General features: G+C 71.2%; 103 protein-coding genes, 1 tRNA gene and 3 pseudogenes (2 of these 107 running past the window's edge). 44 read left to right on the forward strand and 63 right to left on the reverse strand.

Features of this window, described 5'->3' with window-relative positions:
- Together ACIPJI_RS30060 and ACIPJI_RS30065 are read left to right on the forward strand one after the other, a co-directional pair.
- Window positions 1-23 carry the final stretch of a 5'-3' exonuclease gene (locus tag ACIPJI_RS30060; protein WP_356621283.1) on the forward strand. Its footprint begins 883 nt before the window's first position, so only the last 23 of its 906 coding nucleotides appear in the window; its start codon lies off the left edge, out of view; the stop codon is at window positions 21-23.
- Between the two features lie 61 nt (window positions 24-84).
- A complete protein-coding gene (locus ACIPJI_RS30065; protein WP_402249919.1) occupies window positions 85-936 on the forward strand; it encodes a siderophore-interacting protein in 852 nt (283 codons plus the stop codon).
- 255 nt (window positions 937-1,191) lie between these two features.
- Here the strand turns inward: ACIPJI_RS30065 and ACIPJI_RS30070 are convergent, their stop codons facing one another.
- The gene (locus ACIPJI_RS30070; protein ID WP_307705499.1) at window positions 1,192-1,815 is read right to left on the reverse strand and encodes a MerR family transcriptional regulator; all 624 of its coding nucleotides are present in this window, start codon (window positions 1,813-1,815) and stop codon (window positions 1,192-1,194) included.
- A gap of 175 nt (window positions 1,816-1,990) precedes the next feature.
- Between ACIPJI_RS30070 and ACIPJI_RS30075 the strand changes: the two genes are divergently transcribed.
- From ACIPJI_RS30075 to ACIPJI_RS30090, 4 genes and pseudogenes are all read left to right on the forward strand, one after another.
- Window positions 1,991-2,956, forward strand: coding sequence for a hypothetical protein (locus ACIPJI_RS30075; protein ID WP_402250108.1), 966 nt, complete (start codon window positions 1,991-1,993; stop codon window positions 2,954-2,956).
- Window positions 2,953-3,407: pseudogene (locus tag ACIPJI_RS30080) on the forward strand (ABA4-like family protein). The gene ACIPJI_RS30075 and the pseudogene ACIPJI_RS30080 overlap by 4 nt, the downstream one beginning before the upstream one ends.
- 96 nt (window positions 3,408-3,503) lie before the next feature.
- Complete coding sequence (locus tag ACIPJI_RS30085) at window positions 3,504-4,088, forward strand: sigma-70 family RNA polymerase sigma factor (RefSeq protein ID WP_307705501.1); 585 nt, start codon at window positions 3,504-3,506, stop codon at window positions 4,086-4,088.
- Entirely contained in the window at window positions 4,085-4,834 is a 750-nt protein-coding gene (locus tag ACIPJI_RS30090; RefSeq protein WP_402249921.1) for an anti-sigma factor domain-containing protein, read from the forward strand. The genes ACIPJI_RS30085 and ACIPJI_RS30090 overlap by 4 nt, the downstream gene beginning before the upstream one ends.
- A 412-nt stretch (window positions 4,835-5,246) precedes the next feature.
- On the opposite strand, the gene ACIPJI_RS30095 is transcribed toward ACIPJI_RS30090, so the two are convergent.
- The gene (locus tag ACIPJI_RS30095; protein WP_402249923.1) at window positions 5,247-6,383 is read right to left on the reverse strand and encodes a class I SAM-dependent methyltransferase; all 1,137 of its coding nucleotides are present in this window, start codon (window positions 6,381-6,383) and stop codon (window positions 5,247-5,249) included.
- A 432-nt stretch (window positions 6,384-6,815) separates the two neighbouring features.
- Between ACIPJI_RS30095 and ACIPJI_RS30100 the strand changes: the two are divergent.
- Window positions 6,816-7,562 (forward strand): annotated as a pseudogene (locus tag ACIPJI_RS30100) (ADP-ribosylglycohydrolase family protein).
- Window positions 7,563-7,596: 34 nt separating this feature from the next.
- Complete coding sequence (locus tag ACIPJI_RS30105) at window positions 7,597-7,992, forward strand: nuclear transport factor 2 family protein (RefSeq protein WP_356621167.1); 396 nt, start codon at window positions 7,597-7,599, stop codon at window positions 7,990-7,992.
- Window positions 7,993-8,226: 234 nt separating this feature from the next.
- On the opposite strand, the gene ACIPJI_RS30110 is transcribed toward ACIPJI_RS30105, so the two are convergent.
- From ACIPJI_RS30110 to ACIPJI_RS30160, 11 genes are all read right to left on the reverse strand, one after another.
- Window positions 8,227-11,055, reverse strand: coding sequence for a DEAD/DEAH box helicase (locus ACIPJI_RS30110; protein WP_402250110.1), 2,829 nt, complete (start codon window positions 11,053-11,055; stop codon window positions 8,227-8,229).
- Window positions 11,056-11,217: 162 nt separating this feature from the next.
- Window positions 11,218-12,123 (reverse strand): twin-arginine translocase subunit TatC, encoded by a 906-nt coding sequence (gene tatC / locus ACIPJI_RS30115; protein ID WP_356621280.1) that lies wholly within the window; start codon window positions 12,121-12,123, stop codon window positions 11,218-11,220.
- 98 nt (window positions 12,124-12,221) lie between these two features.
- Window positions 12,222-12,515, reverse strand: a complete 294-nt coding sequence (gene tatA, locus ACIPJI_RS30120; RefSeq protein WP_159693640.1) for a Sec-independent protein translocase subunit TatA — start codon at window positions 12,513-12,515, stop codon at window positions 12,222-12,224.
- A gap of 246 nt (window positions 12,516-12,761) precedes the next feature.
- Window positions 12,762-12,959: a hypothetical protein gene (locus ACIPJI_RS30125; protein ID WP_307705505.1), complete on the reverse strand. Its 198-nt coding sequence runs from the start codon at window positions 12,957-12,959 to the stop codon at window positions 12,762-12,764.
- Window positions 12,960-13,003: 44 nt separating this feature from the next.
- A complete protein-coding gene (locus ACIPJI_RS30130) occupies window positions 13,004-13,276 on the reverse strand; it encodes a hypothetical protein (RefSeq protein ID WP_307705506.1) in 273 nt (90 codons plus the stop codon).
- Entirely contained in the window at window positions 13,276-14,298 is a 1,023-nt protein-coding gene (locus ACIPJI_RS30135; protein ID WP_402249926.1) for a helix-turn-helix transcriptional regulator, read from the reverse strand. The genes ACIPJI_RS30130 and ACIPJI_RS30135 overlap by 1 nt, the downstream gene beginning before the upstream one ends.
- 13 nt (window positions 14,299-14,311) lie before the next feature.
- Window positions 14,312-15,271: a YafY family protein gene (locus ACIPJI_RS30140; protein ID WP_307705508.1), complete on the reverse strand. Its 960-nt coding sequence runs from the start codon at window positions 15,269-15,271 to the stop codon at window positions 14,312-14,314.
- Window positions 15,272-15,396: 125 nt separating this feature from the next.
- Window positions 15,397-15,771, reverse strand: coding sequence for an FKBP-type peptidyl-prolyl cis-trans isomerase (locus tag ACIPJI_RS30145; RefSeq protein ID WP_159693632.1), 375 nt, complete (start codon window positions 15,769-15,771; stop codon window positions 15,397-15,399).
- 66 nt (window positions 15,772-15,837) lie between these two features.
- On the reverse strand, window positions 15,838-16,779 hold the full coding sequence (locus ACIPJI_RS30150; RefSeq protein ID WP_159693630.1) for an FKBP-type peptidyl-prolyl cis-trans isomerase: 942 nt from the start codon (window positions 16,777-16,779) through the stop codon (window positions 15,838-15,840).
- Between the two features lie 119 nt (window positions 16,780-16,898).
- Window positions 16,899-18,260 (reverse strand): Pup--protein ligase, encoded by a 1,362-nt coding sequence (gene pafA, locus ACIPJI_RS30155; RefSeq protein ID WP_307705509.1) that lies wholly within the window; start codon window positions 18,258-18,260, stop codon window positions 16,899-16,901.
- A 9-nt stretch (window positions 18,261-18,269) separates the two neighbouring features.
- The gene (locus ACIPJI_RS30160; protein ID WP_356621165.1) at window positions 18,270-19,541 is read right to left on the reverse strand and encodes an MFS transporter; all 1,272 of its coding nucleotides are present in this window, start codon (window positions 19,539-19,541) and stop codon (window positions 18,270-18,272) included.
- A gap of 144 nt (window positions 19,542-19,685) precedes the next feature.
- Between ACIPJI_RS30160 and ACIPJI_RS30165 the strand changes: the two genes are divergently transcribed.
- Window positions 19,686-20,732 carry a LacI family DNA-binding transcriptional regulator gene (locus ACIPJI_RS30165; protein WP_356621164.1) on the forward strand — a complete coding sequence of 349 codons (1,047 nt, stop codon included), beginning with the start codon at window positions 19,686-19,688 and terminating at the stop codon, window positions 20,730-20,732.
- Between the two features lie 194 nt (window positions 20,733-20,926).
- Here ACIPJI_RS30165 and prcA read toward each other — a convergent pair whose 3' ends face one another.
- The 5 genes from prcA to arc form a co-directional block, all read right to left on the reverse strand.
- Complete coding sequence (gene prcA / locus ACIPJI_RS30170) at window positions 20,927-21,724, reverse strand: proteasome subunit alpha (protein WP_356621163.1); 798 nt, start codon at window positions 21,722-21,724, stop codon at window positions 20,927-20,929.
- Window positions 21,725-21,768: 44 nt separating this feature from the next.
- Window positions 21,769-22,614, reverse strand: coding sequence for a proteasome subunit beta (prcB, locus tag ACIPJI_RS30175; protein ID WP_189475232.1), 846 nt, complete (start codon window positions 22,612-22,614; stop codon window positions 21,769-21,771).
- A 146-nt stretch (window positions 22,615-22,760) separates the two neighbouring features.
- On the reverse strand, window positions 22,761-22,979 hold the full coding sequence (locus ACIPJI_RS30180) for a ubiquitin-like protein Pup (RefSeq protein ID WP_037777052.1): 219 nt from the start codon (window positions 22,977-22,979) through the stop codon (window positions 22,761-22,763).
- 120 nt (window positions 22,980-23,099) lie between these two features.
- Window positions 23,100-24,611, reverse strand: a complete 1,512-nt coding sequence (gene dop / locus ACIPJI_RS30185) for a depupylase/deamidase Dop (protein WP_356621162.1) — start codon at window positions 24,609-24,611, stop codon at window positions 23,100-23,102.
- A 259-nt stretch (window positions 24,612-24,870) separates the two neighbouring features.
- A complete protein-coding gene (gene arc, locus ACIPJI_RS30190) occupies window positions 24,871-26,637 on the reverse strand; it encodes a proteasome ATPase (protein WP_307705513.1) in 1,767 nt (588 codons plus the stop codon).
- Between the two features lie 264 nt (window positions 26,638-26,901).
- Here arc and ACIPJI_RS30195 point away from each other — a divergent pair, with 264 nt between their 5' ends.
- Window positions 26,902-27,213, forward strand: coding sequence for a ferredoxin (locus tag ACIPJI_RS30195; RefSeq protein WP_307705514.1), 312 nt, complete (start codon window positions 26,902-26,904; stop codon window positions 27,211-27,213).
- A gap of 15 nt (window positions 27,214-27,228) precedes the next feature.
- On the opposite strand, the gene ACIPJI_RS30200 is transcribed toward ACIPJI_RS30195, so the two are convergent.
- The 3 genes from ACIPJI_RS30200 to ACIPJI_RS30210 form a co-directional block, all read right to left on the reverse strand.
- Complete coding sequence (locus tag ACIPJI_RS30200; RefSeq protein ID WP_402249931.1) at window positions 27,229-27,810, reverse strand: hypothetical protein; 582 nt, start codon at window positions 27,808-27,810, stop codon at window positions 27,229-27,231.
- Between the two features lie 201 nt (window positions 27,811-28,011).
- A complete protein-coding gene (locus tag ACIPJI_RS30205; RefSeq protein ID WP_005319518.1) occupies window positions 28,012-28,899 on the reverse strand; it encodes a tRNA (adenine-N1)-methyltransferase in 888 nt (295 codons plus the stop codon).
- An 18-nt stretch (window positions 28,900-28,917) separates the two neighbouring features.
- Complete coding sequence (locus ACIPJI_RS30210; protein WP_307705516.1) at window positions 28,918-30,156, reverse strand: site-2 protease family protein; 1,239 nt, start codon at window positions 30,154-30,156, stop codon at window positions 28,918-28,920.
- A gap of 242 nt (window positions 30,157-30,398) precedes the next feature.
- On the opposite strand from ACIPJI_RS30210, the gene ACIPJI_RS30215 reads away from it, so the two are divergent.
- Both ACIPJI_RS30215 and ACIPJI_RS30220 read left to right on the forward strand, forming a co-directional pair.
- Entirely contained in the window at window positions 30,399-31,349 is a 951-nt protein-coding gene (locus tag ACIPJI_RS30215) for a RecB family exonuclease (protein ID WP_402250112.1), read from the forward strand.
- A gap of 13 nt (window positions 31,350-31,362) precedes the next feature.
- Entirely contained in the window at window positions 31,363-32,034 is a 672-nt protein-coding gene (locus ACIPJI_RS30220) for a response regulator transcription factor (protein WP_177151020.1), read from the forward strand.
- Between the two features lie 104 nt (window positions 32,035-32,138).
- Here the strand turns inward: ACIPJI_RS30220 and ACIPJI_RS30225 are convergent, their stop codons facing one another.
- The 3 genes from ACIPJI_RS30225 to metH form a co-directional block, all read right to left on the reverse strand.
- On the reverse strand, window positions 32,139-33,737 hold the full coding sequence (locus tag ACIPJI_RS30225) for an ABC transporter substrate-binding protein (RefSeq protein WP_356625346.1): 1,599 nt from the start codon (window positions 33,735-33,737) through the stop codon (window positions 32,139-32,141).
- 506 nt (window positions 33,738-34,243) lie between these two features.
- Entirely contained in the window at window positions 34,244-34,945 is a 702-nt protein-coding gene (locus tag ACIPJI_RS30230; RefSeq protein WP_402249934.1) for an HAD family hydrolase, read from the reverse strand.
- Window positions 34,946-35,054: 109 nt separating this feature from the next.
- Window positions 35,055-38,564 (reverse strand): methionine synthase, encoded by a 3,510-nt coding sequence (metH, locus tag ACIPJI_RS30235; RefSeq protein WP_402249935.1) that lies wholly within the window; start codon window positions 38,562-38,564, stop codon window positions 35,055-35,057.
- Window positions 38,565-38,805: 241 nt separating this feature from the next.
- On the opposite strand from metH, the gene ACIPJI_RS30240 reads away from it, so the two are divergent.
- From ACIPJI_RS30240 to ACIPJI_RS30260, 5 genes are all read left to right on the forward strand, one after another.
- Complete coding sequence (locus ACIPJI_RS30240; RefSeq protein ID WP_356625343.1) at window positions 38,806-39,570, forward strand: IclR family transcriptional regulator; 765 nt, start codon at window positions 38,806-38,808, stop codon at window positions 39,568-39,570.
- Window positions 39,571-39,801: 231 nt separating this feature from the next.
- Window positions 39,802-40,593 (forward strand): MIP/aquaporin family protein, encoded by a 792-nt coding sequence (locus tag ACIPJI_RS30245; RefSeq protein ID WP_402249938.1) that lies wholly within the window; start codon window positions 39,802-39,804, stop codon window positions 40,591-40,593.
- Between the two features lie 52 nt (window positions 40,594-40,645).
- A complete protein-coding gene (glpK, locus tag ACIPJI_RS30250) occupies window positions 40,646-42,172 on the forward strand; it encodes a glycerol kinase GlpK (protein ID WP_356625341.1) in 1,527 nt (508 codons plus the stop codon).
- 12 nt (window positions 42,173-42,184) lie between these two features.
- Window positions 42,185-43,810 carry an FAD-dependent oxidoreductase gene (locus ACIPJI_RS30255; protein WP_402249940.1) on the forward strand — a complete coding sequence of 542 codons (1,626 nt, stop codon included), beginning with the start codon at window positions 42,185-42,187 and terminating at the stop codon, window positions 43,808-43,810.
- Window positions 43,811-43,921: 111 nt separating this feature from the next.
- On the forward strand, window positions 43,922-44,593 hold the full coding sequence (locus ACIPJI_RS30260) for a FadR/GntR family transcriptional regulator (protein WP_356625338.1): 672 nt from the start codon (window positions 43,922-43,924) through the stop codon (window positions 44,591-44,593).
- Window positions 44,594-44,715: 122 nt separating this feature from the next.
- On the opposite strand, the pseudogene ACIPJI_RS30265 reads toward ACIPJI_RS30260, so the two are convergent.
- Together ACIPJI_RS30265 and ACIPJI_RS30270 are read right to left on the reverse strand one after the other, a co-directional pair.
- Window positions 44,716-45,493: pseudogene (locus tag ACIPJI_RS30265) on the reverse strand (SDR family NAD(P)-dependent oxidoreductase).
- Complete coding sequence (locus tag ACIPJI_RS30270; RefSeq protein WP_402249942.1) at window positions 45,490-46,809, reverse strand: enolase C-terminal domain-like protein; 1,320 nt, start codon at window positions 46,807-46,809, stop codon at window positions 45,490-45,492. The pseudogene ACIPJI_RS30265 and the gene ACIPJI_RS30270 overlap by 4 nt, the downstream one beginning before the upstream one ends.
- A 257-nt stretch (window positions 46,810-47,066) precedes the next feature.
- Here ACIPJI_RS30270 and ACIPJI_RS30275 point away from each other — a divergent pair, with 257 nt between their 5' ends.
- A complete protein-coding gene (locus ACIPJI_RS30275; protein WP_356625334.1) occupies window positions 47,067-48,212 on the forward strand; it encodes a PAC2 family protein in 1,146 nt (381 codons plus the stop codon).
- An 88-nt stretch (window positions 48,213-48,300) separates the two neighbouring features.
- Here ACIPJI_RS30275 and ACIPJI_RS30280 read toward each other — a convergent pair whose 3' ends face one another.
- From ACIPJI_RS30280 to ACIPJI_RS30300, 5 genes are all read right to left on the reverse strand, one after another.
- Window positions 48,301-49,260, reverse strand: coding sequence for an SMP-30/gluconolactonase/LRE family protein (locus ACIPJI_RS30280; RefSeq protein WP_307705529.1), 960 nt, complete (start codon window positions 49,258-49,260; stop codon window positions 48,301-48,303).
- A 154-nt stretch (window positions 49,261-49,414) separates the two neighbouring features.
- Window positions 49,415-50,644, reverse strand: coding sequence for a cysteine--1-D-myo-inosityl 2-amino-2-deoxy-alpha-D-glucopyranoside ligase (gene mshC, locus ACIPJI_RS30285; protein ID WP_307705530.1), 1,230 nt, complete (start codon window positions 50,642-50,644; stop codon window positions 49,415-49,417).
- Window positions 50,645-50,736: 92 nt separating this feature from the next.
- Window positions 50,737-51,564, reverse strand: coding sequence for an SCO1664 family protein (locus ACIPJI_RS30290; RefSeq protein ID WP_307705531.1), 828 nt, complete (start codon window positions 51,562-51,564; stop codon window positions 50,737-50,739).
- On the reverse strand, window positions 51,528-52,118 hold the full coding sequence (locus ACIPJI_RS30295; RefSeq protein ID WP_005319485.1) for a DUF3090 domain-containing protein: 591 nt from the start codon (window positions 52,116-52,118) through the stop codon (window positions 51,528-51,530). The genes ACIPJI_RS30290 and ACIPJI_RS30295 overlap by 37 nt, the downstream gene beginning before the upstream one ends.
- A 91-nt stretch (window positions 52,119-52,209) precedes the next feature.
- On the reverse strand, window positions 52,210-52,911 hold the full coding sequence (locus tag ACIPJI_RS30300) for a histidine phosphatase family protein (protein ID WP_356625333.1): 702 nt from the start codon (window positions 52,909-52,911) through the stop codon (window positions 52,210-52,212).
- 68 nt (window positions 52,912-52,979) lie between these two features.
- Between ACIPJI_RS30300 and ACIPJI_RS30305 the strand changes: the two genes are divergently transcribed.
- The gene (locus ACIPJI_RS30305; protein WP_402249946.1) at window positions 52,980-53,972 is read left to right on the forward strand and encodes a magnesium and cobalt transport protein CorA; all 993 of its coding nucleotides are present in this window, start codon (window positions 52,980-52,982) and stop codon (window positions 53,970-53,972) included.
- A 32-nt stretch (window positions 53,973-54,004) separates the two neighbouring features.
- On the opposite strand, the gene ACIPJI_RS30310 is transcribed toward ACIPJI_RS30305, so the two are convergent.
- From ACIPJI_RS30310 to ACIPJI_RS30320, 3 genes are all read right to left on the reverse strand, one after another.
- Window positions 54,005-55,546, reverse strand: a complete 1,542-nt coding sequence (locus ACIPJI_RS30310; protein ID WP_402249948.1) for a hypothetical protein — start codon at window positions 55,544-55,546, stop codon at window positions 54,005-54,007.
- Between the two features lies 1 nt (window position 55,547).
- Window positions 55,548-56,333: a ferritin-like domain-containing protein gene (locus ACIPJI_RS30315; RefSeq protein WP_402249950.1), complete on the reverse strand. Its 786-nt coding sequence runs from the start codon at window positions 56,331-56,333 to the stop codon at window positions 55,548-55,550.
- A gap of 233 nt (window positions 56,334-56,566) precedes the next feature.
- Window positions 56,567-57,616, reverse strand: coding sequence for an LLM class F420-dependent oxidoreductase (locus ACIPJI_RS30320; RefSeq protein WP_307705536.1), 1,050 nt, complete (start codon window positions 57,614-57,616; stop codon window positions 56,567-56,569).
- Between the two features lie 129 nt (window positions 57,617-57,745).
- On the opposite strand from ACIPJI_RS30320, the gene ACIPJI_RS30325 reads away from it, so the two are divergent.
- Window positions 57,746-58,729, forward strand: a complete 984-nt coding sequence (locus tag ACIPJI_RS30325) for an aldo/keto reductase (protein ID WP_402249952.1) — start codon at window positions 57,746-57,748, stop codon at window positions 58,727-58,729.
- Entirely contained in the window at window positions 58,726-61,251 is a 2,526-nt protein-coding gene (locus ACIPJI_RS30330) for a helix-hairpin-helix domain-containing protein (RefSeq protein ID WP_402249954.1), read from the forward strand. Before ACIPJI_RS30325 ends, ACIPJI_RS30330 begins: the two co-directional genes overlap by 4 nt.
- Before the next feature lie 152 nt (window positions 61,252-61,403).
- On the opposite strand, the gene ACIPJI_RS30335 is transcribed toward ACIPJI_RS30330, so the two are convergent.
- The gene (locus tag ACIPJI_RS30335; RefSeq protein WP_307705538.1) at window positions 61,404-62,060 is read right to left on the reverse strand and encodes a hypothetical protein; all 657 of its coding nucleotides are present in this window, start codon (window positions 62,058-62,060) and stop codon (window positions 61,404-61,406) included.
- A gap of 47 nt (window positions 62,061-62,107) precedes the next feature.
- On the opposite strand from ACIPJI_RS30335, the gene ACIPJI_RS30340 reads away from it, so the two are divergent.
- Complete coding sequence (locus ACIPJI_RS30340) at window positions 62,108-62,296, forward strand: DUF5703 family protein (RefSeq protein ID WP_005319466.1); 189 nt, start codon at window positions 62,108-62,110, stop codon at window positions 62,294-62,296.
- A 128-nt stretch (window positions 62,297-62,424) separates the two neighbouring features.
- On the opposite strand, the gene ACIPJI_RS30345 is transcribed toward ACIPJI_RS30340, so the two are convergent.
- The 3 genes from ACIPJI_RS30345 to ACIPJI_RS30355 form a co-directional block, all read right to left on the reverse strand.
- Window positions 62,425-63,300: a chaplin gene (locus tag ACIPJI_RS30345; protein ID WP_402249957.1), complete on the reverse strand. Its 876-nt coding sequence runs from the start codon at window positions 63,298-63,300 to the stop codon at window positions 62,425-62,427.
- 147 nt (window positions 63,301-63,447) lie between these two features.
- On the reverse strand, window positions 63,448-63,681 hold the full coding sequence (locus ACIPJI_RS30350) for a chaplin (protein WP_356622852.1): 234 nt from the start codon (window positions 63,679-63,681) through the stop codon (window positions 63,448-63,450).
- Window positions 63,682-63,848: 167 nt separating this feature from the next.
- The gene (locus tag ACIPJI_RS30355; protein ID WP_159693568.1) at window positions 63,849-65,174 is read right to left on the reverse strand and encodes a M20/M25/M40 family metallo-hydrolase; all 1,326 of its coding nucleotides are present in this window, start codon (window positions 65,172-65,174) and stop codon (window positions 63,849-63,851) included.
- Between the two features lie 187 nt (window positions 65,175-65,361).
- On the opposite strand from ACIPJI_RS30355, the gene ACIPJI_RS30360 reads away from it, so the two are divergent.
- A tRNA-Leu gene (locus ACIPJI_RS30360) sits at window positions 65,362-65,449 on the forward strand.
- Between the two features lie 77 nt (window positions 65,450-65,526).
- Here ACIPJI_RS30360 and ACIPJI_RS30365 read toward each other — a convergent pair.
- Complete coding sequence (locus ACIPJI_RS30365; protein ID WP_356622854.1) at window positions 65,527-65,919, reverse strand: hypothetical protein; 393 nt, start codon at window positions 65,917-65,919, stop codon at window positions 65,527-65,529.
- A 261-nt stretch (window positions 65,920-66,180) separates the two neighbouring features.
- On the opposite strand from ACIPJI_RS30365, the gene ACIPJI_RS30370 reads away from it, so the two are divergent.
- The 3 genes from ACIPJI_RS30370 (at window position 66,181) to ACIPJI_RS30380 (ending at window position 68,076) form a co-directional block, all read left to right on the forward strand.
- On the forward strand, window positions 66,181-66,714 hold the full coding sequence (locus ACIPJI_RS30370) for a TetR/AcrR family transcriptional regulator (protein WP_402249960.1): 534 nt from the start codon (window positions 66,181-66,183) through the stop codon (window positions 66,712-66,714).
- Window positions 66,714-67,040, forward strand: coding sequence for a DMT family transporter (locus ACIPJI_RS30375; protein WP_402249962.1), 327 nt, complete (start codon window positions 66,714-66,716; stop codon window positions 67,038-67,040). Before ACIPJI_RS30370 ends, ACIPJI_RS30375 begins: the two co-directional genes overlap by 1 nt.
- Before the next feature lie 91 nt (window positions 67,041-67,131).
- The gene (locus ACIPJI_RS30380; protein WP_356622859.1) at window positions 67,132-68,076 is read left to right on the forward strand and encodes an RluA family pseudouridine synthase; all 945 of its coding nucleotides are present in this window, start codon (window positions 67,132-67,134) and stop codon (window positions 68,074-68,076) included.
- On the opposite strand, the gene ACIPJI_RS30385 is transcribed toward ACIPJI_RS30380, so the two are convergent.
- From ACIPJI_RS30385 to ACIPJI_RS30400, 4 genes are all read right to left on the reverse strand, one after another.
- Window positions 68,049-68,678 carry an MBL fold metallo-hydrolase gene (locus ACIPJI_RS30385; protein WP_356622861.1) on the reverse strand — a complete coding sequence of 210 codons (630 nt, stop codon included), beginning with the start codon at window positions 68,676-68,678 and terminating at the stop codon, window positions 68,049-68,051. The two genes, ACIPJI_RS30380 and ACIPJI_RS30385, sit on opposite strands and share 28 nt — an antisense overlap.
- Window positions 68,678-69,763, reverse strand: a complete 1,086-nt coding sequence (locus ACIPJI_RS30390; RefSeq protein WP_402249964.1) for an S-(hydroxymethyl)mycothiol dehydrogenase — start codon at window positions 69,761-69,763, stop codon at window positions 68,678-68,680. The genes ACIPJI_RS30385 and ACIPJI_RS30390 overlap by 1 nt, the downstream gene beginning before the upstream one ends.
- Window positions 69,764-69,894: 131 nt before the next feature.
- The gene (locus ACIPJI_RS30395) at window positions 69,895-71,352 is read right to left on the reverse strand and encodes an amino acid permease (protein ID WP_307705548.1); all 1,458 of its coding nucleotides are present in this window, start codon (window positions 71,350-71,352) and stop codon (window positions 69,895-69,897) included.
- Window positions 71,353-71,574: 222 nt separating this feature from the next.
- Window positions 71,575-72,276 (reverse strand): FadR/GntR family transcriptional regulator, encoded by a 702-nt coding sequence (locus ACIPJI_RS30400; RefSeq protein WP_402249966.1) that lies wholly within the window; start codon window positions 72,274-72,276, stop codon window positions 71,575-71,577.
- Window positions 72,277-72,429: 153 nt separating this feature from the next.
- Here ACIPJI_RS30400 and ACIPJI_RS30405 point away from each other — a divergent pair, with 153 nt between their 5' ends.
- The gene (locus ACIPJI_RS30405; RefSeq protein ID WP_402249968.1) at window positions 72,430-72,939 is read left to right on the forward strand and encodes a gluconokinase; all 510 of its coding nucleotides are present in this window, start codon (window positions 72,430-72,432) and stop codon (window positions 72,937-72,939) included.
- 9 nt (window positions 72,940-72,948) lie between these two features.
- Window positions 72,949-74,346, forward strand: coding sequence for a gluconate:H+ symporter (locus tag ACIPJI_RS30410; protein ID WP_402249970.1), 1,398 nt, complete (start codon window positions 72,949-72,951; stop codon window positions 74,344-74,346).
- Here ACIPJI_RS30410 and ACIPJI_RS30415 read toward each other — a convergent pair.
- From ACIPJI_RS30415 to ACIPJI_RS30425, 3 genes are all read right to left on the reverse strand, one after another.
- Complete coding sequence (locus ACIPJI_RS30415) at window positions 74,332-75,021, reverse strand: cytochrome b/b6 domain-containing protein (RefSeq protein WP_402249972.1); 690 nt, start codon at window positions 75,019-75,021, stop codon at window positions 74,332-74,334. The two genes, ACIPJI_RS30410 and ACIPJI_RS30415, sit on opposite strands and share 15 nt — an antisense overlap.
- Entirely contained in the window at window positions 74,963-75,628 is a 666-nt protein-coding gene (locus ACIPJI_RS30420; protein ID WP_402250114.1) for a molybdopterin-dependent oxidoreductase, read from the reverse strand. The genes ACIPJI_RS30415 and ACIPJI_RS30420 overlap by 59 nt, the downstream gene beginning before the upstream one ends.
- Before the next feature lie 197 nt (window positions 75,629-75,825).
- Entirely contained in the window at window positions 75,826-77,481 is a 1,656-nt protein-coding gene (locus tag ACIPJI_RS30425) for an FAD-binding dehydrogenase (protein ID WP_307705553.1), read from the reverse strand.
- Between the two features lie 110 nt (window positions 77,482-77,591).
- On the opposite strand from ACIPJI_RS30425, the gene ACIPJI_RS30430 reads away from it, so the two are divergent.
- The 7 genes from ACIPJI_RS30430 (at window position 77,592) to ACIPJI_RS30460 (ending at window position 82,734) form a co-directional block, all read left to right on the forward strand.
- Window positions 77,592-78,119, forward strand: coding sequence for an NUDIX hydrolase (locus ACIPJI_RS30430; protein WP_402249974.1), 528 nt, complete (start codon window positions 77,592-77,594; stop codon window positions 78,117-78,119).
- 92 nt (window positions 78,120-78,211) lie between these two features.
- A complete protein-coding gene (locus ACIPJI_RS30435; RefSeq protein WP_159693530.1) occupies window positions 78,212-78,601 on the forward strand; it encodes a YidH family protein in 390 nt (129 codons plus the stop codon).
- Window positions 78,598-78,897 (forward strand): DUF202 domain-containing protein, encoded by a 300-nt coding sequence (locus ACIPJI_RS30440; protein WP_356622871.1) that lies wholly within the window; start codon window positions 78,598-78,600, stop codon window positions 78,895-78,897. The genes ACIPJI_RS30435 and ACIPJI_RS30440 overlap by 4 nt, the downstream gene beginning before the upstream one ends.
- A 130-nt stretch (window positions 78,898-79,027) precedes the next feature.
- The gene (locus ACIPJI_RS30445) at window positions 79,028-79,324 is read left to right on the forward strand and encodes a hypothetical protein (RefSeq protein WP_356622872.1); all 297 of its coding nucleotides are present in this window, start codon (window positions 79,028-79,030) and stop codon (window positions 79,322-79,324) included.
- An 88-nt stretch (window positions 79,325-79,412) separates the two neighbouring features.
- The gene (locus ACIPJI_RS30450) at window positions 79,413-80,327 is read left to right on the forward strand and encodes an MBL fold metallo-hydrolase (RefSeq protein ID WP_402249977.1); all 915 of its coding nucleotides are present in this window, start codon (window positions 79,413-79,415) and stop codon (window positions 80,325-80,327) included.
- Window positions 80,328-80,491: 164 nt separating this feature from the next.
- Window positions 80,492-81,511: a phosphotransferase family protein gene (locus ACIPJI_RS30455; protein WP_402249979.1), complete on the forward strand. Its 1,020-nt coding sequence runs from the start codon at window positions 80,492-80,494 to the stop codon at window positions 81,509-81,511.
- A gap of 8 nt (window positions 81,512-81,519) precedes the next feature.
- Window positions 81,520-82,734 (forward strand): acyl-CoA dehydrogenase family protein, encoded by a 1,215-nt coding sequence (locus ACIPJI_RS30460; RefSeq protein WP_307705560.1) that lies wholly within the window; start codon window positions 81,520-81,522, stop codon window positions 82,732-82,734.
- A gap of 316 nt (window positions 82,735-83,050) precedes the next feature.
- Here the strand turns inward: ACIPJI_RS30460 and ACIPJI_RS30465 are convergent, their stop codons facing one another.
- From ACIPJI_RS30465 to ACIPJI_RS30475, 3 genes are all read right to left on the reverse strand, one after another.
- Window positions 83,051-83,644, reverse strand: a complete 594-nt coding sequence (locus tag ACIPJI_RS30465) for a TetR/AcrR family transcriptional regulator (protein ID WP_307705561.1) — start codon at window positions 83,642-83,644, stop codon at window positions 83,051-83,053.
- Window positions 83,645-83,706: 62 nt separating this feature from the next.
- Window positions 83,707-85,359: a class I adenylate-forming enzyme family protein gene (locus tag ACIPJI_RS30470; RefSeq protein ID WP_402249982.1), complete on the reverse strand. Its 1,653-nt coding sequence runs from the start codon at window positions 85,357-85,359 to the stop codon at window positions 83,707-83,709.
- A complete protein-coding gene (locus ACIPJI_RS30475; protein WP_307705563.1) occupies window positions 85,356-86,120 on the reverse strand; it encodes an SDR family oxidoreductase in 765 nt (254 codons plus the stop codon). The genes ACIPJI_RS30470 and ACIPJI_RS30475 overlap by 4 nt, the downstream gene beginning before the upstream one ends.
- Before the next feature lie 161 nt (window positions 86,121-86,281).
- On the opposite strand from ACIPJI_RS30475, the gene ACIPJI_RS30480 reads away from it, so the two are divergent.
- The 4 genes from ACIPJI_RS30480 to ACIPJI_RS30495 all read left to right on the forward strand — a co-directional run bounded on the left by ACIPJI_RS30480 (window position 86,282) and on the right by ACIPJI_RS30495 (window position 91,067).
- Window positions 86,282-87,520 carry an exo-beta-N-acetylmuramidase NamZ domain-containing protein gene (locus ACIPJI_RS30480; RefSeq protein WP_402249984.1) on the forward strand — a complete coding sequence of 413 codons (1,239 nt, stop codon included), beginning with the start codon at window positions 86,282-86,284 and terminating at the stop codon, window positions 87,518-87,520.
- A 152-nt stretch (window positions 87,521-87,672) separates the two neighbouring features.
- Complete coding sequence (locus ACIPJI_RS30485; protein ID WP_402249987.1) at window positions 87,673-88,992, forward strand: erythromycin esterase family protein; 1,320 nt, start codon at window positions 87,673-87,675, stop codon at window positions 88,990-88,992.
- A gap of 78 nt (window positions 88,993-89,070) precedes the next feature.
- Window positions 89,071-90,354, forward strand: a complete 1,284-nt coding sequence (locus tag ACIPJI_RS30490; RefSeq protein ID WP_307705566.1) for a serine-threonine protein kinase — start codon at window positions 89,071-89,073, stop codon at window positions 90,352-90,354.
- Window positions 90,355-90,455: 101 nt separating this feature from the next.
- Window positions 90,456-91,067: a hypothetical protein gene (locus ACIPJI_RS30495; protein WP_356622878.1), complete on the forward strand. Its 612-nt coding sequence runs from the start codon at window positions 90,456-90,458 to the stop codon at window positions 91,065-91,067.
- Between the two features lie 41 nt (window positions 91,068-91,108).
- Here ACIPJI_RS30495 and ACIPJI_RS30500 read toward each other — a convergent pair whose 3' ends face one another.
- Window positions 91,109-91,861: a hypothetical protein gene (locus ACIPJI_RS30500; RefSeq protein WP_402249989.1), complete on the reverse strand. Its 753-nt coding sequence runs from the start codon at window positions 91,859-91,861 to the stop codon at window positions 91,109-91,111.
- A 144-nt stretch (window positions 91,862-92,005) separates the two neighbouring features.
- Here ACIPJI_RS30500 and ACIPJI_RS30505 point away from each other — a divergent pair, with 144 nt between their 5' ends.
- Window positions 92,006-93,079: an RNA ligase (ATP) gene (locus ACIPJI_RS30505; RefSeq protein WP_356622880.1), complete on the forward strand. Its 1,074-nt coding sequence runs from the start codon at window positions 92,006-92,008 to the stop codon at window positions 93,077-93,079.
- Window positions 93,080-93,157: 78 nt separating this feature from the next.
- Here the strand turns inward: ACIPJI_RS30505 and soxR are convergent, their stop codons facing one another.
- Window positions 93,158-93,634, reverse strand: a complete 477-nt coding sequence (gene soxR / locus ACIPJI_RS30510) for a redox-sensitive transcriptional activator SoxR (protein ID WP_307705570.1) — start codon at window positions 93,632-93,634, stop codon at window positions 93,158-93,160.
- Between the two features lie 107 nt (window positions 93,635-93,741).
- Here soxR and ACIPJI_RS30515 point away from each other — a divergent pair, with 107 nt between their 5' ends.
- Entirely contained in the window at window positions 93,742-94,206 is a 465-nt protein-coding gene (locus ACIPJI_RS30515; protein WP_307705571.1) for a MaoC family dehydratase, read from the forward strand.
- Here the strand turns inward: ACIPJI_RS30515 and ACIPJI_RS30520 are convergent.
- Window positions 94,194-94,832, reverse strand: a complete 639-nt coding sequence (locus tag ACIPJI_RS30520; RefSeq protein ID WP_356622881.1) for a TetR/AcrR family transcriptional regulator — start codon at window positions 94,830-94,832, stop codon at window positions 94,194-94,196. The genes ACIPJI_RS30515 and ACIPJI_RS30520 overlap by 13 nt on opposite strands.
- Window positions 94,833-94,932: 100 nt before the next feature.
- Window positions 94,933-96,084, reverse strand: a complete 1,152-nt coding sequence (locus tag ACIPJI_RS30525; protein WP_402249993.1) for an acyl-CoA dehydrogenase family protein — start codon at window positions 96,082-96,084, stop codon at window positions 94,933-94,935.
- Window positions 96,085-96,146: 62 nt separating this feature from the next.
- On the opposite strand from ACIPJI_RS30525, the gene ACIPJI_RS30530 reads away from it, so the two are divergent.
- Genes ACIPJI_RS30530 through ACIPJI_RS30540 form a run of 3 tightly spaced genes read left to right on the forward strand, consistent with a single transcriptional unit; the run spans window position 96,147 to window position 98,488 of the window.
- On the forward strand, window positions 96,147-96,821 hold the full coding sequence (locus tag ACIPJI_RS30530; protein ID WP_356622883.1) for a TetR/AcrR family transcriptional regulator: 675 nt from the start codon (window positions 96,147-96,149) through the stop codon (window positions 96,819-96,821).
- 15 nt (window positions 96,822-96,836) lie between these two features.
- On the forward strand, window positions 96,837-97,535 hold the full coding sequence (locus ACIPJI_RS30535) for a helix-turn-helix transcriptional regulator (RefSeq protein WP_307705575.1): 699 nt from the start codon (window positions 96,837-96,839) through the stop codon (window positions 97,533-97,535).
- 32 nt (window positions 97,536-97,567) lie between these two features.
- The gene (locus tag ACIPJI_RS30540; RefSeq protein ID WP_307705576.1) at window positions 97,568-98,488 is read left to right on the forward strand and encodes a DMT family transporter; all 921 of its coding nucleotides are present in this window, start codon (window positions 97,568-97,570) and stop codon (window positions 98,486-98,488) included.
- Between the two features lie 76 nt (window positions 98,489-98,564).
- On the opposite strand, the gene ACIPJI_RS30545 is transcribed toward ACIPJI_RS30540, so the two are convergent.
- The 10 genes from ACIPJI_RS30545 to ACIPJI_RS30590 all read right to left on the reverse strand — a co-directional run.
- Window positions 98,565-99,944, reverse strand: a complete 1,380-nt coding sequence (locus ACIPJI_RS30545) for an MFS transporter (protein ID WP_356622885.1) — start codon at window positions 99,942-99,944, stop codon at window positions 98,565-98,567.
- A gap of 208 nt (window positions 99,945-100,152) precedes the next feature.
- Window positions 100,153-101,232 carry a Zn-dependent alcohol dehydrogenase gene (locus tag ACIPJI_RS30550; protein ID WP_356622887.1) on the reverse strand — a complete coding sequence of 360 codons (1,080 nt, stop codon included), beginning with the start codon at window positions 101,230-101,232 and terminating at the stop codon, window positions 100,153-100,155.
- Between the two features lie 17 nt (window positions 101,233-101,249).
- Complete coding sequence (locus ACIPJI_RS30555) at window positions 101,250-102,644, reverse strand: aldehyde dehydrogenase family protein (RefSeq protein WP_402249998.1); 1,395 nt, start codon at window positions 102,642-102,644, stop codon at window positions 101,250-101,252.
- Window positions 102,645-102,753: 109 nt separating this feature from the next.
- Window positions 102,754-104,085 (reverse strand): ABC transporter ATP-binding protein, encoded by a 1,332-nt coding sequence (locus ACIPJI_RS30560; RefSeq protein WP_402250000.1) that lies wholly within the window; start codon window positions 104,083-104,085, stop codon window positions 102,754-102,756.
- A 229-nt stretch (window positions 104,086-104,314) separates the two neighbouring features.
- Complete coding sequence (locus tag ACIPJI_RS30565) at window positions 104,315-105,136, reverse strand: class F sortase (protein WP_402250002.1); 822 nt, start codon at window positions 105,134-105,136, stop codon at window positions 104,315-104,317.
- A 67-nt stretch (window positions 105,137-105,203) separates the two neighbouring features.
- Window positions 105,204-105,887 (reverse strand): hypothetical protein, encoded by a 684-nt coding sequence (locus ACIPJI_RS30570; protein ID WP_307705582.1) that lies wholly within the window; start codon window positions 105,885-105,887, stop codon window positions 105,204-105,206.
- Between the two features lie 118 nt (window positions 105,888-106,005).
- Window positions 106,006-107,379 carry an MFS transporter gene (locus tag ACIPJI_RS30575; RefSeq protein ID WP_402250003.1) on the reverse strand — a complete coding sequence of 458 codons (1,374 nt, stop codon included), beginning with the start codon at window positions 107,377-107,379 and terminating at the stop codon, window positions 106,006-106,008.
- A 1-nt stretch (window position 107,380) separates the two neighbouring features.
- Window positions 107,381-108,820 (reverse strand): CitMHS family transporter, encoded by a 1,440-nt coding sequence (locus ACIPJI_RS30580; RefSeq protein ID WP_402250005.1) that lies wholly within the window; start codon window positions 108,818-108,820, stop codon window positions 107,381-107,383.
- 131 nt (window positions 108,821-108,951) lie between these two features.
- Window positions 108,952-111,198 (reverse strand): molybdopterin oxidoreductase family protein, encoded by a 2,247-nt coding sequence (locus ACIPJI_RS30585; RefSeq protein WP_402250007.1) that lies wholly within the window; start codon window positions 111,196-111,198, stop codon window positions 108,952-108,954.
- Window positions 111,199-111,289: 91 nt separating this feature from the next.
- A protein-coding gene (locus ACIPJI_RS30590; protein ID WP_402250115.1) for a TetR family transcriptional regulator crosses the window boundary here: on the reverse strand, window positions 111,290-111,459 show its 3' portion. It continues 472 nt past the right edge of the window; only the last 170 of its 642 coding nucleotides appear in the window; the start codon falls outside the window, past its right edge; its stop codon occupies window positions 111,290-111,292.

Genomic DNA, 111,459 nt, shown 5'->3' on the forward strand with positions numbered 1-111,459 from the left:
TGCTGAACGCCCTGAAGCGCTGAGCCACCGGACGAGGTGTTAACTTAGGTAAGCCTAAGCACCGATCGTCCAGGGAGTAACGCCGTGGCAGACCGAGCGGAACGTCCGGCCCGCACGTCACCGAAGGTCCATGAGGCACAGGTGGTGCGCACGGAACTGATCACCCCGCACATGGTGCGGGTGGTGCTCGGGGGTGAAGGACTGGCCGCGTTCGAGCTCGGCGGCTACACCGACCACTACGTGAAGCTGGTCTTCCCTGCCGACGGCGTCACCTACCCGGAGCCGTTCGACCTCGACCGGATCCGTGCGGAGTTCCCGCGCGAGCAGTGGCCCGCCAACCGCACGTACACGGTGCGGGCCTGGGACGCCGCCCACCGCGAGCTGACGATCGACTTCGTCGTCCACGGCGACGAGGGCCTGGCCGGCCCGTGGGCCGCCCGCGCCCGCGTCGGCGACACGATGCGCCTCCTCGGCCCCGGCGGCGGCTACGCCCCCGCCCCGGACGCGGATTGGCACCTGCTGGCAGGGGACGAGAGCGCGCTGCCGGCGATCGCCGCGTCGCTGGAGCAGATGCCGGCCGGCGCCGTCGTCCACGCCTTCGTCGAGGTCGACGGCCCCGCGGACGAACAGAAGGCCGCCACCCCGGACGGCGTCGGCATCACCTGGCTCCACCGCGGCGACCGCCCGGCCGGCGAGGCACTCGTCGAGGCGGTGACGGCACTGGACTTCCCGGCGGGCAAGGTCTGCGCGTTCGTCCACGGCGAGGCGGCATGCGTGAAGGAACTGCGCCGGCTGCTCCGGGTCGAGCGGGGCGTACCGAAGGAGCAGCTGTCCATCTCGGGTTACTGGCGCCTGGGCCAGACGGACGAGGCGTGGCGCGCGGTGAAGCGCGAGTGGAACGAGCAGGTGGAACGCGAACAGGAGCGGGGCGCCTGAGGTTCGCGCGGGACGGTGCTCGGTGCGGGGCGTGGCCGCGCGGGGCGTGGCCGCGCGGGGCGTGGCCGCTGCGCGGGAGCGTGGCCGCGCAGGGCGTGGCCGCTGCGCGGGAGCGTGGCCGCGCAGGGCGTGGCCGCTGCGCGGAGCGTTTCCCCACCCCGACCCTTCCCGAACCGGCGCGGGGCCCGGGGGCGGAGCCCCCGAAGCACCGCGCGGAGCGCGGTGGCGGGTCCGGGCGGAGCCGGCACGCGACCGTCACCCCTCCCCGTACGCCCGCGACGACCCGTCCGTCTGCGCCAGACGCCGCAGCGCCGCCAGCATCGCGTCCCCGATCACCGTGCCGACCACCACTCCCTCCACCAGGTCGTCCAGACCGATGTGCCGCCCCACGTGGGCGAGGTCCGCGCGGGCCACCGTCTCCGCCGCGGACGCGTAGTCGTCGAGCACTTCGGCGAACGCGCCGTGCCCCACCCGTTCCAGCGCCGCCAGTGCCTCCGTCAGCGCCTCCGCCGCGGGGTGGGCCGCGTCCACGCGCCAGCCGCGGCGCGCGATCAGTTCGCGGACCTTCTCCCGGGCGGCCGGTGACTCGTCGCCGTTCGCGTACCTCGGCACGAGTCCGTCCGTGGCCGCGCCGAGCACCTTGTGGACGGACTTGTCCGGGTCGTCGACGGCCCCGAGTACGTCCCTGATCGAGGCGACGGAGAGCCCTCCCACCTCCAGCAGTGCGCGGATCAGCCGGAGCCTGCGCTCGTGCGCGTCTGAGTAGCTCGCCTGGTTCGGGCTGGTCAACTCCCCTGCCGACAACAGTCCTTCGCGTACGTAGTACTTGATCGTCGGTACCGGCACTCCGGTCCTGCGGCTCAACTCACCGATGCGCACTGCGCGTTCACCCTTCCCCTCTTGCCATCCTCGGCCCCCATCATAGATAGTTCCACTATCTGATAGCGGCAAGCATCACTATCCATAATTTCCCGGGGGTACATCCATGTCTTCTTCCGCGTCCTCACCACCCTGGCTCTCCTGGCACCGGCCGCTCATGATGTTCGCCGCCTCGATGGCAGTGCTGACCGTGATGACGGCCGTTGGGCTGGCGGTGGACGACCGTCTCGTCGCCGGATCACCGGTCTGGTTCAAGCCCTTCAAGTTCTCGGCCTCGTTCCTCGCCTACGCGCTCTCACTCGCGTGGATGCTGTCGTTACTTCCGCGCTTCCGGCGCGCCGGCTGGTGGGCCGGCACCGTCGTGGCCGTCGCCGGCGCGGTCGAGATGGTGCTGATCACGGGTCAGGCGATGCGCGGCAGGCGCAGCCACTTCAACAACGAAACGCCTTTCGACAAGGCGCTGTTCGACACGATGGCCGTGACCGTCGTCGTACTGTGGGCCGCCGCTCTGGTCATCGCCGTACTGCTGTTCCGCACGGGGCTCGCCGACCGGGCATCCGCCTGGGCCGTCCGATTCGGTTCCGTGCTCTCGCTGGCCGGTGCCCTGATCGGCTTCCGGATGGCGCGGCCGACGCCCGAGCAGCGCGCGGAGGCGGAGAGGGGGGACCCGGCGGTCGTCGGCGCGCACGGTGTCGGAGTGCCGGACGGCGGCCCTTCGATGCCGCTGACCGGCTGGGAAATGACGGGCGGAGACCTGAGGGTGCCTCACTTCGTGGGCCTGCACGCGCTCCAGGTCCTGCCCTTCTTCCTGCTCGCTCTGGTCGTACTGGCTCCGCGTTTCGCCCGGCTGCGTGACGAACGCGTCCGGTTGCGGCTGGTCCTCGTGGCAGCGGGGACGTACACCGGGGTCTTCGCCCTGGTGACGTGGCAGGCGCTGCGCGGGCAGGCACTGGTCAGCCCGGACGGCGTGACGCTCGCAGCCGCGGCCGTCCTCCTTCTCGCCGCGGCAGTCGGCACCTGGGCGGCGCTGCGAGGGACCACCCCGCCCGTCGACCCGACGGGCGAGACCAGCAGGACCGGCGGGACCAGCAGGACCGACGGGACCGGCGGATCGGACACACACAAGGAGCTCGCGGCATGACCGGTTTCCTCTTCGAACTGTCCTTCTGGCTCGTCGCCCCCGTCTGGCTGCTATGATCTTCGCGCCGCACCGGCGACTCACTGCCCGTGTCGCGGCCTCGCCGCTGACCGTCGTCCCCGTGCTCCTCGTCCATGTCGCCATGGCGATCCCGGTGTTCCCCGAACTGTGGGCCGCGGTCAGCAGTCCTGACATCGACGTGTTCCGTGACCTCACCGCCCGCGCGAACGGCGCGGGCGCCGTCTGGGCGCAGGTCATCGCATGGGATCTGTTGCTCGGCCAGTGGATGTACCGCGAGGCACGGCGACTCGGCATCCACCCCTTGGTGATGGGGCCGTTGCTGGTGCTGACCATCCTGCTCTCGCCGATCGGTCTGCTCATCTTCCTCGTCGTGCGGGCCGCCCGCCCGGCCCACCGCAGCCCGGCCGGCGGCGAGGCACTCGCGCGGTCGTGACACCATGCCGCGGACCGCACCGATCCGCCGGGCGTCCGGCTACGAATGCCTGGTGGAATGTCCCTTCGACGCGTCCGCACCGTGGAGGATCGCCGCGTGAAAGCAGCCGTACACATCGGTGGGCCCGCCTCTGCGGGCCCGGATCTTCAGGAACTGCTCGGCTTGGTGGCCAGAGGCGACCAGAACGCCTTCTCCCAGGTGTACGACGCGGTCGGCGGCAGCGTCCTCGGCCTGGTCCGCACGGTGCTGCGGGACCCGGCCCAGTCCGAGGAGGTGGCGCAGGAGGTACTGCTCGAGGTCTGGCGCTCGGCCGCCCGCTACCAGCCGTCCCGGGGCTCCGCGATGACATGGATCCTCACGCTCGCCCACCGGCGGGCCGTCGACCGGGTGCGGTCGGCGCAGGCGGCCACCGACCGCGAGCGGCGGGCCGCGCTGCTGGAGCGTACGCCCGCGTACGACGAGGTCACCGAGCAGGTGGACGCCCGGCTCGAGCGTGAGCAGGTACGGCGCTGTCTGCGCACCCTGACGGAGCTTCAGCACGAGTCGGTGACCCTCGCCTACTACCGCGGGCTGACGTACCGGGAGGTCGCCGAGCTGTTGTCCGTCCCGCTGGGCACGGTCAAGACCCGCCTGCGTGACGGACTCATCCGGCTGCGCGACTGCCTGGGGGTGTGCGCGTGAACACCGGTGATCTGCACCTGCTCACTGGGGCCTATGTGCTGCACGCGCTGCCGCCCGGGGAGCACGCCGACTTCGAGAGGCATCTTCCGGGCTGCCCGTCGTGCTCCGAGGAGGTACGCGAACTGGCCGCCACCACAGGCAAGCTGGCCTCGGCGGTCGCCGTCGCACCCCCACCGGTGCTCAAGCAGCGGGTCATGGCCCAGATCACGGCGGAGCGCCAGGCACCTCCGGTGGTACCGCGCCAGAGCAGACGCGGCGGCACGCGGCGCGGGCGAGCGCTCTCCCGCTTCGCGCTGGCCGCGAGCGTCGCCGCGGCCGCCACGTTCGGCTCGGCGGCCCTCTGGCAGTACCAAGAAGCGCAGGACGCCCGGGACTCGGCGCAGCGTACCGAACGTCGGGCGGCGGACCTGGCCTCGGTGCTCGCGGCCCCGGACGCCAAGGTGGTCTCCGGAGGGCTCGCGGAGGGTGCGACCGGCACGGTGGTCGTCTCACGGACCCGTAACAAGGCGGCCTTCCTCACCTCCGGACTGCCTGAGCCGCCCGAGGGCAAGGTGTATCAACTCTGGTTCTCCGACGGCGGTTCCATGAGGTCCGCCGGCCTCATGGACGCGTCGGGCGAGACGGGAGCGGTGGTGATGGAGGGGCCGCTGGACGGCGCGTCCGGCATCGGCATCACCGTCGAACCGGCAGGCGGCTCTCCGCAGCCGACCTCCGACCCGCTGGCCCTGATGACGCTGCCCGCCTGACCGGCCGGCGACCGGCCAGGCCGGCGGCGGTGAGGCTCCACAGGCTGGTGCGACGGCGTACCGGCGCACGGGCCTGTGGGCGGTGGGCGGTGGGCGGGGTCGGTAGGGGGCAAACGCTCTCCCGACCCAGGCGGCCGCCGCGCCGGGACCGGCCCCTGCCTAAAGGCGTGGCGTCCCGGTGCGGGACGGGCAAACGCTCTCCGGCCGAGGCGGCCGGTGCCGTCCCGCCCGAGCCGGCCGCCCCAGCGCCCCGGCCCTAGGGTCTTTCGTTTGGATCAGGCCGGATCAGGGAGCGGGGTCTGGTGCGTGCGATCGCAAGGCGGAGGAGCGAGGCTGGGGACCCCGTGCCCGGAGGGCTACGGGGGAGTGCGTGCCAGACCCCGCGAGCCCGGCATGATCCAAACGAGAGACCCTAGCCCGCCACCCCCTCCGCGGGCTTCGTGAGCTGGAGCTGCTGTACGTCAAGGAGTCCGGACCGGAAGCCTGCCTCCGCGTGGGCCAGGCAGAAGTGCCACAGGCGGCGGAACGTCTCGTCGAAGCCGAGGGCGTCGGCCTCGGCCGCCCGGGCGGTGAACCGCTCGCGCCACAGCCTCAGCGTCTCCGCGTAGTGCGCGCCGAACGCGTCCCGCGCGGTGACGCTCAGCCCGGTGAACCGGCCGGTGAACTCCTCCAGCGCCTGAGCCGAAGGCAGCGGCCCCGCAGGGCAGATGTACTTCTGCGCCCAGTTCCCCGCGGCACGGGAGGCGGGCGTCCGCTCCTGCGGCATCGTGACGGCCTGGAGAGCCGCCCGTCCGCCGGGCGCGAGCAGCCGGTCCAGCATCATCAGGTACTCCGGCCAGAACCCGGCGCCCACGGCCTCGACCGTCTCCACACCGACGATGGCGTCGTACCGGCCGAGCACCCTGCGGTAGTCCCGCAGCAGGACGGTCACCCGGTCGCCCACCCCGGCGGCGCGCACGCGCCGCGCGGCGAGCGCCTGCTGTTCGGCGGAGTGCGTCACCGTCAGGACACGCGCGCCGCGGACGGCGGCCCGTACCGCGAGCTCGCCCCGGCCGCTGCCCATCTCCAGCAACTGCGTGCCCGGGCCTACGTGTGCCAGGTCGAGCAGCCGGTCGATCTTGCGATGCTGGGCGGCGGACAGCAGCTGGTGCTCGGCGGGGAAACCCCGGAAGAGCGCGCAGGAGTAGGTCAGCGTCTCGTCGAGGAAGAGGGAGAGCAGTTCGTGGGCGGCGTCGGCCCGCGCGGCCTTGGGGGTGTGGTGGTGCCGGTCGGACTCCCCGGCCCGCCGGGCACCGCGCGTCCGCTCCAGCGCCTCGGGGACCAGCGCGTCGGCGTGCTCGGCGAGCACGGTCAGAACACCGACGAGATCGGTGGTGTCCCACTCGCCCGCCGTATAGGAGTCCTTGAAGCCGACGAGCCCGTTCGCGCAGGTGCGGCGGAAGAAGGAGTGCGGGTCGCGTACCTCCATCAACGGTCCGCCGCGGCCGACGGGTCGCGCGGTCCCCGCGAGCCGTATCCGCAGCGGCAGCCGGCCGATCGTGTGCCTCATGCGCCTCTCCGCTGCCGCCGCGCGCAGCCAGGAGGACTTGGGGAGGCGGGCGACGTCCGGTCGGCGGCGCGGGTCGACGGACGCCGTTCGCGGGGTCGCGGAAATGACGGGCACGCTCACTGGACACCCTCCTGAGGGAGATGGCGGTGACGGGTCGAACGGGCGGTCCACGCGGACGGGGTACGTAGCCGTGCACCGTAGGCGGGCCTGGACGGGAGGACGTGGACCCGTCCGGCCACCCCGCTGCCCGTCATGGCCGTGCGCCTGCGCTGCACCGTCGTCCCCATTCCCCACCGGGCCGGCCTCGCGCCGTCCTCAGCCGCTATTCGCGGCCGGGGCTTCCATGGATTGGTGTCCGGCGGATCTTTTGCCGACCGGCTGCGAACTCCCTGCTCATGCCCAAGTTGCCTTCTCCGCGCGGAACCTGACGGGATGACGGACGAGCACCTTGATGCCCGCACGAGCCGCGCTGTCGGCGCCGTCGTCGGCTCCGCGGTCGGCGACGCCCTGGGCGCGCCGATCGCTCCTGGACCAGGGCGGACTGGAACCGGCGGACCTGTTCCGCCGGTTCCAGCGCTGGGCGGCGGGCGAGCCCAAGGACATCGGGCTCCAGACGGAGCAGGTCCTGACCAGTGGCGACCCGTGGGACACGGCCGCGGGGCCGCACTTCGCAGGACAGGGCGGGCGGCAGGGAACGGCTCGCTGATGCACGCGGCCACCTCCGCGGTGTACTTCGCCGGAGCGGGCCGCCGGGCGACCATGGACGCTGCCCGCCGTATCGCGGCCCTCACCCACGGCGACCGGGCGGCCTGGGAGGGCACGGCGTTCCTCCACAAACTGATCCGCGTCGCGCTGGACGGCGCGGACCCGTCGGCCGCCGTCCCCGGGACCCTCCGGCACGTCCACCCGGACCACCGTGCCCGCTGGTCGACTGTCCTGTCCCCCGGCCGGCATCCCGACGACGCCACCGAGGACACCGTCGCGGCGGTGACGGGGGCGCTGGCGGGCGCGGTCCACGGCATCGAGGCGGTCCCGGAACGGTGGACGGCACCGCTGCACGTGCCGCTGCCGGGCTTCGGCGACCGGCTGCTGCGGTGCCCGGAGCTCACCGCCCTCGCCGTCGCCCTGGCCGGGACCCCGTCCGTGGACAGCCGCCAGGACCCGGCGGATGATGGATGAAAAGGAAATTCAGTGACGGAAGGTGTGGATCACCATGTCCGAACACCCGGACTGCGCCCTCGTCCGCCGGGGTTACACAGCCTTCGTCTCCGGTGACATGAAAACTCTCGGCAAGCTGATGACGGCCGACGCCGTGTACCACGTCCCCGGCCACAACCCGCTCTCCGGGCACCACAAGGGCCGTGAGGCCATCCTCGACCTGTTCCGGCGTATGGGCGAGGAGACCCAAGGAACCATGCAGATCCAGCTCGAGGCGGTGCTCGCAGACGGGCGCGGACACGTCATGTCCTTCCACACCGCCCGGGCCGACCGCGGTGACCGGGGCATCGAGATCCGCGAAGGGCTCTTCTTCACCATCGTGGACGGCAAGGTCACCGACATCGACGAATGCACGGAGGATCTCGACGAGATGGACGCCTTCTGGAGCTGACGGCCGAGGCCGCGGCCGTCCAGCGGTCCGGCCGTCCACGTGCGCGGCCGCCCGACCCGGCACGTGAACGGCCGGGCGAGCGGCGCCCATCGAGCCGGTGGAGCCGGGTGAGCCGCCCTCGTCGGACACCGTCGGACCACAAGAGTCAGCCCACCTCGGACCGGTCGACCGACCGCGGGGCCCTGAAGTCTGCCCCCACCGCGTGCCCAGGAGTCAGCCTCCGCCTGGGACCAGTCAGCCCACCGAGCTGTACGCCACCACTCCGCGCAGCAGCGCGTCGACCGCCTTGCGGGCATTCTTCGACACGGTGCTGTTCTCCCGGGGCGCGGCCGCCGCGATCTGGCCGAGCACGTCGATGACCTGCTTGCACCAACGCACGAAGTCGCCGGCCGGCATCCCGACCTCGCCGAGCACCTCGTCGAGCCCCTTGTCGGAGGCCCACTGGTGGGCCGCCCAGGCGAAGCCGAGGTCCGGCTCCCGCTGTCCGACGCCCTCCGCCTGGTTGATCCTGAACTCTTCCTCCAAGGCGTCCAGCCGGCCCCAGATGCGGACCATCTCGGCGAGCGCCACCTTCGCCCTCCCGGCCGGGACCTTGGGTGCGACCGCGTCGTCCGACTGCCGCGCCTCGTACACCAACGCCGAGACACAGGCGGCCAGTTCCGCCGGGTTCAGTCCCTCCCAGACGCCTTCGCGCAGGCATTCGCTGGCCAGCAGGTCCAGTTCGCCGTAGAGCCGTGCCAGACGCTTGCCGTCCTCGGTGACCTCGTCGCCACGGAGGTAGTCCATCTCCGTCAGCAGGGCCACGATCCGGTCGAAGGTCCGCGCGATGGTGTTCGTACGACCCTCGATACGGCGCTCCAACTGCCGGGTGTCGCGCTGGAGACGGAAGTACCGCTCGGCCCAGCGGGCGTGGTCCTCGCGTTCGTCGCAGCCGTGGCAGGGGTGGGCGCGTAGTTGGGCGCGCAGCCGGGAGATCTCACGGTCGTCGGCCGCCGCGGACCGACGCTTGCCGTGCCGCTCGGGCACGATGTGCCCGGCCTTGGTGCGCAGCGCGGAGGCGAGGTCCCGACGCGACTGTGGGGAACGGGGGTTGAAGGACTTCGGGATCCGCATCCGCTCCAGCGCCTCGACCGGCACCGGGAAGTCGATCGACGCCAGCCGCTTGACCTGCCGCTCGGAGGTGAGAACCAGTGGCCGCGGCCCGTCGTGGTGCTCGAGGCCGCGGTGACCGTTGGTGCGGCCGGCCGGGAGCCCCGGGTCGAGGACGAGTGCCAGCCCGGCGAACTTGCCCGTCGGGACATGGATGACGTCGCCCGGCTTGAGCTTCTCCAGGGAGGTCGCGGCGGCGGCCCTGCGCTGCGCGGCGCCCTGCTTGGCCAGCTCGGTCTCGCGGTCCTTCAAGTCGCGGCGCAGCCGTGCGTACTCGGTGAAGTCGCCCAGGTGGCAGGTCATGCCCTCCCGGTAGCCCTCGAGGCCTTCCTCGTTGCGCTGCACCTGTCGGGAGATGCCGACGACGGACTTGTCCGCCTGGAACTGCGCGAACGACGTCTCCAGCAGTTCCCGCGAGCGGTGCCGGCCGAACTGCTGGGTGAGATTGACGGCCATGTTGTACGACGGCTTGAAGCTGGAGCGCAGCGGGTATGTCCGGGTGCCGGCGAGCCCCGCCAGCGCCTCCGGGTCCATCGCACGCTGCCACAGGACCACCGCGTGCCCCTCGACATCGATGCCGCGGCGCCCGGCACGGCCGGTCAACTGGGTGTACTCGCCGGGGGTGATGTCCGCGTGCTGCTCGCCGTTCCACTTGACGAGCTTCTCCAACACCACGGAGCGGGCGGGCATGTTGATGCCCAGCGCCAGTGTCTCCGTGGCGAACACGGCCTTCACCAGGCCCCGTACGAAGAGTTCCTCGACGACTTCCTTGAAGGTCGGCAGCATGCCGGCGTGGTGCGCGGCGATGCCCCGCTCCAGGCCCTCCAGCCACTCGTAGTAGCCGAGGACATGGAGGTCCTCGCCCGGGATGGAGGCGGTCCGGTCCTCGACGATCGCGCGCACTTCTCTGCGCGCGTCCTCGTCGTTGAGCCGCAGACCGGCGTACAGGCACTGCTGCACGGCGGCCTCGCAGCCCGCCCGGCTGAAGATGAACGTGATGGCGGGGAGCAGTCCCTCGGAGTCGAGCCGGTCGATGACCTCGGGTCGGGCGGGGGTCCAGATGCGGCTGCGCTGGCGCCGCTCGCGCTCCCGGTCGGCCTCGCGCACCATCTTCCCGCGGCGCCGGTCGCGCGGGTTGTAGGTGCGGCTGTTCTCCATCCTGGCCAGCCGTACGAGGTCGGGGTTGACCTCGCGGCGGGCCACTCCGCGGCCGCCGTGGTCGGTCTCCTCCTCGAAGAGGTCGTACATCCGCCGTCCCGCGAGGACGTGCTGCCACAGCGGCACGGGCCGGTGTTCGGAGACGATGACCTCGGTGTCGCCGCGGACGGTGTCGAGCCAGTCTCCGAACTCCTCCGCGTTCGACACGGTCGCCGAGAGTGACACCAGGGTCACCGACTCGGGGAGGTGGATGATCACTTCCTCCCAGACGGCGCCGCGGAAACGGTCGGAGAGGTAGTGCACCTCGTCCATGACGACGTAGCCGAGGCCCAGCAGCGACTGGGAGCCCGCGTACAGCATGTTGCGCAGCACCTCGGTGGTCATGACGACCACCGGAGCACCGGAGTTGACGCTGTTGTCGCCGGTCAGCAGACCGACCTTCTCGGCGCCGTAGCGCTTGACCAGGTCGGTGTACTTCTGGTTGGAGAGCGCCTTGATGGGCGTGGTGTAGAAGCACTTGCGGCCCTGCTCGAGGGCGAGGTGGACGGCGAACTCGCCGACGATCGTCTTACCCGAGCCGGTGGGCGCGGCGACGAGCACGCCCTTGCCCGCCTCCAGGGCCTGGCATGCCTCGATCTGGAAGGGATCGAGGTCGAAGTCGTACATCGCTCGGAAGGGGGCCAGCGCAGTGGCCTCCTCGGCGGCGCGGACGCGGGCGGCGGCATAGCGCTCTGCGGGAGAGAGGTCCTCGGTCATCTTGTTCACGAGCCTACCCGCCCCCTCTGACACTGAGCGGATCTTTAATCGGACGAGAGCACCTACCGCTTGGAGTACCCGCGAGGGCCTGCGGCGATGCATACGCGGGCGGGGCCCGCCGGATCGGCGGGCCCCGCTCACGGGCCTGATGGCGGTCGCGCCTCAGGTGATGTCGTCGTAGCCGTTCAGGCGGTTCGTGCGGCCGCCGTCGGCCTCGCCGGTGGCCTGCTCGGGCAGCGCGCGCGCCGTGGCGGAGACGGGCTCCACCTCGCCGAGCGCGGCCGGCGTGAGGTCGAGGTCGGAGGCCTCGTCGTCGTCGAGTTCCGCGTCGGGGTCGTTACGGCGGCGGCGCCGGTCGTTGAGCATCGAGAACCCGACCGCGCAGAAGTAGAGCAGGATGATCGGACCGGACAGGGCGACCATGCCCAGCGGGTCGGTCGAGGGGGTGGCGATCGCGCCGAAGACGAAGATGCCCATGACGGCGCCGCGCCACCAGCCGAGCATCCGCCGGCCGGTCACCATCCCGGTCAGGTTCAGCATGATCAGGAGCAGGGGCAGCTCGAACGAGAAACCGAAGATCAGCACCATCCGGACCGTGAAGTCCAGGATCTTGTCCACGCTCAGCAGGTTCTCGGCGGGCGCGGGCGTGATCGAGAGCAGGACCTTCATGCTCACCGGCATGACGAGGTAGGCGAAGTACGCGCCGCCGGCGAACAGCGGCGCGGCCGCGGCGGCGAAGTAGTAGCTGTACTTCTTCTCGTTCTTGTGCAGGCCGGGCGCGACGAAGGCCCACATCTGGTAGAGCCAGACCGGGCAGGACACGATGATGCCCGCCATCAGCACGACCTTGACGGTCGTGGTGAACGGCGACAGGAGGTCGGTGTAGACGACCCTGGCGCAGACGCCGCCCTTCTGGGGGCCGTCCCCGACGCACTCGGGCACCGGTGAGGTGAGGAACTCCATCAGCTCCTGGCTGTACGCCACCGCGGCGATGGAGGCGATGACGATCGCCAGCATCGCCTTCGCGAGCCGGTTGCGGAGCTCACGAAGATGGTCCGCGAGCGGCATGCGCCCCTCGGGGTCCTTCTCCTTCAGTTTCGAGCGGGCAGGCTTGAGCAACCCACGTCCTCATCTCGTGCGGCAGGCCACGGTCACGTGACCTTGGGTCAGCGCTGGGGGGTGTCGGTGGGCTCGCTCACGGGGCGGGCGCTGGTGACGTCGCCGGGCGCCGCCTGGATGGTGCGGTGCGGGGTCTGGCTGTCGCCCTGGGCCGGGTCCTTGGGCTCCGCGGGGGCCGCCGCGGGCTGGCCCTCGGACTTCATCGCCTTGGCCTCGCTCTTCAGGATCCGCGCCGACTTGCCGAGCGAACGCGCCATGTCCGGAAGCTTCTTGGCGCCGAACAGCAGCAGGATGAGGAGCGCGATGATGATGATCTCGGTGGGCCCGATCTGTCGGAACATAACTGTGTCTACCTTCTCACCGAGGCGGCTTGGGGCTCTGGCTGCTGATCGCGGTAGGACAGGCGTCCGAACCGCGACCGGCAGCGATCGTAACTCGCACGGGTAAACGCATGGCAATCCCCGTGCGTACTCCCGTCAGCGGTCGGCGCCTCATCACCGGTGCCGCCATCAGCAGCGTACCGCCAGGGCCTGTGCCGCAGCAGGGGGCGTCCGCGGTCTCCGGCAGGGCTCGAGCGTCCCGTCCGCTCAGCGGAGAGTCTCGCCCGAGCGGGCCAGGGACGTGGCGGCCCGTTCCAGGTCCTCCGCTGCCCTGTTGATCCGGTCCGTGGTGCGGGCGACCTCGCTGCCCAGACGCCGGGCCTCGATGAAGACCCTGATACCGAGGACGCCGAGGACGGCGATCCCGAGGAAGCCGAGTGCGATGGCGAGCATGGGCCAGAACATGCGCAGAGCCTAGACCGTTCCTGGAGCGGTTTCCGAGCGGGACGTCACACGGTGGAATGCAGGCGCAGTGTCCGCACCCCGCCGCCGGTGAGCAGTTCCACGATGCGTTCCCCTGCCGGCTTGCGGACCGCGGAGCCGCATTCGGGGCAGGTGAAGGAGTAGAACGTGGTGCGGCGGCTGCCGCCTATCGCCAGGCGCAGGGCGCCGGCGGACAGCTCGAACCGGGCGCGGCAGTCGGGGCACGCGGCCTTGAAGAGCACCGGCCCGACACGGGCGGGGACAGGCGTCATCGCCGGAACACCGGGTGTCAGGGTCATCAGGCGCCGGCTCCCTGTTCTTGACGGTCCTGGTGCTCCTGGCGTTCTGCGCGGTGCTCCTCGGCCTCGTAGGCGGTGAGCGCCTCGCGCGCGGCCGTGCGGGCGCTGTCCACGAGGTCCTGCGGCGACACGATCCGGCCGTCCCTGCCCAGCCGCAGCGCCAGCCGGCGCAGTGAGGCGGGCGACGGCGTACGCAGCGTGATGCGCAGACCGCCGTCGGGCAGCTCCTCCGCCAGGTCGTGCGGGTAGTACTCGGCGACCCAGCGTCCGCCGGGCGCCACCTCCACGACGACCTCGGGATCGTCGGCGGAGGGCTGCACCAGGCCCTCGGAGAGGTCGCGCAGCTCGATCTCGGGCGGCGCGGCGGGGGCGTCGAGCAGCCGGATCTCCGCGACCCGGTCGAGCCGGAAGGTGCGGCGCGCCTCGGAGAGGCGGCACCAGGCCTCCATGTAGGTGTGGCCGACGGCGAAGAGCCGGATCGGGTCCACCTCGCGCTCGGTGAGCTCGTCGCGCGCGGGCGAGTAGTACTTCAGCCAGAGCCGCCGGCGCTCGGAGATCGCCCGGTCCACCTCGGCGAAGACCCCGCCCTCCGATTCGAAGGTCACCGAGAGCCGGGAGGAGGCGCCCGCCGCCTCGCCGGCCGCGCCTTCGATCTTGGCGGTGGCCCGTACCAGCGCCTCGCGGTCGCCCTCCCGCAGTCCGGGCAGGGTGGCGACGGCGCGGGCCGCGACCAGCAGCGCGGTCGCCTCGTCGGCTGCGAGCCGCAGGGGCTCGGCGGTGGACTCGCCTGACGCGTCCGGGTTGCGCCACCAGATCCGCTCGCCGTCGGTGTCGATGTCGAGCAGGTCGCCGCCGCGGAAACTCGTCCCGCACATGGGCAGCACGTCGAGGTCGGAGATCAATTCGTCCTCGGTGATGCCGAAGGCGCGGGCGACGTCCGCGATACGGGCGCCGGGGCGCTCGCGCAGATACGTCACCAGCGACAGCATCCGCCGGGTCTGGTCGATGGCATTGATCGCCATGTCGTGCGCCCCCTCAGCCCTTGGCCACGGCGCGCAGCCGGTCGACCACGTCCGCCCGCAGGTCCGCGGGCTCCAGCACGACGACGTCCGGGCCGAACTCGACGAGCCAGGCGTCCAGACCGTGTCCGTACGGGATCTCCAACTCGTCCCACCCGTCGCCGAGTTCCCGTACCTCGGTCGCCCTCGAGCGCAGCGGGTAGCCGCAGTCGGTCCGCAGCCTGATGCGAGCCGAACGGGTCGCCGTCTCCCCGGCCCAGCTCTCGACGGTCTCGCGGACGGTGACGACGTCGGGTACGGGCGCGGTGAACGCTCCCGAACGGGACGTACGCACCTTGCCGGTGATGCGCGAGAGGCGGAAGACCCGCTCGGCGCCACGGCTGCGGTCGAAGCCGGCCAGGTACCAGTGGCCCCGCCAGCACTCGAGCGTCCACGGTTCCACATGGCGCTGCTCGGGACGGGCCGAATTGGCCTTGCGGTAGTCGAAGAGGACCGGCCGGCGGTCGCGGCAGGCCAGCATCAGCGGTTCGAAGGCCGCCTCATGCACGGGGATGCGCGGTTCGAGGGCGCTGTGGTGGAGTTCGTAGGCGTCCTCGGCCTCCGGCATGCCGGCCGCCCGCAGCTTCTGCAGGGCGCCGCTGGCGGCCCCGGCGAGCCGCGCCTGCTGCCACACCTTGGCGGCCAGGCCCAGGGCGGCGGCCTCCTCGGCGTCCAGGGTGATGGGCGGCAGCCGGTTGCTGTCGCGGCGCGCGAGATAGCCGATGTCCCCGTCGAGGGACTCCACCGTCTCGATCACCAGGCCGAGTTCCCGCAGATCGTCCTTGTCCCGCTCGAACATCCGGTTGAACGAGTCGTCGGAACCTGCTTCGAGGTAGGCCTCGATGGACCCGCGCAGCTCGCGCTTGCTGAGGGGACGCCGGGTCCCCAGCAGACACAGCGCCAGATTCATCAGCCGCTCGGCCTTGGCAATCGCCATCGACGCCCTTCACCTCTTTTATGAAATCCCTTACGCCCGTCGACCGTACCGCCCCAGGGTGTCCCGACAAAAGCGAGGGCCCGTGCCGGCAGGCACGGGCCCTCGCGTCGTCGCTCTGCGAGGCCTCAGACCGCGACGAGGTCGCAGACGAAGATCAGCGTCTCGCCCGGGGCGATGGCGCCGCCGCCGGCGCCGCGGTCACCGTAGGCGAGGTGCGCCGGGATGGTCAGCTGGCGGCGCCCGCCGACCTTCATGCCCTGCACGCCCTGGTCCCAGCCGGAGATCACCTGGCCGACGCCCAGCTGGAACTGCAGCGGGGTGCCGCGGTTCCAGGAGGCGTCGAACTCCTCACCGGTGGAGAAGGCAACGCCCACGTAGTGGACGGAGACGGTGTCGCCCGCCTTCGCCACCGGGCCGTCGCCCTCCCAGATGTCCTTGATCTCCAGGTCGGCCGGCGGCTCGCCGCCCGGGAAGTCGATCTCGGGCTTCTCGATGCTCACGGTCTTGCTCCTTGCGTTTCTCTGTGTGATCAACCGGGACAGTCTTGCAGAACGTCCCGGTCGTCCCTACTGAACGGCCAGGATGTCGACCGTGAAGACGAGGGTGGACTTGGCCGGGATGCCCTGCTGCTCCTGGTCCCCGTAGCCCATGTCCGGCGGGACGACGAGCAGCACGCGGCTGCCGACCTTCTTGCCCTCGAGGCCCTTCTGCCAGCCCGGGATGACCTGGGCGAGCGGGAAGCTCACCGGCGCGTTGCCCCTGGCGTAGCTGCTGTCGAACTCCTTGCCGTCCTTCCACAGGACGCCCTGGTACTTCACGGACAGGGTGTCCGTGGCCTTGACCGCGGGACCGGTTCCCTCGATCACGTAGTTCGACACCAGCTTGGACGGCGCGTCCTTCTTGGGCACCGTCAGCGACGGCTTCTCGCCGTCGGTGTTCGTGCCGACCTTGGGCAGGTCGATGTTGTCCTGGGCGACCTCGCTGCCCTTGGCGGACGTCGGGAGCGTGGTGCCCTTGACGATGTCCATGACGAAGACCAGCGTGGAGTTGGCCGGGATGCTGCCCTGCTCCTGCGCGCCGTAACCGAGCTCCGGCGGGATCGCCACCTCGAGACGGCTGCCCACCTTCTGGCCGTCGAGCGCCTTCTGCCAGCCCTCGATGACACCGCCGCCGCCGAGCGTCACGGTGAACGGCTCGCCGCGGTCGAAGCTGTTGTCGAACGGCTCCTCGCCGTCCCACACCTGGCCCAGGTAGTCGACCTGGGCGACGTCGCCCTTCTTGAGGGTCTGGCCCTTGCCCTCGCTGACGACGTTGACCTTCAGGTCCTTGGGAGGCTCGCCCTCGCCCTTGGCAAGGGTCGGCTTCTCGCCGAACTTTGCACCCTCGGTGATCGTGGGCAGCCCGTTCGTCATCGAGGTGGAAGCGGAATCGGAGCCCTTGTCGTCACCGCATGCCGCTGTCGTCAACAGCAGCAGGGGTACGACGAGCAGGCCGGCAAGTCGGCGCACGTGTTCCTCAGATCTCTAACGGCTTGGTAGATGCGGACACTCTAGGGCGTGCCGAGGGCCCCGCACGAGAAACGTACGGGGCCCGGGTGACGTTCCGACACGAGTGCGACGGACCGGGATCACATGCCGGCGATGAGCTTCTCCACCCTGTCGTCGACCGACCGGAAGGGGTCCTTGCACAGCACCGTGCGCTGCGCCTGGTCGTTGAGCTTGAGGTGCACCCAGTCGACGGTGAAGTCCCGCCGCTGCTCCTGCGCCCGGCGGATGAAGTCGCCGCGCAGCCGCGCCCTGGTGGTCTGCGGGGGCACCGACTTGCCCTCGAAGATCTTCAGGTCGTTGCAGATCCGGGCTGCCTGGCCCTTCTTCTCGAGGAGGTAGTACAGCCCGCGCCTGCGGTGGATGTCGTGGTAGGCGAGGTCTATCTGCGCGACCCTCGGATGCGACATGGACATGTTGTGCTTGGCGCGGTACCGCTCCAGCAGCTTGTACTTCATGACCCAGTCGATCTCGGTGCCGATCCGGTCGAGGTCCTCCTCCTCGATCGCGTCCAGCGTGCGGCCCCAGAGCTCCAGGACCTGCTCGACCGTGCCGGTGCGGATGCCGCGGCGGTCGACGAAGTCGACGGCCTTCTCGTAGTACTCCCGCTGGACCTCGAGCGCGGAGGCCTCCCGGCCGCTGGCCAGGCGCACCTTGCGCTGACCCGTTATGTCGTGGCTGACCTCGCGGATGGCCCGGATCGGGTTCTCCAGCGTGAGGTCGCGCATGACCGTGCCCGCCTCGATCATGCGCAGGACGAGGTCCGTCGCGCCGACCTTCAGCAGCATCGTCGTCTCCGACATGTTGGAGTCGCCGACGATGACATGGAGCCGGCGGTAGCGCTCGGCGTCCGCGTGCGGTTCGTCACGGGTGTTGATGATGGGGCGCGAGCGGGTGGTGGCGGAACTGACGCCCTCCCAGATGTGCTCCGCGCGCTGGCTGACGCAGAAGACCGCTCCCCGGGGCGTCTGCAGCACCTTTCCCGCGCCGCAGATCAACTGCCTCGTGACGAGGAACGGAATCAGGATGTCGGCCAGCCGCGAGAACTCGCCATGGCGCGCGACGAGATAGTTCTCGTGGCAGCCGTAGGAGTTTCCCGCCGAGTCGGTGTTGTTCTTGAAGAGATAGACGTCGCCCGCGATTCCCTCCTCGTGCAGGCGGCGTTCGGCGTCGACGAGAAGGCCTTCGAGAATGCGCTCGCCGGCCTTGTCATGCGTGACCAGCTCGGTCACGTTGTCGCATTCAGGTGTTGCGTATTCCGGATGCGAACCCACGTCGAGGTACAGGCGGGCTCCGTTCCGCAGAAAGACATTGCTGCTGCGGCCCCATGACACGACACGGCGGAAGAGGTAGCGCGCCACTTCGTCAGGTGACAGTCGGCGCTGTCCCCTGAACGTGCACGTGACGCCGTACTCGTTCTCCAGCCCGAAAATGCGGCGGTCCATGTCTGAACATTACGCCTCACGGCCTGAGCTGAAACCGGGTTGGGCGGCACCGTTTCGATCATTTTCCGATGAGTGGCTTCCGGAGCCCGTGATGCCGTCGGTGCGGCCGGGAACCGCGAGTACCCGCTGAGTGGCCGTCAGAACCAGCAGCGCCGCGATCCCTCCGGCCCCGGCGACCGCGAAACTCCACGCGGTACCGCCGATCTCGACGGCCGGGCCGGCCACCGCCGTGCCGGCGGCCGCGCCCACGCCGAAGGTGGTCACGAGCCAGGAGAACGCCTCGGTGACCGTGCCGCGCGGCGCGTGCCGGTCGACGACGATGAAGGCGCAGGCGATCGCCGGCGCGAGGAACACGCCCGCGACGGCCGACAGGGCCGTCATGGCGGCCACGCCGGGGGTGAGGATCAGCGGGAGGTACCCGGCCGCCAGCAGCGCCACGATGATCCGCAGCCGCCGCTCAGGGGCGCCTGCCCACTGCCGCGCCCCGTACACCGAGCCGCCGACGAGGGCGCCGAGGCCCAGCGCGGCCATCAGCCAGCCGTACACCGACTCGCGCCCGTGGTCGTCGGCGTAGGCCACGCCCGCGACCGTGATCGAACCGAGGGCCAGGCCGACGAAGAAGAACGCGCCGAGGAGGGCGAGCAGTCCCGGCGAGCGCAGCGCGCCCAGCCAGTGGGCCTCCCGGGGCGCGGAGCGCCAGGCGCGGGACGGCTTCGACATCACGACCGACAGAGCGCCTACGACCCCGATGACGTTGATGACGAACAGTGCGGCGCCGGGCGACCACAGCGACACGAGCAGCGTCACGAGCAGCGGTCCGACGGTGAACATGATCTCCTGGGCGACCGCGTCCATGGCGTACGCCCGGTGCACACGGTCCTCGCGGCCCAGCACGCTGGGCCACAGCGCTCGCAGCCCGCCCTCGAGCGGCGGGGTGAACAGGCCCGCGACGCTCACGGCGGCGTAGGCGAGGACCAGCGATCCGGTGCCGGCCGCCGCGAGGAGGAACATGCCGAGTGCGGAGACGACGGCGGCGGGCAGCTGCACCCGCGGCTGCCCGTACAGGTCGACGGCCCGGCCCAGCAGCGGCTGGCCGACGGCGGTGGCGAGGCCGTAGACGGCGGCGAGCGCGCCCGCGAGCGTGTAGCTGCCGCCTTCCGCGCGGGTGAACAGCACGATGGCGATGTGCGCGGTCGCGTTCGGCAGCCGCCCGACCAGGGTGCCGGTGAGCAGGCGTGCCGCATGCGGGGCCTTGAGGATGTCTGCGTACCCGGCGGCCATGCCGTCCCCTCTCCCCCGGCTTCCGTCGAGGTTTTACGTATAACGTGAGGGTCCATACGTACCATGTCGACAGTCCGCGGGTCCACAGCGCCGCCGCCCCGGACGTCGCGACATCTCCGACGGGCGGCCGAGGACGGCGAACAGATGGCACACCGGTCCCAGCAGGACCGTCCCTGGGCCGGAGCGGACTCCGCCCGCCCCACCAGCAGGGATGTCGCCCGCGTCGCCGGGGTCTCTCAGGCCACCGTCTCGCTCGTGCTCGGCGACAAGTGGCGCGGCCGCGTCTCCGAGCGGACCGCGGGGCTGGTCCGCGAGGCCGCCCAGGAGCTCGGCTACCGGCCGAATCTCGCCGCCCGCAACCTCCGCCTCGGCCGTACCAGGACCGCGCTCCTCGTCGTCCCCGCGCTGACCAACGAGTTCTTCGCCCGCGTCTACACGGGCGCCGCGGCCGTCGCCGCCCGCCACGGGTTCGGTGTCGTGCTCTACCCGTCCCCCGAGGGTGTCGGGCCCGCCAAGGACCCGTTCGCGTCCGCCCGCGCGGCCCTCGACGGCGTCATCGCCTCCTCGATGGCCGCGCAGGCGCTCACGGCGATCCGCGGGACCGACCTGCCGCTGGTCATGCTCGACAGCGACCCCGCCGACACCGGCGCCGCCGCCCACGTCAACCTCGACATCGCCGACGGCATGCGGCAGGTGATCGACCACGTGACCGCTCTCGGCCACCGGCGGATCGTCCACCTCGCCTCGGCGGTCGCCTCCTGGACCTTCGACGTACGCGCCCGTGCGCTCCACGAGGCGGCCGGCCGGGTCACCGGCACACAGGTGCGCACCGTCCCGGCGCCGCTCGACGTCCACAGCGCCGCAGAAGCCGCCGTACGGGCCCTCACGGCCCCTGGCCCACGCCCCACGGCCGTCGTGTGCGACGACGACATCCTGGCCGCGGGCGCCTGCAAGGCGGCCCGCCGGCTCGGCCTGCGGGTGCCCGAGGACGTCAGCGTCACCGGCTTCGACGACCTCGCCCTGGCGACCGCCGTGGAGCCCGAGCTCACCACCGTCCGCCTGCCCGCCGAGCAGGTGGGCGAGCGGGGCATGGACGCGCTGCTCGCGGTCCTCGACGGCCGGCGCCCCGAGGGGCGCAGCCTCCCCGTCGAGCTCGTCGTACGGGGCTCCTCCGCTCCCCCGCCGGCCTGAGGCTCACCCCGGTGCCCCCGAGGGGCGTAAACGCGCGCCTGGGCCTACGCCGGGGCCGACGGGCACGGAACCGGTCCGGGCAGGACGGTGCCGGCACGACGCCCCGCGCACCGCGTCGCCGGCAGACCCCTCGCCCCGGACATGACTGCGCCCCGGACCACACGGGCGGTCCGGGGCGAGCCGTCGTCGGCGGGTTACTCCCCGGCCCCGGCCGTCCCGCCGGTCGTCCCCCCGGTCGTCCCTTCGTCCGTCTCCTCGTCGGAGGGCGCGTCCGTCGGGGTGGAAGCGGCGCCGTCGGCCTCCAGCAGCCGCGCCAGCTGCCTGCCCACGATCCGCTTGAACTTCCGCTGCTGCGGGCGCGTACGGTCCAGGACCGCGACCTCGAGGCGGTCCGCAGGGATCTCCCGGTCACTGCCGTTCGACTGGCTGGAAAGAGCCTGCACGGCCAGCTTCAGCGCCTCCGCGAGCGACATGCCGTCTCGGTGCCGCTGGTCCAGGAACGTACTGATCTGCTCCGCGTTGCCACCCACCGCGACCGAGCCGTGCTCGTCCACGATCGAACCGTCGTGCGGCAGCCGGTAGATCTGGTCGCCCTCGGGAGAGGCGCCCACCTCGGCGACCACCAGCTCCACCTCGTAGGGCTTCTCACCGGCGCTCGAGAAGATCGTGCCCAGGGTCTGGGCGTACACGTTCGCGAGGCCGCGGGCCGTCACGTCGTCACGGTCGTAGGTGTAGCCGCGCAGGTCCGCGTAGCGCACGCCGCCGATCCGCAGATTCTCGTACTCGTTGTACTTGCCGGCCGCGGCGAAACCGATGCGGTCGTAGATCTCGCTGAACTTGTGCAGGGCACGGGACGGGTTCTCGCCGACGAAGACGATGCCGTCGGCGTACTGCAGCACGACGAGGCTGCGGCCACGGGCGATGCCCTTGCGGGCGTACTCCGCCCGGTCGGCCATGGCCTGCTGAGGTGAGACATAGAACGGCGTCGACACCGGCTATCCGTCCCTTTCTGTCGAGAGCGGGTACATCGCGGCCGTCACAGGAGAGCGGCGCGGGGGCCGTCGGGCTGGGTGAGACGGCCCTCGAGGATCGAACGCGCGATCTCGGAGGTCTCGGCCTCGGTGAGCCGGCGGAAGCCTTCGTCCGTGATGACGGTGACGATCGGGTAGATGCGCCGGGCCACGTCCGGGCCGCCGGTCGCGGAATCGTCGTCCGCCGCGTCGTACAGCGCCTGGATCACCAGCGTGGTGGCCTGCTGCTCGGTCAGGTCCTCGCGGTAGAGCTTCTTCATCGCCCCGCGGGCGAAGATCGAGCCCGAACCGGTGGCCGCGAAACCGTGCTCCTCGGAGCGGCCGCCCGTCACGTCGTACGAGAAGATGCGGCCTTTCTCGCGGTCGATGTCGTAACCGGCGAACAGCGGGACGACGGCGAGGCCCTGCATGGCCATGCCGAGGTTGCTGCGGATCATCGTGGAGAGGCGGTTGGCCTTGCCCTCGAGGGAGAGCTGGGCGCCCTCGACCTTCTCGAAGTGCTCCAGCTCGAGCTGGAACAGCTTGACCATCTCCACCGCGAGACCGGCGGTGCCCGCGATGCCCACCGCCGAGTACTCGTCGGCGGGGAAGACCTTCTCGATGTCGCGCTGGGCGATCATGTTCCCCATCGTGGCCCGCCGGTCACCGGCGAGGACCACGCCGCCGGGGAACGTCGTGGCGACGATCGTCGTCCCGTGCGGCGCCTGGATGGCCCCCTGCACGGGCGGCAGCGTGCGCCTGCCGGGCAGCAGGTCGGGCGAGTGGTCGCCCAGGAAGTCCATGAACGACGACGAACCCGGCGTCAGGAAGGCTGCCGGCAGACGCCCGGTGCTACGAGGGTTGGCTTCCACGCGTGTCCTTCCGGATAGGCGGCGGCCCGCCGCATCCCGCGCGGGCCGATCTTTCGAACTGTGCACGGACATTACCCGTGCTGTCGCCAGTCATCCGCCCTGGTGCCCCCGGCTTTCACCAGCGGCACCAGGGCGGGCAACCAGGGCTACTCTCCGCCCTTTTGCACAAATGACCGCACGAAGTCCTCGGCGTTCTCCTCGAGGACATCGTCGATCTCGTCAAGAACCGAGTCGACGTCGTCCGAGAGCTTCTCCTGGCGCTCCTTGAGGTCTTCCGCAGCCTGCGCCTCCTGCGCCTGCTCCTCGACCTCCTCCGTGGAGCGCGTCGCCTTCTGCTGTCCGCCGCCGGTGTCCTTGGTCGCCATGCACCTCACCCCGCTCGGTTCGACGTTCTTGATCAGACCCTACTCGCGGGGTCCGACATCGGCCCCGCACTTCCTCCAACGTCCGGGACCCACCTTCATGATTCCCGGACGGAAGCCGTTTCAGCCCCCGCCGAGGACCCGGAGCAGGTCCTCCGCCTTGCGGCAGCGGTCCAGGAGCTCCTTCACGTGGTTGCGGGTGCCCCGCAGCGGCTCCAGCGTGGGGACCCGTTGCAGGGAGTCACGACCCGGGAGGTCGAAGATGACCGAGTCCCACGAGGCGGCCGCCACGTCGTCCGCGTACTGCTCGAGGCAGCGGCCGCGGAAGTAGGCCCTGGTGTCCTCAGGAGGCTGCGTGATGGCCCGTTCCACCGCGCTCTCGTCCAGCAGGCGCTTGATCCTGCCGCGGGACGCCAGACGGTTGTACAGGCCCTTCTCGGGCCGCACGTCCGCGTACTGCAGGTCCACCAGGTGCAGCCGGGCGGCGTCCCAGTCCAGGTCGTCCCGCCTGCGGTAGCCCTCCATGAGCTCGCGCTTCGCGATCCAGTCGAGCTCGCCGGCCAGACTCATCGGGTCGTTCTCGAGCCGGTTGAGGGTGTCCTCCCAGCGGGTCAGCACGTCCTTGGTCTGCTCGTCCGCGTCGGCGCCGTAGCGCTCCTCGACGTATTTCCGGGCGAGCTCGAAGTACTCCATCTGGAGTTGTACGGCGGTGAGTGTGCGGCCGCTGCGGAGCGTGACGAGCTGCTGGAGGCCCGGGTCGTGGGAGACCTGGTGGAGGGTGCGCACCGGCTGCTCGACCGCGAGGTCCACCGCGATGAAGCCGTCCTCGATCATCGACAGCACCAGGGCCGTGGTGCCCAGCTTGAGGTACGTCGAGATCTCCGAGAGATTCGCGTCGCCGATGATCACATGCAGGCGGCGGTACTTCTCCGCGTCGGAGTGGGGCTCGTCCCGGGTGTTGATGATGGGGCGCTTGAGAGTGGTCTCGAGCCCCACCTCGACCTCGAAATAGTCGGCGCGCTGGCTGATCTGGAACCCGTGCTCGTGGCCGTCCTGGCCGATTCCCACCCGGCCGGCGCCGGTGACGACCTGCCGGGAGACGAAGAACGGCGTCAGGTGGCGCACGATGTCCGAGAACGGGGTCTCCCGCTTCATCAGGTAGTTCTCGTGCGTGCCGTAGGACGCGCCCTTGTTGTCGGTGTTGTTCTTGTAGAGATGGATCGGCTGGGCGCCCGGGAGCTGCGCGGCCCGCGCGGCCGCCTCGGCCATGATCCGCTCCCCGGCCTTGTCCCACAGGACGGCGTCGAGCGGGTTGGTGATCTCGGGGGAGCTGTACTCGGGGTGGGCATGGTCCACGTAGAGCCTGGCGCCGTTGGTGAGGATCACATTGGCCAGGCCGATGTCCTCGTCGGTGAGCTGGCTGGAGTCGGCGGCCTCGCGGGCGAGGTCGAAGCCACGGGCGTCCCGCAGCGGATTCTCTTCCTCGAAGTCCCAGCGGGCGCGGCGCGCCCGGTGCATCGCCGCCGCGTACGCGTTGACGATCTGGGACGAGGTGAGCATGGCATTGGCGTTCGGGTGGCCGGGGACGGAGATCCCGTACTCCGTCTCGATGCCCATTACTCGCCGTACGGTCATGCGGCCCTCCTTGCCCGGCGTCGTTCCCCTCCGGGAACGGCGCTCAAGTACCGCGGGTGCTCCGGTGTGCGCGCGGTGCCCGTCCCCGCACTGCGTGACCCGACGGTACGGACGAGCCTAGAACGCCGCTGCGTGGGTGGGGAGATCAATTTCGTCATTGCTCCGGTGTGGTCCGACCTGTCCGGAAAGCAACCGGCTGCGGATGCCCGTCCCCCTGCCTTCGGCGGGGGACCGCCGGCATCCGCAGCCGGTGTGCCTTTTACAGGTACTGACCGGTGTTCGCCACCGTATCGATGGATCGACCGGTGTCCGCGCCCTGCTTTCCGGTGACGAGGGTGCGGATGAAGACGATCCGCTCGCCCTTCTTACCGGAGATTCGGGCCCAGTCGTCCGGGTTGGTGGTGTTGGGCAGGTCCTCGTTCTCCTTGAACTCGTCCACGCAAGCCTGGAGGAGATGGGAGACGCGAAGGCCCTTCTGGTTGTGGTCGAGGAAGGCCTTGATGGCCATCTTCTTGGCCCGGTCGACGATGTTCTGGATCATCGCGCCGGAATTGAAGTCCTTGAAGTAAAGGACTTCCTTGTCGCCGTTTGCGTACGTGACCTCGAGGAAGCGGTTCTCCTCGGACTCCGCGTACATCTGCTCCACGACCGACTGGATCATGGCGTGTGCCGCGGCTTCCTTCGATCCGTTGTGCTCGCCGAGGTCGTCGGCGTGCAGCGGGAGCGAGGGGGTCAGGTACTTGGCGAAGATGTCCTTGGCGGCCTCCGCGTCCGGACGCTCGATCTTGATCTTGACGTCGAGCCGGCCGGGCCTCAGGATCGCGGGGTCGATCATGTCCTCGCGGTTGGAGGCGCCGATAACGATCACGTTCTCCAGGCCCTCGACACCGTCGATCTCGGCCAGGAGCTGCGGGACGATGGTGTTCTCCACGTCCGAGCTGACGCCGGATCCACGGGTGCGGAAGAGGGACTCCATCTCGTCGAAGAAGACGATGACGGGAGTTCCCTCGCTCGCCTTCTCACGAGCACGCTGGAAGACCAGGCGGATGTGGCGCTCGGTCTCACCGACGTACTTGTTGAGGAGCTCGGGGCCCTTGATGTTGAGGAAGTAGCTCTTCCCCGCGGGCTGGCCGGTCACCTCGGCGACCTTCTTGGCAAGGGAGTTGGCGACGGCCTTGGCGATCAGCGTCTTGCCGCAGCCGGGCGGGCCGTAGAGCAGGATGCCCTTCGGCGGCCGCAGTTCGTGCTCCTTGAAGAGATCCGGGTGCAGGTACGGGAGCTCGACGGCGTCGCGGATCATCTCGATCTGGCCGCCGAGTCCGCCGATCTTGTCGTAGTCGACGTCGGGGACTTCCTCGAGGACGAGCTCCTCGACCTCGCTCTTGGGGATCACCTCGTAGACGTAACCGGAGCGGGGTTCGAGCAGAAGGGCGTCCCCGGGCCGGATGTTCATCTCGAGCAGCGGCTCCGCGAGCCGCACCACCCGCTCCTCGTCGGTGTGGCCGATCACCAGGGCGCGCTCGCCGTCCTCGAGGATCTCCTTGAGGGTGACGATGTCCCCGGCGCGCTCGAACTCCATGGCCTCGACCACATTGAGCGCTTCGTTGAGCATGACTTCCTGGCCGCGCCGGAGCTCCTCGAGCTCGACGCTGGGGCTGACGTTCACCCGGAGCTTGCGGCCCCCGGTGAAGATGTCGCACGTGCCGTCCTCGTTCGCCTGCAGGAAGACACCGAAGCCGGCCGGCGGCTGCGCGAGCCGGTCGACCTCCTCCTTGAGGGCCACGATCTGGTCGCGGGCCTCACGGAGTGTGTTGGCGAGCCGCTCGTTCTGAGCGGACACGCCGGCCAGGTTGGTCTGCAGCTCGACGATCCGCTCTTCGAGAATCCTCGTGTGTCGCGGAGAGTCGGCGAGCTTGCGGCGCAGGACGGCGATTTCCTGCTCGAGATAGGCAACCTGGCCGGCTGGGTCTTCAGACCCCCGCCCCGGCCGGATGCCGCGGTTGATGTCGTCGTCGTGGGCTGCCACGGTCCTCACCTCCTCCAAGGGGAGCTGGACGCTTCCTGACCCTACCTGTGTGGGTGGTGATTGAAACCCCTAGATCACAAAGACGGAAGGGGTGTGTCCGATCTTCACCCTTGCGCTCTTGCTCCTGCGAGGGGAATACCCAGGGGATACCCACCCAGCAACATCGGAAAGCGGGCGGTTGTATCGTCGAAGCGTTCAACACCCGTCAACGGCGGCACGACTTGCTTCACAGAGCCACGCCCGACGAAGGAAACGGCAGGAGATATGACCGTGCAGCACGAGGTTCCCACCGACGGCGCCGCCGAAGCGCTCGAGGTCTGGATCGACCAGGACCTCTGCACCGGGGACGGAATCTGCGCGCAGTACGCCCCTGAGGTCTTCGAGCTCGACATCGACGGTCTGGCGTATGTGAAGTCGGCCGACGACGAGCTGCTCCAGGCCCCGGGCGCCACAACACCGGTGCCGCTCCCGCTGCTGAACGACGTGGTGGACTCCGCGAAGGAGTGCCCGGGCGACTGCATCCACGTGCGACGGGTTTCGGACAACGTCGAGGTCTACGGTCCCGACGCGGAGTGACGGATCACATACGGGTCACGCGCCGAGTTCCTCGGCCTGGTCGCCGCGGACGAACTTGCCGCCCTGCCACTGCCACTTGACCCGCTCCTGCTCGTCGGGGCAGCAGCTGGGCACGGCGGCCGACGAATAGCCGAGCAGGGTCGCCGTGATCGTCCGGTCACGTACGGCGAGACCGCCCACGCTCTGCTTCCCCGCGGGCTCCACCAGGGTGGCGACCACCCGTGGCCCGCCGTCACGGCCGCCTGCCAGCACATAGAGCCCGCTGGGCGGCGTGCCGGAGCCGGCGTCGCAGCGCGCGGCCACCACCGTCTCGGGGCTGCCGTCGCCGTCGAGGTCGCCCGTCGCCTTCTTCGTGACCACGCTCGGAAGTCCGCCGCATTCGATGGGCAGCCGCACGGCGGCCGGATCCGGCGCGGGAGCCGGGGCCGCGGCCGTCGTGGTGCCGGGGCCGGCGCCGGGCTGGGAGGCCGTCGCGGCGTCGGGCTGGAGCAGCCCCGCGCCCGCCACCACCGCGGCCATCGCCGCCGCCGTGGCCAGCCAGTGCACGGGGCGGGCGTGGGTGTGCGCGAGGTCCGGGACGGCGACGGAGTTCTGCACGCGAGTGGTCTCCTGAGGGGGCTCTGCCGGTGGGGGTGGCCAGCATCGTGCCATACGTCACAGAGGACCGGAACAGCGGGGTCCGTAAGACTCGGGTAAAGGTGCCGGCGGCCAACATGAGGAAGCCGCCGTCGAGTTCGGTGCGGGGCACGGGAACTCGACGGCGGCGTGAGTGTGTTGCGGGCGGTCGGCGACGGCCGGTCAGCCCTTGTTGGGGCCCTCGTAGTCCTCGCCGTAGGCTCCCTTGGCGGGCCGGCGGCGGCGCATGGGGGGCTCGACGCCGTCGGCGAGACGGCGGGCGGTGACCAGGAAGCCGGTGTGGCCGATCATCCGGTGGTCGGGGCGCACGGCCAGGCCCTCGACGTGCCAGTTGCGGATCATCGACTCCCACGGCTGCGGCTCTGCGAAGCAGCCGATCTCGCGGATGGACTCGACGGTGCGCGCGAGCTGGGTGGTGGTGGCCACGTAGCAGCAGAGGATGCCGCCAGGGACCAGCGCCTTGGAGACGGCCTCGAGGCACTCCCAGGGGGCGAGCATGTCGAGGATGACCCGGTCGACGTCGGCGTCGGTCAGGTTGTCCTGGAGGTCGCCGACGGTGAGCTGCCAGGCGGGGTGCGGACCGCCGAAGTAGCGCTCCACGTTCGCCTGGGCGATCTCGGCGAAGTCCGCTCGGCGCTCGTAGGAGTGCAGCATGCCGTGGTCGCCGATGGCGCGCAGGAGGAAGCTGCTGAGCGAGCCCGAGCCGACCCCGGCCTCCACGACGCGGGCGCCGGGGAAGATGTCGGCGAAGGCCAGGATCTGCCCCGCGTCCTTGGGGTAGACCACGGCGGCGCCGCGGGGCATGGACAGGACGTAGTCGGGGAGCAGGGGGCGCAGCGCGAGGTAGGCGACGTTTCCCGTGGTTCGGACAACACTGCCCTCAGGAGCACCGATCAGCTCGTCGTGGGGGAAGGAACCCTTGTGGGTGTGGAAGTTCTTCCCGGCCTCGAGCGTGAACGTGTAGTGGCGTCCCTTGGGGTCGGTGAGCTGGACCTGGTCCCCGACCTTGAAGGGCCCGCGACGGCGGGCGGCACCGGTCGGTTCGGACATGTGACCAGTGTATGGGCTTCAGGAACCGGGCCGTGCCATGGCTGCGACGAAGGCCCGCTCGACGTCCGCGGCGGACAGCACGCCGTAGATCTCGCCGGACTCCTCGACCACGAGGTACTCGGTGGCGGGTGCGGCCCGCAGGGTGTCGAGGAGGGCCTCTCCGGCGAGCTCCGCGGGGACCTTCATACCCTCGGTGAGGTCCTGCGCCAGGCCGCCGACGGCGACCCAGGGCCTGCGGTGTTCTGGGACGCCGACGATGGCCGCCTCGCGGACCAGTGCGGTCGGGTCGCCGTGTCCGTCGACCACGACCAGGGCGCGGGCTCCGGCCTCGTTGGCGCGGCGCAGGGCCTCCGACAGCGGGGTGTCCGCCTCGACGGGGACGGCGCGGCGGGTCAGGGCGCGGGCGGCCAGCTCCGGCAGGTGCTCCCGCAGCCGGGCCATCCGCAGGCTGTTGCCGGCGCCGGTCCAGATGATGGCGGCCAGGATGGCGGCCAGCAGGGCGTCGGTGACGGTCTCCATCCCGCCGATTTCCTCGGTGGAGTTCCCAAGGGCGCCGGTGTGGGTGAGGAGCGGCAGGCCGATGAGGACGGCGACAGCGAGCGCCCGGCCGACCCAGGCGGCGGCGACGGTGCCGGCCATGGGCCGGCCGGTGATCTTCCACACCACGGCGCGCAGCATCCGGCCGCCGTCCAGGGGCAGGCCCGGCAGCAGGTTGAAGACCGCGACGATGAGGTTGGAGATCATCAGGCCGGCGAGGAGCACGCCGGGGACGGTGCCCGGCTCCACCGCGTACATGCCGAGGTAGAAGACCCCGGCCAGGGCGAGGGAGAGCAGCGGCCCGACGAAGGCGAGCCAGAACTCACGGCCCGGGGTCTCCGTCTCCTTCTCGATCTCGGAGACGCCGCCGAAGAACTGGAGCTGGATCCGGCGCACCGGCAACTTGAACCGGAGCGCGGCGACGGTGTGGGCCAGTTCGTGGACGAGGACCGAGGCGTAGAAGGCCACGGCGAAGAACAGCGAGACGAGGTAGCGTGCGCCGCCGAGCTCCGGCAGCACGCGGTCGAGCTGCCCGCCGAAGACCCAGGTGATCAGGGCGGCGACGACGAACCAGCTGGGGGCGACGTAGACGGGCACGCCGAAGGGGCGGCCCATGAGGAGGCCACCGCCCGGCTCGGCGGGGCGCCGCGGTCTGCCCTTGCCGGACGTCTTGTCCGGCCCGGACCGCTCGCGCTCACCGCTCGTGTCGTCCTCGTTCACGGGTTCCCTTCGTTGTGAATGGGGTCGTTGCGAATGGTCGTCGCTCGAAATCATGCAGTGCTCGGGGTCTGTGGTCGATGGTATGCCGCTCGCTGTCGGTGGCGGGCCGTAGGGTCTGCGTCATGAGTACGAGCCAGCAGCCCGCAGAGCCGGCCACCGACGGGTCCGCCACGCCGGTGGTCCCCCGGCCGGCCGTGGCCGTCCGGCCGGAAGTCGTCGATGAGCCGGCGCCCGCCGTCCCCATGGACGGCACGGCCGACGCCGCGTCCGGCGCGGCCGGGGGGCCCGGCGCGGCCACGGCACCCGCCGTCGGCGACGAGGGCACGGAGCAGCCCGCGCGGAGCGCGCCGCCCACGTCGCTGTCACCCTCGCGTGCGAGCGACTTCATGCAGTGCCCCCTGCTCTACCGGTTCCGGGTGATCGACAGGCTGCCGGAGAAGCCCAGCGAAGCGGCTACCCGGGGGACGCTGGTGCACGCCGTGCTGGAGCGGCTCTTCGACGATCCGGCGGCCGAGCGGACGGCGCCGCGCGCCAAGGCGATGGTTCCCGGCCAGTGGAACCGGCTCCTCGAGACGCGTCCGGAGCTCGGCGAGCTGTTCTCCGAGGACCCCGGCGGCGAGCGGCTGTCGCGCTGGCTCGGTGAGGCGGAGCAGCTGGTGGAGCGTTGGTTCACGCTGGAGGACCCGACAAGGCTCGAGCCCCGCGAGCGGGAGATGTTCGTGGAGACGGAGCTGGAGTCGGGGCTGCGGCTGCGCGGCGTGATCGACCGGGTGGACGTCGCGCCGACCGGCGAGGTGCGGATCGTCGACTACAAGACGGGGAAGGCCCCGCGTCCTGAGTACAGCGAAGGCGCGCTGTTCCAGATGAAGTTCTACGCGCTGGTGATCTGGCGGCTGAAGCAGGTGGTGCCGCGCCGGCTCCAGCTGGTGTATCTGGGCAGCGGCGACGTGCTGACGTACGACCCGGTCACGGCCGACCTCGAGCGGATGGAGCGCAAGCTGCTGGCGCTCTGGGAGGCGATCCGGGTGGCCACGGAGACGGGTGACTGGCGGCCGCGGCCGACGAAGCTGTGCGGCTGGTGCGACCACCGTTCGGTGTGTCCGGAATTCGGCGGCACTCCCCCGGTTTATCCGCTGAGCGTTTCCCCGCGCGCGTCGGCCGAGGATGGCCAGGGCAGAATGGGCCCGGTCTAAAGAAGGAGTACCCGTGGCTATCCGCGTCCTACTGGTCGACGACCAACCGCTGTTGCGCACCGGTTTCCGGATGATCCTCGAGGCCGAGCAGGACATCGCGGTGGTCGGTGAGGCCGGGGACGGCCTCCAGGCCCTCGACCAGGTGCGGGCGCTCCAGCCCGACGTGGTGCTGATGGACATCCGGATGCCCCGGATGGACGGTGTGGAGGCGACGCGTCAGATCACCGGTCCCGGCCGGGACGGTCCGGCGAAGGTGCTGGTGCTGACGACCTTCGACCTCGACGAGTACGTGGTGGAGGCGCTGCGCGCCGGTGCGAGCGGCTTCCTGCTGAAGGACGCGCCGGCCAATGAACTGGTGCAGGCGATCCGGGTGGTGGCCGCGGGCGAGGCCATGCTCGCACCGAGCATCACCCGCAGGCTGCTCGACAAGTACGCGGACCATCTGCCGTCCGGCGAGGAGCCGGTTCCGGACACCCTTCACACGCTGACCGACCGTGAGGTGGAGGTGCTGAAGCTGGTGGCCCGCGGACTGTCCAACGCGGAGATCGCGGCGGACCTCTTCGTCAGCGAGACGACCGTCAAGACGCACGTCGGCCACGTGCTGACGAAGCTGGGGCTGCGTGACCGCGTCCAGGCGGCGGTGTACGCGTACGAGAGCGGTCTGGTGCGCCCCGGCGCCCAGTAGAGACGGTCCCGTCCGGTCGGTGCCCGTCGGACCATGCCACAAAGGCCGGCGCCCGGCAGCTGCTTCGAGCAGCTGCCGGGCGCCGGCCTTTGTGCGGTCGCGGGTCAGCTCTCGCCGCGGGACAGCTCCCAGAGCTGGAGGTCGGAGCTGGAGTTCAGTGCCCACTCGACACCGATCACGTCGTCGCGCGCGGCGACGTACTGCTTGCCCTGCCACAGGGGCAGCACGGGGACGTCGTTCGCGACGATGTCCTGGATCTCCTTGAAGGCCGGGGACGCCGCGGTGCGGTCGACGTCGCGCCGCGACTGCGGGATGAGTTCACGGGCCTTCTCGCTCACGTAGGGCGAGTTGAGGAAGTTGCCCTCGCCGAGGAACGGCGCGGTGTAGTTGTCCGGGTCCGGGAAGTCAGGGAACCAGCCGAGCCCGTAGACGGCGTAGTCGCCCCGCTTCTGGGCGGGCCGGAACTTGGACCACTCGGTGCCCTCGATCTTGACCTCGAAGAGCCCGCTCGCGTTGAGCTGGTCGCGAAGGGCCTCGAACTCCTTGGCCGTTCCCTCGCCGTAGTGGTCGGTCGTGTAGTGCAGCGTGAGCTGGACCGGGGTGTCGATACCGGCGTCGTCCAGGAGCGCGGCGGCCTTCTTGCGGCTGGGCTCGCCGTACTTGTTGTAGAACGAGTTGGTGTGCGCCGAGATGCTCTTCGGGATGAGCGAGTAGAGCGGCTCAGCGGTGGCGCCGTACACCTCGCCGGCGATCTGGCCGCGGTCGACGAGCGACGCGACGGCCTGCCGGACGGCCTTGTTCTTCACGGCAGGGTCGCTGGTGTCGAAGGCGAGGTAGCGGATCTCCAGGCCGGGCATCTCGGTGAGCTCGATGCCCTCCTTCGGGTTCTCCAGCATCTCCTTGATCTGCTCCGGCGCCATGGTGCGCGTCATCAGGTCGATGTCGCCGGACTCGAGCGCCTTGCCCATGGACTCGGCGTCGGCGAAGGAACGCAGGACGACCTTGTCGTTCTTCAGCTTCAGGTCGCCCGTGTAGTTCGGGTTCTTGCTGAAGACGACCCTGGAGACCTTGTCCCCGTCGGTCTCCGTCTTCATCGTGTACGGGCCGGAGCCGTCGACCTCGAACCCCTCGCGGAGCTTCTTGCCGTCGTACTTCTCCTTGCTGACGATGCCGGCGGCCGGCGTCGAGAGCTTGTACGGGAAGGTGGCGTCCGGCGTGGCGAGATGGAAGATGATCTCGTCGTCGCCCTTGGTCTCGATGGTGTCGATGTTCGAGAGCAGGGCGGCCGTGCCGTTGTCGGCGTCGATGTCCAGGACCCGCTGGATGGAGAACTTGACGTCCTCGGCGGTGACCGGGGTGCCGTCGGCGAACTTGAGGCCGCTGCGCAGCTTGCAGCGGTAGCTTTCGCTCACGGTGTCGGTGAAGAGGCAGCTCTCCGCGGCGTCGGGCTCGGGCTCGCCGCCGCCGCGCGGGGCGTGCATCAGGGTCTGCAGCGTCTGCCGCAGCACGTTCCAGGCACCGGTGTCGTACGCGTAGGCGGGGTCCAGGGGTGCCGGGGCGTCCTCGCCGGCGACGAACTGGTCCGTGGTGCCCACGACTATGGCATCACCGCCGCCGGACCCGCCGTCCGTGCTGCCGCAGGCGACGAGCACGGGCGCGAGCAGGCCGACCACGGCCGGCAGCACCAAAGTCTTACGGTTCATCCTGGACGTTCTCCCTCACCGATCCGGCACTGTGATACAGCCATGTGTTCAAGACACTCCGCCGCCTCCGCCCGGTCGGGGCGGCGCGATCGGGCCGGGGATGCAGACGATCGGTCCTGTGTTTCCGACGGCAGGGTGGCCGACGGGACACCACGGTGATGCAGCGAAGCTCTCGCGACGAGATTAGTCGGCAACGCCAGGAAAGCGTGACCGGGCCCTAGTTGGGCCGTAATCGCTGAGTGATCATCAATGCCTGTGAGTGGATGGCCCTGCCACGGAATATTCGTAAACACCCGCATCAATCGGGACACATAGGCGGCCCGATCCCCCTCCCGAAGGGGTGTCAGACACGAATCCCCCCTGGTTACGCAACACTCACAGTGACGAAGGTCACGCGGTGCGACCCCATTTCGATCAAGCCGGAAATCCGTTCGACGGTCACGGAAAAGGCGGACGTCACTGCCGTGAGTTTCCGGCGGATTCGAAAAGCACGGACAGTGCCCGTATCACTGCTTTGCGCTGATGAGAGTGCGCAGGAAAACAACGTCCACTTCTTCGAGGGACCGAACGACGACCCGGCCGCCGGCCGGCTGGATCGGGGCCACGGACGGGACGGCGACCACTCGGCATCCTGCGGCCTCGGCGGACGCCACACCGGTCGCCGTGTCCTCCACGACGGCGCATCTCGCCGGGTCCGCGCCCAGGCCCTGGGCGGCGAGGAGATACGGGTCAGGGTGCGGCTTCGTGCGCGGCACCTCGTCCCCCGCGACCGAGAGCGCGAAGTGCTGGGGACCGAGGGAAGCGAGGATCCGGTCGATGATGCGCCGGTGCGAGGCGGACACGAGCGCCGTGGGCACGTTGTGCGCCGCCAGTTCGGCGAGCAGCCGGGCCGCGCCCGGCATCAGCGGGACGCCCCTGCTGATCCGCTCCTCGAACTTGTCGTTGAGCAGTACGGTCAGCTCCGCGAGGCTGATGTCGGCGCCGGTGGCCTCGATGAGATAGCCCGCGCTCCGGGTCATCGGTCCGCCGACCACCACGTCCCGCCAGGCCTCTTCCAGCCGGTGCCCGAGATCCGCGAAGACCTCCACCTCCGCGTCCCACCAGAAGCCCTCTGTGTCCACGAGGGTGCCGTCCATGTCGAGAAATACGGCCTGCAGTGCTGCCGCTTCCGCCGAACGGGTCAGCGACGCGGGGACCGTGCTGGTCATAGGCACACCTCCGTGAGGGACGAGAAGGCCGGCCACCTCTCCCCAGCGGCTTTCCCGCGGGGACAGGCGACCGGCCTGCACTGGACCGACCAGTGTACGACCCGAACGATCAGCGTGCGTTGAAATACTTCGCCTCGGGGTGGTGGATGACGATCGCGTCGGTGGACTGCTCCGGGTGGAGCTGGAACTCCTCCGACAGCTGGACGCCGATCCGCTCGGGCTCGAGCAGCTCCGCGATCTTGGCCCGGTCCTCGAGATCGGGGCACGCGCCGTAGCCGAGGGAGAACCGGGCGCCGCGGTACTTCAGGGCGAACATGTCCTCCACGTCGGCCGGGTCCTCGCCGCCGAAGCCCAGTTCGGCGCGCACCCGGGCGTGCCAGTACTCGGCCAGTGCCTCCGCGAGCTGGACGGACAGGCCATGGAGCTCGAGGTAGTCGCGGTAGGAGTTGGCCTCGAACAGCTTGGCGGTCTCCTCACCGATACGGGAGCCGACGGTGACGACCTGGAGGCCGACGACATCGGTTTCGCCGGACTCCTCGGGGCGGAAGAAGTCCGCCAGGCACAGCCGCCGGCCGCGGCGTTGCCGCGGGAAGGAGAAGCGCGTCCGCTCGGAGCCGTCGTCGCCGAGGATGATCAGGTCGTCGCCCTTGGAGACGCAGGGGAAGTAGCCGTGGACGACGGCCGCTTCGAGAAGGTTGTCGGTCTGCAGCCGGTCCAGCAGGCCGCGCAGCCGCGGCCGGCCCTCCGACTCCACCAGCTCCTCGTAGGAGGGGCCGTCCCCCGCCCGGGACTGCTTGAGTCCCCACTGGCCCTTGAACAGGGCCCCCTCGTCGAGCCAGGAGGCGTAGTCCTTGAGCGGAATGCCCTTGACGACCCGGGTGCCCCAGAACGGCGGGGTCGGGACCGGGTTGTCGTCTGCGACGTCGGAGCGGACGGCGCCTTCCTCCGGACGGTCCTCGACGACTGCCGTCGTGGCCTTGACGCGGCGCTGCTTGAGCTCGGGCAGGACCGCGCCGGGGACGCCGCGCTTGATGCCGATGAGGGCGTCCATCAGGCGCAGGCCCTCGAACGCGTCACGGGCGTAGCGGACTTCACCCTCGTAGATCTCGTGGAGGTCCTGTTCGACGTAGGCGCGGGTGAGGGCGGCGCCGCCGAGGATGACCGGGTAGTCCGCGGCCATGCCCCGCTGGTTGAGCTCCTGGAGGTTCTCCTTCATGATCACCGTTGACTTGACCAGCAGGCCGGACATGCCGATCACGTCGGCCTTGTGTTCCTTGGCCGCGTCGAGGATCGCGGAGACGGGCTGCTTGATGCCCAGGTTGACCACGTTGTAGCCGTTGTTGGACAGGATGATGTCCACGAGGTTCTTGCCGATGTCGTGGACGTCGCCGCGGACGGTGGCCAGCACGATCGTGCCCTTGCCCTCGGCGTCGGACTTCTCCATGTGCGGCTCGAGGTGCGCCACCGCGTTCTTCATCACCTCGGCGGACTGGAGCACGAACGGCAGCTGCATCTGCCCGGACCCGAACAGCTCGCCGACGACCTTCATGCCGTCCAGCAGTGTGTCGTTGACGATGTCCAGCGCCGGACGGTCCTTGAGCGCCTCGTCGAGGTCGGCCTCAAGGCCGTTCTTCTCACCGTCGATGATCCGCCGCTTCAGGCGCTCCTCCAGCGGCAGGGCGGCCAGCTCCTCCGCCTTGCCCGCTTTCAGCGACTTCGTGGTCGCGCCCTCGAACAGCGCCATCAGCTTCTGCAGCGGGTCGTACCCCTCGCTGCGCCGGTCGTAGATGAGGTCGAGGGCCGTGGTGACCTGCTCCTCGTCGAACCGGGCGATGGGCAGGATCTTGGAGGCGTGCACGATCGCCGAGTCCAGGCCGGCCTTGACGCACTCGTCGAGGAAGACCGAGTTGAGCAGAATACGGGCGGCCGGGTTGAGACCGAAGGAGATGTTCGACAGACCCAGCGTGGTCTGCACGTCCGGGTGACGCCTCTTCAGCTCCCGGATCGCTTCGATGGTGTTGAGGCCGTCCTTGCGGGACTCCTCCTGCCCGGTACAGATGGTGAAGGTGAGCGTGTCGATGAGGATGTCCGACTCGTGGATGCCCCAGTTGCCGGTCAGGTCCGCGATCAGCCGCTCGGCGACAGCGACCTTGTGCTCCACCGAGCGGGCCTGGCCCTCCTCGTCGATCGTCAGGGCGATCAGCGCGGCGCCGTGCTCCTTGGCGAGCGCGGTGACCTTCGCGAAGCGCGACTCCGGTCCGTCGCCGTCCTCGTAGTTCACCGAGTTGATGACCGCACGGCCGCCCAGCTTCTCCAGGCCCGCCTCGATGACGTCGACCTCGGTCGAGTCCAGCACGATCGGGAGGGTGGAGGCGGTCGCGAAGCGTCCGGCCAGCTCCTCCATGTCCGCGACGCCGTCGCGGCCCACGTAGTCGACGCACAGGTCCAGCATGTGGGCGCCCTCACGGATCTGGTCACGCGCCATCTCGACACAGTCGTCCCAGCGGCCCTCGAGCATCGCCTCACGGAACTTCTTCGACCCGTTCGCGTTCGTCCGCTCACCGATCGCCATATAAGCGGTGTCCTGACGGAACGGCACCGTCTGGTACAGGGAGGCGGCGCCCGGCTCCGGACGCGGGTCACGCGGCGTCAGTTCCGCGCCCCGCACCCGCTTCACCAGCTGACGCAGGTGCTCGGGCGTCGTACCGCAGCAGCCGCCCACCAGGGACAGGCCGTAGTCGGCGACGAACTGCTCCTGGGCCGAGGCCAGGCCCTCGGGGCCGAGCGGGAAGTGCGCCCCGTCCTTGGTGAGCACCGGAAGGCCGGCGTTCGGCATGCAGAGCAGCGGGATACGGGAGTGGCGGGTGAGATAGCGGAGGTGCTCGCTCATCTCTTCCGGGCCGGTGGAGCAGTTCAGTCCGATCATGTCGACGCCGAGCGGCTCCAGCGCGGTCAGCGCGGCGCCGATCTCGGAGCCCAGCAGCATCGTGCCGGTCGTCTCGAAGGCGAGCGAACACAGGAGCGGCAGGTCGGCACCGGTCGCCTCCATGGCGCGGCGGGCCCCGAGGATCGCGGCCTTGGTCTGGAGCAGGTCCTGGGTCGTCTCGACGATGAGCGCGTCCGCGCCGCCCGCGATCAGGCCTTCGGCGTTCTGCTGGAATCCGTCCCTGAGCACGGTGTAGGGGGCGTGCCCGAGGGTCGGGAGCTTGGTGCCGGGGCCGATCGAGCCGAGCACCCACCGCTGCTGCCCGGTCGACGCGGTGAACTCGTCCGCCACCTCGCGGGCGATCCGCGCACCGGACTCCGAGAGCTCGTACACCCGCTCGGGGATGTCGTACTCCCCCATGGCGGAGTGGTTGGCCCCGAAGGTGTTCGTCTCCACGCAGTCGACGCCGACCTCGAAGTACGCCTCGTGGACGGAGCGCACGATGTCGGGGCGGGTGACGTTGAGGACCTCGTTGCAGCCCTCGAGGTTCTCGAAGTCCTCGAGCGTCGGATCCTGGGCCTGGAGCATCGTGCCCATGGCGCCGTCGGCCACCACCACCCGGGTGGCGAGCGCTTCGCGCAGAGCGTGGACACGGGTCCGGCTGTCGGCGGAGGGGGTCGGCAACGAGGCCATGGATGTGCTCCCTGGGATGCGACGGCTGTCGGCTTTGCGCCTACCGGCGGGAAGGCGCACCCAGCCAGAGTAGCCGGGCGGGCCCCGACGGGGCGGAGGTGTCCCACGGGCCGGACTACGGCATGTCTCCGGACTTTTTCGCAAGGCCTCCACCGCGAGATACTCGGTCCGCCGTGACCAAGGTCGGCATCGACCGATAGTGTTCAGCATTGTCGAACCGTGTTGGAGAAGGGCCGATCCGATGGCGAAAAACATCCAGTCGCTGGAGCGGGCTGCGGCGATGCTGCGACTGCTCGCGGGCGGAGAACGCCGGCTGGGCCTGTCGGACATCGCGTCGTCGCTCGATCTGGCCAAGGGTACGGCCCATGGCATCCTGCGGACCCTGCAGGCGGAGGGATTCGTCGAGCAGGACGCCGCGTCCGGCCGCTATCAGCTGGGCGCCGAGCTGCTGCGGCTCGGCAACAGTTATCTGGACGTGCACGAGCTGCGCGCCCGCGCCCTGGTCTGGACGGACGATCTGGCGCGCTCCAGCGGCGAGAGCGTCCACCTCGGCGTGCTGCACCAGCACGGTGTGCTGATCGTGCACCACGTCTTCCGGCCCGACGACAGCCGGCAGGTGCTCGAGGTGGGGGCCATGCAGCCGCTGCACTCCACCGCCCTGGGCAAGGTCCTGTCCGCCTTCGACCCGGTGGCCCACACGGAGGCGCTGGAGGTCGACCGCAAGGCGTTCACGCCCCGGACCGTGACCGACATCCAGGAGTTCGAGTCGCTGCTGGACCACACCCGGGCACGCGGCTGGGCCGCCGACGTGGAGGAGACCTGGGAGGGCGTGGCCGCCGTGGCCGCGCCCATCCATGACCGGCGCCGGATGCCCGTAGGGGCGATCGCCATCACGGGCGCCGTCGAGCGGGTCTGCAACGGCGGAGAGCTGCGTTCCGAGCTCGTCGCGGCAGTGCGGGACTGCGCCCGCGCGGTCTCCAGGGACCTCGGCGCCGGGCGCTTCTGACCATTCGGGCGCATCATCGGGTAACGATCCGGTTTTCGGCCACACAACCCTTGACGTCATGTTTACCGGGGGGCAAAACTGCCGTTCACCGGTCGGCATTGTCGAACAGCTAACGGCAATACGCGCTAGAGTGTGACAACGCCAGGCCGGAAACGCCCTCACTGAGGGCGCGGACCACCGGAGGGACCCGGGGTTCGCCTTCCCCCTGGACGAAGGACAAAGGAGTCGCGGGTGTCCAACTCCGACATCTTCATCGGCGAGATCATCGGTACCGCCGTACTCATCCTGCTCGGTGGCGGCGTCGTCGCCGCCGTAGTGCTCAAGCGCTCGAAGGCTCAGAACGCCGGCTGGCTGGCCATCACCTTCGGGTGGGGCTTCGCGGTCCTGACCGCGGTGTACATGACCGGCGCGCTCTCCGGTGCGCACCTCAACCCGGCCGTCACGCTCGGCATCGCGATCAAGGACAACGACTGGGGCACCGTCCCCGTCTACGTCGGGGGCCAGCTCCTCGGCGCCATGATCGGCGCCGCCCTGGTCTGGGTCGCCTACTACGGTCAGTTCCACGCGCACCTCACCGACCCCGAGATCGTGGGCGACCCCGCCGACAAGGCGATCGAGGGTCCGCACGGCGGGGGCGCCGCCAAGGCCGGCCCGGTCCTCGGCGTCTTCTCCACCGGCCCCGAGATCCGCAACGTCTGGCAGAACCTCGCCACCGAGATCATCGGCACGATCGTGCTGGTCCTGGCGGTGCTCACGCAGGGTCTCAACGACAGCGGCAAGGGCCTCGGCCCGATCGGCGGACTCATGGTCGCCCTCGTCGTCGTCGGCATCGGCCTCTCGCTCGGCGGCCCCACCGGCTACGCCATCAACCCGGCCCGCGACCTGGGTCCGCGCATCGTGCACGCGCTGCTCCCGCTGCCGAACAAGGGCGGCTCCGACTGGAGCTACGCCTGGATCCCCGTCGCCGGTCCGCTGATCGGTGCGGCAGTCGCAGCGGGTATCTACAACATCGCGTTCGCCTGAGCCGTATCAGCAGCACGAGCCGTATCCACCGATACCTGAGCAGGAGCAGACCGTGACCGACGCACACACCACCGGCCCGTTCATCGCGGCCATCGACCAGGGCACCACCTCCAGCCGCTGCATCGTCTTCGACAAGGACGGCCGGATCGTCTCCGTCGACCAGAAGGAGCACGAGCAGATCTTCCCGAAGCCGGGCTGGGTGGAGCACGACGCCGCCGAGATCTGGACCAACGTCCAGGAAGTCGTCGCCGGAGCCATCGAGAAGGCCGGCATCACCTCCGCCGACGTCAAGGCCATCGGCATCACCAACCAGCGCGAGACGACGCTGCTGTGGGACAAGAACACGGGCGAGCCCGTCCACAACGCCATCGTCTGGCAGGACACCCGCACCGACGCCCTCTGCAAGGAGCTCGGCCGCAACGTCGGACAGGACCGCTTCCGCCGCGAGACGGGCCTGCCGCTGGCCTCCTACTTCGCCGGCCCGAAGGCCCGCTGGCTGCTGGACAACGTCGAGGGCCTGCGCGAGCGCGCCGAACGCGGCGAGATCCTCTTCGGCACGATGGACTCCTGGGTCATCTGGAACCTGACCGGCGGAGTCGACGGCGGCGTCCACGTCACCGACGTCACCAATGCCTCCCGCACCATGCTGATGAACCTGCACACCATGGAGTGGGACGACAAGATCCTTCAGTCCATGGAGGTCCCGGCGGCGATCCTGCCGGAGATCCGGTCCTCCGCCGAGGTCTACGGCCTCGCCAAGGGCGGCGCGCTCGACGGCATCCCCGTGGCCTCCGCGCTCGGCGACCAGCAGGCGGCCCTGTTCGGCCAGACCTGCTACTCGAAGGGTGAGGCCAAGTCCACGTACGGCACCGGCACCTTCATGCTGATGAACACCGGTGACGAGCCCGTCAACTCCTACAACGGCCTGCTGACCACCGTCGGCTACCGCATCGGTGACCAGAAGGCGGTGTACGCCCTCGAGGGCTCGATCGCCGTCACCGGTTCGCTGGTGCAGTGGATGCGCGACCAGATGGGTCTGATCAACTCCGCCGCCGAGATCGAGACCCTCGCCTCCTCCGTGGAGGACAACGGCGGCGCCTACTTCGTGCCGGCCTTCTCCGGCCTGTTCGCCCCGTACTGGCGCTCCGACGCCCGCGGTGTGATCGCCGGCCTGACCCGGTACGTCACCAAGGCGCACATCGCGCGCGCCGTTCTCGAGGCCACCGCCTGGCAGACCCGTGAGATCACCGACGCCATGACGAAGGACTCCGGCGTCGAGCTGACCGCACTCAAGGTCGACGGCGGCATGACCTCCAACAACCTGCTGATGCAGACCCTCTCGGACTTCCTGGACGCCCCCGTGGTGCGCCCCATGGTCGCCGAGACGACCTGCCTCGGCGCCGCCTACGCCGCCGGCCTGGCCGTCGGCTTCTGGCCGGACACCGACGCGCTGCGTGCCAACTGGCGCAGGGCCGCCGAGTGGACCCCCCGCATGGACGCTGACAAGCGTGACCGCGAGTACAAGAGCTGGCTCAAGGCCGTGGAGCGGACCATGGGCTGGCTCGACGAGGAAAACTGACGAGGAGCAAGAATGACCACCCTGCAGAGCGTCCCCTCCCCCGGGACGCACCCGGCCTCCGGCTCGGCTGTGTCTTCCCTCAAAGCAGCGGGCCGCGCCGAGACTCGGGAGCAGCTTTCCAAGGCGACGTACGACCTCCTGGTGATCGGCGGCGGCATCCTGGGCATCTCCACCGCCTGGCACGCCGCGCAGTCCGGGCTGCGGGTGGCCCTGGTGGACGCCGGCGACTTCGCCGGCGCCACCTCCTCCGCCTCCTCCAAGCTGCTGCACGGCGGCCTGCGCTACCTGCAGACCGGTGCGGTGAAGCTGGTCGCGGAGAACCACTTCGAGCGGCGCGCGGTCTCCCGTCAGGTGGCCCCCCACCTGGCCAACCCGCTCACGTTCTACCTGCCCGTCTACAAGGGCGGCCCGCACGGCGCGGCGAAGCTCGGCGCGGGCGTCTTCGCCTACTCCGCGCTCTCCGCGTTCGGTGACGGCGTCGGCCACGTCATATCGGCGGCGAAGGCACAGCGGGACGTGCCGGAGCTGCGTACGGAGAACCTGAAGGCCGTCGCCGTCTACGGCGACGACCAGATGAACGACTCCCGTATGGCGCTCATGACGGTCCGCGCGGCCGCCGAGTCGGGCGCCACCGTCCTCAACCACGCCGAGGTCACCGGACTGCGTTTCACCCGGGGCCGGGTCACCGGCGCGGAACTGAAGGACCGCACCGACGGCACCGAGTTCGGCGTCACCGCGCGGCTGGTGCTGAACGCCACCGGGCCGTGGGTCGACCACCTGCGCCGGATGGAGGACCCGGAAGCGGCCCCCTCCATCCGCCTCTCCAAGGGCGCGCACCTGGTGCTGAAGCGCACCTCCCCGTGGCGGGCCGCGCTCGCCACCCCGATCGACAAGTACCGCATCACGTTCGCCCTCCCCTGGGAGGACATGCTGCTGCTCGGCACCACCGACGAGGAGTACGAGGGCGACCCGGCCGACGTCGCCGTCAACGACAAGGACGTCACACAGATCCTGGACGAGGCCGCGTTCTCGATCCGCGACCAGCAGCTCTCGCGCGACCTGATCACCTACTCCTTCGCCGGCCTGCGGGTGCTGCCGGGCGGCCCCGGCGACACCTCGAAGGCCAAGCGGGAGACGGTCGTCACCGAGGGGCGCGGCGGGATGCTGTCGGTGGCCGGCGGCAAGTGGACGACGTTCCGCCACATCGGCCGCACGGTGATGAACAAGCTGGCGACCCTGCCGGGCCGCCCGCTCGCCGAGGACATGGAGCCGCTCGCGCACCTGCCGAAGAAGCTGCCGCTGCCCGGCATCGCCAACCCCAACGCGGTCGCCCACCGGCTCCTGGTCGACGGCGGGACGCCCGGCCCGCGGATGGCGGCCGACACCGCCCGGCACCTCGCCACCCACTACGGGTCGCTGGCGTTCGACATCGCCCGCCTGGCGAACGAGGACCCGGCGCTGGCCGAGCGCATCCACCCGGACGCGCCGGAGATCTGGGCACAGGTCGTGTACGCGCGCGACCACGAGTGGGCCGAGACGGCGGACGACGTGCTGCGCCGCCGTACCACACTGACGATCCGCGGCCTGGCGACGGACGACGTCCGCGGCAGGGTCGAGGACGTGCTGCGCGCCCGGTGACCTGACCGGACGGGCGGACGGCACGACGAGGGCGACTCCGGGGGAGTCGCCCTCGTTGTACGCTCAGACCTCCGATGTCTGGTGAGTGATGTGGACGATGGGGGCGCCGTCATGGCCGTGACCGACGAGGCCATCGAGAAGATCAAAGGGATGATCGTCTCCGGCGCGCTCCGCCCCGGCGACCGGCTGCCCAAAGAGAGCGAACTCGCCGCCGAACTGGGCCTGTCGCGCAACTCGCTGCGCGAGGCGGTACGGGCGCTGTCCCTGATCCGCATCCTCGACGTACGACAGGGCGACGGCACGTACGTCACGAGCCTCGACCCGCAACTGCTGCTCGAGGCGCTGAGTTTCGTCGTCGACTTCCACCGGGACGACACGGTGCTGGAGTTCCTCGCGGTACGCCGCATCCTGGAACCGGCGGCCACGGCGATGGCCGCGAGCCGCATCCCTGAGGCGGAACTGGACGCGCTGACCGCCCAGCTCGACGCGCTCGGCACCGCCCCGTCGGTCGAGGAACTCGTCGCGGCGGACCTGGACTTCCACCGTCGCATCGTCGGGGCCGCGGGCAACTCGGTGCTCTGCTCCCTCCTGGACGGCCTGTCGGGCCCCACGACGCGGGCCCGCGTCTGGCGCGGCCTCACCCAGGAGGACGCGGTCAGCCGCACCCTCCACGAACACCGCGCGATCCTGGCGGCGCTGCGGGACCGTGACGGCGAGGCGGCGCGGGCGTGGGCGACGGTGCACGTGGCAAGCGTGGAGCAGTGGCTCCGCGCAACGCTGTAGCGCCTGCGGCGGGCTTGGCCCCTACCCTCCCCCTACGGCCCGGCGGCCGCGCGGGGGGCGTCCTCGCGGCCGCCAGGCCGTAGGGAGGGCAGGGGAAACGCCCCTCGCAGCGGATGGTGGGGCTACCGCGGGGCGCGGAGGCGTAGGCCCTGCATCCCGCCGTCGACCGCGAGCGCGGTCCCCGTCACCGCCGCAGCCGCCGGACTCGCGAGGTACGCGACCGCCGCGGCCACCTCGTCGGCCAGGACGAGCCGCCCCGTCGGCTGACGGGCCTCGAGGGCGGCACGCTCGGCGGCGGGGTCTTCCGCCTGTTCCAGCAGGCGGGTCACCCACGGCGTGTCCGCGGTACCGGGGTTGACGCAGTTGACGCGGATGCCTTCCCGGACGTGGTCGGCCGCCATCGCGAGGGTCAGTGAGAGGACCGCGCCCTTGCTCGCGCTGTAGAGGGCGCGCTGCGGCAGGCCGGCCGTGGCGGCGATGGAGCAGGTATGGGTGAGGGAGACGGATCCGGACGGCCCGGCCGCCGCCGCGCGGCGCAGATGCGGCAGGGTGTGGCGGGCGACCCGGACCATGCCGATGACGTTCGTGTCGAGGACGCGCCGCCATTCGTCGTCGTCGTTGTCGGCGACGGTGCCGATCGCGCCGATGCCCGCGTTGGAGACCACGGTGTGCAGCGCTCCGAACTCGGCGGCGGCCGTGTCCACCGCGTCGGCCACGGCGGCGTCGTCGGTGACGTCGGCCTGGAGGGCGAGCGTGCCTGCCGGCGCCGCCGGTCTCGCGGTCCAGGACGGCGACGCGTGCCCCGCGCTCCAGCAGCAGCGCGGCGACGGCGGCCCCGATGCCGGAGGCGCCGCCGGTGACCAGTGCCGCCATGCCCTCGAAGTCCTTCGATCCGGTCATGAGCGTGCCTCCCCGACGGTGGGCCGGGCCTGCCGGACGGGCCCGTTCGGCCGGCTGTGGGCAGCGATCGAGCCGGGGAGCATCCGGGCGGAGAAGCCCGGCGCGCTCGGTGCCGCGTAACGGCCATCCACGATCACGGCCGGGTCCGCGAAGTGTTCGTGGAGGTGGTCCACGTACTCGATGACGCGGTCCTCCCAGCCGCCGGAGACGGCGACGAAGTCGAACATCGCGAGATGCTGCACGAGTTCACACAGTCCGACGCCGCCGGCGTGCGGGCAGACGGGGACGCCGTACTTGGCGGCGAGCAGCAGGATCGCGATGTTCTCGTTGACCCCGGCGACCCGTGCGGCGTCGATCTGGACGAAGTCGACGGCCCGGGCCTGGAGAAGCTGTTTGAAGACGACCCGGTTGGCGACGTGTTCACCGGTGGCGACCTTCACCGGCTGGGCCGCACGGACGGCGGCGTGGCCGAGTACGTCGTCGGGGCTGGTGGGTTCCTCGATCCAGTGCGGTTCGTACGGCGCCAGCGCGGTCATCCAGCGCACGGCTTCGGCGACGTCCCAGCGCTGGTTGGCGTCGACGGCGATGCGTACGGAGGGGCCGACGGCGGCGCGGGCCAGTTTCATCCGCCGGATGTCGTCCTCGATGTCCAGACCGACCTTCAGCTTGATCTGTCCGAATCCATCGGCGACGGCCTCCTTGGCGAGCCGGACGAGCTTCTCGTCGGAGTAGCCGAGCCACCCGGGCGAGGTGGTGTAGGCGGGGTAGCCCCGTTCCCTGAGCAGTGCGGCCCGCTCCGCCTTGCCCGGTTCCGCGGCGCGCAGCATGGCGAGGGCCTCCTGCCTGGTCAGCACGTCCGTCAGATAACGGAAGTCGACCAGTGAGACGAGCTCCTCCGGGGTCATGGAGGCCAGGAACTCCCATACCGGTCTGCCTGCCCGGGTGGCGGCCATGTCCCAGGCGGCGTTGACGACGGCGCCGGCCGCCATGTGGATGACGCCCTTCTCGGGGCCGAGCCAGCGCAGTTGGGAGTCATGGGTGAGGTCGTGGTGAAGGGCGGCGAGGTCGGCGGCGCAGGCGGGGGCGGGGCGGCCGACGACGTAGGGACGCAGCGCCTCGATCGCGGCGGCGACGATGTCGTTGCCGCGGCCGATGGTGAAGCAGAAGCCGTGGCCCTCGCTCCCCTCGTCGGTGCGCAGCACGAGGTAGGCGGCGGAATAGTCCGGGTCCGGGTTCATGGCGTCGGAGCCGTCGAGCTGATGCGACGTGGGGAAGCGGATGTCGTGGACCTCGAACTCCGTGACGGTCTGGCTCATGCACGCACCCCCGGTGAGATGAACATCGGACCTCTCATGGACATCCGATGTATAGCGCCGTTCGCTCCCCTCGGTCCAGCGAGTCGGCGAATTTCACCATGCACAGCTCGGATGAATCCGCCGCCGCACTGCTCCATGGCTCGCCGCAGGTCCGACGGCTCCCAAGTTCACCCGGCCGTGCACGGGGGCTGCGGCGGGGGGCGCGGAAAGCCGTAAGGTTGGGGCGTAAGAAAGGGAACTTCGGAAGGAGGCACTGGGTGATCGAGCTCGAGGGGATGCCCGAGCTGATCGACCCGGTCATGGTGGCCGCGTTCGAGGGCTGGAACGACGCCGGCGACGCCGCCTCCACCGCGGTCGCTCACCTGGACCGGGAGTGGAAGGGCGAGGTGTTCGCGGCGCTCGACGCCGAGGACTACTACGACTTCCAGGTCAACCGGCCCACGGTGTGGCTGGACGGCGGGGTACGCAAGATCACCTGGCCGACCACCCGGCTCTCCGTGGTCCGCGTCGGCGGCGACAAACCCCGGGACCTCGTGCTGGTCCGCGGTATCGAACCCTCCATGCGCTGGCGTTCGTTCTGCAACGAGATCCTGGGCTTCGCCCATGAACTGGGCGTGGAGATGGTGGTGATCCTCGGCGCGCTGCTCGGCGACACCCCGCACACCAGGCCGGTGCCCGTCAGCGGGATCACGTCCGACCCGGACCTCGCGAGAACGATGGATCTCGAGGAGACCCGGTACGAGGGGCCGACCGGGATCGTCGGCATCCTCCAGGAGGCCTGCACCCATGCAGGTGTGCCGGCGGTGAGCCTGTGGGCCGCTGTCCCGCACTACGTCTCGCAGCCGCCCAACCCGAAGGCGACGCTCGCGCTGCTCAACCGGCTGGAGGACCTCATCGGCCTCCGTATCCCGCTGGGAGAACTGGCGGAGGACGCCCGGGCCTGGCAGCTCGGTGTCGACCAACTGGCCGCGGAGGACAGCGAAGTGGCCGAGTACGTCCAGACGCTGGAGGAGGCGCGCGACACCGCGGAGCTGCCTGAGGCCTCGGGCGAGGCCATCGCCCGCGAGTTCGAACGGTATCTGCGCCGGCGCGACAGCGGAGGTCCCGGCGGTCATGCGACCGACGGCGGCGAGGGCTCGTATCTGCGCGACCCGGCGGGCGGGCGCACCAAGCCGCCGATGCCGCCGCGCCCCGAACCGGAGCCGGGTCCGCCCACGGACGAGGACCGCTCCGGCGGCCCGAGCGCCGGCGGCGACGAGGGGCAGGACCGGCCCCCGGCCGGCGAGGACGAGGGGACCGGCGGCCGGCCCGGCGAGCAGGAAGGCAGCGGCGACCGCGAGCGGGACGACAGCGGCGACGACCGCGGCGAGGGCGAAGACGGCGGCGAGCGGCCGGAGTCGTAGTCCGTAGCGGGAGCGAGCGGTACGGAGCGGGGTGGCACCGGGCAGACCGGCGCCACCCCGCTCCTCGTCCCTCACACCCCCCGGTCGCTCACACCCGGTCGACCGCCACGGCGTCGTACTCGGTGTCGGGCGTCGGCGGCACGTCGAAGCGCGCGTTGGGCAGGTAGATCCGGTCGCCCCAGGCAGCCGCCGTGGTGGGGATACGGAAGCGCGGGTCGGTGATCCGGGCGATCGGCGTGCCCCGGGTGCCCGCGGCGTTCAGCCGCACGACGTCGACCTGGTTCAACTGCTGCTGCACGATGTAGAGATGACGGCCGAGCAGCAGGAGGCCGTCGCCGAAGGGGATGGCCAGGTCCCCGAGGTCGACCCGGCGGGCGGTACCGTCACGCGGGTCCACCCGCATCAGCGAGCCGCCCCCCACCACGGTGTTGACCACCAGCAGAGCGCTGCCGTCAGGTGTCCGCGCGATCCCGTTGGCGGTGAAGTCCGTACCCTGCTCCCACTCACCGCCCAGCGCCACGGTGGCCACCTCGCGCGCCGCCTCGCCGTGCCGGTCCAACTCGAGCCGGTAGAGCTGGGGTCGGAACGAGTCGGTGAACCACGCCGCCTCCGGCGTCAGTACCACGTCGTTCACCATCGAGCCCTCCGCGCCGACGGTGAAGAGTTCGACGATCTCTCCCGAGCGCACATCAGCGACCCTGATCTCCCGGCTGAAGCCGCCGGAGAGGAACAGCCGCCGCTCCTGCCGGTCGATCTTCAGCCCGATGACGGAGCGTCCGGGGCCCAGCCCTTGCACGACCACCCGGCCGCGTCCGGTGGCCAGGCTCGCGCGGTAGACGTCGCCGTCGGCGATCGAGCCGAACCAGGCGTAGGGGCTGCGGCCGATGGTGATGCCCTCGGGCTGGAAGCCGTTCGGCAAGGGGATACGGGTCGGCCAGTTGCCCGGCGACGCGGCGCCGGCCGACCCGGCAGCGGGCCCGAGAAGCGCGGCCGCGCCGATGGCCGCTGCCGCGCCGAGTACCTCTCTGCGTGCGAAGACACGTTCCACGGTGTGTCCTTCCGGCAATGGTGGACGGATGGCCCGAGGGCCTGTTCCGTCACCTCACCACACGCCCGGCGCACGCGCCGCGAGAACGTGCAAGCGGAGGAACGGACTCCCGCCGGGCGCGTCGAAGGCGCCCGGCGGGAGTCGGAGAACGTGCCTAGAGTGCCACGCCCAGCAGGGCGTCGACGGCCCGGGACACCAGCCCCGGGGCGCCCTCGTCGGTCCCGCCCTCGGCCTGCTGGAGCGCCGCCCAGCGGTCCACGGCGGCGAGCGCCGACGGGGCGTCGAGGTCGTCGGCGAGGGCCGCGCGGATCTCCTCGACCAGAGCGTCGGCGGACGGTCCGTCGGGCCGGGAGACGGCGGCACGCCAGCGCCCTACGCGCTCCACCGCTTCCCGCAGCACCGCGTCGGTCCACTCCCAGTCGGCCCGGTAGTGGTGCGAGAGCAGCGCGAGCCGTATGGCGGCGGGGTCCACGCCGTCGCGGCGCAGCTTGGAGACGAAGACCAGATTGCCCTTGGACTTCGACATCTTCGCGCCGTCGAGGGCGACCATGCCGGCGTGGACGTACGCCTTGGCGAAGGGGTGCTCGCCCGTGAGCGCCTGGGCGTGCGAGGCGCCCATCTCGTGGTGCGGGAAGGCGAGATCGGAGCCGCCGCCCTGGACGTCGAAGCCCATGCCGAGGTGGTCGAGCGCGATGGCGACGCACTCGATGTGCCAACCGGGCCGGCCGCGGCCGAGCGAGCCGCCGTCCCAGCTCGGCTCGCCCTCACGGGCCGCCATCCACAGCATCGGGTCGAGCGGGTTCTTCTTGCCGGGCCGCTCGGGGTCGCCGCCGCGCTCGGCGGACAGCAGCCGCATCGCCTCCGCGTCGAGCCGGGACACCTCGCCGAAGTGCGGGTCGGACTCGACGGAGAAGTAGACGTCGCCTTCCAGCTCGTAGGCGGCGCCGGCGTCACGGAGCCGTTCGACGAGCGGCACGATGCCCGGAATCGCCTCGACCGCGCCGATGTAGTGGCGCGGCGGAAGCATCCGCAGCGCGGTCATGTCCTCGCGGAACAGCGCCGTCTCGCGCTCCGCGAGCTCGGTCCAGTCGTGTCCGTCGCGGTTGGCGCGCTCCAGCAGAGGATCGTCCACGTCCGTGACGTTCTGGACATAGTGAACCTGCCGCTTGGTGTCGAGCCACACGCGCTGCACGAGGTCGAACGCGTTGTAGGTCGCCGCGTGACCCATGTGGGTCGCGTCGTACGGTGTGATGCCGCAGACGTAGATACGGGCGACGGGACCGGGGTCAAGGGTCACCAGACCGTCGGTCGCGGAGTCGTGGATCCGGAGGTCGCGGCCCTTGCCGGGCAGGGCGGGGACCTCAGAAGCGGGCCAGGCATGCATGTCATGAGCGTAACCGGACGCATGTTCCGGATACGAACCGGATCACTGATCTTGACCGGTTGGGCACTCTTGCGGTCCGGCGGGCGCTGTGCCTATACGGGCGGCCAGGGGATCGCCGGCCAGTCACCCGACGGCACGGGATGCGTACCGGACCGGAGCAGGGCCGCCACCCGGCCGCTCAGGGCGGCCACCTCGGCCGGGGTGAGCAGTTCCGCCAGTCGGGTGGCGAGCGTCCCGCCGTCGGCGAGGGCCGTCGCCAGGGTCGTGAGCGCCGTGACCGCCTCAGCGGGCAGCGGCTCCCCCGCCCATCCCCACAACAGGGTGCGCAGCTTGTCGTCGACGTTGAAGGTGACCCCGTGGTCGATCGCGTAGAGCGTTCCGTCGGCGGTGGGCAGCAGGTGGCCGCCCTTGCGGTCCCCGTTGTTGATCACGGCGTCAAGGACGGCGAGCCTGCGCAGGCGCGGGTCGTCGGCGTGGACGAGCAGCGCGGTACGGCCCTCCCCCACCTCGGCGAAGCCGACCGCCTTCCAGCCCTCCCCCGGTTCCTCGTCCTCGACGAGCGCCAGCAGGGCGGCCTCCGGGTCGGCCTCGATCCACAACTGGACCATGCCCTGGCCGTAAGGGCCGTCCCGCAGCACCGTGGGCGGCACCAGACCCCAGCCGGTCGCCTGCGACACCTCGTACGCGGCGACCTCGCGCTGCGCGAGAGTGCCGTCGGGGAAGTCCCACAGCGGCCGTTCCCCCGCGATGGGTTTGTAGACGCAGTGGGCTTCCTCGCCCTCGTACGAAACCGCGCAGTACAGCACCGCGTTGGACGCCTCGCGCAGTCTTCCGCGTACGGTCAGTTCGCCCTTGGCCAGCAGCGTCAGCGCGTCGGGGGTGCTCACGCGCCCCGTCGGTATCCGTTCTGGCGCGGGCATACGTGTCCTTCCGGATCGAGGGGCAGGCTGCACAGGGGGCACGGCGGCCGGCCGGCGTTCACCACGTCCAGTGCGCGTTTGGCGAACGCCCTGGCCTGTGCGCCGGTGAGCCGGACCCGCAGCATCGGCGGGCCGTTCTCCTCGTCCTGCAGCAGCCGCTCCTCGGCCTCCGCGAGGTCCTCCTCGGACTCGGCCTCGAGCTCCACCAGCGCCTGTGCCTCGACGATCATGCGCTGTTCCTCGCCGTCCCAGGCCAGCGCCATCGTGCCGACGCGGAACTCCTCCTCGACCGGGTTGTCGAGCGGCGCGGTGTCGGCGACGTCCGCCGGCGCGACGGCCGGCACCGGCGCGTTGCCCCCGGTGCGGCGCACCACTTCGTCCAGCAGCTCGTCGATCCGCTCCGCGAGGGCGGCCACCTGAGTCTTCTCCAGGGCGACGCTGGTCACGCGTCCTGCGGCCGAGGCCTGCAGGAAGAACGTACGGCGGCCAGGCAGCCCGACCGTACCGGCCACGAAGCGGTCCGGCGGGTCGTAGAGGAACACCTGACGGGACACGTTCTGTCTCCCTTTGGATCGTCGGATCGGTCGGTTTCGGCATCCGGTGGACTTCAGCTTTTCGGCGCGTCCACCCTACTGCGCGGAGCGATCACGATGCGCCCGCGCCGCCCCCGACGACCGCGTCGCCGCTGTCGCCCTTCTCCTCCGGTCCCTCCGCGCGGGGAACGAGGGAGCCGAGATCGCCGGTGTCGCCGAGACGCAGCAGGAAGGGCCGGCTGCGGGTGTAGCGGATGGCGGTGACGGAGCACGGCTCGACGTGGATCCGCTGGAAGAGGTCGAGATGAAGCCCGAGGGCGTCGGCCACCAGGGACTTGATGATGTCCCCGTGCGAGCACATCAGATAGGCCGCGCCCTCGCCGTGCGCCTCGTCGATCCGGGCGTTCCAGTCACGGACGGCGTCGACGGCGCGCGCCTGCATGGCGCGCATGGACTCACCGCCGGGGAAGGACACCGCGGAGGGATGGTGCTGGACGACCTCCATCAGCGGCTCCTGCGCGAGCTCCTTGAGCTTGCGGCCCGACCACTCGCCGTAGAGGCACTCGCCGATGCGTTCGTCGGTCTCCGCGACGAGCCCTGGGCGGGCCGCGAGCAGAGGCGCGAGCGTCTCGCGACAGCGCTCCAGCGGGCTGGATACCACAGCCGCGAGCGGCACCGCGGCCAGTCGGGCGGGCAGCGCGGCCGCTTGTCCGGCTCCGTGCTCGTCGAGGCGGACACCCGGTGTCCAGCCGGCGAGCACTCCCTCGGTGTTGGCGGTGGAACGTCCGTGGCGTACGAGGATCAGCGTGGCCATGGGGGCCAGCCTACGGTCCCCGGGTGTCCGGCGGGCCGGGGGTGTGCCGGGGCGGAGGTCAGGGAAGAATGCGCGCCGTGATCGTGGACTGTGCCATCTACCGCGACGGGCGCCGCAGCGAGGGCCCGTCGGACTTCTCCGATGCCCTCGACGAGGCGCGGGCCACAGGGGACGCCTTCCTGTGGATCGGCCTGCACGAGCCGACGGAGGACGAGTTCGACCATGTCGCCGAGGAGTTCTCGCTGCATCCGCTCGCCGTCGAGGACGCGCTCAAGGCCCATCAGCGGCCCAAGCTCGAGGTGTACGACGACTCGCTGTTCGTGGTCCTCAAACCCGTGGTGTACGAGCCGAAGAGCGACTCCGTGACCACGGGCGAGCTGATGGTCTTCATAGGCGATTCGTTCGTGGTGACGGTCCGGCACGGCGAGGGCGCTCCGCTGCACGCGGTCCGCGAACGGCTGGAGGCGGAGCCGGCGGTGCTGAGGCACGGCCCGACCGCGGTGCTGTACGCGGTCAGCGACGCCATCGTCGACCACTACATCGAGGTCGCGGCCGAGCTCCAGGTGGACCTGGAGGAGCTGGAGGCCGAGGTCTTCGAGCCGGCGCGCAGGGACGCGAAGAACACGGCGGCCCGGATCTACACGTTCAAGCGGCAGGTGCTCGAGTTCCGGCGGGCGGCCGGGCCGCTGGCGGCGCCGATGGCCCGGCTCGCGGGTGCGGGCGTGCCGTTCGTCCATGAACACTCCCAGCCCTTCTTCCGTGACGTCAGCGACCACCTGACGCGGGCGAACGAGCAGGTGGAAGGGCTGGACCGGCTGCTGTCGGACATCCTGTCGGCCCACCTCGCCCAGATGGGCGTGCGGCAGAACGACGACATGCGCAAGATCTCGGCGTGGGCGGCCATGGCGGCGGTGCCGACGATGGTGGCGGGGATCTACGGCATGAACTTCGAGCACATGTGGGAGCTGAAGCAGGTGTGGGCGTACCCGACGGTGCTCGTGCTGATGGCGGGCGCCGTCTACGGGCTCTTCCGGCTCTTCAAGCGGCGCGGCTGGCTCTGAGGATTCTCGGGCCCGACGCCGCGGGACGGCGGTCAGCGTCCCGTCCCGGGTGGCCCGGCCGCGGGACTGACATAGGCGCGGAGCTCGGGACGGGACGGGAGTCCGGGCAGGGTCAGCAGCCGCCAGCCGCGGGTGAACGACGGCGGCCGGTTGTGGCCCTCCACCACATAGGCCACCGCCTGTTCCTCACCGAGCCGTGCGAGGGCGGGCCGGGTGATGCTGCCGTCGTGTCCGCCGATCTGACGGGACGCGCAGCCGGCGCGCAAGGCGATCCGGGGCGCCTCGCTGCCGCTGACCACGCACGGTTCCCGCACGCCGTTGCGGCGCAGCTCCGAGACGATCCTGTCGAAGGCCTTGTGGTTGTTCCGGCTGCGCTCCATCGTGCCGTTCAGTACGGCGTACTGGACCGTCAGATGGCCGGCCAGTGCCAGGCCCAGCACGACGGCCGCCGCTGCCCGCGGCCGTGCGCTCACGGCGATCCGCCCGAGGCACACCGCGACCGGCAGGGCCAGCAGCGCGTACGCGGGCAGCAGGAAGCGCGGCGCGGCGTAGCCGATCAGCAGCAGGTACGGCACGGCCAGCGACAACCCCACGAGCGCCGGCACCAGCACGGCGGAGGGACGCACGGCGGTCGGGGCCGCGGTGAAGGGGCACCGCCTGCGCGCGGCGACCGCTGCGCCCCCGGCGGCCAGCGGCCACAGGACGAGGAACCAGACCGCGGCGACCGGCTTGCGCCACGGCACGTCGCAGGGGCGGCAGAGCGACCGGCCCTCCAGAGCGCGCAACTGGTCGTCGACGGCGAAGTGCGGGCCCAGGTGCCCCTGGATCTCACCGGCCCGCCGCAGCCGGGCGAGCAGCCCGTCGTAGGCGACGTAGGCCTCGACGATCCACGGCAGGCAGCCGAGGACGGTGCCCGCGGCGAGCGCCACGAGCAGCGCCGGCCGGCGGGCCGCGCGGGACAGCAGTGCGACGGCGGCGAGCGGCAACAGGAGCCAGACGGCGTCGCTCGGCCGCATGAGCGCGACGAACACCAGGCCCGCGCCCGTCCCGAGGAGCCCTGCCCGGTCGAAGGGGTCCCGGGCCGCCCGCAGGAAGCAGCCGACGGTGAACAGCGCCCCGAGCGCGACCCAGAGGTTGGGCATGACCTGCGGACCGTAGAACACGGTGATCCACAGGCCGGCGAACAGGCCCCCGGCGAGGGCGAGAACACGAGGGGGCAGCAGCGTCCGCCACACGGCCAGGGCGGCGAACAGGCCGGCGCCCGAGAGCACGGCCAGGAAGACGCGCAGCACCTCGACGGAGGACGTCAGAGCGGTCACCGGAGCGACGAGAAACGTGATGCCGCGGGCGCGCGGGGCGCTGAAGAAGGCGGCTTCCGATCCGCGTGCGACCTGGCTGACGTAGACCGACTCGTCCCAGCCGAGGCCCGTTCCGAAAACGGCCAGCGCGAGTTGGACCACCGTGTAGGCGGCGGCGACGGCGGCGATCCACAGCAGGCCGTCGGCCCGGCGTGCCGGGCCCGGCCATGTCGGGGCGCGGGGGCGGACGGGCGCCAGGTCCGGGGTCCTGTTCACATCAGAAGGCGGGAGCCGTGGTGACGGGGCCGTCGAGGGCGCCGCGGCGCTCCGGCATCCTGAGGTCGACCATGCGACGCCAGCCGCCGAGCCGCTCGTACGCGTACATCGCGTGGATGCCGGCGGCCAGCACGACGGACCTGGCCTTGGACCAGCGCAGCAACTGTCCCATGTGCGCCATGACGGCGAGGCTCACGTCGCGGTGGACCCGGATCTCGGCGAGCGCGCTGTCACGCAGCACACGCTGGATGGTGCGGCCGTGGCCGGCGGCGGCGAGACGCAGCAGCTCCTCGTGGCAGTAGGCGAGGTGGTTCTCCTCGTCGTCGGAGATCATCCTGATGGCCTTGCCGAGCTCCGGATGGTCGCCGAAGTACTTCACGAGCATGTGCATCTGGTCGGCCGCCCGCTGCTCGGTGACCCGACTGTGCGAGAGGTAGACGACGATGTCGTGCTCCGTCAGCCGCTCGTCACGGCGGAGTTTCTCATGGGCGAGGCCGATGCCGCGCTGCTCCAGCAGCATGGTGTAGTCGGTCTCCGGCGGTACCGGGACGGGGTCCAACTGCCGCTTCTTGAGCAGGGCGTTGAACAGGCGGCCGTGCTTGTCCTCGTCCGCCCCGTGCCGGGTGATCCTCGGAGCCAGGTCACGCATGCTCTCCGGGACGAGCGCGGCGATGCGCCCGTTCTCCCAGCCTCCCTGCGTCTCGCCGCTGGCGGCGATGGAGCAGAAGAGCTGGAAAGTGTCGTCGCTGTCGACGATCTCCTGGAAGAGACTCCGGGCCGAGAGCATGACTGCCACCTCCGTCGGACCTTCGGGACATCCGCAAAGAACGAGTCAAATGCGGGACGTCGGCCCAGGCAACAGGTAAGTGGGCCAACTCGCCCGAACGGACCACAGGAAGGACACAGTCGGCAGTAACCGCCACGGCCGTCGCGCGTTGTACCGCGTGACGGCCGTGGCGGGGAAGACCCCCGAGCCCCCACCACGGCCGCAGACTTCCCGTGGCGGGGCCTTTGCCGTCGTCAGGCGAGGCCCGCGCGCTCCAGGGCCTCGGTGCCGGCGCGCAGTGCGCTGATCCGCTCGTCGAGCGTGAAGCCGGCGGGGGCGAGGGTCAGGGTGGTGACACCGGCCGCCGCGTAGGCCTGCATCCGGTCGGCGATCCGCTCCACGGGTCCGAGCAGCGCGGTCTGGTCGATCAGGGTGTGCGGGACGGCGGCGGCCGCGCCGGCCTTGTCGCCGTCGAGGTACTTGTCCTGGATCTCGGCGGCTTCCTTCTCGTAACCCATGCGCTGGGCGAGCTGGTTGTAGAAGTTCTGCTTGCGGCTGCCCATACCGCCGACGTACAGCGCGGTGTACGGCCGGAACATGTCGGCCAGGCCGGCCACGTCGTCGCCGACCGCGAGCGGCAGGGTCGGGCAGACGTCGAAGCCCTCCATCGTCCTCCCCGCCTTCTCGCGGCCCGCGCGGATGTGCCGCAGCGCGGTGTCCTCGATGTGGTCGGCGGACGGGAAGATCAGCAGCGCGCCGTCCGCGATCTCACCGGTCTGCTCCAGGTTCTTCGGGCCGATCGCCGCGATGTAGAGCGGGATGTGCTCACGCTGCGGGTGCACGGTGAGCTTGATCGGCTTGCCCGGCCCGTCGGGCAGCGGAAGCGTCCAGTGCTCACCCTCGTACGACAGGCGCTCACGGGACATCGCCTTGCGGACGATCTCGACGTACTCGCGGGTGCGGGCGAGCGGCTTGTCGAACTTCACGCCGTACCAGCCCTCGGAGACCTGCGGTCCGGAGACGCCGAGGCCGAGCCGGAAACGGCCGCCCGAGAGGGAGTCGAGCGTGGCTGCGGTCATCGCGGTCATGGCCGGCTGGCGGGCCGGGATCTGCAGGATCGCGGAGCCGACGTCGATGCGCTCGGTCTGGGCGGCGACCCAGCTGAGCACCGTCGGGGCGTCCGAGCCGTACGCCTCCGCCGCCCAGCAGACGTCGTAGCCGAGCCTGTCGGCCTCCTGCGCGACGGCGAGGTTGTCGCCGTCCATGCCCGCGCCCCAGTAGCCGAGGTTGATGCCGAGCCGCATAACCGCTCCCTCTTACTGATCAGTAACGTGCCTGTGCCGGGACTCTAGCGCGGGTGCGGTCGATCCGGCAGGGGCACGTTGTCCACAGGCTCTCTCAGTGTGGGCCCCTGGCCAGTAATCTCAGCGCCCATGGAGCAGAGGCATCTCGGCCGCACCGGCCTGCGCGTGTCCCGCATCGGACTCGGCACCCTGACATGGGGCCGGGACACCGACGAGCACGACGCGGCCGACCAGTTGAAGGTTTTCTGGGAGGCGGGCGGCACGCTGGTCGACACCGCCGACGTGTACGGCGGCGGGGACGCGGAGTATCTGCTCGGGCAGCTCGTCGAGCGGCTCGTGCCGCGTAGCGAGCTCGTGATAGCGACCAAGGCCGGCAGCGTGCCGGACCCCGACCGGCGCTTCGACGGCTCACGCGGTCACCTCCTCGCCGCGCTCGACGCGTCGCTGGCACGCCTGGGCACCGACTACGTGGACCTGTGGCAGGTCCACGCCTTCGACCCGGACACACCGCTGGACGAGACACTCCAGGCGCTGGACATCGCCGTCAGCAGCGGGCGCGCCCGGTACGCGGGCGTGTCGAACTTCTGCGGCTGGCAGCTCGCGAAGGCGGCGACCTGGCAACTGGCCGCGCCGGGCGTACGCACCCGGCTCGCGAGCACGCAGATGGAGTACTCGCTGCTTCAGCGGGGCGTGGAGCGAGAGGTGCTCCCTGCCGCCCTCGACCTCGGGGTGGGGCTGCTGCCGTCGTCGCCGCTCGGGCGGGGAGTGCTCACCGGCAAGTACCGCACGGCCACGCCGTCCGACTCCCGGGGCGCGTCGGAGCAGATGGCGCCGTTCGTGGAGCCGTATCTGGACGAGGCGGCGAGCAGCATCGTGGACGCGGTGGTCACGGCCGCGGACGGCCTGGCGGCGACGCCGGTGGAGGTGGCGCTCGCGTGGGTCAGGGACCGGCCGGGCGTGGTGGCGCCGATCGTCGGCGCGCGCAACGCGCAGCAGCTCATGGCGGCGTTGTCGGTGGAGGCGCTTAGTCTTCCTGACGAGATCCGCCGGGCGCTCGACGATGTGTCGGCGCCCGTCCACCGCTATCCCGACCAGGACTGGAGCACGCTGTGACTGCGCCTTCCCGGGGGACACCCCCCGGTTCCCCGGCCGCGGGGCCGCCCGCCGACACCGCCGAAGAGGCGGTCGCGCCGGGGCCCGGCGGCTCGCCGCCGACCGAGGGCGCGGGTGCCGCGGAGGCGGCGGAGACGGCCGGGGACACCGCGGCCGCCGGTGCGGCGGGCGCGGGTGGCGAGGCGGCGAACTCCGGCGACGGGCTCGAGGACGGCGCCGCGAGCAGCGCGGGCGCAGGCGCCGACACGGCGGACAACGGTCCAGGCGTCGCCGACGCAGACGCGAGCGCGGCGACAGACCACACACCCGCCGGAGGCAGGGCCGGCATGGTCGGCGCGGACGAAGCCGGTGCCGACTCGCAGGACGACGGGAGCGTCGCGGGCGCGAGCCGCGACGACGCCACCGCCGGCGGCGAAGAGGACGCCGGCTCCCGGGACGAGGACGCGAACGAGGCCCGCGCGGGCGACGGCGACGGGCCTAAGGACGACGCGAGCCTCCCGGGCGCGAGCCGCGACGGCGGCCCAACCGCCGACGGCGAAGAGGCGGCCGGGGCGGGTGCCGGTGCGGACGGTGCCGGCGATGGCGGGGTGAGCGAGGCCGAGGCCGAGATCGCCGCGCAGCGGGAGCTCCGGGCGCGGATCGAGCAGCGCAAGGCGGAGAAGGAAGGGCCCATCGACAGCGGGGCAAAGCTGAGCGGCAAGGCCGCGGACCTGCTCGCCGCCGTGCGGGCCGTGGAGAGCGGCGAGAAGGCGGCCACCGCCTACTTCGACTCGCCCCCGCCCGAGCCGCGGCGGGCCGCTCCCGCAGCCGCCCCGCCGGTCCGGCCCCGGGCCGCCGAACCTGCCCCGGCCGCCGTCCCCGCGGAGGCACTCGCCGGCGCGCGGGCCGTGCTGCTCAAGGGCGGCGCGCCCGAATCGCTCGCCCCGCAGGTGGCCGAGCTGCTCGGCGAGTCAGCGGGCGAAGCGCTCGCCGAGGACCCCTGGCGGTTGCTCTCGGTGCCCGGCGTGCGGCCGGAGCAGGCCGACGGTTTCGCGCGGGCGCTCCTCGGCGCGGAGGCGACCCCCGGCGACGAGCGCCGGACGTCCGCCCTCGTCACCTGGGTACTGGAGCGTGCCGCACTCCAGGGGCACACCGCCCTCGAGGCCTCGGCCCTGCGTGCCGCGCTCGCGGAGCGGTCGGTGCCGGACCCGGAGGAGGCCGTGCAGCAAGCGGTCGCGGACGGCACGGTGCTGGTGTTCCAGGAGGGCGTGGAGGAAGACGCTCCCGTCACCGTCCTCCTCGGGCTCGACCGGTACGCGATGGCGGAGGAGAGCCTCGCGGACGGCTTGGCGAGGCTGGTCAGGACCGGGCCTTCAGAGGTCTGGGAGGGGACCGAGCTCATGCGGGCGGCGGGCGCGAACGGCCTGGTCGTCCACACCGGCGGCGAGGCCGCCAGGGCGGAGCCGGTAGCGCTCGCGGAGCAGGCCCGCGCCATGGGACTGCGGGCGGCTGTGGCGGTGCACGGGGAGAACGGGGTGCGCCGGCTCGGTCCGGCCGCCGGCGCCGTCACCGTCGCGGACCTATTGTCGGGCGCCGCGGGGCCCGGCCGCGACGAGGACGGCGCGTTCGCTCTCGATCTGCTCGTCGTGCTGGACGCGCCGCAACTCGACGTGGAGACCGCGGCGATGCTGGTGGAGTCCATGCCCGACGGCAGCAGGCTGGTGCTCGGCGGCGACCCTGGGGTGCTGGGCGGCGCGGGCGCGGGCCGGGTGTTCGCGGACGTGCTCGCCGCGCGGGTGTGTCCGCAGGTCGCGTCCCGTACGCCCGACCCCGGTCCGCTCGGGGAACTGGTCTCGGGTATCAGCGTCGGAGAGCTGAACCAGGTCGAGGCCCCCGGCAAGGAGGTCGTGATCGTCCCGGTGCGGGACGCCGGCGAGGCGGTGCACCGTACGGTCCAGCTGGTTGCGGACTCCGTTCCCCGGGCCATCGGGGTGCCGGCGGAGCAGACCCAGGTGATCACCGTCGGCCACGGCGGCTCGGCGGGCACCCGTGCCCTCAACGCGGCACTCAAGCAGCGCCTGAACCCGGGAGCAGGCCGCTTCGCCGGCTTCGACCCGGGCGACCGGGTCGCCTACGCGCAGGCGCTCGGCCGGACGGTCACCGGCACGGTCGTCTCCGCCGGCCCCGACGGACTGCACCTCGACTGCGAGGGCACGAGGACCGTCGTGCCGAGGGAGCGGGTGGACTCCGCGCTGCGACATGGCTGGGCGCTCACCGCGCACCAGGCGGCGGGCATGCGGTGGCCCGCGGTGGTCGTCGTGCTGCCGGGCGACGCCGCGCAGTCCCTGAGCCGGCCGTGGGTGCACACGGCGTTCGGCCGGGCGGAGCGCCATCTGTCGGTGGTGCACGGCGTGGACCAGGCACTGCCGCGCGCCGTCGCGGAGCGGCCCGGCGCCGAGCGCACCACCAGGCTGCGGACGCTGCTGGAGGGCCTACTGGCAGAGCCGGCTGCGCAGCCGCCGGCGCCGGGCGGGGCAGAGTGACGGCCCCCGGCCCGTGGCGACTCGGAAGTCGCCACGGGCCGGGGGCCGGGGCCGGGCCGTGCCCGGTGGAAAGGCCGGATCCGTCCGGCGGCGCGCCCCGCCGGGCGTGCGGTCACGGAAGAGCGCCGGCGGTCACGGACAGGTGCCGGCGGTCAGTCCTCGTCGTCCAGGTCCAGTGGCTCCTCGCGCAGCTCGTCCTCGTCGAAGACGGCGCTGACGTCGAAGCGGCAGACGACCCGCTCCGGGTCGGCCTGGTCGAAGGGGACGCTCAGCCACTCGCCGGGCTCCGGAAGCTCGTCCGCGGCGGCGACCCACAGCGTGGAGTCGCCCTCCTCCAGACCGAACTCCTTGTGCCGCGAGGCGATTTCGTCCGGTTCGTACTCGCCGAAGAGCACGCCGAGGGCGGCGTGCACGCTCGTACCGACGACCGGGGCGCCGGCCGCGCTCACTTCCTCCGGATCGACGTCCGCGATGCGCTGCGCCTGGGCCAGCAGTCGCTGCGGCTCCACCACCGCGTAGTCACGGCGGATCAGCACGCTGAGCGCGTTCGGCTCCTCCGGGCCCGCGTACGGCGGCAGCGAGTCGTCCGCGCCAGGGATCTCGAAGGGGGTGACCTCGTCGTACCGGTCGTAGAGCCGCTCGTCGTACGCCTCCGCCGCCGCGGCGAGCGCGTTGAAAGCGTCGTAGACGGCCGGGTCGTCGTCTCCCGTGCGGTTCTCGACCGCCTCGAGGTGACGGTCCAGTGCGGCTTTGACCGCCTCGGCGGCGGCACGTACCTCGGCAGCGGTGGGCTGCGCAGCATCAGACATAGTGCAGACGCTATCCGTACCGGGGCGGTGCCCGCACAATAGATGCGATGCCGGAATACGAATTTGTCGACGTGTACGTGCCGCGCGGGGTCTCCCGCAAGGAAGCGACCCGTCTGCTGACCGACCATGCCGAGTACGGACACTGGGAGTTGGACCGATTGAGCCTGCACCGGGACGGCAGCCGCAGAGTGCGGCTGCGCCGGCGCATCATCCGCCAGGTACGCGCCACCTGGTGATCGCGAGCAGATACAGAGCAGGTACAGGAAAGGAGCGGGCCCGCGATCGCGGGACCCGCTCCTCGACGTACCGCGGTACGGGACAGCACCGTAGCCGTGCCCGTGACCGCCGTGGCCCTGGCGTGCGCCTACGCGGCCGCGCGGGCCCTGCGGTAGAGCACCGCTCCGGCGAGCAGCAGTCCGACGCCCGCCGGTGCCAGGATGTCCAGCGCGTCCATGCCGGTCTCCGCGAGTTCGCCGTCGCTGCCACCGGGCGTGACGCTCTGGGGTCCGGGCGCGTTCGGCTCGCTCGGTGTCCCAGGGGTTTCCGGAGTCTGCGGCTCGTTGGGCTCCTCCGGCTGGTTCGGCTCCTCCGGGGTGCCGGGCTCCTCCGGGCCGCCGGGCGGGGTGCCGCCCGAGTCGTTCACACATTCGCTGCCGAACGCGGGGTTGAGGAGACCGCCGACGCCGATGCTGTTGCCGCAGACGTTGACGGGCAGGTTGATCGGCGCCTGGACCTGGTTGCCCGAGCCGATGCCCGGCGAGTTGCTGACGCTGCCTTCCGCCCCGGAGCCACCGCCACCGTTGGTGCCCGACCTGGAGACGTTGGCGCATTCGTTGCCGAACGTGGGGTTGAGCAGCCCGACGACGCCGACGTTGTTGCCGCAGACGTTGACGGGCGCGTCGATCGGCGCCTGGACCTGGTTGCCCGAGGCGATGCCCCCTGAGTTGCTGACGCTGCCCTCCGCTCCGGAGCCACCGCCACCGTTGGGGCCCGACTCGGAGACGTTGGCGCATTTGTTGCCGAACGTGGGGTTGAGCAGCCCGACGACGTCCACGGTGTTGCCGCAGGCGTTCACGGGCACGTGCACCGGAGCCTGGACCGAGTTGCCGGACAGCAAGCCCGGTGAGTTCGACGCCTCTCCGAGCGCCCCGGAGTCCGCCTGGGCGTAGCCGCCGCCGAGGGCGAGTACGCCTCCCGCGGCAGCCACGGTGATCAGGCCTTTGCGCGTGACCTGTCGCATGTCTTGATGCCCTGCCTTCCAGCTTCACGAGTACCCCTGGGCACACGCCGAGGGGGTTGGAAGAAGCGGGCGGCTCCGGAGCGCATGGCACGCACTCCGGAGCCGCCCGGATTCACTCCCGGCCTCATGTGGGCCGGAAACATAACGTCAGGCGTTGACGCAGGTGTTGCCGAAGGCGGGGTTCAGCAGGCCGATGACGTCCGCCGTGTTGCCACACGCGTTCACGGGCACGTGCACCGGCACCTGGAGCAGGTTGCCCGACAGTGTGCCGGCGGAGTCGACAGCGGCACCGTGGGCGCCGGAGTGGGCCATGGCCATGCCCCCACCCGCGAGCACCAAACCACCGGCGGCAGCCGCGGTCGCGACGACCTTCTTGATCATTGTTCCTCCTGTTGGCAAGTGCGGTCCCAGCCGCGGACCGCATCACCTGTAACGAGGAGGAGGCACCTGGGCTACGAGCTGTAACCCCCATTCACTCTTTCAAGTCACATGCGCACGCGTAGGCGATTATCGGAGCGTCATGCCGGCCGGCGCGTGGGCGGACGAGCTCAGCACTGGTCGATGAACCGGTCGAGGACCCGCACGCCGAACTTCAGGCCGTCCACCGGCACCCGCTCGTCCACGCCGTGGAACATGCCGGCGAAGTCCAGCTCCGGCGGCAGCTTGAGCGGGGCGAAGCCGAAGCAGCGGATGCCCAGGTCGTCGAAGGACTTGGCGTCGGTGCCGCCCGACAGCATGTAGGGCACGGCCCTCGCGATCGGGTCCTCCGCCTTCAGCGCCACCTGCATCGCGTCGACGAGCGCCCCGTCGAAGCTGGTCTCCAGGGCCTTGTCGCCGTGCACGTCCTCGCGCCTGACCCGGGGGCCGAGCAGCCGGTCCAGTTCGGCGAGGAACTCCTCCTCGTAGCCGGGGAGGAAGCGCCCGTCCACGTGCGCGGTCGCCTGGCCGGGGATGACGTTCACCTTGTAGCCGGCGCCGAGCATGGTGGGGGCCGCGGAGTTCCGCAGGGTGGCGCCGACCATTTTGGCAATGCCGCCGAGCTTGGCGAGGGTGGCGTCCATGTCCTCCGGGTCGAGGGGCGTTCCGAGCGCGTCGGACAGTTCGTCGAGGAAGGAGCGCACGGTCTTGGTGACCCTGACCGGCCAGGTGTGGCGGCCGAGCCGGCCGACGGCCTCACACAGCTCCGTGATGGCGTTGTCGTTGTTGGTCATGGAGCCGTGGCCGGCGGTGCCGTCCACCGTCAGGCGCATCCAGTGCATGCCCTTCTGCGCCGTCTCGACGAGGTAGAGCCGCAGATTCTCGTTGACGGTGAAGGAGAAACCGCCGACCTCACCGATGGCCTCCGTGACCCCTTCGAACAGGTCCGGGTGCTCGTCGACGAGGTACCGGGCGCCGTACGTGCCGCCCGCCTCCTCGTCGGCGAGGAAGGCCAGCACGATGTCGCGCGGGGGCTTACGGCCGCTGCGCAGCCTGTCCCGTACGACCGCGAGGGTCATCGCGTCCATGTCCTTCATGTCGACCGCGCCCCGGCCCCACACGCAGTCCTCCGCGATCTCGCCGGAGAACGGGTGATGGGTCCAGTCGTCCGCGTTCGCGGGGACGACGTCGAGATGGCCGTGGATCAGCAGGGCGGGCCGCGACGGGTCCTCGCCCTCGATGCGGGCCACGGTCGAGGCGCGGCCCCGGTGCGACTCGAGGATCTGCGGCTCCAGACCGACCTCGGCGAGTTTCTCGGCGACGTACTCGGCGGCCGCGCGCTCACCGGGGCCCGAGTGGTCGCCGTAATTGCTGGTGTCGATCCTGATCAGCTCACGGCAGAGATCGACGACCTCGTCCTCGCCCGTGACCGCCCGGGCCGTGTTCGACTCGCTCACGCTGATTCCTCCCGCTGTCGCTGCTGGTGGTCCGCCTCATCCTCTCGTCATCGTGCCCTTGGCCCAAGGGCCGGTCCCCGGCCGTCGCAGCGGCCGTCGGGTGAACCGGGGGTGTGATCGAGGGGGTCCGAATGTTTGCTATGGTTTTCCACGTCGGAACGGCCCAGGGCCGCGAGACAGACACCTTGTCCGGGTGGCGGAATGGCAGACGCGCTAGCTTGAGGTGCTAGTGCCCTTTATCGGGCGTGGGGGTTCAAGTCCCCCCTCGGACACCATCAAGATCCCCACGGAGTTCCGTGGGGATCTTTTTGCTGCCCCCGCTTCCGGGTGACCGCGGCCGGTCCCCGGGCGGTCAGAGCGGACGGGCCGGCGCCCACAGCAGCAGGAGGTTGCAGGCGCCCCGCGCGCAGGCCGAGGCGAGCGCCGAGCCGGTGACGGCGCGGCAGATGCCCATCGGGAGGCGCCGTCGTCCATCAGTCGCACGGCCGCCGTCGGCGGCGACCCGGATGTCGCCGGCCTGCGCGAGACGGCCCGTGCACCGCCGGCCGAGACAGGCCCCGAGAGCACGCCGGAGGTGCACGTCACGCGGCGAGCTCGCGCTCTTCCACAACACGCGAAGGAGGCGGAGGCCGATAGAGGGCTCCTCGAGGGGCGAGCCGGACCACCCGGCGCTACGGGCGTGGTCGGCGGCCGTCTCGGTGAGCGCGGCGTCGTCGGGGGCGTCGGCCGCCTTCCCGGGCGACATCCGACCTGCGGCCACCTCGCGGTCGACGAACGCGCGGCGTACTGCCGGGGTGGCGGCGGCCGAGTCCGCCCTCCGCGCGCCTGGGTGCCGAACTGCTCCGCCGCGTCCCAACACGGCGTGCGGGCCGAGACGAACGCTCCGCCAGCATGCAGTGACCGTCCAGACGGTCGGTCGATGGATCAGACGGATCAGGTACGAGAGGGGCGGGACCGTGCGCGATCGACTCCTCGACGCCGTGGAGCGGCTGCTGGTGAAGGCGGCGTGGACGCGGTCAGGCTCGACGCCGTCGCCGCGGAGGCGGGCGTGAGCAAGGGGGGCCTGCTGCACCACTTCCCGAGCAAGCGCGCCCTGGTCGAGGGCATGGTCCAGCGGCTGGTGGACCGGATCGAGGCGCTGCTTCCCGGTCCGGACGCCCCGCCCGGCGCCTACACCATGGCCTGGCTCGACTCCTCGATCCCCGAGGTGGCACCGGAGCCGGGCACCACCGGCCGCGACGAGCTCCCGATGGCGCTGCTCGCCGCGACGGGCGGCCCTGAAGTGCTCGATGTCCTCCAACGCCACTACCGGGCCTGGCAGGAACGGCTGGACGCGGACGGGCTGCCGCCGGGGGTGAGCACGCTGGTACGCATGGCCGTCGACGGCTGGTGGACGGCGCGTCTGCTCCATCTCGCCCCGCCGCACGGCGCGGCGCATGTGGAGCTGCGCCGGCTCGTCGCCGATCTCATCGCCACGGGTCGCGCCCGCACCGGTCCGAAGACTTCCGATCCGGCCGACGCCGTGGGGGCGTCACGCTGATGGGGGCCCTGCTGGTCGCGGGAGCGATCATCTCCGAAGTGATCGCGACGCTCTCGCTGCGCGCCTCGCACGGTCTGACCCGCCTCGGCCCCACCGTCCTGGTGGTCATCGGCTACGACGCCGCCTTCGTCATGCTGGCGCAGGCGCTCAAGACGCTCAACGTCGGCCCGGTGTACGCGATCTGGTCGGGCGTGGGCACGGTGGGCGCGTTCCTCGGCGGCGTCGTCCTCTTCGACGAACCGGTCAGACCGGCGACGCTCATCGGCATCGCGCTCGTCATCATCGGCGTCGTCGTGATGTACGTCGGCGGCGGGATGGAGCACTGATGCGCCAGGACCGGGTGGACAGGGACCGGGTGGGCCCGGACGCGGCAGGCGCCGCCGTGACAGCGGCCCCGACCGGTCTACAGTCTCGTCGGTGAGACGCAGAAACAGACCGCACCTGCCCGCACCGCTCGCCCAGCGCGACGGCATCGATCCCGTGCGGCTGCGACTGCCCGAGGACCCGGACGGGGCCTGGCCGACCGTGCGGGACCATCTCTTGGCGCGGTACGGGGCGGCCATCGGCGCGGAGCGGGTCGACGCGATGGTGCGCGAAGGGCGTTTCGTCGGCGCGGAAGGGCCCGTCACCGCCGACGAGGCCTACACGGCGGGACGGGATCTGTGGTTCCACCGCGACTTCCCCGAAGAGGAGCGTGTGCCGTTCGAGATCGGCGTCGTGCACCGCGACGAGCACATCGTGATCGTCGACAAGCCGCACTTCCTGGCCACGATGCCGCGCGGCAGCCATGTGCGGGAGACGGCGCTGGCCCGGTTGCGCCGGGACCTGGAGCTGCCGGCGCTGCAGCCGGCGCACCGGCTGGACCGCCTCACGGCCGGACTGGTCCTCTTCGTCGTACGGCCGGGCGACCGGGGCGCGTATCAGACGATGTTCCGGGACCGGCGGGTGCGCAAGGAGTACGAGGCCGTGGCGCCCTACGACCCGGCCGTGGCACTGCCGCGCACCGTACGCAGCCGGATCGTCAAGGAACGCGGGGTGCTCGCGGCCACGGAGGAGCCGGGAGAGCCGAACAGCGAGAGCCGGATCGAGCTGCTCGAGGTGCGCGGCGGGCTCGGCCGGTACCGGCTGCTGCCGGCCACCGGCCGTACCCATCAGCTACGCGTCCATATGAACGCCCTGGGGCTGCCGATCCTGCACGACCCCCTGTATCCGGTGGTGCTCCCCGACGGCCCGGACGACTACGCCCGCCCGCTTCAACTTCTTGCGTGCGGGCTGGAGTTCACCGATCCGGTGACCGGTGAACCGCGGAGCTTCCGCAGCCGGCTGGAGCTCGCTCAGTGGCCCCGGTCGATCCACTCCTGAAGGTGCGGCGCCTCCGCGCCGATGGTCGTCGTGTCGCCGTGGCCGGTACGGACGACCGTCTCCGGCGGCAGGGTGAGCAGCCGGTCCCGGATCGAGTCGACGATCGTCGGGAAGTGGGAGAACGACCGGCCGGTGGCGCCCGGTCCGCCCTGGAAGAGCGTGTCGCCGGTGAAGACGGTGGTGAGCTCGGGGGCGTGGAGGCAGACGGCGCCGGGGGCATGGCCGGGGGTGTGCAGCACGGTCAGGCCGGTGCCCGCGACGCTGATCACCGCTCCCTCGACCAGCTCGCCGTCGGGAGCGCGCTCCGGGTGGGTCTGCTTCCACAGCGGCAGGTCGTCGGGGTGCAGCAGGACCGGTGCGCCGGTGGCGGCGGCGAGCGCCGGGGCCGCGTCGATGTGGTCGTTGTGCGCATGGGTGCAGACGATGGCGCGCAGCGTACGGCCGCCGAGCGCGGCCAGGATCGCGTCGGCGTCGTGGGCGGCGTCGACGACGATCGCCTCATGGTCGTCGCCGACGATCCAGACGTTGTTGTCGACGTCCCAGGTGCCGCCGTCGAGCGAGAAGGTGCCGGAGGTGACCAGGTGATCGATACGGGCCGCCATCAGAACTGCACCACCGATCGCAGTACGTCACCCTCGTGCATCCGGGCGAACGCCTTCTCGACGTCGCCGAGTCCGATGGTCTCGGTGACGAACGCGCCGAGGTCGACGCGCCCCTGCTGGTGCAGGTCGATCAGCATCGGGAAGTCGCGGGAGGGCAGACAGTCGCCGTACCAGGACGACTTGAGCGCCCCGCCTCTGCCGAAGACGTCCAGCAGCGGCAGTTCGATCTTCATCTCGGGGGTGGGGACGCCGACGAGGACGACGGTGCCGGCCAGGTCACGGGCGTAGAAGGCCTGTTCGTACGTCTCCGGCCGGCCGACGGCCTCGATGACGACGTCGGCGCCGAAGCCTCCGGTGAGTTCGCGGATCGCCTCGACGGGGTCGGTGGTGGCCGAGTTGACGGTGTGGGTGGCGCCCATCTTCTTCGCCGTCCGAAGCTTGCGGTCGTCGATGTCGACGGCGATGATCCGGGCGGCCCCGGCCAGCCGTGCGCCGACGACTGCCGCGTCGCCCACGCCGCCGCAGCCGATGACGGCCACCGAGTCGCCGCGGCCCACCTGGCCGGTGTTGATGGCGGCGCCGATGCCGGCCATCACACCGCAGCCGAGCAGTCCGGCCACCGCCGGGGACGCCGCCGGGTCGACCTTGGTGCACTGCCCGGCGGCGACCAGGGTCTTCTCGGCGAAGGCTCCGATGCCGAGCGCGGGTGAGAGCTCGGTGCCGTCGGTGAGGGTCATCTTCTGCCGGGCGTTGTGCGTGTCGAAGCAGTACCAGGGGCGTCCGCGCAGGCACGCGCGGCAGCGGCCGCACACGGCACGCCAGTTGAGGATCACGAAGTCGCCCGGCTCGACGTCGGTGACGCCCTCGCCGACCGACTCGACGACGCCGGCGGCCTCGTGGCCGAGCAGGAACGGGAAGTCGTCGTTGATCCCGCCCTGCTTGTAGTGCAGATCGGTGTGGCAGACCCCGCATGCCTGCACCTTCACCACGGCCTCGCCCGGCCCCGGGTCCGGGACGATGATCGTCTCGACCCGTACCGGCTCGTTCTTCCCGGGTGCGATCACACCTTGCACCTGCTGCGGCATCGCAGAACCTGCCCTTCCTCGCGCAGTGGACGTCGCCACCCACTATGGACTGTTCGAGGGGCGCCGGGCACAACGAAGGCCCCCGCGGGACGTGCCCGCGGGGGCCTTCGACGGGGGCCTTCGAAGGAAGGTCAGAGCTCCTTGCTCGCGGCGGCCACCGCGCGCACCCGCTTGCGGACCAGGAACCAGCCGCCGACCAGCGCGGCCGCGATCAGCGGCAGGCAGTTGACGGTGGTGCGGGAGATGCCCTCGTCCATCCACATCAGGACGACGACGGAGCCCAGGAAGAGCAGGGTCACGATCTGCGTGTACGGGGCCCAGGGCAGCTGGTAGGCGGGCCTGGTGACCCGGCCGTCCTGGGAGCGGTGCCAGAACAGCAGCGAGCAGACCATGATCATCGCCCAGGTGCCGATGATGCCGATCGAGGCGAAGTTGAGCACCAGCTCGAAGGCGTCGCCCGGCATGACGTAGTTGAGCAGTACGCCGAGGACACCGAAGGCGGCGGTGAGCAGAATGCCGCCGTAGGGCACGCCGCCCTTGTTCATGACGCTGGTGAACCGGGGCGCGGAACCGGACATCGACATGGAGCGCAGGATGCGGCCGGTCGAGTAGAGGCCCGAGTTCAGGCTGGACAGGGCGGCGGTCAGGACGACCAGGTTCATCACACCCGCAGCGCCGGGGATCCCGAGCTTGTCGAAGACGGTGACGAAGGGGCTCTCGTTGCCGGAGTACGCGGTGTACGGGAGCAGCAGCGCCAGCAGGACGACGGAGCCGACGTAGAACAGGCCCACACGCCACATGATCGAGTTGATCGCGCGCGGCATGATCTTCTCGGGGTTCTCGGTCTCACCGGCGGCGACACCGCACAGCTCGACGGAGGCGTAGGCGAAGACGACGCCCTGGATGAGCAGCAGCATCGGCATGAAGCCGCTCGGGAAGATGCCGCCGTTGTCACTGATGGTGGAGAAGCCCGGGGTGTGGCCGCCGATGTCGTGGGAGGTCACGACCAGGAAGATGCCGATGAGCATGAACACGACGAGCGCGGCGACCTTGATGATCGCGAACCAGAACTCCATCTCACCGAAGTACTTCACCGAGATGAGGTTGGCCGTGAGGACCACGGCGAGCGCGATCAGGGCCAGCACCCACTGCGGGACGTCGCTGAACATCGCCCAGAAGTGGGCGTAGGTCGCGGCCGCGGTGATGTCGGCGATGGCGGTCGTCGACCAGTTCAGGAAGTACAGCCAGCCTGCCGTGTAGGCGCCCTTCTCGCCCATGAACTCTCGGGCGTAGGAGACGAAGGCGCCGGAGGAGGGCCGGTAGAGCACGAGCTCACCGAGCGCGCGCACGACGAAGAAGGCGAAGACGCCGCAGACGGCGTAGGCGATGAACAGGGAGGGCCCTGCGCCGGCCATGCGGCCACCGGCGCCGAGGAAGAGCCCCGTACCGATGGCGCCGCCGATGGCGATCATGTTGATGTGCCGCGACTTGAGGTCCTTGCGGTACCCGACGTCTCCGGCATCCACGTGGGGGGAACCCGTCGCGCCGGCGACGGGCGTATCGGCCGCAGCCATGGTGCGGTCACTCATTGAGGTTGTTCGCCTTCGTGAGGGGGTGTGCGGTACCCGGCCTGCGCCGGCGCCTTCCCAGGGGTGAAGGAAGGGGACGCCCTGGCCCGGTTTCGGGCATGAATGGCCCAAGGGCTCATCGTCAGGGCAACCCTGGGATTTTGGCAGTGGCGAACCTCACTTAGACAGGCATCTGAGGTATTTCAGAGGTTTCGACAAGGTAAAGCCAGGGTGTCAGGGAATTCAGGGAGCGAGTACGTCGAGCTCCTGGAGGGCTCCGACGGCGATCTCACGGGTCAGGCGCTCGGCTCTTTCCGCGTCGCCTTCGCGAACGGCCTCCGCCACCTGGACATGCAGCGTCACCGCCGCCGGGTCGGGATCGTCGAACATCACATGGTGGTGGGTACGGCCTGCGAGGACCTCGGCGACGACGTCCCCGAGGCGCGCGAACATCTCGTTGCCGGAGGCGTTGAGCACGACCCGGTGGAAGGCGATGTCGTGTTTCAGATACCCCTCGAGTTGCTGGCCGCGGGAGGTGGCGACCATGCCGAGGGCCTCCTCGGTCAGCGCCGCGCACTGCTCGGGGGTCGCGTGGACGGCGGCGAGACCGGCCGCGACCGGTTCCACCGCGGAGCGCAGCACGGTCAGTGAACGCAGCTGTCGCGGGCGGTCGGCGCCGGCGAGCCGCCAGCGGATGACGCGGGGGTCGTAGACGTTCCACTCCTCGGTGGGACGCACGGTGACGCCGACGCGGCGGCGGGACTCCACAAGGTGCATGGACTCGAGGACGCGGACCACTTCCCGGACGACCGTGCGTGACACGTCGAAGCGCTGGGCGACCTCATCGGTGCGCAGCACACTGCCCTGCGGATACTCGCCCGCCGTGATGGCGAGACCGAGGGTGTCGAGCACATGCGTGTGGAGCCCTCGGCCTTCTGTGGTCATGGGCAAAGCCTACGGGGCGTGGATCACACGGACTCCCACCGGAACAAAAAGTATGACGTTTATGTCTCAGCCCCTTGAATACGTCGTACCTAATAGGTTTCAGTAGCGCGACGGACCGACGTCGAGCGGTCGACGAGGACAGCGAGGCACGTAATGAGCACCCCCCACGTCGTCGTGGTGATGGGCGTAGCAGGAACCGGCAAGACCACGATCGGCCCCCTGCTCGCCGCCGCCCTGGGCGTCCCGTACGCCGAGGGCGACGACTTCCATCCCCCGGCGAACATCGCCAAGATGACGGCCGGCGTCCCGCTGGACGACGCGGACCGCCGCCCGTGGCTGGACGCCATCGGCGAGTGGGCCCACGGCAGGACCGGGCTCGGCGGAGTGGTCTCCAGCTCCGCTCTCAAGCGTGAGTACCGCGACCGGCTGCGGGCGGCAGCGCCCGACGCCGTCTTCCTCCACCTCACCGGCAGCCGCGAGCTCATCGAGCAGCGGATGGCCGAGCGCAAGGGGCACTTCATGCCCACCGCGCTGCTGGACTCCCAGTTCGCCACCCTCCAGCCGCTGGAGGAGGACGAGGCGGGCGTCGCCGTCGATGTGTCCGGCACCCCCGAAGAAATCACCGAACGGGCCGTCGCCGCGCTGCGCGGGCTCGAAGACTAAGGAATCACCGTGACCAGTCTCAGCGTCGAGATGCTGGCAGCGGACGCCGTCGAACCGATCACCTCGGCGGGCAACGCACAGCTGGGCATCGCCGTCCTCGCGGGCATCGCTGTCATCGTTCTGCTCATCACCAAGTTCAAGCTGCACGCCTTCCTGGCGCTGACCATCGGGTCGCTCGCGCTCGGCGCGTTCGCCGGGGCGCCGCTCGACAAGGCGATCACGTCGTTCACGGCGGGCCTGGGCTCGACCGTCGCGGGCGTCGGTGTGCTGATCGCCCTCGGTGCGATCCTCGGCAAGCTGCTCGCCGACTCCGGTGGCGCGGACCAGATCGTCGACACGATCCTCGCCAAGGCGAGCGGCCGGGCCATGCCCTGGGCGATGGTGCTGATCGCCTCGATCATCGGACTTCCGCTGTTCTTCGAAGTCGGCATCGTCCTGCTGATCCCGGTCGTGCTCATGGTCGCCAAGCGCGGCAACTACTCGCTGATGCGGATCGGCATCCCGGCGCTCGCCGGTCTGTCCGTGATGCACGGCCTCATCCCGCCGCACCCCGGCCCGCTGGTCGCGATCGACGCCATCGGCGCCAACCTCGGCGTCACCCTGGCCCTCGGACTGGTCGTCGCGATACCGACCGTCATCATCGCCGGTCCGGTGTTCTCCAAGTACGCCGCGCGCTGGGTGGACATCCCCGCGCCGGAGAAGATGATCCCGCAGCGCGCCTCCGACGACCTGGAGAAGCGTCCGAGCTTCGGCGCCACCGTCGCCACGGTGCTGCTCCCCGTCGTCCTGATGATGGCCAAGGCCCTCGTCGACATCGTGGTGGACGACCCCGAGAACGGGGTCCAGCGCGTCACCGACGTCATCGGCTCCCCGCTGATCGCCCTGCTCGCCGCAGTGATCGTCGGTCTGTTCACGCTGGGACGGGCGGCCGGGTTCACCAAGGACCGCCTCTCCTCGACCGTCGAGAAGTCGCTCGCCCCGATCGCCGGTGTGCTGCTCATCGTCGGCGCCGGCGGCGGCTTCAAGCAGACGCTGATCGACATCGGTGTCGGCCAGATGATCCTGGACTTCTCCGAGAACTGGGCCATCCCGACCCTGCTGCTCGCCTGGCTGATCGCCGTCGCGATCCGGCTCGCGACCGGCTCCGCGACCGTGGCCACCATCTCCGCGGCCGGCCTGGTGGCGCCTCTCGCGGCCGACATGTCGACCTCGCACGCGGCACTGCTCGTCCTCGCGATCGGCGCGGGCTCGCTCTTCTTCAGCCACGTCAACGACGCCGGCTTCTGGCTGGTGAAGGAGTACTTCGGTATGACCGTCGGCCAGACGATCAAGACCTGGTCGGTGATGGAGACGATCATCTCGGTCGTCGGCATCGTGTTCGTGCTGCTCTTGTCACTCGTCCTCTAGCCACCTCGGGTGGTGCTCGCGGGCCCACTGGCGCTCGACCGACCCGGTACGCATGCCCCGGCGTGCCTCCGGGTCGGCGAGCGCCATCGCGATGTGCCCGGCGACCGCGATCCCCACGGCGAGGGAGAGCCAGTCGTGCACGAACGTGGCGCTCGTCCGCCACACCAGCGGCGCGAGGCCGGTGAACCACATCAGCAGCCCGGTGCCGAGCATGACCAGCACGGCTCCGGCCGTCCAGGCCGCGTAGATCTTCTGCCCGGCGTTGAACTTGCCCGCCGGGCGCGCCGACGGGCCGTGCTCGCGACGGCGCACGGCACTCAGCCACGCCCGGTCGTACGGCGCGAAGCGGTTCAGCCGGCGCAGATCCGCGCGGAACGCGCGGGAGACCAGCGCCAGGACGAACGGCACGGGCAGCAGCAGCCCGGCCCACTGGTGGACCGTCACCACGAGGTACCGGCGGCCGACGAGTTCGGCCAGCTGCGGCACGTAGAGCACGGCAGCGGTCACGATGCACAGCAGCATCAGCGCGGCGGTGGTGCGGTGCAGCAGGCGCTCGGCGCGGGTGAAGCGCCGTCTGCGGGCGGTGCGTTCCATCGGCTCACCCGGTGCGGCGGGTTCAGACGGTGGGGGTGTCGGTGCGGCCGTTGGACCGGCCGACCCAGGCGTCGACGTCATAGCCCCGCTCCTCCCAGTAACCGGGCCGGACGGAGGACGTGACCGTGATCCCGGACAGCCACTTCGCCGACTTGTAGAAGTACATCGGCGCCACGTACAGCCGGACCGGGCCGCCGTGCGAATGGCTGAGCGGCTCGTCCTGCATCCGCAGCGCGACGAGGACGTCGTCCCGCCGGGCCTGTGTGAGCGTCAGGCTCTCGCTGTAGGTCCCGTCGAAGCAGGTGAACCGGATCGCCCGCGCCTCCGGACGTACGCCGGCGGCGTCCAGCAGCTGCGAGAGCTTCACGCCCTCGAATGGCGTGTCGGGCACGCGCCACCCGGTGACGCACTGCACGTCCCGCACGATCCGCGTCTGCGGCATGGCCCGGAGGTCGGCCAGGGTGTACGTGGCCGGCTTCCGGACGAGGCCGTCGACGGTGAGGCGGTAGGTCTCCGCGGTCTTGCGGGGCACGGAGGACGCAACCGAGTAGTAGCGGAATCCGCCGCCGTTCGGCAGCAGCCCGGTCAGGCCCGTCGGGTCCTTGTCGGCCGCGGCGCCGAGGAAGCTCTCCAGCCCACGCTGCAGATAGGGCGCGGCGGCGACACCGGCGGCGCCGAGACCGAGCATGCCGAGAACGACACGGCGGCCGACGGGCGCGCCGGGCCCGTCGGGTTCGGGGCCGTCGGGGCCGGTTGCGCCGGCCGCGTCGGAGTGTTGGGACGTCACCCTTCGATTCGAGCACCTGGCCGGGCCGGATGCCAGGGGTGACGGGGGGCCGTCAGACTTCCGTCACACATGGGGGTGGAGAGCGGCCGCGTCCCGTCCTACGACACCGCTCTCGCCGCCGCACGGCCCGCCGCGCGGCCCGAGAAGAGACAGCCGCCGAGGAACGTGCCCTCCAGGGAGCGGTAGCCGTGGACGCCGCCGCCGCCGAAGCCCGCCGCCTCGCCCGCGGCGTACAGGCCCGGCAGCGGGGTGCCGGACCCGTCCAGGACCCGCGAGGACAGGTCCGTCTCCAGGCCGCCGAGCGACTTGCGGGTCAAGATGTTGAGCCGCACGGCGATCAGCGGACCTGCCTTGGGGTCCAGCAGACGGTGTGGCGCGGCGGTGCGGATCAGCTTGTCGCCGAGGTACTTGCGGGCGCCGCGGATCGCCGTGACCTGGAGGTCCTTGGTGAACGGGTTGGCGACCTCCCGGTCCCGCGCCGTGATCTCGCGCCGCAGTTCCGCCTCGTCGATCAGTCCGTCCCCGGTGAGCTCGTTCATGCCGCGCACCAGCGCGCCCAGGTCCTTCTCCACGACGAAGTCGACGCCCTTGTCCATGAACGCCTTCACCGGCGCGGGCACGTCGGCCCTGGCGCGTACGAAGACGTCGCGGACGGACTTGCCCGTCAGGTCCGGGTTCTGCTCGGAACCCGACAGGGCGAACTCCTTGCCGATGATCTTCTGGTCGAGCACGAACCAGGTGTGGTCGTGGCCGGTCCGCATGATGTGTTCGAGCGTGCCGAGGGTGTCGAAGCCGGGGAACAGCGGCACCGGCAGCCGTCTGCCGCGCGCGTCCAGCCAGAGGGAGGACGGGCCCGGCAGGATGCGGATGCCGTGCTTGGCCCAGATCGGGTTCCAGTTCTCGATGCCCTCGGTGTAGTGCCACATCCGGTCGCGGTTGATGTGGCTGGCGCCGGCGCGCTCGGCGATGCCGAGCATCAGTCCGTCGACGTGCGCGGGGACGCCGGAGAGCATCTTCTTCGGCGGCGTGCCGAGCCGCTTCGGCCACTGTGCGCGGACGAGTTCGTGGTTGCCGCCGATACCGCCCGATGTGACGATCACCGCCTGGGCCTTGAGCTCGAAGGCGCCGGTGACCTCGCGGCTGCTCGCCGCGCCGCGCTCCGCGTCGGACGGCTCGAGGATCTCACCGGTGACGGTGTCCAGGCTGCCCGCGCTGCTGCCGAGACCCGTGACCCGGTGCCGGAACCTCAGCTGCACCAGCCCCCTGGCGACTCCTTCGCGGACCCGCCGCTCGAAGGGTGCCACCAGGCCGGGGCCGGTGCCCCAGGTGATGTGGAAGCGGGGTACGGAGTTGCCGTGGCCGTTCGCGTCGTAGCCGCCGCGTTCCGCCCAGCCGACGACGGGGAAGAACCGCACGCCCTGCCGGTGCAGCCAGGCCCGCTTCTCCCCCGCGGCGAAGTCGACGTACGCCTCCGCCCACTTGCGCGGCCAGCGGTCCTCCTCGCGGTCGAAGCCCGCGGTGCCGAGCCAGTCCTGCATGGCGAGGGCGTGGCTGTCCTTGATGCGCATACGGCGCTGCTCGGGCGAGTCGACGAAGAAGAGGCCGCCGAAGGACCAGTGCGCCTGCCCCCCGATGGACCGCTCGGGCTCCTGGTCGACAAGGATGACCTTCCGTCCGGCGTCGACGAGTTCGGCCGTGGCCACGAGGCCCGCGAGTCCTGCCCCGATCACGATCACATCAGCGTCGTACGCCATGGTTTTCCATTCTCCGTCGGGCCGGTGGCACCCGATCTTCCTTACGGGCGGGTAACTCGTCAATGGCCGACCGGTCAACGGCGGCGTACGGCGGTGTTTTCATGGGTGCCATGACTTCCGTGCAGCCCGCAGAAGAGATCCTCGACATCGTCGACGAGCACGACCGCGTGATCGGGCAGGCCCCGCGCGGCGAGGCGTACGCGCGCGGACTTCGGCACCGGTGCGCGTTCATCCTCGTCAGGGATGCCGCGGGACGCGTCTTCGTGCACCGGCGCACGGCCACGAAGTTGGTCTTCCCCTCGATGTACGACATGTTCGTCGGCGGTGTGGTCGGCGCCGGGGAGAGCTACGACGACGCGGCGCTGCGCGAGGCGGAGGAGGAACTCGGCGTTCGCGGACTCCCCCGCCCCGTACCGCTGTTCAAGTTCCTCTACGAAGGGGACGGCGCCCCCGGCCCCTCCTGGTGGTCGTACGTCTACGAGGTCCGCTGCGACCTGCCGGTGGAGCCGCAACCGGAGGAGATCGACTGGTACGCCTTCCTGACGGACGCCGAGCTGGAGGCGGGGCTCGAGGCGTGGGTGTGGGTGCCCGACGGGCTGGCCGCGTACGAGCGGCTCAAGGCGCACCGAACGGGCTGAGCCTTCCGGTCGCGGCAGCCGGGCCGGCAGGTGCCCCGGTGTGCCGGGAGCTGGGCCGCAGGCGCCGAGAGTGCGCGGGTAGGGTGCGCTGCGTGAGCGATTTCCTGCAGAGCCTGCGGCTGTGGTTCGCGCCGGCACGGATCCGGGACGAGGGCGACACGCCCGACTACCGGTTCTCGCTCGCCAATGAGCGGACGTTCCTGGCCTGGATCCGCACCGCGCTCGCGCTCATCGGCGGCGGCTTCGCCGTCGACCAGTTCCTGCCGGACCTGCGCTGGGGTGTACGGGCCGGTCTGGCGCTCGCGCTGATCGGCGTCGGGGCGGTGTGCGCGGTACGCGCGGTGAACCACTGGGTCCGGTGCGAGCGGGCGATGCGCCGAGGCGACGATCTGCCGGTGTCCCGGTTCCCGGCGCTGCTGGCCGTGGTCGTCGCGGTCGTCTCCCTCACCATGGTGGCGGTGGTGGCCTGGGGCGACCTGTGACGGCACCCCCCGCACGCGATCCGGGGCTTCAGCCCGAGCGCACCCGGCTGGCGTGGCGCCGGACGACGCTGACCTGCACGGTGGTGGCGGTCCTCGCCGCCAAGCAGGCGGCGCAGGACGTGGCGCTCGCGGCGGGGCTGAGCGTCGTCGCCTGGCTGGGTTTCCTTCTGGTCGCGCACCGGCGCGTCCGCGCGATGGACGCGGCCAGACCGGCGGCGATGTCGGTACGTGGGGCGATCGCGGCGGTCGGATGCGTGCTGGCACTGGCCGCGTTCGCCGTGGCGATCGTGGTGTGACCGTGAGTGACGCCCCATGCCGGACATCTGTTCCCTCGTGGCGTGGCGGGCGACGGGCGGCCGGCGCCGGAGCCGCCGACTAGCCTGGAATACGGACAGAACGGCACGAAAGCACCCAGAGGTGAGCGCCATGACCGTTGCACACCAGGAGCACACCGCACACGAGCACACTCACGGCCCGTCCTGCGGCCACGCCGAGATCCCCCACGGCGACCACATGGACTACTCGCACGACGGGCATCTCCACCGGCAGCACGCGGGGCACTGGGACGAGTGCGAGCCGGGAGAACACGTGTCGCACAGCGGTCACGCGCACGAGCACAGCAGCGGGTGCGGCCACCCCGCCGTGGTCCACGGCGACCATGTCGACTACCTCCACGACGGGCACCGGCACGCGGAGCACGACGGACACTGGGACGACCACTGATCCACCCTTTCCGCGGTGCCGCACACCCGGGTCGACCGGCAGGCTCTGAGGGCCGATTCACCGTCGACCCGTCTCCGGGGGAGCCATCGTGCCTGCCACAGATCCCTACACCGTCCGGCTCACGCCGGAAGTGCACGCCTACGTCCAGCCCGACGGCGGCTGGTGCCTGAACAACGCGGGCTTCGTCAGCGACGGGGAGACGACGCTCCTCGTCGACACCACGGCCACCGAGCGGCGGGCCCGGGCGCTGCGCGAGGCACTGCTGGCGACCGGCGCACCCCTCCCCCGTACCGTCGTCAACACCCACCACCACGGCGACCACACCTACGGCAACGGGGTCTTCCTGCCGGAGGCCGTGGTCGTCGGGCACGAATCGTGCCGGAGCGAGGTCCTCGCGGCGGGCCGCCAGCTCCACCTGATCTGGCCGCAGACCGACTTCGGGGACATCCGGATCACCGCGCCGACGCTCACGTACAGCGACCGACTGACGGTCCATGTAGGGGACGTCGAGGTGCGGCTCCTCCATCCCGGCACGGTCGCCCACACAGCGGGGGACACGATCGTGCACCTGCCGCGGCAGGGAATCGTCTTCACCGGTGACCTGATCTTCCAGGGCGGTACACCGTTCGTCCCGATGGGGTCGCTGAGCGGCTCGCTGCGGGCGCTCGGCGTGCTGCGCTCCCTCGGCGCGGAGACCGTGGTGCCGGGCCACGGACCGATCACCGACCCGTCGGCGTACGACGCGACGGAGCGTTATCTGCGCTTCGTCGCCGAACTGGCAGAGGCCGGCCACGCCAAGGGGCTGAGCCCGCTGGAGACGGCACGCGGGGCGGATCTCGGGGTGTTCGCCGGATTGAGGGAGAGCGAACGGCTGGTGGCCAACCTGCACCGGGCGTACGCGGAGCTGGACGGACTCCCCGAGGGCTCGCCGCTCGACCCCACCGTGGTGTTCGCCGACATGGCGGCGATGAACGGCGGGGTACCGGTGGCCTGCCACGCCTGATCCCTTGGCGCGTTCCGCCCCCTCGGCCGGTCACCCCCGAGGGGGCCGTCGCGTGCCGTGCGAGTGTGATCCTGGCATCGCTTTCCACCGGGCCACTGGACGACATACCGACTGGTCGGTCATCATGAACGCGTTCCCCAGGACCGCCCCCGGAGGTGCGCATCATGAGCTCAGTCCCCCCAGGCCTCGATCCCGAGCAGCTGCGCGGTTATCTCGACCGTGAGCGGCCCGGACTGGTGGGCGGACCGCTCAGCGCCCGGCTGATCCAGGGCGGCCGCTCCAACCTCACCTACGCCGTCACCGACGGCACCACCCGATGGGTGGTGCGCCGGCCGCCGCTCGGCCATGTGCTGGCGACGGCGCACGACATGAAACGCGAGCACCGGGTCATCAACGCCCTGGCGCCGACCGCGGTCCCGGTGCCGCAGCCCGTGCTGCTGTGCGAGGACGAATCGGTCATCGGGTCCCCGTTCTACGTCATGGAGTTCGTGGACGGCACCCCCTACCGCACCGCGGAGCAGCTGGCCCCGCTCGGCGCGGAGCGCACCCGGGACGCCGTCCTCTCCCTCGTCGACACCCTCGTCGACCTCCACGCCGTCGACCCGGAGGCCGTCGGACTCGGCGACTTCGGCCGGCCGGAGGGCTTCCTCGACCGGCAGTTGCGGCGCTGGGGCAAGCAGCTCGCGGCCTCGCGCGGCCGCGACCTCGCCGGCATCGACGAATTGCACGCCGCGCTCGGGCGCGCGCTGCCCCACTCCCCCGCCGCCACCGTGGTCCACGGCGACTACCGCCTCGACAACGTCCTGATCGGCGACGACGACCGGATCAAGGCCGTCCTGGACTGGGAGATGTCCACCCTCGGCGACCCGCTGACCGACCTCGGCCTGCTGGTCATGTACAGCAAGCGGCTGGAACTGCCCGACTCCCCCGTCAGCACCACCGCGGGCGCCGCCGGCCACCCGTCCCCCGCCGAACTGATCGAGCGGTACGCGGAGCGCTCCGGCCGGGACACCTCGGCGATCTCCTGGTACGAGGCGTTCGCCTGGTTCAAGCTCGCCGTGATCCTCGAGGGCATCCACTACCGCTACACCCTCGGCCAGACCGTCGGCGCCGGATTCGACCGGATCGGCGATCTCGTCCCCCTCTTCATCGAGCACGGCCTCACCACCCTTCAGGAAGGCTGAAGTACCTCATGGACTTCGCATTCGACGCGCGCACCGAAGAGCTCCGCGGCAAACTGCTCGCCTTCATGGACGAGCACGTCTACCCGGCCGAGAAGATCGCGGAGGAGCAGCGCGCCGAGCTGGCCTCCCCGTGGGACACGCCCGCGATCGTGGACGAACTCAAGGCCGAGGCCCGCAAGCAGGGCCTGTGGAACCTCTTCCTCCCCGACTCCGAGTACGGTGCCGGGCTGACCAACCTCCAGTACGCGCCGCTCGCCGAGATCACCGGCCGCAGCCCGCACCTCGCACCGACCGCGCTGAACTGCGCGGCCCCGGACACCGGGAACATGGAGGTGCTCACCCAGTTCGGCTCCGCCGAGCAGAAGAAGCAGTGGCTCGAGCCGCTGCTCGCGGGCGAGATCCGCTCGGCGTTCGCGATGACCGAGCCCGAGGTGGCCTCCTCCGACGCGACCAACATCCGCACCCGCATCGACCGGGACGGCGACGAGTACGTCGTCAACGGCCGCAAGTGGTACATCTCCGGCGCCATGAACCCGGACTGCAAGATCTTCATCGTCATGGGCAAGACCGACCCGGACGGCGACGACATCCGCCGCCAGCAGTCGATGATCCTGGTGCCCCGTGACACCCCCGGCGTGCACGTGCAGCGCGCGATGCAGGTGTACGGCTACGAGGATCACTCCCACGGCGGCCACGCCGAAGTCGTCTTCGACGACGTACGGGTCCCCGCGACGAATCTGATCGGCGAGGAGGGCGGCGGCTTCGCCATCGCCCAGGCGCGGCTGGGACCGGGCCGCATCCACCACTGCATGCGGCTCATCGGGATGGCGGAGCGCGCGATCGAGCTGATGTGCCGGCGGGCCGTCTCCCGTACCGCCTTCGGCAAGCCGATCGCCCAGCAGGGCGTCGTCCAGAACTGGATCGCGGACGCCCGGGTCACCGTGGAGCAGCTGCGGCTGCTGGTGCTGAAGACGGCGTGGCTGATGGACACGGTCGGCAACCGCGGGGCCCACACCGAGATCCAGGCGATCAAGATCGCCACGCCGCGGGCGGTCGTCGACATCCTCGACAAGGCCGTCCAGGCGCACGGCGCGGGCGGCGTCAGCCAGGACTTCCCGCTGGCGGAGCTGTGGGCGGCGGCGCGGACGCTGAAGCTGGCGGACGGTCCGGACGAGGTGCATCAGCGGTCGCTGGCGCGGCGGGAGCTGAAGAAGTACGTGTGACGTGTGCGAGGACGGTCCCGCTCCGAGGGGCCGTCCTCCCAGAACCGGGCTCCGCCCGGACCCGTAACGCGCTTCGCGCGGTGTTTCGGGGGCTCCTCCCGCTACGGGCGGACCCCATCGGACCCCCGCGCCTCAAGGCGAGGCTGACAAAGTCGGCCCGCCCGGGGGCACCTCCCACGGCCGCCAGGCCGTAGGGAGATTGAGGGCACGGCCGAAGGCCGTACGGGGTCCGGGGCTTGCCCCGGTTTCGGGAAAGGGCCGGGTGGGGAACAGCCGCCGCGGGCGCCACGTCCGCGCAGCGGACACGGGCCCGCCGCTACGGCCGCAGCGCCCTCAGCAGCAGGTCCGCCAAGTGGTCCGCGACCTGTTGCTTCGTCAGGGGGCCGTCCGGGCGGTACCAGGTCGACAGGTGATGGATCGAGCCGAAGTGGTAGTCGACCACCAGGTCCGCCGGGGTGGCCGAGGAGAAGACGCCGTCCTGCTGCCCCTCCTCCACCAGCGCGCGGAAGCGCTCGTGGTAGCGGCGGCGTTCGGCGCGTACCTGCTTGTGCTTCTCCGGGCTCAGGTGGTGCATGGAGCGGAAGAAGATGTCCGCGTCGTCGAGGTTCTCGATCGTGGTGACGACAACGTCCGCCGCCGCCCCGCGCAGCCGGGACTCGACGGGCTCGTCGGCGTCCGCGTACGCGTCGAGGCGTTGCTGCTGGAGGCGGAGCACACGGGCGTAGACCTCGTGGAGGAGGTCCTCCTTCGAACCGAAGTAGTGGTAGAGGGCGCCCTTGGTGACGCCTGCCGCTTCCACGATCTCCTGCACCGAGGTGCGGTCGTAGCCGCGTTCCGCGAAGAGGCGGGTGGCGGCGGCCAGCAGCCTCTGCGGGACGGGGGTGCCGTCCCCGTCCGTCGTCCTGGCCATTGCCGCCACCCGCCTTTCTTTCTGTCTCCGGTGTGCTGTTCCGTGCCGTGCTCGGCCGGCTGCTACGCGGGGGAACGCAGTTCCCGCCTGAGGATCTTCCCACTTGTCGTCTTGGGGAGCTCCGGCAGGACCTCGACCTCGCGGGGGTACTTGTAGGCGGCCAGCCGCTCGGCGCAGTACGCGGAGATCTCTTCCGGTTCCGCCACCGCCCCGGGCCGCAGGCTGACGAACGCCTTCACGCTCTCCCCGCGGTAGGCGTCGGGGATGCCCACGACGGCCGCCTCGCGGACGTCGGGGTGGGTGTAGAGGACGTCCTCGACCTCGCGCGGCCAGACCTTGAAGCCGGAGGCGTTGATCATGTCCTTCTTGCGGTCGACGACGTAGAGCCAGCCGTCCGCGTCCATGAAGCCGATGTCGCCGGTGCGCAGTTCGCCGTCGGGGAAGGCTTCCGCGGTGGCCTCGGGGAGCCGCCAGTAGCCGGGTACCACCTGCGGACCCGACACCGCGATCTCGCCCTGTTCGCCGAAGGGCACGTCCTCGCCCTTGTCGTCGATGATCCGGACGACCGTGTCGGGACCGGGGAGTCCGACGGAGAGGGTGCCGGAGGCCGGGTCGACGGGGGCCTCCTTCTCCGGGGGTACGGAGGCGCAGGGGGCGGTGCACTCGGTGAGCCCGTAGCCGTTGCGGATGTAGGGGCCGAAGCCCGCTCTGAACTTCTCGACGAGCGCGGGCGGCACGGGCGCCCCGCCGGAGGAGATCACCCGGAAGGACTCGAAGTGCTCCGGGGTTGCGGAGGGGTGGGCGCCGAGGGCCATGAAGGCGGTCGAGGGGCCGACGGTGTACGCGGGGCGGTGCTCGAGGAACGCGTCGAGGACGACACCCGCCTCGAAGCGGTAGGCGAGCGCCAGGGTGCCCGCGCCCGCGATGCAGGCGGCGAGCTGGCAGACCATGCCGGTGATGTGGAACAGCGGCGCGAGCACGAAGTAACAGGCGCCTTCGGGTACGGGGTGGCCGGTGCGCTGGCGTTCCGCGTTGTAGGTGATGCCACCGTGCAGGTTCATGGCGCCCTTGGGGGTGCCGCTGGTGCCGGACGTGTAGCTGATCAGCGCGACGTCCGTGGCCGTGAGTTCGCGGCCGGCCGGTGCCGGCAGACCCTGGCGGGCGACGGCGAGGAGGTCGTCCGCGTCGTCGGCGGGCGCGGTGCGCCCGAAGCCGAGGACCCGTTCGTCGCCCCGCGTCTGGAGGTCGAGCTCGCAGGCGGTGAGGGCCACCCGCACCGGCGAGGCCGCGGCGCAGTCCCGCAGGTATCCCTCCCAGGCGCGGTCGGAGCAGATCAGCGCGCTCACTTCGGCGTCGGCGAGGACGTGCGCGACCTCGCCCGACTTGTACATCGGGTTGAGGGGGACGACGGTGGCCCCGGCCTTCCACGCGCCGAGCAGGGCGATCACGAAGTGCGGGGTGTTCTGGAGCATGATCGCGACCCGGTCGCCGCGGGAGATCCCGCGATCGGCGAGGTGCCCGGCGACGGAGTCGGACAGTTCGTCGGTCTCGCGGTAGGTCAGGCGCCCGTCGAAGTAGGCGAGCGCGGCGTGCCCGGGGGCTCGGCCGACGGCGGCGCGGAAGGCGTGCAGCACGGTCGCGGGCGGGTCGATCGGCGCCCGCTGGGCGTCGCTGAGCTGGGAGAGCCAGGGCTTGGCGGCGTATATGGAGCTCATCGGCGGGCCTCCTCCCACTTCTGCTGGAGGTGGCTCATGCCGGCCAGCCAGCGGTCGTTCTGCGTCGCGCGGGCCGCGTAGTAGCCCGCGACCTCCGCGTGCGGCAGGACGAGGAAGCGGTCCTCCGCCATGGCCGTGAAGAGAGAGTCGGCGACGTCCTCGGGCTCGATCGCGGTCGGGGTGAGGACGAGTTCGCCGGCGCTGCCGCTGGCGGTCAGCATGTCGGTCCGTACGCCCTGGGGGCAGATCGCGTGCACTTTGATCCCGCGGTGCCGGTAGGTGAGGGAGAGCCACTCGGCGTAGGCGAGGGCGCCGTGCTTGCTGACGCTGTAGGGCGCCGCGCCGATCATGGTGAGGAGTCCGGCGGCGGAGACGGTGGAGACGAAGCGTCCGGCGCCGCGCTCGAGCCAGTCGGGGAGCAGGATCCTGCTCGCGCGGACATGGGCCATCACGTTGACGTCCCAGGCCGCGGCCCATACGTCCTCGTCGGCGAAGGCGTCGCCGCCGGAGGCGAGTCCCGCGTTGGCGCAGTAGATGTCCACGACACCTCCGAGGGCGTCACGGGCCTCCTCGACGATCTGTGAGGCGTCGCCGGGGACGGCGACGGCGCCGATCTCGTCGGCGACGGTCTTGGCCTTGCCCGGGTCGATGTCGTTGACGACGACCTTGGCGCCTTCCGCGGCGAAGCGGCGGGCCAGTGCGGCTCCGATGCCTCCGCCCGCGCCCGTGACCACAACCCCAGCGCCCTGCACCGTACTCATCAGCTCCGCCTTTCCGTACACAGGTCCCGTGCGGGCAGACTAACCAGTCGGTATGTCACTTCGGAAGGGGGCGACAAGCACATGCCGGGGTCGTTCCCCAGGGCCGACATGAGCGCTAGCGTGCAGTGGTCATGACACACGGCGATCACGGAGGTAGCTCGATGAGCCTGTCCAGACGGGGTTTGCTGGTCGCGGGCGGCGGCGCGGTGGGGGCACTCGCCGCGGCCACCACGCCCGCAGCGGCGCAGGGCCGCGGCAGGGTCCACACCGGTTTCGAACGCCTGGTGGCCGACGGGTACGCGGCACTGTCCGGGCAGCGCGTCGGCATGGTCACCAACCCCACGGGCATCGCCCGCGACGTACGCCACATCGTGGACGTGATGCACGCCGACGACCGCGTGGACCTCGTCGCGGTCTTCGGCCCCGAGCACGGCTTCCGCGGCACCGCGCAGGCCGGCGGCTCCGAGGGCCGCTACGACGACCCGGCGACCGGGCTGCCCGTCTACGACACGTACCTCAAGAGCGGACAGCCGCTCGCCGACATCTTCACGGCCTCCGGCGTGGACACCGTCGTCTTCGACATCCAGGACGCGGGCGCCCGCTTCTACACGTACATCTGGACGCTGTTCGACTGCATGCAGGCGGCGGCACTCGCCGGCAAGCGCTTCGTCGTCCTCGACCGGCCGAACCCGGTCACCGGCAGGGCGGCGCTCGGGCCGGTGCTCGACAAGGCGTTCGCGACGTTCGTGGGCCGGGAACCGATCTCCCAGGCGCACGGCATGACCGTCGCCGAACTGGCGCTGCTGTTCAACGGCGAGTTCCTGTCCCGGCCGGTCGAGCTCGACATCGTACGGATGTCGGGGTGGCGGCGTGGCGACTTCTTCGACGACACGGGCCTGCCCTGGGTCCCGCCCAGCCCCAACATGCCCACCCCGGAGACGGCGCTGGTCTACTCCGGCACCTGCCTGTTCGAGGGCACGAACCTCTCCGAGGGCCGCGGCACCACCCGCCCCTTCGAGCTGCTGGGCGCGGAGGGTATCGGCCCGGCATGGGCGGAGGCGGCCAACGGTCTCGGTCTGCCCGGCGTCCGCTTCCGTGAGGCGTACTTCGCGCCCACCTTCTCCAAGTGGCAGGGCAGGACCGTCGGCGGCGTGCAGCTCCACGTCCACGACCGCAAGTCCTTCGACCCGGTCCGCGCGGGCATCGGCCTGCTGGTGACGGCGAAGCGGAGCTGGAGCGGCTTCGCCTGGCGCTCCGACAACTGGATCGACAAGCTGACCGGTTCCACCCGCGTGCGCACCCTGATCGACGCGGGCGCGGACACCGACGAGGTCGTCGGCGCCTGGCAGGACGATCTTGCCGCCTTCAGGGCCGTACGGAAGCGGTACCTGCGCTACTGAGCGTCCCTCACCCGGCCGGCGCCCGCACGAACGGCACCACCGGGCGAGCGTCCGGCCTGCCTCCCCGACGAAGGAGCCGGTGGGGAAATCCCCACCGCCGTAAGGGGACTGGCCCCATCGCGGGGCGGCCCGCGCGCCGTGAGGCTGGGTCCATGGATCTTTCACCGCGTCACCTCTTACGGATCCGGCTGCTGCTCCTGCCGGCCCTGCTGTCGCTCGTCGTCGCAGGGCCGGTGCGGGCGGAACCCCGCCACACCGACGCCCCCGTGCGCGCGCTCGCGCGGGCCGCGGAACCGCTGGGGGACCTGCGTCCGCTGGAGAAGGCGGTCGGGTCCGCGACGATCGTCGGTGTCGGCGAGGCGACCCACGGCTCCTCCGAGTTCTTCACCACCAAGCACCGGCTGTTCCGGTACCTCGTCGAGCACCAGGGCTTCACCACCTACGCCCTGGAGGCGAACTGGAGCGCCGGACTCCGGCTCAACGACCATGTCCTGTACGGCAAGGGCGACCCGCGCACGATCATGCGCGAGGAGTTCCAGGAGTCGTATCTGATCTGGCACACCCGCGAGTACCTGGACCTGATCCGCTGGATGCGGCAGCACAACCTCCGCCACCCGCAGCGGCCGGTGCAGTTCATGGGCAACGACCTCGCCTACGCGGGCCCGCGGCTGTTCGACGAGGTGACCGGGTACGTCGCGGAGCACTACCCGCGGCTGCTGCCCGAGTTCCGGCGGCTGTACGCGACGTCCCGGCCGACGGGCGGCGTCGAGGAGACCATCAAGGCGAACCTGCGCCGGCCGCTCCCCGAGCGCCGCGCCATGGCGGCGGACGTACAGCGCGCCCTCGCCCTGCTGGAGCGGCAGCGGCCGGGCCCCGACCTGCAGAGGCACGCGTGGGTCGTCCAGCACGCCCGGGCCATCGCCCAGACCGGGACCGAGTTCTCCTACGACCTGTTCGACCCGGCCCAGGTGGGCGCCGCGATGCGCTACCGGGACCAGGTCATGGCGGAGAACACGGTCTGGTGGCAGCGGCGGACCGGGCACCGCATGCTGCTCTCCGCGCACAACGGCCACGTCCGCCTGGAGACCAACAGCCCCGAGCTGTATCCGAAGGTCCAGGGCACGTTCCTGCGGGAGATGGTGGGCGACGACTACGTCAGCGTCGGATTCACCTTCGGCCGGGGCTCGTTCAACGCCCTGGACCTCACGGACCCCGCGGAACCTCTGCGCACCTTCTCCGTGGGGCCGCCGGCGCCGGGCAGCAACGAGCACACACTGGAGCGGGTGGCGCCCCACGACTACTACCTGGACCTGCGTACCGCTCCTCGAGCGGCCCGCGCCTGGCTGGGAGCCACCCGGCCGTCGAGGGACATCGGCAACGCCTGGCCTGCCGAACCCGAGCCGCTGCGGCTGGCCACCTCGTACGACGTCCTGATCCATCTGCACCGCGTCACCGCGGCCGACCGTCTCTGACTTCTCGCGGGGTATGGCCGTTTCTCCTCTTGCGCAGGATGCTGGGCCAGCAGCGGAGCGCAAGGGGAGGGGCGGGCCATGGCGGGCATGAGTGTGCAGCCGTACCGGGAGATCTGCTTCGACGCGGACGGCGACCCGGGCGGCGGACCGTACGACACGCTCGCCGGGCTGGATGTCACCGATCTCGTCGTCTTCGCACATGGCTGGAACAACTCCCCCGCCATGGCCCGCCGGCTGCACTCGGCGTTCTTCGCGCCCTTCCCCAAACTGGCGGGCGGAAGGCCGGGCACCCAGGTCGGGTACGCCGGCGTGCTGTGGCCCTCGATGCGGTACCCGGACGAGCCGTTCCCGGGCTCGGAGCCGGCGGACGACGCGAGGGCGCAGGGCCCCGGGCTGGACGGGGCGACGCGCGAGCTGCTCACCGGCCTGTTCCCCGGACACACGGCGACCGTCGAGCGGCTGGCGTGGCTGCTCGACCGGCAGCCGGACTCCCGGGCGGCCTTCGCCGAGTTCGGCATGCTGGCAAGGGAGTTGGCGGCGGTCCCGCCGGGCGGTCTGGAGGCCGGCTTCGCCGAGGACCTGCCGCGGGACGAGCAGAGCCCACCGGCCGTCCTGTACGAGGACCCCCTCACGTTCTGCCGGCGTCTCGCGGCGGCCCTCGGCGTCCACGCGCCGGACGGTGCGGCGGGGCCGGCCTGGCGGGGCGCGAAGGAGCTGCTGCGGCAGGCGACGTACTACGCGATGAAACGGCGGGCCGGCACCGTCGGCGAGCTCGGTCTCGGTCCGCTGCTGGGGCGGCTGTCCCGCTCGGCGCCCCGGATGCGCGTGCATCTCGTCGGACACGGTCCCGGCGCGAGGCTGGTCGCCTTCGCGCTGCGCGGGCTGCCGGAGGGGGCGTGCAACGTGAAGTCGGTGACGCTGCTCCAGGCGGCCTTCTCCCACTACGCGTTCGCCACCGGTCTGCCGAACGCGCCGTCCCGCCGCGGGGTGCTGGGCGGCTTCGAGCAGCTGGTCGACGGACCGGTGGTGGCGTGCCATTCACGGTACGACACCGCGCTCGGGGTGTTCTACCCGCTGGCGTCGAGCCTCGCCGGCGACACGCACGCCACTGCGGGGACCGACCCCAAGTGGTGGGCGATGGGACACGACGGCATCCACGGCGTCCCGGACACGCCACGGCTGACGCTGGACGAGGCCCTGCGCACCGGGATGCCGGCCACGGGCTGCGTCAGCGTCGACGCCTCCGTCGTGGTGCGCCACGGCCGACCACCGACGGGCGCGCACGGCGACATCTGTCACGAGGAACTGGCACGGGTGGTGCTGTCGGCGGGACGGATCGGAGGCACCGCGCCAGGGACGTGATCCGGCCGAACCGGCATGTTTCTCTTTTCGATGGAGCCGAAACGGGCACTCCTACGTCCATTCATCAACGCCGATGTACCAGCGACGGAGGTGGACTTGCGATGGCCGGTTTCCGGAGTCTCGCGAGACAGGTACGTGACCCACGGTGTGACTTGGCGCTTCGGCGCTACTCACTGCGCAAATGTCTGGAGCGCTTCGCCCCGTACGGGCACCGCGCCACATGGGACCACCTGTGCGGCAGGCACCGTATCGACCCGGAGGACAGGGCTCCGGATCCGGCGCGGCTGGTGGCCGCGCTCGAGGAACTGGAAGAGGCGCGGGCCGTCTGGCTCGCCTACGAGGACAACTTCGCGGACCGCCGCAAACGGGAGAAGCACGACGGGCTGCGGCGGCCCGGACACATCGACGACTGGCACCGCAGGACCTGGGGCGGCAACGGTGTGGCCCGTTGCGACACCCCGACGGAGCACCCGTCGGCGCCGCTGGCCGAGGTGCTGCGCCGCCTGATCGGCGCCCTGGAGGCGGAGCCGGACACGGCCTGCCCGGTGTGCTCGGACACGCACATCGTGTGGCGGCAGGACCTGGAGCACGAACCGTGGTCCGGGCCGGTCTGCACCGGCTGCGGCATCGTGGTCCCCCAGCCCGTGCTGACGGCGGAAGCCGTCTCCGCGGCGAAGCGGGCCGGCCGGCGAGAGCTCGCGTCCGTCGCCTGAGACGCGGGGGTTCCGGTACGGGGGCCGGAACCCGCCCGGGCTCAGGAGCCCGGCGCCGTGGCCCACACCTCCTCGGTCCAGCGCTCGTCGTACGGCAGGGCCAGCAGCCCGGTCCTGAACAGGAGCAACGGGTCGGCGCCGCAGGCGCGCAGTCGCGGGGGCGCGTGCTCGACGAGCCATGCCTGGAGCTCCGCGAGGGGCTCGTCGCGGTAGGGGTGGCACCACCAGCTGAAAAGGGACGACGTGAGGTCGCCGATCAGATCGTCGATCCACTGCTCGAGGCAATCGACCAGATGCCGGTCGGCCGGTCCGCCGAGCGGCTGCCCGGCCCACACGGCCAGGTACGGCGTCACGGTGGAGCCCGCGGTCACGCACGACTCGAACACCTTGTGCACCGGATACGGCGGTGCGTCCGAGGTGACCGTGTCCGCCCACCACGCCTCGAGGAACGCCCGCACGGCGCGGGCCTGTTCGGCCGGCCAGGTGCGCCAGCCGGAGCGGGCGAGGCCGGTCAGCTCATAGGCGTCGAGACCGGCGAACCGGCCCGTGGCCAGCCGCGCCGCCAGCTGCGGCAGGATCCGGCGCATCGCCGCCGGATGGTCGTCGAAGTGGTTCGGCACCTCATGGGCGAACATCCGCAGTACGTCGTCGGGCAGTTCCACGTCCGGCGTGCGCAGGAGCGCCGTCTCCTCGGGCAGATGGCACCTGCCGCAGCCCGTCTCCACGGGGCTGGTCATGCCTGCGAAGACCGTCCGTACGCGCTCCACCGCCGCGTCGAGTGCCGGTGAGGCCATGTGCGCCACATCCTGTCGAGTACTCCGGTCGCGGCTCGGCCCGCCGAAGGGCGCGACGCTACCAGGGTGGAAAACCGGTGGGCCACCGGGATTGCGCGGCACGACAGTTGGCGGTGATGCGAACCACCACCGAGGAGCCATGAGATGTCGACGCTGCGCGTCACCGCCGAACTGCTGACCGTTCACGAGCATCCGAACGCCGACGCCCTGGAACTGGCCCAGGTGGGCCTGTACCGGGCCGTCGTCGCGAAGGGTGTCTATCGCACCGGTGACGTGGCGCTCTACATCCCCGAGCAGGCGGTGCTCCCGGCGGCGCTCATCGACGAACTGGGGCTGACCGGCCGCTTGGCGGGCGGCGAGGCCAACCGGGTCAAGGCGGTGCGGCTGCGGGGCGAGCTCTCGCAGGGGATCGTGTGCCGGCCCCGGGCGCTCGCGGACGTCGATCTGGTGCGGGCGGCCGCGGACGGCACGGACTTCGCGGAGCTGCTCTCGATCACCAAGTGGGCGCCGCCGGTGCCGTCCAGGATGAGTGGCGACATCGAGGCGGCACCCGGTCTGCTGCCCTGGGTGGACATCGAGAATCTGCAGCGCTATCCGGGCATCTTCGAGCCGGGCGAGGCCGTCGTGATCACCGAGAAGCTGCACGGCACCGCATGCCTGACGACCTACAGCACGGCGGACGGCGGACGGGTGCAGGTCTCGTCCAAGGGCTTCGGCGCCAAGGGCCTGGCGCTCAAGCAGGACCCGGCCAACCTGTACTGGCGCGCGGTCCTCGGGCACGGTGTGCCCAAGATCGCGGCACGCCTGGCCGAGAGGCTGGGCGCGAGCCGGGTGGGGGTGTTCGCCGAGGTGTACGGCGCCGGGGTGCAGGACCTCGGCTACGGCAAGAACGCCAGGGCGGAGGCCGGGCCGGGCTATGCCGTGTTCGACATCTCCGCGGAGATCGACGGCCAGGTCCGCTGGCTGGACGCGGCGGCCGTCCTCGGCGGTGAACTGCCGGTGGTTCCCCGGCTGTTCGAGGGGCCGTACGACGTGGACACGGTGCTGGAGCTGGCGAACGGCCGTGAGACGGTGTCGGGCCGGCGACTGCACCTGAGGGAGGGCGTCGTCGTGCGGCCCGTGGTGGAGCGGTACAGCCCGGTCACGGGCGGGCGGGCGATCGCGAAGGCGGTCAGCCCGGCGTACCTGACCCGCAAGGGCGGTACGGAGTTCGAGTGACGTCCGCCCCGACGCGCGAGTACGCGCGGGGCGCTCGCGGGCCCGGTCCGAGGGGACCGGGCCCGTCGGCGTCCCCGGTCAGGCCCCGTCGCCCGTGCGGCGCCGCTCCGGCAGCAGCCGTGAACCGGTCAGCTGCTCGCCGAAGACGTCGTCCGGGTTGGACAGCACGCAGGTCTCCAGGGAGAGGCAGCCGCAGCCGATGCAGTCGGTCAGATGGTCGCGGAGCCGGCTGAGCTGCTTGATGCGCTCGTCGAGTTCGCCGCGCCAGGCGCGGGAGAGCCGGGCCCAGTCGTCACGGTCGGGCGTCCGCTCCTCCGGCAGCTCGGCGAGGGCGTCCCTGATCGTGGCGAGCGGGATGCCGACGCGCTGGGCGGCGCGCACGAAGGCGACCCGGCGCAGCGCGTCCCTGCTGTAGCGGCGCTGGTTCCCGCTGGTGCGGCGGCTGGTGATGAGGCCCTTGGACTCGTAGAAGTGCAGGGCGGACACGGCGGCTCCGCTGCGCGCCGAGAGCTGGCCGACCGTGAGCTCGTGGATCTTCTCTGGAATCTGTGGCACTCCTCGAAGCCTACTGGTCCGTCGTTGACAGGAGGGCGCCCACCCAACCATGCTGAGCAAGCGCTTAGACATGAGTGTCACAACGGTCGAGAGGCAGGCACCAGGACATGGCAGAGCCGAGGATCTTCACTTCCCCCGAGGAGCTGCGCGCAGGGGTGGGCGAGCAGCTGGGTCACAGCGACTGGCTCGAGGTCGACCAGAAGCGGATCGATCTCTTCGCCGACGCCACGGGCGACCACCAGTGGATCCATGTGGACCCCGAGCGTGCCGCGAGCGGCCCGTTCGGCACGACGATCGCCCACGGCTATCTGACGCTGTCGCTGCTGCCCGCCCTGGTGCCCCAGGTGCTCCGGGTCGAGGGCATGAAGATGGGCATCAACTACGGCACCAACAAGGTCCGTTTCCCCTCCCCCGTGCCCGTGGGCTCGCGGCTGCGGGCCACCGCGGTGCTGCAGAGCGTCGAGGAGGCGGGCAGCGGGGGCGTCCAGGTGACCGCCCTCGTCACCGTCGAGCGCGAGGGCGGCGACAAGCCGGTGTGCGTGGCGGAGTCGCTGTCGCGTTACTTCTTCTGAGCGCTCACCATGCGCAGGACGAGGTCGGCGTAGAGCGCGCCGACCTCGTCGGGCGTGCGGCGGCCCCGGGTGTTGAACCAGCGCGCCACGTCGATGCAGAGCGAGAGCACGGCGACCGCGGTCCCGGGCACGTCCGGCACGTCGAACTCGCCGGCCTCCACACCCTCTTGGAGGATGCGGCGCACCACGGCGTCGCTCTGCCTGCGCAGGCCGGTGATCTCGATGCGGTGGGTCTCGCTGAGCGCTTCGAGTTCGTACTGCACCACTCGGGCGGTGGTGTGCCGGCCGGCGTGCCAGCGGACGAACGAGCGCACGGCGTCGGCGAGCCGGTCGGTGGGCGTGCCCGCGCCGGCGTAGGCGGCGTCGAGGATCTGGAGGGCCTTGTCGTGCCCGATCCGGCTGATCCGGTGGAGCAGCTCTTCCTTGGTCTTGTAGTGGATGTAGAGCGCTGCCGGGCTCATGCCGGCCCGGCCGGCGATGTCCCGGGTGGTGGTCGCGTGGTAACCGCGCTCGGCGAAGGCCTCTACGGCGGCGATGAGCAGTTTCCTGGCCGCCTCAGGTGTGACCTCGTCCCACGGCTGCTCCCCGCCGGCCGCCCGGTCCGCCGTCTCGTCCGCCGCACTCATCGCTCGTTCGCCCCTTTCGTGGCACAGGACGAACACCATACCCCGACGGTGAGCAAGCGCTTAGAGCCTGACCACGGCTTCCGGGCCGGGCGAAGGGCGGTCAGAAGGCGGAGACCCCGGTCAGCGCACGGCCGATGATCAGCTTCTGGATCTGGCTGGTGCCCTCGTACAGGGTCATCACGCGGGCGTCGCGCACCAGTTTGCCGACGGGGTACTCGTCGATGTAGCCGTAGCCGCCGAAGACCTGGAGGGCGTTGTTGGCGCACCGTACGGCGGCCTCGGAGGCGAACAGCTTGGCCTGGGAGGCGGCGGTGGCGAACTGCTCGCCCCGGTCGATCAGGTCGGCGACCCGCCATGTCAGCATCCTGGCGGCGTCGACGTCGACGGCTATGTCGCTGAGCAGCTCCTGCACCAGCTGGTAGTGCGCGATGGACCTGCCGAACTGCTCGCGCTCCTTGGCGTATCCGACCGCGGCGTCGAGCGCCGCCTGCGCGATGCCGACACAGCCGGCGGCCACCGACATCCGGCCCTTGGCGAGCGCCGACATGGCGATGGAGAAGCCCTTGCCCTCGACGCCGAGCATGGCGGACGCCGGTACCCGCACGTCCTCGAGCACCAGCTCCGCGGTGGCCTGGCCCCGCAGCCCCAGCTTTCCGTGGACGGTGCGGCGGGTGAGCCCAGGGGTGTCCGTGGGGACGAGGAAGGCGGACACCCCCTTGTGGCCGGGCGTGTCGTTGGTCCTGGCGAACAGCAGCACCACGTCCGCCCAGGTGCCGTTGGTGATGAACATCTTGGAGCCGTTGATCACGTAGTCGCCGCCGTCGGCGACGGCCCGGGTGATCAGGTTCCCCGCGTCGGAGCCGGTGCCGGGCTCCGTGAGACCGAAGCAGCCGAGGGCTTCGCCGGAGGTGAGCCGGGGCAGCCAGTCGCGCTTGTGCTCCTCGGTCCCGTGGGCGGCGACGGTCTTGGCGACGAGGCCGAGGGAGACGGAGACGATGCCGCGCACGGAGGAGTCGCCGCGGCCGAGCTCCTCGGTCACCAGGCAGTAGGCGAGGTGGTCGCCGCCGGAGCCGCCGTACTCCTCGTCGACCGTGAGCCCGAGGAAGCCGAGCGCGCCCAGCTTCTTGACGATGCCCCTGTCGACGTTCTCCGCGCGGTCCCACTCCACGACGTGCGGGGTGATCTCACGGTCCACGAAGTCCTTGGCCAGCTGCCGTACGGCCGTCTGCTCCTCGTCGAGCTCCAGGTTCATTGCGGGCACCCCACTTTAACTATCACTGCTAGTTTATTTGTGCAGGGCCTACTATGTGCCGCATGGCCCGCCCGCGCAAGCCCCTCCTCAGCAGAGAACGCATCGTCGAGACGGCGAGCGCGCTCGTGGACGCGGAGGGGCTCGACGCGGTCTCCACGCGCCGGCTCGCCGCGGAGCTCGGCGTCAGCGGCCCCTCCCTCTACAACCACTTCCGCAACAAGGACGAGATCCTCGACGCGGTCGCCGACGCGGTCAGCGCCCGTGTCGACCTGTCGATGTTCGACGAGGACGACGACCGCGACTGGCGCACCGCCCTGCACGACTGGGCCGTCTCCTACCGCGCCGCCCTGAGCGCCCACCCCAACACCGTGCCGGTCCTCGCCCGCGGGCCCGGCCGCCGCCCGGCCGGCCTCAAGGTCGCCGACGCCGTCTTCGGCGCGATGGTCCGCGCCGGCTGGCCACCCGCCCACGCCACCCGCATCGGCGCGCTGATGCGCTACTTCATCACCGGTTCCGCGCTCGGCTCCTTCGCCCGCGGCTTCGTCGACGACGCGACGGCGTACGACCCGGCGGACTACCCGCACCTGGGCCAGGCCCACCTGCTGGCGGACCGGCAGGAACAGGTGGACCAAGGGGCGTTCGAGACGGGACTCGAGGCCCTGCTCGACGGCCTCGCGCTCCAGTACGAGACCGTCCGGCACGACGTCACCCTTCGGTCGGCGCCGAAACGTCCCTGACGCATCCTGGGAGGCATGACCTCCTCCCGCGACCTCGCCGCCTTCGCCGCACTGCTCGCCGACGAGACCCGCGCGGGCTTCGCCCTCGCCCTCCTCGACGGGCGGGCCTGGACGGCCGGGGAGCTCGCCCGGCACGGCGGGGTCGCCCCGTCGACCGCGAGCGAGCACCTCGGCAAGCTCGTCGCGGGCGGCCTGCTCTCGGAGGAACGACAGGGCCGGCACCGGTACGTCAGGCTCGCCGACGACCGGGTGGCGCACCTCGTCGAGGAACTCGCCGCGCACGCCTCACCCGGACCTCCTCCGGCGCCGCGGTCCCTGCGCGAGTCCAACGTCGCCGGGGCCCTGGCGCGCGGGCGGACCTGCTACGACCATCTGGCAGGGCGGCTCGGCATCACGATCACCCGGGCCATGACCGCCCGCGGACTGCTCACCCAGGACGCCGGCTTCGCGCTCACGGACCGTGGCGCCCGCTGGTTCGCCGACCTGGGGATCGACCTGACGGCCAAGGGCCGCCGCCCGCTCGTACGGGGCTGCCTCGACTGGACGGAGCGCAGGCCGCATCTCGCCGGCGTCGCCGGCGCCCGGCTGTGCGGCCACGCCCTGGACGCCGGCTGGTGCGTACGCATCGGCTCCGACCGGGCCGTGAAGGTGACGGACGACGGCGAGCGGGCGCTGCACACGCTCCTCGGGATCGAGCCGGGAATATTGCGGTGACCCCCGAAAGGTCGAGCCCTTACGGTCGCACCATGACGAACCCCCTCCGCCACACGAAGTGGCCCGCCCTGGCCGCCGCGGCAGTCACCGTCGTGCTCTGGGCGTCCGCCTTCGTCTCCATCCGCAGCGCGGGTGAGGCCTACTCCCCCGGCGCGCTCGCCCTCGGCCGGCTGCTCGCGGGCTCCCTCGCGCTGGGCTGTGTCCTGCTGGTCCGGCGGGAGGGGCTGCCGCCGCGCGCCGCCTGGCCGGGGATCATCGTCTCCGGTCTGCTGTGGTTCGGCGTCTACATGGTGGTGCTCAACTGGGGCGAGCAGCAGGTCGACGCGGGCACGGCGGCGATGGTGGTGAACATCGGCCCGATCCTCATCGCGCTGCTGGGCGCCCGGCTGCTGGGCGAGGGACTGGGACCGCGGCTGGTGGCGGGGATGGCCGTGTCGTTCGCGGGCGCCGTGGTCGTGGGCCTGTCGATGTCCGGTGAGGGCGGGGCCTCGACGCTGGGCGTACTGCTCTGCCTGCTGGCGGCGGTCGGCTACGCGGGCGGCGTGGTGGCGCAGAAGCCGGCGCTGGCCCACGCGAGCGCGCTCCAGGCGACGACGTTCGGCTGCCTGGTGGGCACGGTGGCGTGCCTGCCGTTCGCCGGGCAGCTGGTGGAGGAGGCGTCCCGGGCGCCGGTGCCGGCGACGCTCAACATGGTCTACCTGGGCGTCTTCCCGACGGCGCTGGCGTTCACGACGTGGGCGTACGCACTTGCGCGTACGACCGCCGGCCGGATGGGCGCGACGACGTACGCGGTTCCGGCGCTGGTGGTGCTGATGTCCTGGCTCGCGCTGGACGAGGTCCCGGGCCGGCTGACCCTGTGCGGCGGGGCGCTGTGCCTCGCGGGTGTGGCGGTGTCCCGTTCCCGGGGCCGGGCGCCGGTCACCGACCGCGAGCTCACCGGGCCCCGCGCCTGACCGACCGTACGGCCCCGGCCCCGGGACCGCCGCCTCGCACGGCGACGGATCCGGGGCCGGTCGGACCGAGCGGCGGTCAGTCGGAATGCGCCTCGGCCGTGGCAGGGGACGCGGGGGCCTGGGACGCCGGGGCGGCGGCCTTCGCCGCACGGGAGGCCAGGATCTTGATGGAGATCAGCGCGATCACGGCCAGGCCGATGATGTAGCCGGACACCGCCATGGACGTGCCGGTCGCCTCCAGCAGCAGGACCATCATGAACGGTGCCAGGCCGCCGCCGAAGACGGCGGCGATCTGGTAGCCGAGGGACGCACCGGTGTAGCGCATCTCAGCGGTGAACAGCTCGGCGAAGAGCGCCGCCTGGGGCCCGTACATGATGCTCAGGAAGCAGCTGGTGACGAAGGTCCCGACGGCGAGCCAGAGCAGCGACGCGGTGTCGATCAGCAGGAACATCGGCACGGCCCACACCAGCAGGCCGACGGCGCCGGCGGCGTAGATCCGCAGCCGTCCGATGCGGTCGGACAGGGCCGCCGCGGCGGGTATCAGCACCAGCTGGGTGAGGCTCACGCCCAGGGACACCGCGAGGACCGCGCTCCGCTTCATGTCGAGCTCGCGGGTCGCGTAGTCCAGGACGCCGGTGATGATGATGTAGAACGTCGCGGTGTTCACGGCGAACGAGCCGCCGGCCAGGAACACGGTGCCGAGGTGATCGCGCAGGATCGTGCGCAGGGGGGAGCGGGTCTCGCTCTTCTCCTTCTCGGCGAGAGCGCGTTCGGCCGCGCGGAACTCGGGCGTCTCCTCGACCTTGGTGTGGATGTACCAGGCGAGACCGAGGACGAGGAAGCCGACGAAGAACGGCACCCGCCAGCCCCAGGCGGCGAACGCCGACTCGCTCGTGAGGGAGCCCGCGACCAGGAACACGGTGTTGGCGGTGACGACACCGATGGGGACGCCGAGCTGGACGAGGCTGCCGTAGAGGCCGCGCTTGCCCTCGGGGGCGTATTCGGTGGCCATCAGCATCGCGCCGCCCCACTGGGCGCCGACCGCGATGCCCTGGACGATGCGGAGCAGGACCAGGAGGACGGGCGCGGCGATGCCGATCGTCTCGTACGTGGGAAGCAGGCCGATGCCGGCGGTGGCGATGCCCATCAGCGTGAGCGCGAGGACCAGCATCGGCTTGCGGCCCCGCTTGTCGCCGAGTTGCCCGGCGATGACGCCGCCCACGGGGCGGGCGAGGAAGCCGACCGCGAAGGTGGCGAAGGCGGCCAGCACACCGGCGGAGGAGCTGCCGGCGGGGAAGTACAGGTCGCCGAGGACCAGGGCGGCGGCGATGCCGAAGACGAAGTAGTCGTACCACTCGACGGCCGAGGCGAGGGCCGCGGCGGTGGCGACGCGTCGCCGCCGGGGGTCGGAGGGTGTGGAGCCGGGGGTGTCCGTGAGCTGAGCTGCGGTGTCCATGAACGTGCACACTCCGGTGGATGCGGGGACGGAGTCGGAGAAGGGGGTGGCACTGGGGAGTTCCGGGGACCGTACCGACCGGTGGGTATGGGGGTCAACGGGTTGGGCGGGGGAAGTTTCCCGGGCGGCTCCGACCGCCGGACATGCCGTTCGAGCAGCACGGACACCCCGGCCGCCACGGCGGCCGGGGTGCGTCGTGGGAGGGGCTCTAGAAGACGACCAGGGCCCGGCCGCCCTTGCCCGCGAGCATGTTCTCGAAGGCCGCCGGGATGCCGTCGAGGGCGATCTGCTCGGTGACCAGCGCGCTCAGGTCCAGCCGGCCGGCACGGATGTGCTCCGCGAGGACCGGCAGGTCGGCGGCCGGGTCCGAGTTGCCGAAGACGCAGCCGGACAGCGTGCGGCCCCAGTGGAACAGCTCGAGAGCGTGGAAGGTGACCTGCTGGTCCTTCCCGCCGATGCCGACGACCGTGGTACGGCCGCCGCGCCGGGTGGAGTCCCAGGCGGCGCGGATCGTCGAGGCGCGGCCGACGCACTCGATCGCCACGTCGGCGCCGCGCTTGCCGGTCAGCGCCCGGATCTCCCTCGCCGTGTTGTCGGAGGCGACGACGTATTCGGTGGCGCCCGCGCCGCGCGCCAGTTCCTCCTTCTCCGGGGAGACGTCGACGGCGATGATCGGGCCCGCTCCGGCGATCCGGGCGGACTGGAGCGTCGCCAGCCCGACCCCGCCGACGCCGAAGACCGCGACGGACTCGCCCTCGCGCACCCGCGCGGAGTGGTGGACGGCGCCGTAGCCGGTGAGGACGGCGCAGCCCAGCAGAGCCGCGTCCGTCAACGGGACACCGTCGGGGACGGGCAGCACGCAGTTCGCGGCGACGACCGTCTCCTCCGCGAACGCGCCCACGTTCAGGCCGGGATGGAGCTCGGTGCCGTCGGCCGCGAGGGCGTGCACCCGTCCCGCGCCGGTCAGCGCGTCGGCGCACAGCCACACCTCGCCGATGGAGCAGGCGTGACAACTTCCGCAGGAGGGCGCCCAGTTGAGAACGACCCCGTCACCGGGTGCGACATGGGTGACGCCCTCGCCGACGGCGAGGACGGTGCCCGCGCCCTCGTGGCCGAGGACGGCCGGGACGGGCAACCGCATGGTGCCGTCGGAGAGGGACAGGTCGGAGTGGCACACCCCGGCGGCGGCGAGTCTGACCCGGACCTGGCCGGGGCCGGGCTCCGGCAGCGAGATCTCGGTGATCTCCAGGGGAGCGCCGACGGAGGGCAGGACGGCTGCACGGACCACGATGGTTTCCTTACCGCTCAGAACTGGAGGGACTTGGTCTGGAGGTACTCGGCGAGGCCGTGCGGCCCGAGCTCCCGGCCGACGCCGGACTGCTTGTAGCCGCCGAACGGCGCCAGCGGGTTGAAGCGGCCGCCGTTGATGTCGACCTGTCCGGTGTCCATACGGCGGGCGAAGGCCACCGCCTCGGAGTCGTCGCCGGCCCAGACGGCGCCGGCGAGGCCGTACACGGTGCCGTTGGCGATCGCGAGGGCGTCGTCCTCGTCCTCGTACTTCAGGATCGACACGACCGGCCCGAAGATCTCCTCCTGGGCGATGGTCATGCCGGGGGTGACGTCGGCGAAGACGGTGGGACTGACGTAGTAGCCGACTCCGAGCGGTGCCTCGGGGCCGCCGGCCACCAGCCGGGCGCCCTCCTCGATGCCCTTCTCGATGTAACCCCGCACCCGCTCCTGCTGCTTGGCGTTGACGAGCGGGCCGACCCGTTCGCCGGGGACGTACTTGGCGACGGCGGCGGCGGCGAGCTCGACCGCCTCCTCGTACCGGTCCTTGTGCACGAGCATCCGGGTCCACGCGCTGCACGTCTGGCCCGAGTTGGACATCACGTTGGCGATGCCGACGTTCACCGCCTTGGCCAGGTCGGCGCTCGGCAGGATCACATTGGCGGACTTGCCGCCCAGCTCCAGCGCGACGCGCTTGATCGCGCCGCCCGCGGTCGCGCCGATCTTCCGGCCGACGGCGGTCGACCCGGTGAAGGACACCAGGTCGACGTCCTCGTGCTCGGCGAGCGCCTGGCCGGCCACCGGGCCGAGCCCGGTGACCAGGTTGAAGACGCCCGCGGGGATGCCCGCCTCGTGGACGGCCTCCGCGAAGAGCTGCGCGGTCAGCGGGGTGTCCTCCGCCGGCTTGAGCACCACGGTGCAGCCGGCCGCCAGCGCCGGCGCCACCTTGGCGACGATCTGGTGCAGCGGGTAGTTCCAGGGCGTGATCGCGCCGACGACGCCGACGGGCTCCATCAGCACGGTGGAGGTGCCGATCTTCTCCTCGAACGCGTAGGAGCCCGCGAGCTCCGCGTAGGAGCCGGCGACCGCGACCGGCAGGCTCGCGTGGACCGCGAGCGCCAGGGCGGGCGGCGCGCCGAGTTCGGCGGTCACCGTCCCGGCGATCTCCTCCGCGCGCCGGCCGAGCTCGTCGCGCAGGGCCGCGATGTGCCGCGCACGCTCGGCGGGCGGCGTCGACGCCCAGCCCGGGAAGGCCGCGCGGGCGGCACGTACGGCGGCATCGACGTCCTCCGCAGTGCCGGCCGGCACATGGGCGATGACCTGCTCGTCCGCGGGGTCGACGACCGCGATCGTTTCCGGTGCCGAAGCGGGCCGCCACCGGCCGCCGATGTACATGCCGTCGTGGGCCTTCATCGCTCTCCTCCACGCCTCGCGGTAGTGTCCGCGCCCCAAACTAGCGCCGTTAGTTTTACGGCGCCAGGGGCATCCGGCGTGCTGGAGGCCACTTGTCGTGGCGGAGGGCTCAGGCGTCGAGGCCCGGAACGTCCATGGGTGCGGGGCAGATCCGGCGGCCCTGATGGTCGAAGACGTAGAGGTGGGCGAGGTCCACGAGCAGCGGCACCTGGGCGCCGGTGCGCAGCCGGAGGTCGGGGCCGGTACGGACGACGAGGTCGCTCGGCGCGGTGATCCTGCTCTCGTGGGCGGGCTCGGGAACCGGATCGTCGAGCACCGCCACCGGCCCCGCGACCTGGGCCATCGCCCGGTCCTTGAGCCGGGTCAGCACTCCGGGGCCGGCGCTTCTCCGCCGCCGTGCGGCGGTCTGCGGACGCGGCGACTCGAGATCGGCGACCACGGCGGGCCGGGAACCGGTGTTGAAGTGCACCAGCGCCTCGTGCCCCTGGTACTCCATGTGCTCGACGATCCCGGTCAGCGCCACCTCCCCCGCGCGGGCCTGGCTGGGCGGCGCGATCCGGGTGGCCTCCGACCGCAGACCCACGATGATCTGCCGGCCCTGCTGGATCCGCAGCAGCTGATGGTCGGGGCTGAGAGGCTCGGGCAGCGGCAGCCGCTGCCGGCCCAGATCGATCGACATCCGGCCGTCCAGCGGCGCGTGGACGACGGCCTGGAGCAGGTTGATGCGGGGCGTTCCGATGAACGCGGCGACGAAGACGTTCGCCGGGAGGGCATAGGTGTCGCGCGGGGAGCTGACCTGCTGGAGCACCCCGCCGCGCATCACGGCGACCCGGTCCCCCAGCGACATGGCCTCCGCCTGGTCGTGGGTGACGTAGACCGTGGTCACCCCCAACTCCGCGGTCAGCCGGGCGATCTCGGCCCGCAGATGGTTGCGGAGCTTGGCGTCGAGGTTGGAGAGCGGCTCGTCCATCAGGAAGACCGAGGGCCGCCGGGAGATCGCCCGGCCCATCGCGACGCGCTGGCGTTCGCCGCCGGAGAGCTGCGCGGGGAACCGGTCGAGGATGTCCTCGATGCCGAGCATCCTGGCGGTGGCCTCCACCCGCGGGTTGCGGTCGGCCCGCGGGTTCTCGAGCTTCAGCGGGAAACCGATGTTCTCCCGGTTGGTCATGCTCGGGTAGAGCGCGAAGTTCTGGAAGACCATCGCCATGTCGCGTTCACGCGGCGGGATGTCGTTGGCGTACTCGCCGTCCAGCAGGAGCTCGCCCTCGGTGATGTCCTCCAGTCCGGCGATCATCCGCAGCACGGTCGACTTGCCGCAGCCGGAGGGGCCCAACAGGACGAGGAACTCCCCCGGTCGGACGCCGAGGGAGAAGTTGTCGACGGCCCGGGGAGCACGGCCGTATCTCTTGCTGACGTTGTGCAGAGCGATGGCGCGAGTCATAGGGTCCCGCCCGGGATGAGAAGGGGCAGCTGCGTCGCCAGAAGCTAGCCCACTATGTCCCGTCAGGGAATGGATCGCGCACGATGCGAGGGGCGCTTGTTACGCATGTGTCCACCATGCGAGACCAGCGCCGTCGAACGGCCGGAAAAGGCGTTTCCGCACGGGGGACCGTCCGCCCAACTCCCCCTGGCCGCAAGGCCATCGGCGGTCCCGTACGCCCATGACCGGATCACACCTGTCTGACGTCCGTGAGGTGTGCGAAGACGACGACGTTGGCGGAGTAGCCCGTCTTCTTGTCGAAGCTGCCGCCACAGGTGAGCAGCCGCAGTTCGGGCCGGCCCGTGTGGCCGTACACCTCTGCGTCGGGGAAGGCCTCCTTCTTGTAGGTGCGCACCTTGTCGACGGTGAACACGGCCGTCCGCCGGTCCGCGCGGGCGATGTCGACCTTGTCACCGGGTTTCAGCGCGTTGAGGTTGAGGAAGACGGCAGGGCCGGTCCTGGTGTCGCGGTGGCCGACCACCAGGGCGGTGCCCTTCTCGCCGGGCGCGGGCCCCTGCTGGTACCAGCCGACAAGACGGGGGTTGTCCACCGGAGGGGCGGTGAGCCGGCCCTTGCTGTCGAGACCGAGCCCCATCACGGGCGACTCGATCATGATGGCCGGGATGGCGAGCTGTCTGGCCGGGGAGGGCGGCAGCGCGAGTTCTCCCCGGCCCGCCACGGGCGGTGCGGCCGTCGGGGACGGCGCCGCGGGCCGGGGCGACCGCGCCGCCTCCGGCGTCCGGGACGGCGGCGGCACCGGGGCCACCGGTTTCCGCGCCGGTTCGGCGGAGCGGACGGTGAGCGGCGGCAGGTCGATCACGTTCGATCCGCCGTGCCCGGCCGGACCGCCCGCCGCGGCCGGCTCCTCGCGCCCGGCGGCCTTCTCGTCGGCCTCGTCGGCCGCGGGCGTCTTCGCGCCGAGCGGGCTGTCCGCCGCGACGGAGACCGGCGGCGCGTCCGGGGGCGGGTCCTGACACCCCCGGACGACGCCGGTGACCAGTGTTGCCGTCACGCTGAGCGTGATGGTCAGACGGCAGGCACGGCTGGGTCCGCGTCGTCGGCGTCGGCGACTCGGTGCGTTACGCGGCGCCATGGGCGCGGCGGGCCCGTCGGACGAGGACCAGCCCGGCCGCACCGGCCGCGCCCGCGACGAGCGCCGTCGCCGCGGCGACGGACGAGCCGTCGTCCCCGGAGCCCTCGGTGCCGTCGCCGGCCATGCCGCCGCCGCCCGCGGGCACAGCGCCGTGGGGCGCGTCCTTGTCGTCCTTCTCCCAGACCGTGCCCTTGTCGTTCTCCGGGCCCTTGTGCCCGTTGTTCTTCTCACCGTGCTTGTCGCCGTACTTCTCGCAGTCGACCTCGAAGACCTTCTGCTTCGGCACACCGCTCGGGACCGTCCAGGCGAGCAGGTAGTCACCGTCGGGGAGTGCGTACTCCTCGGTGTGGCCCCGGCCGGCGACCAGCACGAGGCTGTCCGTCAGCGTGGGTCCTGCTGCCGTGGGCGGCTGCGGGGTGATGGTCCAGGTGACCTGCGGCAGGCTCTCGAAGTTGAAGGCGCTGAGGCTGAACTTGCAGACTCCCTTGATGTCGTCCCGGGTGTCCCAGTGCTCGACGCCGGCCTTGTGGATCTTGATGTCGCCGCTGTCGCCGATGGCGGCGAACGCCGCCGGCGCCGACGCCAGCGTCATGCCGGCGTACGCCAGGGCGGCAAGAGCGGCCGCCGCCGTGCGGACACGGCGGGGGCGGAGAGTTGCGGTCGTGCTCATGCGAGGCTCCTTCAAGCCGATGCGATTGTCATACTGATCACGCGATCGCCTGACTAAATGTCACGAATTCGGCGTGAAGACGCATCGAAACGCTGAGAAGCCGTCAGAAATGCCCCTACTAGCGGACACCGCGGCTGTGCCGACCGGGCGATTCGGCCGCGTCGGGCCCCTGAGCAGCACCGGCCGGCGCACCGCCGCGCGTACCGTCCGCCCCGGCCACCGCCGGCCCGTCCCCGCCGGCCTCTCGGGAAGCGCCACCCGCAGCGCCGTCCGGAGCGCCCCCTGGAGCGCCGCCGCCCGCACCGTCCGGGCCGCCGGTCACCGCGTGTCCGCGCCCGGAGCGGCCGGTACGCACCGCGGTCCCGCCCGACACCACCAGCAGCACACCGAGCATCACGAAGGGCGCCGCGGCACCGGCGAGCCCGGCAACCAGTCCGGCGGAGGCCGGCGCGGCGACCTGGCCGAGACGGTTGCCGGTCAGCCGCAGCGCGAGCGCCGTCGAACGCGCGCCGGCCGGTGCCGCCTGCACCACCGTCGTCATGGACAACGGCTGCCCCACGCCCAGGCAGAATCCGAGCGCCGCCAGCATCAGCGCCAGCGCCCACAGCGGCACGGGCAGCGCGATACCCGCGCACAGCGCCCCGCCGAGCAGACAGGTCACGGTGAGCAGGGCGGTACGGCCGAGGCGGCGGATCATCGGCGTCATCACCAGCCGGCACGCGATGGTGGCGGCGGCCCGCAGGCTCAGCAGCAGGCCCACGACGGTGGGCGCGATACCGCGGTGCTCGCCGACCACCGGCAGATACGCGGTGAGGATGTCGGTGGCCGAGAGCACGGCGAGGCTGATGAAGATCCCCGCGGGTACGCCGCGGGTCCGCAGGATGCGGTGCACGGGAACCTTCGCCGCGGCCGCGTCCCGCTTGCGCCCGACTCCCTCGGGGCGTAGCTCGATACGCCACATCGAGGTCAGAGAGACGGCCGCCACGGCCGCGGACACGACGAGCGCCAGCGCACTCGTACGGGCCATGTCGTCACCGATCAGCGCGCCCGCGGCAACGGGTCCGGCCAGCTGGCCCAGCGAGGCACCGATGGTGAAGTGCCCGAAGTTGCGGTCCTGTTCGGCGGGGGCGGAGCGGCGGGCGACGATCGACTGGGCGCCGATGACGAAGCAGAGGTGGCCGAGTCCCATCACACCGCTCCACGCGGCCATCGCCGGCAGCGAGCCGGCGAGTCCGCTGAGCGCGCAGCCGCCGGCGATCAGCGCGACGCCCGCGTACAGCAGCGGCGTACAGCGGCCGTGGTCGGTCCTGCGGCCCAGCGGTACGGCGGCGAACAGCGGAAGCAGCGCGTACACACCGGCGATCACACCGATCGCCCGCTCGTCGGCGCCGAGCGACAGCGCCCGGTAGGAGACGGCCGGGCGCGCCATCGACACCGCCGCCTGGGCGAACCCGAAGGCGATGACGAGGCGCAGCAGCCAGAGGCGACCCATGTCAGACGATGCCGAACAGGATCCCGGCCCCCAGCACCACCAGACTGGTCAGGGCCGCCCACTTGACCGTGAAGCGGGTGTGGTCGCCGAACTCGACCTTCGCCATGCCGACGAGGACGTACACCGCGGGGACGAGCGGGCTGGACATGTGCAGCGGCTGGCCGACGAGGGAGGCGCGGGCGATCTCCAGCGGCGAGACACCGTGGGCGGCGCCCGCCTCCGCGAGGACCGGCAGCACACCGAAGTAGAAGCCGTCGTTCGACATGAAGTACGTGAGCGGCAGGCTCAGTACGCCGGTGACGATCGCCATGTGCGGGCCCATGCCCTCGGGGATGGCGCCGACGAGCCAGTCGGCCATGTGCTCGACCATGCCGGTGCCGGTGAGGACGCCGGTGAAGACGGCGGCGGCGAAGACCATGCCGGCGACGTTCAGGACGTTGTCGGCGTGAGCCGCGATACGTGCCTTCTGGTCCGCCATGGAGGGGAAGTTGACGGTCAGGGCGAGGGCCGCGCCGAGCAGGAAGAGTACCGGGATCGGCAGCAGCTCCATGATCATGGCGGTGAGAAGGGCCAGCGTCAGACCGGCGTTGAACCAGTACAGCTTGGGCCGCAGCGTCGCGCGGTTCGGGTCGAGGCCCTGGAAACCGCCGTCGTGGAGCGGGGACTCGTGGCCCTCGCGAGGGGACCCGGTGCCCTCTCCCGGACCGGATCCGGCGTCCTCGGCGCCGACCGCGGAGCCCCCGGCCCCGGCGGCGTGCTCGCCGCCACCGCCGGCCTTGACGAGCACCGTGCCGGGCTCGGGCTCGAGCGCCTCGTCGAGCGTGAGGTATCCGAGACGCTTGCGCTCGCGCCGGCCGAGGACGTACGCGAGGAGGAGCACGAAGAGAAGTCCGGCGCCGAGGGCGGGGATCATCGGCACGAAGATGTCGGCCGCGTCCAGCTTGAGCGCGGTGGCCGCACGGGCGGTGGGGCCGCCCCAGGGCAGGGTGTTCATGACGCCGTTCGCCGTGGCGGCGATGCCGGTCAGCACGACCAGGCTCATCTTCAGGCGCTTGTAGAGCGGATACATCGCCGAGACCGTGATCATGAAGGTCGTGGAGCCGTCGCCGTCGAGCGAGACGATGGCGGCGAGCACCGCCGTACCGACCACGATGCGCAGCGGGTCCGCCTTGCAGAAGCGCAGGATGCCCCGCACGATCGGGTCGAACAGCCCGACGTCGATCATCACGCCGAAGTAGACGATGGCGAACATCAGCATCGCCGCCGTGGGGGCGAGGTTCCCCACGCCTTCGAGGACGTAGTCCCCGAGCTGTGCACCCTGCCCGACGGCGACGCAGAAGAGTGCGGGAATGAGGACCAGCGCCGCGATCGGCGACATCTTCTTCATCATGATCAGGACCAGGAAGGTCGCGATCATGGCGAAGCCGAGGACTGTCAGCATGGGGACACCTAACGTTCATCTTTGAACTGCCACCGGAGGAGCGGCCCACCGGTGGGTCCGGATGACGTTAGGTGTCGCCATCTGCCGTTAACAAGATGTCGACCCGTGAGCAATACGAGCAAAACCCCAGGTCATCGGCTTGGCGCTACATCCACCGGGATGGCGTTGAGCACCGCGGTGCCCGACAGGGGATCCAGCCGGGAGCCGTCGAGCAGCTGGTTGACGTTGACTCCCGGACGGTCGGCGGCCACCGACATGCGGATGCCGGGACGGTCGTGGCCCCAGCCGTGCGGAAGGCTGACGACACCGGGGCGCACCGAGTCGGTGATCTCGACGGGGGCCGCCACGACGCCTCCGTCGCCGCTGACGCTCACCGTCGCTCCGTCCTCGAGTCCGAGCCTGGCCGCGTCGTCGGGGTGCATGTGCAGGGTGCACCGGTTGGAACCGCCGTTCAGCGCGGGCACGTTGTGCAGCCAGCTGTTGTTGGACCGCAGATGGCGGCGGCCGACCAGCACGAGGCCCTCCGGCCGGGCCGCGAGGGCGGTGCGCAACCTCGGCAGGTCGTCCGCGATGGGGCCGGGCAGCAGCTCGACGCGTCCGCTGCGGGTCCGCAGGATCTGCGGGACGCGGGGCCGAAGGGGGCCGAGGTCGACGCCGTGCGGCGCCTCCAGCAGCATGTCGAGGGTCAGGTCGTACGGACCGAGGCGCAGCATCATGTCGAGACGTCGCTCGGCGCCGGTGCGTCCGGTGAGTTGGGCGGCGACGTCTTCCGCCGCCCGGCCGTGCACCGGGGAAGCGGGGTCGGCGACCGCCTTTGCGAGGGTGCTGTTGATGACCATGTCGTCGACGGCGGAAGGTTCTGCGCCGTGCATGCCGGAGACGGCGAGGATCAGGCGCGCGTGGATCTCGCACTCGTCCATCAGCCCCTCCTCGAGCGGTACGGCGGCGGGGCTGAAGCGGGCCTGGTTGCTGACGGCGAGCGCGTTGAAGGCGAAGTCGAAGTGGGGGCTTCGGGAGGGCGGCGGCGGGGGCAGCACCACGTCGGCGTGCCGGGAGGTCTCGTTGAGGTAGGGGTCGACGCTCACCATCAGGCCGAGGCCGGCCAGGGCCCGGTCGAGGCGGTCCCCGTCGGGGGCGGAGAGCACCGGGTTGGCCGCGATCACGATCAGGGCACGGATCTGTCCTTGGCCCGGGGTCTCGATCTCCTCCGCGAGGGCGGCGATGGGCAGTTCGCCCTTGGCCTCCGGGTGCCCGCTCACCCGGCTGCTCCAGCGGCCGAGGGAGAACCCCTTGCCGGGGGCGGCCGGGCGCGGGGCGCGTTCGGTGGCGGACAGCGGGAAGAGGGCGCCGCCGGGCCTGTCGAGGTTGCCGGTCAGCACGTTGAGGACGTCGACGAGCCAGCTGGCGAGGGTGCCGTGTTCGACGGTGCAGCTGCCGATGCGCCCGTAGACGGCCGCGGTGGGCGCGCCCGCGAGCTCGCGGGCCATCGTCCGGATCTCCTCGGCGTCCATGTCGCAGGCATCCGCCACGGCCTCCGGCGTGAAGTCCTTGACGGCGGCCTCCACTTCGGCCACCCCCTCGACATGGCCGGCGAGCGCGCCGAGGTCGGTGAGCCCTTCCTCGAACAGCACCTGGGTGAGGGCGGCGAGCAGCAGAGCGTCGGTGCCGGGCCGGATCGCGACGTGCCGGTCGGCGAGCTGGGCGGTGCGGGTGCGGCGTGGGTCGACGACGGTCAGGGTCCCGCCGCGGCGGCGGAGTGCCTTGAGCTTGCCGGGGAAGTCGGGCGCGGTGCACAGGCTGCCGTTGGACTCCAGCGGGTTGGCGCCGAGCAGCAGCAGGTGGTCGGTGCGGTCCAGGTCGGGCACGGGGATCGCCGTGGCGCTGCCGAAGAGCAGTCCGCTGGAGACGTGCTTGGGCATCTGGTCCAGCGTCGAGGCGGAGTAGACGTTGCGGGTGCCCAGCGCGGAGAGCAGGACGGGCGGATAGAGGCCGCCGGCCATGGTGTGGACGTTCGGGTTGCCGAGGACGACTCCGACGGCGTTCGGTCCGTGCTGCTCGATCAGCGGCCTGATCCGGGCGGCGATCAGGTCGAAGGCCTCCTGCCAGGTGGCGTCGCGGAGTTCGCCGTTCTCCCGGATCAGGGGCGTGCGCAGCCGGTCCGGGTCGGCGTCGAGCTCGCCGAAGGAGGCGCCCTTCGGGCAGATGAAACCACGGCTGAAGATGTCGTCGCGGTCGCCGCGGGCGCGGGTGACGCGGCTGCCCTCGATGGTGAGGGTGAGCCCGCAGGTGGCTTCGCACAGCGGGCAGACCCGCAGTGCGGTGCGGGCGGGCTCCCCCGGGGCGGCGGTTGCGGATACGGCTTGAGCGGTGCGGGACACGGGTCCTCCCCGGACGGGCGTGGGCGGCGACGGCGGTGGCATGGACGCCGAAGCGAGCATACCGACCGGTATGCATGTGCGGGAGGGGCTTTCACGCCCGGTTTTCACGCGGCGCGGGGGTGTGAAGGACCTGGGAGAGATAGGCGCGGAGCAACCGCCTGGTCTCGGCGATGATCGCCTCGTCACCCCCGGCCCTCGACCGGAACGCCAGCTGCAGCAGCGCGTCCGCCGCCTCCACGCACACCAGTACCGCCCTGTGCA

Origin of the sequence: Streptomyces sp. NPDC086835 (assembly GCF_044745705.1) — a bacterium.
GTDB lineage: Bacteria > Actinomycetota > Actinomycetes > Streptomycetales > Streptomycetaceae > Streptomyces.

What these genes read in the sequence shown, in the direction of transcription:
- ACIPJI_RS30075 (WP_402250108.1), top strand. Translation starts at nt 1,991, where the DNA reads ATGGCAGTGCTGACCGTGATGACGGCCGTTGGGCTGGCGGTGGACGAC.
- ACIPJI_RS30095 (WP_402249923.1), bottom strand. Translation starts at nt 6,383, where the DNA reads ATGAGGCACACGATCGGCCGGCTGCCGCTGCGGATACGGCTCGCGGGG.
- ACIPJI_RS30105 (WP_356621167.1), top strand. Translation starts at nt 7,597, where the DNA reads ATGTCCGAACACCCGGACTGCGCCCTCGTCCGCCGGGGTTACACAGCC.
- ACIPJI_RS30110 (WP_402250110.1), bottom strand. Translation starts at nt 11,055, where the DNA reads ATGACCGAGGACCTCTCTCCCGCAGAGCGCTATGCCGCCGCCCGCGTC.
- tatC (WP_356621280.1), bottom strand. Translation starts at nt 12,123, where the DNA reads ATGCCGCTCGCGGACCATCTTCGTGAGCTCCGCAACCGGCTCGCGAAG.
- tatA (WP_159693640.1), bottom strand. Translation starts at nt 12,515, where the DNA reads ATGTTCCGACAGATCGGGCCCACCGAGATCATCATCATCGCGCTCCTC.
- ACIPJI_RS30125 (WP_307705505.1), bottom strand. Translation starts at nt 12,959, where the DNA reads ATGTTCTGGCCCATGCTCGCCATCGCACTCGGCTTCCTCGGGATCGCC.
- ACIPJI_RS30130 (WP_307705506.1), bottom strand. Translation starts at nt 13,276, where the DNA reads ATGACCCTGACACCCGGTGTTCCGGCGATGACGCCTGTCCCCGCCCGT.
- ACIPJI_RS30135 (WP_402249926.1), bottom strand. Translation starts at nt 14,298, where the DNA reads ATGGCGATCAATGCCATCGACCAGACCCGGCGGATGCTGTCGCTGGTG.
- ACIPJI_RS30140 (WP_307705508.1), bottom strand. Translation starts at nt 15,271, where the DNA reads ATGGCGATTGCCAAGGCCGAGCGGCTGATGAATCTGGCGCTGTGTCTG.
- pafA (WP_307705509.1), bottom strand. Translation starts at nt 18,260, where the DNA reads ATGGACCGCCGCATTTTCGGGCTGGAGAACGAGTACGGCGTCACGTGC.
- ACIPJI_RS30160 (WP_356621165.1), bottom strand. Translation starts at nt 19,541, where the DNA reads ATGGCCGCCGGGTACGCAGACATCCTCAAGGCCCCGCATGCGGCACGC.
- ACIPJI_RS30165 (WP_356621164.1), top strand. Translation starts at nt 19,686, where the DNA reads ATGGCACACCGGTCCCAGCAGGACCGTCCCTGGGCCGGAGCGGACTCC.
- ACIPJI_RS30180 (WP_037777052.1), bottom strand. Translation starts at nt 22,979, where the DNA reads ATGGCGACCAAGGACACCGGCGGCGGACAGCAGAAGGCGACGCGCTCC.
- dop (WP_356621162.1), bottom strand. Translation starts at nt 24,611, where the DNA reads ATGACCGTACGGCGAGTAATGGGCATCGAGACGGAGTACGGGATCTCC.
- ACIPJI_RS30195 (WP_307705514.1), top strand. Translation starts at nt 26,902, where the DNA reads ATGACCGTGCAGCACGAGGTTCCCACCGACGGCGCCGCCGAAGCGCTC.
- ACIPJI_RS30205 (WP_005319518.1), bottom strand. Translation starts at nt 28,899, where the DNA reads ATGTCCGAACCGACCGGTGCCGCCCGCCGTCGCGGGCCCTTCAAGGTC.
- ACIPJI_RS30215 (WP_402250112.1), top strand. Translation starts at nt 30,399, where the DNA reads ATGGACGGCACGGCCGACGCCGCGTCCGGCGCGGCCGGGGGGCCCGGC.
- ACIPJI_RS30225 (WP_356625346.1), bottom strand. Translation starts at nt 33,737, where the DNA reads ATGAACCGTAAGACTTTGGTGCTGCCGGCCGTGGTCGGCCTGCTCGCG.
- ACIPJI_RS30230 (WP_402249934.1), bottom strand. Translation starts at nt 34,945, where the DNA reads ATGACCAGCACGGTCCCCGCGTCGCTGACCCGTTCGGCGGAAGCGGCA.
- metH (WP_402249935.1), bottom strand. Translation starts at nt 38,564, where the DNA reads ATGGCCTCGTTGCCGACCCCCTCCGCCGACAGCCGGACCCGTGTCCAC.
- ACIPJI_RS30240 (WP_356625343.1), top strand. Translation starts at nt 38,806, where the DNA reads ATGGCGAAAAACATCCAGTCGCTGGAGCGGGCTGCGGCGATGCTGCGA.
- ACIPJI_RS30255 (WP_402249940.1), top strand. Translation starts at nt 42,185, where the DNA reads ATGACCACCCTGCAGAGCGTCCCCTCCCCCGGGACGCACCCGGCCTCC.
- ACIPJI_RS30260 (WP_356625338.1), top strand. Translation starts at nt 43,922, where the DNA reads ATGGCCGTGACCGACGAGGCCATCGAGAAGATCAAAGGGATGATCGTC.
- ACIPJI_RS30270 (WP_402249942.1), bottom strand. Translation starts at nt 46,809, where the DNA reads ATGAGCCAGACCGTCACGGAGTTCGAGGTCCACGACATCCGCTTCCCC.
- mshC (WP_307705530.1), bottom strand. Translation starts at nt 50,644, where the DNA reads ATGCATGCCTGGCCCGCTTCTGAGGTCCCCGCCCTGCCCGGCAAGGGC.
- ACIPJI_RS30290 (WP_307705531.1), bottom strand. Translation starts at nt 51,564, where the DNA reads ATGCCCGCGCCAGAACGGATACCGACGGGGCGCGTGAGCACCCCCGAC.
- ACIPJI_RS30300 (WP_356625333.1), bottom strand. Translation starts at nt 52,911, where the DNA reads ATGGCCACGCTGATCCTCGTACGCCACGGACGTTCCACCGCCAACACC.
- ACIPJI_RS30305 (WP_402249946.1), top strand. Translation starts at nt 52,980, where the DNA reads ATGCGCGCCGTGATCGTGGACTGTGCCATCTACCGCGACGGGCGCCGC.
- ACIPJI_RS30315 (WP_402249950.1), bottom strand. Translation starts at nt 56,333, where the DNA reads ATGCTCTCGGCCCGGAGTCTCTTCCAGGAGATCGTCGACAGCGACGAC.
- ACIPJI_RS30320 (WP_307705536.1), bottom strand. Translation starts at nt 57,616, where the DNA reads ATGCGGCTCGGCATCAACCTCGGCTACTGGGGCGCGGGCATGGACGGC.
- ACIPJI_RS30325 (WP_402249952.1), top strand. Translation starts at nt 57,746, where the DNA reads ATGGAGCAGAGGCATCTCGGCCGCACCGGCCTGCGCGTGTCCCGCATC.
- ACIPJI_RS30335 (WP_307705538.1), bottom strand. Translation starts at nt 62,060, where the DNA reads ATGTCTGATGCTGCGCAGCCCACCGCTGCCGAGGTACGTGCCGCCGCC.
- ACIPJI_RS30340 (WP_005319466.1), top strand. Translation starts at nt 62,108, where the DNA reads ATGCCGGAATACGAATTTGTCGACGTGTACGTGCCGCGCGGGGTCTCC.
- ACIPJI_RS30345 (WP_402249957.1), bottom strand. Translation starts at nt 63,300, where the DNA reads ATGCGACAGGTCACGCGCAAAGGCCTGATCACCGTGGCTGCCGCGGGA.
- ACIPJI_RS30350 (WP_356622852.1), bottom strand. Translation starts at nt 63,681, where the DNA reads ATGATCAAGAAGGTCGTCGCGACCGCGGCTGCCGCCGGTGGTTTGGTG.
- ACIPJI_RS30365 (WP_356622854.1), bottom strand. Translation starts at nt 65,919, where the DNA reads ATGTCGCCCGGGAAGGCGGCCGACGCCCCCGACGACGCCGCGCTCACC.
- ACIPJI_RS30375 (WP_402249962.1), top strand. Translation starts at nt 66,714, where the DNA reads ATGGGGGCCCTGCTGGTCGCGGGAGCGATCATCTCCGAAGTGATCGCG.
- ACIPJI_RS30385 (WP_356622861.1), bottom strand. Translation starts at nt 68,678, where the DNA reads ATGGCGGCCCGTATCGATCACCTGGTCACCTCCGGCACCTTCTCGCTC.
- ACIPJI_RS30390 (WP_402249964.1), bottom strand. Translation starts at nt 69,763, where the DNA reads ATGCCGCAGCAGGTGCAAGGTGTGATCGCACCCGGGAAGAACGAGCCG.
- ACIPJI_RS30395 (WP_307705548.1), bottom strand. Translation starts at nt 71,352, where the DNA reads ATGAGTGACCGCACCATGGCTGCGGCCGATACGCCCGTCGCCGGCGCG.
- ACIPJI_RS30400 (WP_402249966.1), bottom strand. Translation starts at nt 72,276, where the DNA reads ATGACCACAGAAGGCCGAGGGCTCCACACGCATGTGCTCGACACCCTC.
- ACIPJI_RS30405 (WP_402249968.1), top strand. Translation starts at nt 72,430, where the DNA reads ATGAGCACCCCCCACGTCGTCGTGGTGATGGGCGTAGCAGGAACCGGC.
- ACIPJI_RS30415 (WP_402249972.1), bottom strand. Translation starts at nt 75,021, where the DNA reads ATGACGTCGACGCCTGGGTCGGCCGGTCCAACGGCCGCACCGACACCC.
- ACIPJI_RS30420 (WP_402250114.1), bottom strand. Translation starts at nt 75,628, where the DNA reads ATGCTCGGTCTCGGCGCCGCCGGTGTCGCCGCCGCGCCCTATCTGCAG.
- ACIPJI_RS30425 (WP_307705553.1), bottom strand. Translation starts at nt 77,481, where the DNA reads ATGGCGTACGACGCTGATGTGATCGTGATCGGGGCAGGACTCGCGGGC.
- ACIPJI_RS30430 (WP_402249974.1), top strand. Translation starts at nt 77,592, where the DNA reads ATGACTTCCGTGCAGCCCGCAGAAGAGATCCTCGACATCGTCGACGAG.
- ACIPJI_RS30445 (WP_356622872.1), top strand. Translation starts at nt 79,028, where the DNA reads ATGACCGTTGCACACCAGGAGCACACCGCACACGAGCACACTCACGGC.
- ACIPJI_RS30455 (WP_402249979.1), top strand. Translation starts at nt 80,492, where the DNA reads ATGAGCTCAGTCCCCCCAGGCCTCGATCCCGAGCAGCTGCGCGGTTAT.
- ACIPJI_RS30460 (WP_307705560.1), top strand. Translation starts at nt 81,520, where the DNA reads ATGGACTTCGCATTCGACGCGCGCACCGAAGAGCTCCGCGGCAAACTG.
- ACIPJI_RS30465 (WP_307705561.1), bottom strand. Translation starts at nt 83,644, where the DNA reads ATGGCCAGGACGACGGACGGGGACGGCACCCCCGTCCCGCAGAGGCTG.
- ACIPJI_RS30470 (WP_402249982.1), bottom strand. Translation starts at nt 85,359, where the DNA reads ATGAGCTCCATATACGCCGCCAAGCCCTGGCTCTCCCAGCTCAGCGAC.
- ACIPJI_RS30475 (WP_307705563.1), bottom strand. Translation starts at nt 86,120, where the DNA reads ATGAGTACGGTGCAGGGCGCTGGGGTTGTGGTCACGGGCGCGGGCGGA.
- ACIPJI_RS30480 (WP_402249984.1), top strand. Translation starts at nt 86,282, where the DNA reads ATGAGCCTGTCCAGACGGGGTTTGCTGGTCGCGGGCGGCGGCGCGGTG.
- ACIPJI_RS30485 (WP_402249987.1), top strand. Translation starts at nt 87,673, where the DNA reads ATGGATCTTTCACCGCGTCACCTCTTACGGATCCGGCTGCTGCTCCTG.
- ACIPJI_RS30490 (WP_307705566.1), top strand. Translation starts at nt 89,071, where the DNA reads ATGGCGGGCATGAGTGTGCAGCCGTACCGGGAGATCTGCTTCGACGCG.
- ACIPJI_RS30495 (WP_356622878.1), top strand. Translation starts at nt 90,456, where the DNA reads ATGGCCGGTTTCCGGAGTCTCGCGAGACAGGTACGTGACCCACGGTGT.
- ACIPJI_RS30500 (WP_402249989.1), bottom strand. Translation starts at nt 91,861, where the DNA reads ATGGCCTCACCGGCACTCGACGCGGCGGTGGAGCGCGTACGGACGGTC.
- ACIPJI_RS30505 (WP_356622880.1), top strand. Translation starts at nt 92,006, where the DNA reads ATGTCGACGCTGCGCGTCACCGCCGAACTGCTGACCGTTCACGAGCAT.
- ACIPJI_RS30515 (WP_307705571.1), top strand. Translation starts at nt 93,742, where the DNA reads ATGGCAGAGCCGAGGATCTTCACTTCCCCCGAGGAGCTGCGCGCAGGG.
- ACIPJI_RS30520 (WP_356622881.1), bottom strand. Translation starts at nt 94,832, where the DNA reads ATGAGTGCGGCGGACGAGACGGCGGACCGGGCGGCCGGCGGGGAGCAG.
- ACIPJI_RS30525 (WP_402249993.1), bottom strand. Translation starts at nt 96,084, where the DNA reads ATGAACCTGGAGCTCGACGAGGAGCAGACGGCCGTACGGCAGCTGGCC.
- ACIPJI_RS30530 (WP_356622883.1), top strand. Translation starts at nt 96,147, where the DNA reads ATGGCCCGCCCGCGCAAGCCCCTCCTCAGCAGAGAACGCATCGTCGAG.
- ACIPJI_RS30535 (WP_307705575.1), top strand. Translation starts at nt 96,837, where the DNA reads ATGACCTCCTCCCGCGACCTCGCCGCCTTCGCCGCACTGCTCGCCGAC.
- ACIPJI_RS30540 (WP_307705576.1), top strand. Translation starts at nt 97,568, where the DNA reads ATGACGAACCCCCTCCGCCACACGAAGTGGCCCGCCCTGGCCGCCGCG.
- ACIPJI_RS30545 (WP_356622885.1), bottom strand. Translation starts at nt 99,944, where the DNA reads ATGGACACCGCAGCTCAGCTCACGGACACCCCCGGCTCCACACCCTCC.
- ACIPJI_RS30555 (WP_402249998.1), bottom strand. Translation starts at nt 102,644, where the DNA reads ATGAAGGCCCACGACGGCATGTACATCGGCGGCCGGTGGCGGCCCGCT.
- ACIPJI_RS30560 (WP_402250000.1), bottom strand. Translation starts at nt 104,085, where the DNA reads ATGACTCGCGCCATCGCTCTGCACAACGTCAGCAAGAGATACGGCCGT.
- ACIPJI_RS30570 (WP_307705582.1), bottom strand. Translation starts at nt 105,887, where the DNA reads ATGAGCACGACCGCAACTCTCCGCCCCCGCCGTGTCCGCACGGCGGCG.
- ACIPJI_RS30575 (WP_402250003.1), bottom strand. Translation starts at nt 107,379, where the DNA reads ATGGGTCGCCTCTGGCTGCTGCGCCTCGTCATCGCCTTCGGGTTCGCC.
- ACIPJI_RS30580 (WP_402250005.1), bottom strand. Translation starts at nt 108,820, where the DNA reads ATGCTGACAGTCCTCGGCTTCGCCATGATCGCGACCTTCCTGGTCCTG.